Source organism: Pseudomonas sp. P106(2024) (assembly GCF_057480815.1).
Window position 1 is genome coordinate 1 of the sequence record NZ_JBLIYU010000013.1, and the last position, 113,237, is coordinate 113,237.

Annotated in this window: 106 protein-coding genes and 1 pseudogene (1 of these 107 running past the window's edge); 31 read left to right on the forward strand and 76 right to left on the reverse strand. The window is 65.5% G+C overall.

All coding sequences use genetic code 11. The features are described from left to right. Positions 1-179: 179 nt before the first annotated feature. Entirely contained in the window at positions 180-962 is a 783-nt protein-coding gene (locus AC25M7_RS19210) for a class I SAM-dependent methyltransferase (RefSeq protein ID WP_028691558.1), read from the reverse strand. A 96-nt stretch (positions 963-1,058) separates the two neighbouring features. Between AC25M7_RS19210 and AC25M7_RS19215 the strand changes: the two genes are divergently transcribed. Then, complete coding sequence (locus tag AC25M7_RS19215; protein WP_062360526.1) at positions 1,059-1,679, forward strand: hypothetical protein; 621 nt, start codon at positions 1,059-1,061, stop codon at positions 1,677-1,679. 2 nt (positions 1,680-1,681) lie between these two features. Here AC25M7_RS19215 and AC25M7_RS19220 read toward each other — a convergent pair whose 3' ends face one another. The 7 genes from AC25M7_RS19220 to ppc all read right to left on the reverse strand — a co-directional run bounded on the left by AC25M7_RS19220 (position 1,682) and on the right by ppc (position 8,828). After that, positions 1,682-2,371 carry an extensin-like domain-containing protein gene (locus AC25M7_RS19220; protein ID WP_062360525.1) on the reverse strand — a complete coding sequence of 230 codons (690 nt, stop codon included), beginning with the start codon at positions 2,369-2,371 and terminating at the stop codon, positions 1,682-1,684. 6 nt (positions 2,372-2,377) lie between these two features. After that, entirely contained in the window at positions 2,378-3,208 is an 831-nt protein-coding gene (locus AC25M7_RS19225; protein WP_062360523.1) for an isocitrate lyase/PEP mutase family protein, read from the reverse strand. A gap of 22 nt (positions 3,209-3,230) precedes the next feature. Then, positions 3,231-4,100 (reverse strand): DUF72 domain-containing protein, encoded by an 870-nt coding sequence (locus AC25M7_RS19230; RefSeq protein ID WP_069016775.1) that lies wholly within the window; start codon positions 4,098-4,100, stop codon positions 3,231-3,233. Between the two features lie 3 nt (positions 4,101-4,103). Next, positions 4,104-4,394 carry a hypothetical protein gene (locus tag AC25M7_RS19235; protein WP_028691563.1) on the reverse strand — a complete coding sequence of 97 codons (291 nt, stop codon included), beginning with the start codon at positions 4,392-4,394 and terminating at the stop codon, positions 4,104-4,106. Positions 4,395-4,526: 132 nt separating this feature from the next. Beyond that, positions 4,527-5,201, reverse strand: a complete 675-nt coding sequence (tsaB, locus tag AC25M7_RS19240) for a tRNA (adenosine(37)-N6)-threonylcarbamoyltransferase complex dimerization subunit type 1 TsaB (protein WP_236248243.1) — start codon at positions 5,199-5,201, stop codon at positions 4,527-4,529. A gap of 90 nt (positions 5,202-5,291) precedes the next feature. Continuing rightward, positions 5,292-5,942, reverse strand: a complete 651-nt coding sequence (gene adk, locus AC25M7_RS19245; protein WP_028691565.1) for an adenylate kinase — start codon at positions 5,940-5,942, stop codon at positions 5,292-5,294. 258 nt (positions 5,943-6,200) lie between these two features. Continuing rightward, the gene (gene ppc / locus AC25M7_RS19250; protein ID WP_236248242.1) at positions 6,201-8,828 is read right to left on the reverse strand and encodes a phosphoenolpyruvate carboxylase; all 2,628 of its coding nucleotides are present in this window, start codon (positions 8,826-8,828) and stop codon (positions 6,201-6,203) included. A 146-nt stretch (positions 8,829-8,974) separates the two neighbouring features. Here ppc and AC25M7_RS19255 point away from each other — a divergent pair, with 146 nt between their 5' ends. The 3 genes from AC25M7_RS19255 (at position 8,975) to lptF (ending at position 10,826) form a co-directional block, all read left to right on the forward strand. Further along, positions 8,975-9,319, forward strand: coding sequence for a hypothetical protein (locus AC25M7_RS19255; RefSeq protein WP_028691567.1), 345 nt, complete (start codon positions 8,975-8,977; stop codon positions 9,317-9,319). Between the two features lie 255 nt (positions 9,320-9,574). Next, on the forward strand, positions 9,575-9,988 hold the full coding sequence (locus AC25M7_RS19260; RefSeq protein WP_028691568.1) for a DUF4398 domain-containing protein: 414 nt from the start codon (positions 9,575-9,577) through the stop codon (positions 9,986-9,988). Between the two features lie 49 nt (positions 9,989-10,037). Continuing rightward, on the forward strand, positions 10,038-10,826 hold the full coding sequence (gene lptF, locus AC25M7_RS19265) for a lipotoxin F family OmpA-related lipoprotein LptF (protein ID WP_028691569.1): 789 nt from the start codon (positions 10,038-10,040) through the stop codon (positions 10,824-10,826). 164 nt (positions 10,827-10,990) lie between these two features. Here the strand turns inward: lptF and AC25M7_RS19270 are convergent, their stop codons facing one another. The 9 genes from AC25M7_RS19270 to AC25M7_RS19310 form a co-directional block, all read right to left on the reverse strand. Continuing rightward, positions 10,991-11,317 carry a PA3694 family proteiin gene (locus AC25M7_RS19270; RefSeq protein ID WP_028691570.1) on the reverse strand — a complete coding sequence of 109 codons (327 nt, stop codon included), beginning with the start codon at positions 11,315-11,317 and terminating at the stop codon, positions 10,991-10,993. Positions 11,318-11,319: 2 nt separating this feature from the next. Continuing rightward, on the reverse strand, positions 11,320-12,237 hold the full coding sequence (locus AC25M7_RS19275; RefSeq protein WP_062360517.1) for an alpha/beta hydrolase: 918 nt from the start codon (positions 12,235-12,237) through the stop codon (positions 11,320-11,322). After that, positions 12,209-13,486, reverse strand: coding sequence for a flavohemoglobin expression-modulating QEGLA motif protein (locus tag AC25M7_RS19280; protein ID WP_028691572.1), 1,278 nt, complete (start codon positions 13,484-13,486; stop codon positions 12,209-12,211). Before AC25M7_RS19280 ends, AC25M7_RS19275 begins: the two co-directional genes overlap by 29 nt. A 92-nt stretch (positions 13,487-13,578) precedes the next feature. Next, positions 13,579-14,127 carry a LolA-like protein gene (locus AC25M7_RS19285; protein WP_486971367.1) on the reverse strand — a complete coding sequence of 183 codons (549 nt, stop codon included), beginning with the start codon at positions 14,125-14,127 and terminating at the stop codon, positions 13,579-13,581. Between the two features lie 29 nt (positions 14,128-14,156). Next, a complete protein-coding gene (locus AC25M7_RS19290; protein ID WP_062360515.1) occupies positions 14,157-14,861 on the reverse strand; it encodes a TetR/AcrR family transcriptional regulator in 705 nt (234 codons plus the stop codon). 124 nt (positions 14,862-14,985) lie between these two features. Then, a complete protein-coding gene (lysS, locus tag AC25M7_RS19295) occupies positions 14,986-16,488 on the reverse strand; it encodes a lysine--tRNA ligase (protein WP_028691575.1) in 1,503 nt (500 codons plus the stop codon). 93 nt (positions 16,489-16,581) lie between these two features. Further along, a protein-coding gene (prfB, locus tag AC25M7_RS19300; protein WP_139121065.1) for a peptide chain release factor 2 occupies positions 16,582-17,677 on the reverse strand; the annotation gives its coding sequence in 2 pieces (ribosomal slippage) (positions 16,582-17,604 and positions 17,606-17,677; 1,095 coding nt in all). Positions 17,678-17,805: 128 nt separating this feature from the next. Continuing rightward, the gene (recJ, locus tag AC25M7_RS19305) at positions 17,806-19,515 is read right to left on the reverse strand and encodes a single-stranded-DNA-specific exonuclease RecJ (RefSeq protein ID WP_182324230.1); all 1,710 of its coding nucleotides are present in this window, start codon (positions 19,513-19,515) and stop codon (positions 17,806-17,808) included. Between the two features lie 30 nt (positions 19,516-19,545). Next, a complete protein-coding gene (locus AC25M7_RS19310; protein ID WP_028691578.1) occupies positions 19,546-20,088 on the reverse strand; it encodes a YaeQ family protein in 543 nt (180 codons plus the stop codon). Positions 20,089-20,229: 141 nt separating this feature from the next. On the opposite strand from AC25M7_RS19310, the gene AC25M7_RS19315 reads away from it, so the two are divergent. Together AC25M7_RS19315 and AC25M7_RS19320 are read left to right on the forward strand one after the other, a co-directional pair. After that, positions 20,230-21,429 (forward strand): CaiB/BaiF CoA transferase family protein, encoded by a 1,200-nt coding sequence (locus tag AC25M7_RS19315; protein WP_062360511.1) that lies wholly within the window; start codon positions 20,230-20,232, stop codon positions 21,427-21,429. Positions 21,430-21,439: 10 nt separating this feature from the next. After that, positions 21,440-22,318, forward strand: coding sequence for a TIGR02285 family protein (locus AC25M7_RS19320; protein ID WP_028691580.1), 879 nt, complete (start codon positions 21,440-21,442; stop codon positions 22,316-22,318). Positions 22,319-22,475: 157 nt separating this feature from the next. Here the strand turns inward: AC25M7_RS19320 and AC25M7_RS19325 are convergent, their stop codons facing one another. From AC25M7_RS19325 to xerD, 6 genes are all read right to left on the reverse strand, one after another. Continuing rightward, positions 22,476-22,757 carry a DUF3509 domain-containing protein gene (locus AC25M7_RS19325; protein WP_307942556.1) on the reverse strand — a complete coding sequence of 94 codons (282 nt, stop codon included), beginning with the start codon at positions 22,755-22,757 and terminating at the stop codon, positions 22,476-22,478. A 125-nt stretch (positions 22,758-22,882) separates the two neighbouring features. Further along, positions 22,883-23,248, reverse strand: coding sequence for a response regulator (locus tag AC25M7_RS19330; RefSeq protein WP_036986284.1), 366 nt, complete (start codon positions 23,246-23,248; stop codon positions 22,883-22,885). Positions 23,249-23,403: 155 nt separating this feature from the next. Further along, positions 23,404-24,813, reverse strand: coding sequence for a threonine synthase (thrC, locus tag AC25M7_RS19335; RefSeq protein ID WP_028691582.1), 1,410 nt, complete (start codon positions 24,811-24,813; stop codon positions 23,404-23,406). Between the two features lie 54 nt (positions 24,814-24,867). After that, positions 24,868-26,172 (reverse strand): homoserine dehydrogenase, encoded by a 1,305-nt coding sequence (locus tag AC25M7_RS19340; RefSeq protein ID WP_028691583.1) that lies wholly within the window; start codon positions 26,170-26,172, stop codon positions 24,868-24,870. Between the two features lie 82 nt (positions 26,173-26,254). Continuing rightward, on the reverse strand, positions 26,255-27,004 hold the full coding sequence (locus AC25M7_RS19345) for a thioredoxin fold domain-containing protein (RefSeq protein WP_028691584.1): 750 nt from the start codon (positions 27,002-27,004) through the stop codon (positions 26,255-26,257). A gap of 154 nt (positions 27,005-27,158) precedes the next feature. Further along, a complete protein-coding gene (gene xerD, locus AC25M7_RS19350; RefSeq protein WP_028691585.1) occupies positions 27,159-28,055 on the reverse strand; it encodes a site-specific tyrosine recombinase XerD in 897 nt (298 codons plus the stop codon). A gap of 68 nt (positions 28,056-28,123) precedes the next feature. Here xerD and AC25M7_RS19355 point away from each other — a divergent pair, with 68 nt between their 5' ends. Further along, on the forward strand, positions 28,124-29,944 hold the full coding sequence (locus tag AC25M7_RS19355) for a cation:proton antiporter (RefSeq protein ID WP_028691586.1): 1,821 nt from the start codon (positions 28,124-28,126) through the stop codon (positions 29,942-29,944). Between the two features lie 19 nt (positions 29,945-29,963). On the opposite strand, the gene AC25M7_RS19360 is transcribed toward AC25M7_RS19355, so the two are convergent. From AC25M7_RS19360 to ffh, 6 genes are all read right to left on the reverse strand, one after another. After that, positions 29,964-30,371, reverse strand: coding sequence for an acyl-CoA thioesterase (locus AC25M7_RS19360; RefSeq protein WP_023629813.1), 408 nt, complete (start codon positions 30,369-30,371; stop codon positions 29,964-29,966). A 99-nt stretch (positions 30,372-30,470) separates the two neighbouring features. Continuing rightward, positions 30,471-30,821, reverse strand: a complete 351-nt coding sequence (gene rplS, locus AC25M7_RS19365) for a 50S ribosomal protein L19 (protein WP_011535315.1) — start codon at positions 30,819-30,821, stop codon at positions 30,471-30,473. 42 nt (positions 30,822-30,863) lie between these two features. Then, entirely contained in the window at positions 30,864-31,616 is a 753-nt protein-coding gene (gene trmD, locus AC25M7_RS19370; RefSeq protein WP_028691588.1) for a tRNA (guanosine(37)-N1)-methyltransferase TrmD, read from the reverse strand. Positions 31,617-31,619: 3 nt separating this feature from the next. After that, positions 31,620-32,156: a ribosome maturation factor RimM gene (rimM, locus tag AC25M7_RS19375; protein WP_028691589.1), complete on the reverse strand. Its 537-nt coding sequence runs from the start codon at positions 32,154-32,156 to the stop codon at positions 31,620-31,622. A gap of 5 nt (positions 32,157-32,161) precedes the next feature. Then, positions 32,162-32,413 carry a 30S ribosomal protein S16 gene (gene rpsP / locus AC25M7_RS19380; RefSeq protein WP_011535318.1) on the reverse strand — a complete coding sequence of 84 codons (252 nt, stop codon included), beginning with the start codon at positions 32,411-32,413 and terminating at the stop codon, positions 32,162-32,164. 232 nt (positions 32,414-32,645) lie between these two features. Beyond that, positions 32,646-34,022 carry a signal recognition particle protein gene (gene ffh, locus AC25M7_RS19385; protein ID WP_028691590.1) on the reverse strand — a complete coding sequence of 459 codons (1,377 nt, stop codon included), beginning with the start codon at positions 34,020-34,022 and terminating at the stop codon, positions 32,646-32,648. Positions 34,023-34,240: 218 nt separating this feature from the next. Here ffh and AC25M7_RS19390 point away from each other — a divergent pair, with 218 nt between their 5' ends. From AC25M7_RS19390 to AC25M7_RS19400, 3 genes are all read left to right on the forward strand, one after another. After that, positions 34,241-35,050, forward strand: coding sequence for a cytochrome C assembly family protein (locus AC25M7_RS19390; RefSeq protein WP_028691591.1), 810 nt, complete (start codon positions 34,241-34,243; stop codon positions 35,048-35,050). A 9-nt stretch (positions 35,051-35,059) separates the two neighbouring features. Continuing rightward, the gene (locus AC25M7_RS19395; RefSeq protein WP_028691592.1) at positions 35,060-36,247 is read left to right on the forward strand and encodes a transporter associated domain-containing protein; all 1,188 of its coding nucleotides are present in this window, start codon (positions 35,060-35,062) and stop codon (positions 36,245-36,247) included. A gap of 242 nt (positions 36,248-36,489) precedes the next feature. Continuing rightward, positions 36,490-37,794, forward strand: a complete 1,305-nt coding sequence (locus AC25M7_RS19400) for an MFS transporter (protein WP_307942563.1) — start codon at positions 36,490-36,492, stop codon at positions 37,792-37,794. Between the two features lie 78 nt (positions 37,795-37,872). On the opposite strand, the gene purT is transcribed toward AC25M7_RS19400, so the two are convergent. The 5 genes from purT to AC25M7_RS19425 all read right to left on the reverse strand — a co-directional run bounded on the left by purT (position 37,873) and on the right by AC25M7_RS19425 (position 41,039). Further along, positions 37,873-39,054, reverse strand: coding sequence for a formate-dependent phosphoribosylglycinamide formyltransferase (gene purT, locus AC25M7_RS19405; RefSeq protein WP_050704195.1), 1,182 nt, complete (start codon positions 39,052-39,054; stop codon positions 37,873-37,875). Between the two features lie 74 nt (positions 39,055-39,128). After that, positions 39,129-39,596, reverse strand: coding sequence for a VUT family protein (locus AC25M7_RS19410; protein ID WP_028691595.1), 468 nt, complete (start codon positions 39,594-39,596; stop codon positions 39,129-39,131). A gap of 87 nt (positions 39,597-39,683) precedes the next feature. Further along, entirely contained in the window at positions 39,684-39,881 is a 198-nt protein-coding gene (locus tag AC25M7_RS19415) for a DUF1289 domain-containing protein (RefSeq protein ID WP_028691596.1), read from the reverse strand. Then, the gene (locus tag AC25M7_RS19420; RefSeq protein WP_062360497.1) at positions 39,871-40,395 is read right to left on the reverse strand and encodes a gamma carbonic anhydrase family protein; all 525 of its coding nucleotides are present in this window, start codon (positions 40,393-40,395) and stop codon (positions 39,871-39,873) included. Before AC25M7_RS19420 ends, AC25M7_RS19415 begins: the two co-directional genes overlap by 11 nt. A 44-nt stretch (positions 40,396-40,439) precedes the next feature. Next, the gene (locus AC25M7_RS19425; RefSeq protein ID WP_028691598.1) at positions 40,440-41,039 is read right to left on the reverse strand and encodes a CoA pyrophosphatase; all 600 of its coding nucleotides are present in this window, start codon (positions 41,037-41,039) and stop codon (positions 40,440-40,442) included. 137 nt (positions 41,040-41,176) lie between these two features. Between AC25M7_RS19425 and AC25M7_RS19430 the strand changes: the two genes are divergently transcribed. The 4 genes and pseudogenes from AC25M7_RS19430 to AC25M7_RS19445 all read left to right on the forward strand — a co-directional run bounded on the left by AC25M7_RS19430 (position 41,177) and on the right by AC25M7_RS19445 (position 48,388). Continuing rightward, positions 41,177-41,731 (forward strand): NUDIX hydrolase, encoded by a 555-nt coding sequence (locus AC25M7_RS19430; RefSeq protein ID WP_069016785.1) that lies wholly within the window; start codon positions 41,177-41,179, stop codon positions 41,729-41,731. Positions 41,732-41,751: 20 nt separating this feature from the next. Continuing rightward, positions 41,752-42,315: a L,D-transpeptidase family protein gene (locus AC25M7_RS19435; RefSeq protein WP_062360491.1), complete on the forward strand. Its 564-nt coding sequence runs from the start codon at positions 41,752-41,754 to the stop codon at positions 42,313-42,315. A 146-nt stretch (positions 42,316-42,461) separates the two neighbouring features. Then, positions 42,462-46,583, forward strand: coding sequence for a hemagglutinin repeat-containing protein (locus AC25M7_RS19440; RefSeq protein ID WP_486971368.1), 4,122 nt, complete (start codon positions 42,462-42,464; stop codon positions 46,581-46,583). A 99-nt stretch (positions 46,584-46,682) separates the two neighbouring features. Beyond that, positions 46,683-48,388, forward strand: a pseudogene (locus AC25M7_RS19445) (ShlB/FhaC/HecB family hemolysin secretion/activation protein). Between the two features lies 1 nt (position 48,389). Here AC25M7_RS19445 and AC25M7_RS19450 read toward each other — a convergent pair. From AC25M7_RS19450 to AC25M7_RS19505, 12 genes are read right to left on the reverse strand one after another with little or no spacing between them, the layout of a single operon-like run. After that, positions 48,390-49,025 carry a type II secretion system protein N gene (locus AC25M7_RS19450; RefSeq protein WP_241413142.1) on the reverse strand — a complete coding sequence of 212 codons (636 nt, stop codon included), beginning with the start codon at positions 49,023-49,025 and terminating at the stop codon, positions 48,390-48,392. A gap of 20 nt (positions 49,026-49,045) precedes the next feature. Next, positions 49,046-49,432 carry a type II secretion system protein GspM gene (gspM, locus tag AC25M7_RS19455; protein WP_062360486.1) on the reverse strand — a complete coding sequence of 129 codons (387 nt, stop codon included), beginning with the start codon at positions 49,430-49,432 and terminating at the stop codon, positions 49,046-49,048. Further along, positions 49,429-50,490 carry a GspL/Epsl periplasmic domain-containing protein gene (locus AC25M7_RS19460; RefSeq protein WP_486971369.1) on the reverse strand — a complete coding sequence of 354 codons (1,062 nt, stop codon included), beginning with the start codon at positions 50,488-50,490 and terminating at the stop codon, positions 49,429-49,431. Before AC25M7_RS19460 ends, gspM begins: the two co-directional genes overlap by 4 nt. After that, positions 50,487-51,077, reverse strand: coding sequence for a prepilin-type N-terminal cleavage/methylation domain-containing protein (locus tag AC25M7_RS19465; protein WP_486971370.1), 591 nt, complete (start codon positions 51,075-51,077; stop codon positions 50,487-50,489). Before AC25M7_RS19465 ends, AC25M7_RS19460 begins: the two co-directional genes overlap by 4 nt. Next, the gene (locus AC25M7_RS19470; protein ID WP_028691606.1) at positions 51,074-51,442 is read right to left on the reverse strand and encodes a type II secretion system protein; all 369 of its coding nucleotides are present in this window, start codon (positions 51,440-51,442) and stop codon (positions 51,074-51,076) included. Before AC25M7_RS19470 ends, AC25M7_RS19465 begins: the two co-directional genes overlap by 4 nt. After that, complete coding sequence (gene gspH, locus AC25M7_RS19475; protein WP_062360480.1) at positions 51,439-51,900, reverse strand: type II secretion system minor pseudopilin GspH; 462 nt, start codon at positions 51,898-51,900, stop codon at positions 51,439-51,441. The genes AC25M7_RS19470 and gspH overlap by 4 nt, the downstream gene beginning before the upstream one ends. Before the next feature lies 1 nt (position 51,901). Further along, the gene (gene gspG / locus AC25M7_RS19480) at positions 51,902-52,336 is read right to left on the reverse strand and encodes a type II secretion system major pseudopilin GspG (RefSeq protein ID WP_028691608.1); all 435 of its coding nucleotides are present in this window, start codon (positions 52,334-52,336) and stop codon (positions 51,902-51,904) included. A 14-nt stretch (positions 52,337-52,350) separates the two neighbouring features. Continuing rightward, positions 52,351-53,547 (reverse strand): type II secretion system inner membrane protein GspF, encoded by a 1,197-nt coding sequence (gene gspF, locus AC25M7_RS19485; protein WP_028691609.1) that lies wholly within the window; start codon positions 53,545-53,547, stop codon positions 52,351-52,353. A gap of 2 nt (positions 53,548-53,549) precedes the next feature. Further along, positions 53,550-54,998: a GspE/PulE family protein gene (locus AC25M7_RS19490; protein WP_486971384.1), complete on the reverse strand. Its 1,449-nt coding sequence runs from the start codon at positions 54,996-54,998 to the stop codon at positions 53,550-53,552. Next, positions 54,998-56,950 (reverse strand): type II secretion system secretin GspD, encoded by a 1,953-nt coding sequence (gene gspD, locus AC25M7_RS19495; protein ID WP_062360529.1) that lies wholly within the window; start codon positions 56,948-56,950, stop codon positions 54,998-55,000. Before gspD ends, AC25M7_RS19490 begins: the two co-directional genes overlap by 1 nt. 3 nt (positions 56,951-56,953) lie before the next feature. Beyond that, entirely contained in the window at positions 56,954-57,373 is a 420-nt protein-coding gene (locus AC25M7_RS19500) for a pilus assembly protein PilZ (protein WP_036986278.1), read from the reverse strand. Next, entirely contained in the window at positions 57,370-59,013 is a 1,644-nt protein-coding gene (locus AC25M7_RS19505) for a bifunctional UDP-sugar hydrolase/5'-nucleotidase (RefSeq protein WP_486971371.1), read from the reverse strand. Before AC25M7_RS19505 ends, AC25M7_RS19500 begins: the two co-directional genes overlap by 4 nt. 218 nt (positions 59,014-59,231) lie before the next feature. Here AC25M7_RS19505 and AC25M7_RS19510 point away from each other — a divergent pair, with 218 nt between their 5' ends. Then, positions 59,232-61,277 (forward strand): PhoX family protein, encoded by a 2,046-nt coding sequence (locus tag AC25M7_RS19510; RefSeq protein WP_069016795.1) that lies wholly within the window; start codon positions 59,232-59,234, stop codon positions 61,275-61,277. 122 nt (positions 61,278-61,399) lie between these two features. On the opposite strand, the gene gspK is transcribed toward AC25M7_RS19510, so the two are convergent. Continuing rightward, positions 61,400-62,365, reverse strand: a complete 966-nt coding sequence (gspK, locus tag AC25M7_RS19515; RefSeq protein WP_182324200.1) for a type II secretion system minor pseudopilin GspK — start codon at positions 62,363-62,365, stop codon at positions 61,400-61,402. A 135-nt stretch (positions 62,366-62,500) separates the two neighbouring features. On the opposite strand from gspK, the gene tatA reads away from it, so the two are divergent. From tatA to tatC, 3 genes are read left to right on the forward strand one after another with little or no spacing between them, the layout of a single operon-like run. Next, positions 62,501-62,719, forward strand: a complete 219-nt coding sequence (gene tatA / locus AC25M7_RS19520) for a twin-arginine translocase TatA/TatE family subunit (protein ID WP_062574996.1) — start codon at positions 62,501-62,503, stop codon at positions 62,717-62,719. Next, positions 62,719-63,006: a Sec-independent protein translocase protein TatB gene (tatB, locus tag AC25M7_RS19525; protein ID WP_028691617.1), complete on the forward strand. Its 288-nt coding sequence runs from the start codon at positions 62,719-62,721 to the stop codon at positions 63,004-63,006. The genes tatA and tatB overlap by 1 nt, the downstream gene beginning before the upstream one ends. Then, a complete protein-coding gene (tatC, locus tag AC25M7_RS19530) occupies positions 63,006-63,740 on the forward strand; it encodes a twin-arginine translocase subunit TatC (protein WP_028691618.1) in 735 nt (244 codons plus the stop codon). The genes tatB and tatC overlap by 1 nt, the downstream gene beginning before the upstream one ends. A 40-nt stretch (positions 63,741-63,780) precedes the next feature. Here tatC and AC25M7_RS19535 read toward each other — a convergent pair whose 3' ends face one another. Then, complete coding sequence (locus AC25M7_RS19535; protein WP_028691619.1) at positions 63,781-64,023, reverse strand: DUF3077 domain-containing protein; 243 nt, start codon at positions 64,021-64,023, stop codon at positions 63,781-63,783. Next, positions 64,020-64,259, reverse strand: coding sequence for a hypothetical protein (locus tag AC25M7_RS19540; RefSeq protein ID WP_069017647.1), 240 nt, complete (start codon positions 64,257-64,259; stop codon positions 64,020-64,022). Before AC25M7_RS19540 ends, AC25M7_RS19535 begins: the two co-directional genes overlap by 4 nt. Before the next feature lie 555 nt (positions 64,260-64,814). Between AC25M7_RS19540 and AC25M7_RS19545 the strand changes: the two genes are divergently transcribed. From AC25M7_RS19545 to nagE, 5 genes are read left to right on the forward strand one after another with little or no spacing between them, the layout of a single operon-like run. Further along, entirely contained in the window at positions 64,815-65,546 is a 732-nt protein-coding gene (locus AC25M7_RS19545; RefSeq protein ID WP_028691621.1) for a GntR family transcriptional regulator, read from the forward strand. Between the two features lie 11 nt (positions 65,547-65,557). Then, positions 65,558-66,646: an N-acetylglucosamine-6-phosphate deacetylase gene (gene nagA / locus AC25M7_RS19550; protein ID WP_486971372.1), complete on the forward strand. Its 1,089-nt coding sequence runs from the start codon at positions 65,558-65,560 to the stop codon at positions 66,644-66,646. Beyond that, entirely contained in the window at positions 66,643-67,665 is a 1,023-nt protein-coding gene (locus tag AC25M7_RS19555) for an SIS domain-containing protein (protein ID WP_232108970.1), read from the forward strand. The genes nagA and AC25M7_RS19555 overlap by 4 nt, the downstream gene beginning before the upstream one ends. An 18-nt stretch (positions 67,666-67,683) precedes the next feature. Further along, the gene (gene ptsP / locus AC25M7_RS19560; protein WP_486971373.1) at positions 67,684-70,227 is read left to right on the forward strand and encodes a phosphoenolpyruvate--protein phosphotransferase; all 2,544 of its coding nucleotides are present in this window, start codon (positions 67,684-67,686) and stop codon (positions 70,225-70,227) included. Positions 70,228-70,239: 12 nt separating this feature from the next. Further along, positions 70,240-71,898 carry an N-acetylglucosamine-specific PTS transporter subunit IIBC gene (nagE, locus tag AC25M7_RS19565; RefSeq protein ID WP_486971374.1) on the forward strand — a complete coding sequence of 553 codons (1,659 nt, stop codon included), beginning with the start codon at positions 70,240-70,242 and terminating at the stop codon, positions 71,896-71,898. 87 nt (positions 71,899-71,985) lie between these two features. Here the strand turns inward: nagE and AC25M7_RS19570 are convergent, their stop codons facing one another. Then, positions 71,986-72,297 (reverse strand): YqfO family protein, encoded by a 312-nt coding sequence (locus AC25M7_RS19570; RefSeq protein ID WP_028691626.1) that lies wholly within the window; start codon positions 72,295-72,297, stop codon positions 71,986-71,988. A 2-nt stretch (positions 72,298-72,299) separates the two neighbouring features. After that, entirely contained in the window at positions 72,300-76,199 is a 3,900-nt protein-coding gene (purL, locus tag AC25M7_RS19575) for a phosphoribosylformylglycinamidine synthase (protein ID WP_486971375.1), read from the reverse strand. A gap of 278 nt (positions 76,200-76,477) precedes the next feature. On the opposite strand from purL, the gene mltF reads away from it, so the two are divergent. Further along, entirely contained in the window at positions 76,478-77,935 is a 1,458-nt protein-coding gene (gene mltF / locus AC25M7_RS19580) for a membrane-bound lytic murein transglycosylase MltF (protein WP_062360461.1), read from the forward strand. 62 nt (positions 77,936-77,997) lie between these two features. Here the strand turns inward: mltF and tadA are convergent, their stop codons facing one another. From tadA to AC25M7_RS19610, 6 genes are all read right to left on the reverse strand, one after another. Then, positions 77,998-78,480, reverse strand: coding sequence for a tRNA adenosine(34) deaminase TadA (gene tadA, locus AC25M7_RS19585; protein ID WP_028691629.1), 483 nt, complete (start codon positions 78,478-78,480; stop codon positions 77,998-78,000). After that, positions 78,480-79,862: a multicopper oxidase family protein gene (locus tag AC25M7_RS19590; RefSeq protein ID WP_486971376.1), complete on the reverse strand. Its 1,383-nt coding sequence runs from the start codon at positions 79,860-79,862 to the stop codon at positions 78,480-78,482. The genes tadA and AC25M7_RS19590 overlap by 1 nt, the downstream gene beginning before the upstream one ends. 89 nt (positions 79,863-79,951) lie before the next feature. Next, positions 79,952-81,424 (reverse strand): M48 family metallopeptidase, encoded by a 1,473-nt coding sequence (locus tag AC25M7_RS19595; RefSeq protein ID WP_486971377.1) that lies wholly within the window; start codon positions 81,422-81,424, stop codon positions 79,952-79,954. 31 nt (positions 81,425-81,455) lie between these two features. Next, complete coding sequence (locus tag AC25M7_RS19600) at positions 81,456-82,154, reverse strand: hypothetical protein (protein WP_238348151.1); 699 nt, start codon at positions 82,152-82,154, stop codon at positions 81,456-81,458. Beyond that, complete coding sequence (locus tag AC25M7_RS19605; protein WP_081100399.1) at positions 82,114-82,773, reverse strand: hypothetical protein; 660 nt, start codon at positions 82,771-82,773, stop codon at positions 82,114-82,116. Before AC25M7_RS19605 ends, AC25M7_RS19600 begins: the two co-directional genes overlap by 41 nt. Positions 82,774-82,775: 2 nt before the next feature. Continuing rightward, a complete protein-coding gene (locus tag AC25M7_RS19610) occupies positions 82,776-83,222 on the reverse strand; it encodes a hypothetical protein (protein ID WP_050704160.1) in 447 nt (148 codons plus the stop codon). A gap of 177 nt (positions 83,223-83,399) precedes the next feature. On the opposite strand from AC25M7_RS19610, the gene AC25M7_RS19615 reads away from it, so the two are divergent. Next, positions 83,400-84,344: a helix-turn-helix transcriptional regulator gene (locus AC25M7_RS19615; RefSeq protein WP_088851980.1), complete on the forward strand. Its 945-nt coding sequence runs from the start codon at positions 83,400-83,402 to the stop codon at positions 84,342-84,344. Between the two features lie 66 nt (positions 84,345-84,410). Here the strand turns inward: AC25M7_RS19615 and guaA are convergent, their stop codons facing one another. The 4 genes from guaA to AC25M7_RS19635 form a co-directional block, all read right to left on the reverse strand. Beyond that, the gene (gene guaA, locus AC25M7_RS19620; protein WP_088852311.1) at positions 84,411-85,988 is read right to left on the reverse strand and encodes a glutamine-hydrolyzing GMP synthase; all 1,578 of its coding nucleotides are present in this window, start codon (positions 85,986-85,988) and stop codon (positions 84,411-84,413) included. A 75-nt stretch (positions 85,989-86,063) separates the two neighbouring features. Next, complete coding sequence (gene guaB, locus AC25M7_RS19625) at positions 86,064-87,533, reverse strand: IMP dehydrogenase (RefSeq protein ID WP_028691634.1); 1,470 nt, start codon at positions 87,531-87,533, stop codon at positions 86,064-86,066. A gap of 86 nt (positions 87,534-87,619) precedes the next feature. Continuing rightward, positions 87,620-88,177 carry a sugar ABC transporter ATPase gene (locus AC25M7_RS19630; RefSeq protein WP_486971378.1) on the reverse strand — a complete coding sequence of 186 codons (558 nt, stop codon included), beginning with the start codon at positions 88,175-88,177 and terminating at the stop codon, positions 87,620-87,622. Between the two features lie 50 nt (positions 88,178-88,227). Next, a complete protein-coding gene (locus AC25M7_RS19635; RefSeq protein ID WP_028691635.1) occupies positions 88,228-88,983 on the reverse strand; it encodes a sulfite exporter TauE/SafE family protein in 756 nt (251 codons plus the stop codon). 97 nt (positions 88,984-89,080) lie between these two features. Here AC25M7_RS19635 and AC25M7_RS19640 point away from each other — a divergent pair, with 97 nt between their 5' ends. Beyond that, positions 89,081-89,980 carry a LysR family transcriptional regulator gene (locus AC25M7_RS19640; protein WP_486971379.1) on the forward strand — a complete coding sequence of 300 codons (900 nt, stop codon included), beginning with the start codon at positions 89,081-89,083 and terminating at the stop codon, positions 89,978-89,980. On the opposite strand, the gene AC25M7_RS19645 is transcribed toward AC25M7_RS19640, so the two are convergent. Further along, on the reverse strand, positions 89,968-90,732 hold the full coding sequence (locus tag AC25M7_RS19645) for an N-acetylmuramoyl-L-alanine amidase (RefSeq protein ID WP_486971380.1): 765 nt from the start codon (positions 90,730-90,732) through the stop codon (positions 89,968-89,970). The genes AC25M7_RS19640 and AC25M7_RS19645 overlap by 13 nt on opposite strands. Positions 90,733-90,870: 138 nt before the next feature. On the opposite strand from AC25M7_RS19645, the gene xseA reads away from it, so the two are divergent. From xseA to leuA, 3 genes are all read left to right on the forward strand, one after another. Continuing rightward, positions 90,871-92,250 carry an exodeoxyribonuclease VII large subunit gene (gene xseA, locus AC25M7_RS19650; protein ID WP_062360441.1) on the forward strand — a complete coding sequence of 460 codons (1,380 nt, stop codon included), beginning with the start codon at positions 90,871-90,873 and terminating at the stop codon, positions 92,248-92,250. A gap of 3 nt (positions 92,251-92,253) precedes the next feature. After that, the gene (locus AC25M7_RS19655) at positions 92,254-93,081 is read left to right on the forward strand and encodes a M23 family metallopeptidase (RefSeq protein WP_207851917.1); all 828 of its coding nucleotides are present in this window, start codon (positions 92,254-92,256) and stop codon (positions 93,079-93,081) included. Between the two features lie 370 nt (positions 93,082-93,451). Next, the gene (leuA, locus tag AC25M7_RS19660) at positions 93,452-95,125 is read left to right on the forward strand and encodes a 2-isopropylmalate synthase (RefSeq protein WP_028691640.1); all 1,674 of its coding nucleotides are present in this window, start codon (positions 93,452-93,454) and stop codon (positions 95,123-95,125) included. Between the two features lie 304 nt (positions 95,126-95,429). Here leuA and AC25M7_RS19665 read toward each other — a convergent pair whose 3' ends face one another. From AC25M7_RS19665 to zwf, 3 genes are read right to left on the reverse strand one after another with little or no spacing between them, the layout of a single operon-like run. After that, a complete protein-coding gene (locus tag AC25M7_RS19665; RefSeq protein ID WP_028691960.1) occupies positions 95,430-96,104 on the reverse strand; it encodes a bifunctional 4-hydroxy-2-oxoglutarate aldolase/2-dehydro-3-deoxy-phosphogluconate aldolase in 675 nt (224 codons plus the stop codon). Positions 96,105-96,121: 17 nt separating this feature from the next. Beyond that, on the reverse strand, positions 96,122-96,835 hold the full coding sequence (pgl, locus tag AC25M7_RS19670; protein WP_069017658.1) for a 6-phosphogluconolactonase: 714 nt from the start codon (positions 96,833-96,835) through the stop codon (positions 96,122-96,124). Continuing rightward, positions 96,822-98,291: a glucose-6-phosphate dehydrogenase gene (gene zwf, locus AC25M7_RS19675; RefSeq protein ID WP_028691962.1), complete on the reverse strand. Its 1,470-nt coding sequence runs from the start codon at positions 98,289-98,291 to the stop codon at positions 96,822-96,824. The genes pgl and zwf overlap by 14 nt, the downstream gene beginning before the upstream one ends. A gap of 190 nt (positions 98,292-98,481) precedes the next feature. Between zwf and hexR the strand changes: the two genes are divergently transcribed. Beyond that, entirely contained in the window at positions 98,482-99,345 is an 864-nt protein-coding gene (hexR, locus tag AC25M7_RS19680) for a DNA-binding transcriptional regulator HexR (RefSeq protein ID WP_172402443.1), read from the forward strand. Here the strand turns inward: hexR and AC25M7_RS19685 are convergent. From AC25M7_RS19685 to edd, 11 genes are all read right to left on the reverse strand, one after another. Beyond that, a complete protein-coding gene (locus AC25M7_RS19685) occupies positions 99,338-100,192 on the reverse strand; it encodes a D-hexose-6-phosphate mutarotase (protein ID WP_062360435.1) in 855 nt (284 codons plus the stop codon). The two genes, hexR and AC25M7_RS19685, sit on opposite strands and share 8 nt — an antisense overlap. A 118-nt stretch (positions 100,193-100,310) precedes the next feature. Then, on the reverse strand, positions 100,311-101,654 hold the full coding sequence (locus AC25M7_RS19690) for a carbohydrate porin (RefSeq protein WP_062360433.1): 1,344 nt from the start codon (positions 101,652-101,654) through the stop codon (positions 100,311-100,313). A gap of 77 nt (positions 101,655-101,731) precedes the next feature. Further along, entirely contained in the window at positions 101,732-102,880 is a 1,149-nt protein-coding gene (locus AC25M7_RS19695; RefSeq protein WP_028691966.1) for an ABC transporter ATP-binding protein, read from the reverse strand. 3 nt (positions 102,881-102,883) lie between these two features. Next, entirely contained in the window at positions 102,884-103,729 is an 846-nt protein-coding gene (locus tag AC25M7_RS19700) for a carbohydrate ABC transporter permease (protein ID WP_062360432.1), read from the reverse strand. After that, positions 103,722-104,630, reverse strand: coding sequence for a carbohydrate ABC transporter permease (locus tag AC25M7_RS19705; RefSeq protein WP_028691968.1), 909 nt, complete (start codon positions 104,628-104,630; stop codon positions 103,722-103,724). Before AC25M7_RS19705 ends, AC25M7_RS19700 begins: the two co-directional genes overlap by 8 nt. Before the next feature lie 188 nt (positions 104,631-104,818). Further along, positions 104,819-106,105, reverse strand: a complete 1,287-nt coding sequence (locus AC25M7_RS19710) for an ABC transporter substrate-binding protein (protein WP_028691969.1) — start codon at positions 106,103-106,105, stop codon at positions 104,819-104,821. A 115-nt stretch (positions 106,106-106,220) separates the two neighbouring features. After that, positions 106,221-107,438 (reverse strand): D-mannose isomerase, encoded by a 1,218-nt coding sequence (locus tag AC25M7_RS19715; protein WP_486971381.1) that lies wholly within the window; start codon positions 107,436-107,438, stop codon positions 106,221-106,223. Between the two features lie 116 nt (positions 107,439-107,554). After that, on the reverse strand, positions 107,555-109,009 hold the full coding sequence (locus AC25M7_RS19720; RefSeq protein WP_182324178.1) for an ATP-binding protein: 1,455 nt from the start codon (positions 109,007-109,009) through the stop codon (positions 107,555-107,557). Next, positions 108,993-109,688 (reverse strand): response regulator, encoded by a 696-nt coding sequence (locus AC25M7_RS19725; protein WP_189662194.1) that lies wholly within the window; start codon positions 109,686-109,688, stop codon positions 108,993-108,995. Before AC25M7_RS19725 ends, AC25M7_RS19720 begins: the two co-directional genes overlap by 17 nt. Positions 109,689-109,798: 110 nt before the next feature. Continuing rightward, complete coding sequence (locus AC25M7_RS19730) at positions 109,799-110,755, reverse strand: glucokinase (RefSeq protein WP_186596995.1); 957 nt, start codon at positions 110,753-110,755, stop codon at positions 109,799-109,801. Next, positions 110,752-112,578 (reverse strand): phosphogluconate dehydratase, encoded by a 1,827-nt coding sequence (gene edd / locus AC25M7_RS19735; protein WP_028691974.1) that lies wholly within the window; start codon positions 112,576-112,578, stop codon positions 110,752-110,754. Before edd ends, AC25M7_RS19730 begins: the two co-directional genes overlap by 4 nt. 266 nt (positions 112,579-112,844) lie before the next feature. On the opposite strand from edd, the gene gap reads away from it, so the two are divergent. Then, positions 112,845-113,237 carry the 5' end (the start) of a type I glyceraldehyde-3-phosphate dehydrogenase gene (gap, locus tag AC25M7_RS19740; protein WP_050704137.1) on the forward strand. Its footprint extends 609 nt past the window's final position, so the window shows 393 of its 1,002 coding nt (coding positions 1-393); the start codon lies at positions 112,845-112,847; its stop codon lies beyond the right edge, outside the window.

Sequence of the window (113,237 nt, forward strand, 5' to 3'; positions counted from 1 at the left end):
AAAGCACCCTGCGAAAGCGTACGCCTCGCAGGGTGCCGGGGTGACCATCTCATTAAGTAACCCGCCGTAAGGGCGGAAAGGTGAATAAGCGTCGACATCACAAATGAATGCGCATACAACTTCAAAAACAAACACTACCCGAAACTAACGAACTAACGAACTAACGAACTAACCAACAGTCAAGCCTTCAAAGCCTTCTTGGGATATATATCGTACCGACTCGACTTCCCCTCCAGACTATGACTCGGCTTGGCCCCCTCGATAATAGGCGCCTTGCGCGGCCGCTTGACCACCACCCGATGCGTGGCCAACGCCAAAGCCGCCTCGAGCAAAGCCGGTGCATCCAGGTCATCACCGACCAAAGGCCGAAACACCCGCATTTCCTTCTTCACCAACGCGCTCTTGTCCCGATGCGGAAACATCGGATCCAGGTAGATCACCTGTGGCGCCTCCCCCTCCCAAGCCCGCATCCGCTCGATCGCATTACCAGTCAACAACCGCATGCGCGCAACGATCGGAGCAATCTCCTCATCGCCACGCGCCCGCACCAGACCATCCTCCAGCAGCGCGGCAATCAACGGCTGACGCTCGATCAGGGTCATCTGGCAACCCAGGCTGGCCAGTACGAACGCATCCTTGCCCAACCCCGCCGTAGCATCGAGCACCTGCGGCCGCACGCCCTGGGCGATGCCCACGGCCTTGGCGATCATCTGCCCGTTGCCACCGCCGTACAACCGCCGGTGCGCCGCCTGCCCCTCGACGAAATCCACCCGCACCGGCCCCGGTGCCTGCGGCCCGAGCTGCTGGATCTGCAGCCCCTCGTCCCCCAGCTGCACGGCGAATTCCGCGGCTTCATCGACCAACGGCAAGCCCAGCCGCTCGGCCCATGCCTCGGCCTGCGCCTGGAACTGCGGGGCCAGTGCCTCGACCCTGATACCTGCGCCTTGCTGCTGCTCTACCATCCGTTCCCGCACTCGAAAAAAATTAATGAAACCCCGGCCAGAGCCGATACAGGCAATATCCCGCTATTCTGCCAGAGCTCAACGTCCGCGACTGCCATGTCAGACACTCTTCCCATCGGCTTGACCTACTTGTCGCCCGTCGGCAACTACGGTCGACAGAATACCCAGGCACTGGGTGGCGTCAGCCATCTGTGGCAGGATTTCTTCGCCCGGGCCATGGCAGAGCAGCCGCAAGGCGAAGTCGACTCCTTCAGCCAGGCACTGATGCAGTGCGACCAGGACAGCGGCGAACCAGTCGGCGGCGCCCGTGCCCTGGCGCTGATCGACGCCCAGCGCGCCCTGCCGGTTCACGACACCGAAGTAACCCCGCCCGAGCCCCTGTTCCTGCCCAAGGCGGAACTGGAAGCCAAGCTGCTGCCGCCCGCCCCCGAGCCCTTCGACACCGTCGAACTGATCGAGCAACAGCGACAACTCGACATCAGCAACAGCTGGCTGCGCCCGGTGGTCATGAGCCAAGGCCACCCCATCGCTGAGCCCGGCCCCGGCCCATCGCCACGGCCGCTGTTCCTGCCGATCGCCGAGTTCGAGGCCCATCTGCTCGATCCTGCGCCCGAACCCTTCGACGAGCAGACACTGGCCAAGCAGCAGAACGACCTGGAATTCGATATCCACTGGGCGCGCCCGGTGGTGCTGAACAACGTGCGCGTGCACGCCTGAGTTCAACGGCAGATCTGCCAGAACCCCATGTCCAGGTGAAAGTGGTTGTGGTGCGCGGCGTTGTAGTCCGGCCCCAGTGCCGTGCTGAAGCTTTCGCAGGCCGCCGCCTGCACTTGCCGCAGGAAGTCAGCCTTGGGGCCCTCTCCCCGCCAGTCCTGGGCCAGCACGATGCGCTGCCCATCCTTCAGACGAAAACCACTGATATCAAGCGCATTGGCCGTGGCATGCTGGCTGAGCCGGCCTTGCTTGCGGTGGTAGACATTGCGGCAGGCGAAACTGCCCAGATGATCGACCTGAACCACCGGCTGACCGAACACCCGCTGCGCCGCCGGCTGCAATCCATGCATTTCGAACAGCGAATAGGCCACCGCCAGCGGACAACTGGCGAGGAAGCTGCTGCTCAAGCGCGCCTGCCCGCCCTCCACGCGCCAGACGTTGCGCAACGGGCAAGCGGCCTGCGGCGGACTGTTACTCTGCGGGCGATAACGCAGCGTGGTGGTCTGCAAAGCCTGGCGGCATAGCTCGGGATCGTCGCGCAGGCGCGACAGCTTGTAAGGCGTCAGCAGATTCGGGGGCTGCCGAACATCCAGAGCGGCCCAGGGGTTCCAGGCAGCTGGCGGGCGCCAGCCCATCAACCAGGCGAGCAGCACAACCAACAGCAGGCTGAGCGACGCAATCAGCGCTCTACCCATGGGCCCTCAACGGCGGAACAGGTCGTTGAGCTGGGCAAATGGCAGGGCCTGCTCGCCATAGCCGAAGGTGCCCTGCTCGCGGATCTCCAGCGCGGCCCGCTGGAAGGCGCCCAACGCCGCACGCGCCAGCGACGAGCCGACACTGATGCGCTTTACACCGAGGTCCTGCAGCTGATTCACGCTCAACGGTACCCCCGGCATGCCCATCAGCACATTCACAGGCGTGGGCGCTACAGCGAGCACCACCGCCCGGATCTCGTCGACGCTGCGCAGGCCGGGGGCGTACAGCACGTCCGCTCCGGCCTCGGCATAGGCCTGCAGGCGGCGGATGGTGTCGTCCAGGTCGAGACGCCCGTGCAGCAGATTCTCTGCGCGGGCACAGAGGGTGAAGGGGAAGGACAGGCTGCGGGCGGCCGCGACGGCGGCACGCACCCGTGCCACGGAAAGCTCGAAATCGTAGATCGGTGCATCGCTACGCCCGCTGGCATCTTCGATCGAACCACCCACCAGCCCCGCTTCGCCAGCGCGCTGGATGGTCCGGGCGCAGTCTTCCGGCAGGTCGCCGAAGCCGTTTTCCAGATCGGCCGCCACCGGCAACGGCGTGGCGTCGACAATGGCACGGGCATTGTCGAGGGTCTCCTCGGGCGTCAGCGCGCCTTCGGCATCCGGCCGCCCGAGGCTGAACGCCAACCCGGCACTGGTGGTGGCCAGCGCCTCGAAGCCCAGGCTGGCCAGCATCCGTGCGGAGCCGGCATCCCACGGGTTGGGAATGACGAACGCGCCATCACGCTCATGCAGTGCCTTGAAGGCTTCGGCTCGCAGGGTTTGCACATCCATGGTTCAACCTCCGACGGTCAGATCACAGTAACCCCAGTTGTTCGACCTCAGGGGCACGCGGCAATTCAGGCAGCGCCGCCAAGCCTGGCAACAGGGTCATCAGGCGCTGGTGAAAACGCTGGGCCAGTGCCGCGGCCAGACGGTTGTCCGAGGTATGCAGAAACACATACGGGCGGCGCCCCTCCTCGATCCAGGCGGCGACCTTGTCGACCCAGGGCGTGAGAAAGCGCTCGTTGGCCTCGAGCTCGGGATGGCCGATGAACCGCACCTGCGGGTGCCGGGTAAAGGCCGCCGGGCGCGGCGGCACCTTGGGCTTCTTGGCCTGGGCATGGAGCACGGCGGGCTCGCGCGAAGCGCAGCTGAACAACGCACGCGGATCCAGGCAGATGCGCTCGACACCGCGTTCATGCAACAGGCGATTGAGTTGGCGCTCCTCCTCGCCACGGGCAAAGAACGCGTCGTTGCGCACCTCCACCGCCACCGGCACGCCGATCTCGTCGAGAAAGTGCGCTAGCTCTGCGAGCCGCGTCGGCCCGAACATCGCCGGCAACTGCAGCCAGTAAGGCGACACGCGTTCGCCCAAGGGCGCCATCAGCCGGGTGAAGTCCAGCGCCGAATCGAGCTGTTCGCGCAGGTCGCCCGCGTGGCTGACATCCCCTGGGAACTTGGCGGTGAACCGGAACCCAGCCGGCATGATCTGCGCCCAACGCTCTACCGTGGTTGGCGCGGGGCGGGCATAGAACGTGGTGTTGCCCTCGACGGCGTTGAATACCTGGCTGTACAGCCCGAGGAACTCGCTGGTACGGGCGTCGGCGGGGTACAGGTACTCGCGCCAGGCGTTTTCAGCCCAGGACGGGCAACCGAGAAAGTAAGGGAGGGGTGATGGCGTCATCCATCAAATGTACAGGTCCAGCCCCAGCACTTCCATCTCCCAGTCGGTGAAGCCGGCAGTGGTCAGGTAGCTGGCGAGCGCCGTTGAGGTCCGCCGGTCGCGGGCACGGGGGAAGATCAGGTCCTGCTGACGGGCCGGCAGGTTCTCGCCGCGACGGCTGGCGCGGCTGACCTGCGCGTCGATGTCCTCGATGATCTCGGCGTCGGCTTCGTCGATGGCTTCGTCACGCGCCGGCGCCTTGCGAGGCGCGCGCTTGATGGGGTAGCTCTGTGAGGAGAAGCCGTCGATACGCATGAAAGGGGCACTCAGGATCAATGATGGCAATTTAGCAGCATCAGGAATCCTTCGCTAATGCCCGAACTGATAACTGGACCACAGAACGCGCAAAAGGTTTTATCGTGAACGGCGATAGCCGACGAACTGCGTTCAACGCGCCTTGGGCGTAGCCACATTATCGCGCAGGTAAACCGGTTGCGCCTGCTCGGCGACGACCGCCTCCCCCCGCGCCCAGGCGAAACCGGCCAGAGTGAGGATGTCCAGTGCGCTGGGCAGGGCCACGGCATCGCTGGCCGCGACCTGCACGGCCAGCCGCTCGGCATAGCCCCAGCCGGTGCCGGCGCCGAACCAATCGCCCTCCAAGTCTTGCGGCAGCGCAACCCGATCGGGCGGCAGCACCGTTTCCTGGCCGATCAGACGCATCTCGCCCTGCTCGGCGCGGTAGCAGCCCCAGTACACCTCGTCCATGCGCGCATCGATGGCCGCGGCCACCTGCTGCACGCCTCGCTCACGCAGCGCGCCCTGGGCCAGCGCCGCCAGATTGGACACCGGCAGCACCGGACGCTCGAGAGCGAAAGCCAGCCCCTGGATCACGCCGATGGCGATACGCACGCCGGTGAAGGCGCCCGGGCCACGGCCAAAGGCGATGGCGTCCAGCGCGCTCAGCGCCACACCCGAGTCGGCCAGCAGTTGCTTGATCATCGGCAGCAGCTTCTGCGCGTGCAGGCGTGGGGCCACCTCGTAGTGACTGGTCACCTTGCCGTCGTGCAGCAGGGCGACGGAACAGGCTTCGGTGGCGGTATCCAGGGCCAACAAGGTGGTCATCGAACGAGGTATCCAGGCGACAGGGGAAAAAGAGCGGCAGTATAAACGACAACGGCCCGCAAGCGGGCCGTCGTGACGCACGGTGATGGATCAGCTCAAGGCTGCCAGCACCTTGGCGGTGATCGATTCGACCGAGCCGACGCCTTCGATGTGGCTGTACTTCGGCTTGCCAGCATTGGCGGCCGACAGCTTCTGGTAGAAGTCCACCAGTGGCTTGGTCTGGCTGTGGTAGACCGACAGGCGGTGACGCACGGTTTCTTCCTTGTCGTCATCGCGCTGGATCAGGTCTTCGCCGGTGACGTCGTCCTTGCCTTCGACCTTCGGCGGGTTGTACTGGATATGGTAGGTACGGCCCGAGGCCAGGTGCACGCGGCGACCAGCCATGCGGCCGACGATCTCTTCGTCGTCCACGGCGATCTCGACCACGGCGTCGATGTCGACGCCGGCGGCGACCATGGCTTCAGCTTGCGGGATGGTGCGCGGGAAGCCGTCGAACAGGCAGCCGTTGGCGCAGTCTGGTTGAGCGATGCGCTCCTTGACCAGGCTGATGATCAGCTCGTCGGAGACCAGCTGGCCGGCATCCATGACCTTTTTCAGCTCCAGGCCCAGCGGGGTGCCGGCCTTGACGGCGGCACGCAGCATGTCACCGGTGGAGATCTGCGGAATACCGAACTTCTCGGTGATGAACTTTGCCTGAGTACCTTTACCGGCCCCGGGAGCTCCCAGCAGAATTACGCGCATCTTGTGCTCCTCATATTTTTCTTTGCAAATCAACGGATTCGGCGCACAAGGCCAACTCCGGAAAATCGGACGAGACCGTAAAATCGGTCAAAAGGCTGCTCAAGATACACAGCGCCCGCCCCCCCGACAAGCGTCCAAAAGTGCCAGGAACGGGCCGCCCGCGGCTGGCCGGGGCACGGGTTGCGCCCGGCGCAACCGGCCGTCACGGGTTGGCGCAAGGCCAACCCGGCCCATCACCGAGACCGGTTTCGAACGACCTCAGCCGGTATTGCGCAAACCAGCCGCGATCCCCGCCACGGTCACCAGCAAGGCCTGCTCCAACGGGCTGTCCAGAGCGGCTTCACGGCTGCGCGAGCGCGCCAGCAGCTCGGCCTGCAGGCGGTGCAACGGGTCCAGGTAGGTGTTGCGCAGGCGGATGAATTCCAGGGTTTCCGGGCTGTGCGCCAGTAGCACCGGCTGCCCTGTCAGCCCCAGCACCACCTGGCACGACTGCGACAATAGGTCGCGCAGGTGCGCCCCCAGCGGCAGCAGTTCGGGTTGCACCAGACGTTCGTCGTAGGCCTCGGCGATTTGTGCATCGGCCTTGGCCAGGACCATCTCCAGCATGTCGATGCGGGTACGGAAGAACGGCCATTGCTCGCGCATCTGCGCCAGCAGCGTCCCCTGTCCGCGTGCCAGGGCATTGTTCAGCGCCGTTTCCCAGCCCAGCCAGGCCGGCAGCATCAGCCTTGTCTGGGTCCAGCCGAATATCCACGGGATCGCCCGCAGGCTCTCGATGCCGCCGGCGCGGCGCTTGGCCGGGCGGCTTCCCAGCGGCAGGCGGCCGAGTTCCTGCTCGGGGGTGGACTGGCGGAAGTACTCGACGAAGTCCGGGTTTTCGCGCACCACATCGCGGTAGGCCTTGACGCCATCGGCGGCCAACTGGTCCATCAACGCGCGCCAGGCCGGCTCCGGCGGTGGCGGCGGAAGCAGGGTCGCCTCCAGCACGGCGGCCAGGTAGAGGTTGAGGTTCTGCTCGGCAATGCCCGGCAAGCCGAACTTGAAGCGGATCATCTCGCCCTGCTCGGTGGTGCGGAAACGCCCGCCCACCGAGCCCGGCGGTTGCGACAGGATCGCCGCATGGGCCGGTCCGCCGCCGCGCCCGACCGTGCCGCCCCGGCCATGGAACAGCAGCAGCTCGACCTGGTGCTCGCGACAGATGCGCACCAGGTTCTCCTGGGCGCGGTACTGGGCCCAGGCCGCCGCGGTGGTGCCGGCGTCCTTGGCCGAGTCGGAATAGCCGATCATCACCTCCTGCGGCCCTTGCAAACCAGCGCGGTAGCCCGGCAAACCGAGCAGGCGTTCCATCACCGGGCCCGCGTTGTCCAGGTCGGCCAGGGTCTCGAACAACGGCACCACGCGCATCGACCGGGTCAGCCCGGCCTCCTTAAGCAACAATTGCACCGCCAGCACATCGGAGGCCGCGCCGGCCATGGAGATCACGTACGACCCCAGCGACGCCGCAGGCGCGGCGGCAATCTCGCGGCAGGTGGCGAGCACCTCGGCCGTCTCGGCCTGGGGCTGGAAATGCGCCGGCAACAGCGGGCGACGGTTGTTCAGTTCGGCCTGAAGGAACGTGATGCGTCGCTCCTCGTCCCACTCGGCATAGCGACCGAGGCCGAGGTAGTCGGTGATTTCCGACAGTGCATCGCGGTGGCGGGCGGCATCTTGGCGCACGTCCAGGCGCACCAGGAACAGGCCGAAGGTCACCGCGCGGCGAAGGCAGTCAAGCAACGGGCCGTCGGCGATCACACCCATGCCGCATTCATGCAGCGACTGATAGGCCAGTTCCAGCGGCGCGATCAGCTCGCGATTGTCCACCAGTACCGCAGCACTGGCAGGTTGTGTGCTCGTCAGCGAGGCATGGGCCCAGGCACGGGTGGCGCGCAGGCGATCGCGCAGTTGCTTGAGCAGGGCGCGATAGGGTTCGGCGCTGTCGCCGACCTTGTCTTTCAGCGCGGCGCTGGCCTGCTGCATGGACAGCTCGGCGGCCAGGCCGTCGATATCGCGCAGGAACAGGTCGGCGGCCATCCAGCGCGCCAGCAGCAGGACTTCGCGGGTGACCGCCGCCGTAACGTTGGGGTTGCCGTCGCGGTCACCGCCCATCCAGGAGGCGAAGCGCACCGGCGCCGACTCCAGCGGCAGGCGCAGCCCGGTGGCCTCGAACAAGGCCGCGTCGACCTTGCGCAGGTGGTTGGGGATCGCCTGCCACAACGAGTGTTCGATGACCGCAAAGCCCCACTTGGCTTCATCCACCGGGGTCGGCCGGGTGCGACGGATCTCCTCGGTGTGCCAGGCCTCGGCGATCAGGCGGCGCAAGCGTTCACGCACCTGCTGGCGCTCGCCGGGAACGAGGTCGCGGTGGTCCTGCGCGGCCAGTTGCGCGGCAATGGCGTCGTACTTCTGGATCAGGGTGCGGCGGGCCACCTCGGTGGGATGGGCGGTAAGCACCAGCTCGATGTTCAGCCTGGCCAGTTGCCGGGCCAGCTCATCGTTGCCGTGGCCCGCCGCCTTCAGCCGCGCCAGCAGTTCCGGCAGCACCCGCGCCTCGAACGGCTCGGGCTGGTCGGCGTCGCGGCGCCGGATAAGCTGATACTGCTCGGCGATGTTGGCCAGGTTGAGAAACTGGTTGAATGCCCGCGCCACCGGCAGCAGGTCCTCCTCGGCCAGGTCGCCCAGGGTCGAGCTCAGTCGCTCGCCCTGCCCGCGCCGGTCGGCCTTGGCGCTGTGGCGGATGTCCTCGATCTTCTGCAGGAACGCCTCGCCATGCTGCTGGCGGATGGTCTCGCCCAGCAGTTCTCCCAAAAGGTGCACATCCTCGCGCAAGCGCAGATCGATATCACTCATCAGCCTTCTCCACTCCAGGAAACCGCATGCGCCCAAGAGTGCCCACTCGCGCCCGCGCCTGGCAAGCCAGAAGCGGCCAGAGCAACTAAAGTGAACACAGGACATCCGAAGCAATGCCACTACCAGGCTTTGACAGAGAGGTCATCATGAAAATTCGCCAACTCGCCGAGCACTGGGAACAGAACGCCGCCGGCCTCCTGAGTCCCACCGGCCATGTCCTGCACCTGGACATGGAAGCCGAAGCGCGCCTGGCCGCGCTGATCGACATGTACCCCAAGCGCAGCCCCGAGGAACTGCTGGGCGAATTGGTGGCGGCGGCGCTCGAGGAACTGGAAGCCAGCTTCCCCTACATCAAGGGCCAGCAGGTGATCGCCACCGACGAAGAAGGCGACCCGCTGTACGAGGATATCGGCCCCACACCACGCTTCCTGGCCCTCTCCCGACGCCACCTGCAAGCCCTCGGCAGGGTGCGCAAGGAGCCGTCGCACTGAACCTTTCCGGGTGCCGGGCGAAGCCCGGCATACCGTCATCCACGGCGGAAGTTCCAGGAAAAATCCGCTGACTGATTAGTCAGAAAAAAATACCTTTAGCGTGCAAATTTTTCTGAACTATTCAAAAAATGCCTGGGTCACAGCCAATAGCCATCACGGCAAAACCCTGTAAACACGGGCCTTTGCGCCCGACGCTGGCCACAGGGGAACAGCGATAGCCACCGCGTGGCATCGTCGTTTAACAGGAGTGACCCAATGGAGTTGACCACCATGAAGACCCGCATCGCACAACCTTCCTCCACTCACCTGCGCGGGCTCAAGCTGGCCGCGCTGGCCCTGGGCAGCAGCCTGGTGCTGGCCGGCTGCGCGGGCAAGCCGCCGACCGAGCAATACGCCGTGACCCAATCGGCGGTCAACTCGGCGGTCAGTGCAGGTGGCACCGAATTCGCCGCGGTGGAGATGAAGGCTGCCCAGGACAAGTTCAAGAAGGCCGAGATCGCCATGCACGACAAGCAGTACGACCAGGCCAAGCTGCTGGCCGAACAAGCCGAATGGGACGCCCGCGTCGCCGAGCGCAAGGCCCAGGCAGCCAAGGCCCAGAAAGCCGTACAGGATGCCCGCCAGGGTATCAACGACGTACGCGAGGAAGGCCTGCGCAGCGCCGAATGAGCCCTGCCCAGCCTCATGAGCCTTCGTTAACGATCAAAGGATGAACACTATGCGCAACTACGTCATGATTCCCGCCCTGCTGGCCTTGAGCGTGGGCCTTGCCGCCTGCTCCCACGACCCGAACGCCAACCTGGAGTCGGCCCGCACCAACTTCTCCGCCCTGCAGAGCGACCCACAGTCGAGCAAAGTGGCCGCGCTCGAGACCAAGGACGCTCAGGACTGGCTGAACAAGGCCGACAAAGCCTACATGGATCGCGAGGACTCGAAAAAAGTCGACCAGCTCGCCTACCTGACCAACCAGCGTGTCGAAGTGGCCAAGCAGACCATTGCCCTGCGTAGCGCCGAGGCCGAACTCAAGAACGCCGCCGCCCAGCGCGCCCAGGCCAAGCTGGACGCCCGCGACGCGCAGATCAAGAAGCTGCAGGACAGCCTGAACGCCAAGCAGACCGACCGTGGCACCCTGGTGACCTTCGGTGACGTGCTGTTCGACTTCAACAAGGCCGTGCTCAAGAGCAGCGCTTACCCCAACGTCACCAAGCTGGCCCAGTTCCTCCAGGAGAACCCTGAGCGCAAGGTGATCGTCGAGGGCTATACCGACAGCGTTGGTTCGGCCAACTACAACCAGACCCTGTCCGAGCGTCGCGCCGGTGCGGTGCGCATGGCACTGGTACGTGCCGGCGTCGATCCAGCACGCATCGTCGCCCAGGGCTACGGCAAGGAGTACCCGGTGGCCGACAACAGCAGCAACTCGGGCCGCGCGCAGAACCGTCGGGTGGAGGTGACCATCTCCAACGACAACCAGCCGGTGGCACCGCGCTCGGTGAGCCAGATCCAGTAATCGCTAGTGCTTGAGTGAAGAACCCCGCCTGATGGCGGGGTTTTTCATGGCTTGGGATTGAACATCGTGCAGGTGACGCCTCGTGGGGCAAGCCCGCTCCCACGCAAAAAACATCTTCTTGAAACCTGGTCTGGCACCGACCCGATCTGAAGGTCAGGACACGCTCACTGCACCTGCTGCGGCGTCTCCTGCCCCATGCAACGCACCGCGCGCTTGCGGTTGTCTACCAGCACCCCGGTCAGGCCCTTCTGCTCGGTGTCGAACAGCACCAGCACGCCATCGATGCACTGCGCCACCTGTGGCGCCGGCGTCAGCGAGACCTTGTAGTCTTCCCCCGGAATGGTCTTGAGCATGGTGAAATCCTGCAGCAACAGCGCATCCTCGGGCTTGGCGAAATGCAGGTAGCCGTAGTACCAGAGGGCTCCCACCGTCACGATGATGCTGCCGACACCGGTCAGGATCAGCGGGATGGCGTTGCGTTCTTCACTCATTGCTAGTTCTTCTCGTCAGGGTAGTTGGGTACTTCGGCCAGGCGGCGCAGGCCGTTGAAATGGGTAGGGTCTTCCAGGAAACGCAGCATCACCTGACGCCAGGTCGGATCGGCGAAGGTCTGCACATGGCCGCCCCGGGTCAATTGCAGCACCCGGGGCGGCGGCGCCTGGCGGTACAGGCGCAGGCCGTTGTCCAATGGTACGAGGTTGTCGTCGATGCTGTGGAAGAACAGCTTCGGCGGGCTGTCCAGGCGGGCGATCGAGTTGACCGCGCTGTCGCCGTCCGGCACCAGCCACGACAGCGGCACCTGCAGCGGCCAGGTCATCCACGAAGTGCTCAGGGCATATCGCCCCACCGCCCGGTAGCTGGCGGGCACGCCATCGAACACCAGGGCGCTGAAGCGTCGGCGCTGCTCGGGGTGCTGGGCCAGGTAGTGGATGGCCATGGCCCCTCCGAGGCTCTGGCCGAGCAGCACCAGCGGCCGGCCCTGGGCCTGGGGCGCCTTGTCGAGCCAGTCCAGCGCCGCGCCGATGTCGCCGTACACTTCAGGCAATGTCGGCTTGCCCTGGGACAGCCCATAACCGCGATAGTCGATCATCAACACCTGGTAGCCTGCTTTCGGCAGCCAGTAGCTGCCGCCCAGGTGCCAGGCCAGGTTGCCGCCATTGCCATGCAGGTGCAGCACCGTGCCCTTGACCTCGACACCCTGCGGCACGGGCAGCCACCAGCCATGCAGGCGCGTGCCGTCGGCGGCCCTGAGGGTCAGGTCCTGATACTGCAGATGGGCCCTTTGCGGGGTGAACGGCTGACCGGGCTCGGGATAGAACAGCAGGCTGCTGCAACCGCCCAACAGCAGCAGCCCGAGGCCGAAGGCGAGGTGACGGCAGGCGTCAGAGAATGTTCGCGTAGTCGGCTTCAATACGGTCCAGGCTCAGGTGGTTGAGGAAGTTGGAGAAGCACATCCAGGCCGACAGCGCGTTGAGGTCGCGGAACTGCTCGGGCAGGTACTTGGGCGGTTCGACCAGCCCTTCCTCGACCAGCTGGCGCAGCGTGCGCATGTCTTCCAAGGTGGTCTTGCCGCAGAACAGCAAAGGGATCTGCTCGAGCTTGCCCTTCTTCACGGCCAACTGAATGTAGTTGTAAACCATGATGAAGCCCTTGAGGTAGGACAAGTCCTTGGTGAATGGCAGGCCGTTGGGCACCGAGCCACGGAACACCCGGCTGGCGTTGCTGTAGCTCTGCCCCATCTCGAAGCCCTGGCCGCGGAAGAACTCGAAGACCTGCAGGAAGTCGGCGCCCTCCTCCACCATGTGGATGGCACGGGTACGGTTGGTGAGCTTGCGCAGACGGCTGGGGTAGGAGGCGAAGGCGATCACCTCCATGAGGATCGCCAGGCCCTCCTGGGTCACCGTCGACGAGGGCGGGCCCTTGGCCAGGAAAGTACAGATCGGCTGGTTCAGCCCGTTGAGGGTAGTGCCGACGTGCACCAGGCCTTCATGCACTTCCAGGGCGCGCACGTCGCGGCTGTTGAACATGGCGTCGGCGCGCACCTTGATGTAGTCGGCCCCGGCCGCGGCGTCGGCAACGATGCCGTCGGACTCGAACACGCGGATGGTCTCCTCGGCCTCGCCGAACACCTTGTTCAAGCGACGCTGGAGGATCTCCACCGCTTCCTTGGCCGTGAGGTTCTTCGGCTCGTCCTTCAGGTCGCCGCGACCGTCGATGTTGTTCAGGTAATCCGAGAGCATCAGGCCCAGGTCGGCCAGGGTCGGGTCGCCGGCGTGGAAGGCGTCGGAGGCGGCGCCATAGAGCTCCTGAGAGATCAGCCCGAAGTCCTCGGTGCCGCGTGCCTCGAGCATGCGCACCACCATGCGGTATTCCTTGCACATGCGCCGCATGATCTGCCCGACCGGATTGAACTGGCCCAACTGCCGGGTGATGTCGCGCTCGATACTCTGGAACTCGGCCTTCACCGCGCTGGAGTCGAACGACAGCGGGCGGTTCTGGTAGTAGGCACGGTCCACCGCTGGTGGCTCCTTGCCCTTGGCCTTGAGAAAGCCCTGGCGGATGCCATCGTCCCATTTCACCGCGTCAAGCACGCGGATCGGGGTCTGCGTGGCGACGATGCGGTCGGACAGCGTGCGTATGGTCTGCTGGTACTCGTCCACGCGGGACTCCTTCTTGAAGCCTCATCGCGGGGCAAGCCCGCTCCCACAACCAGGAGCGGGCTTGCCCCGCGACGAGGCCGGTATGCTCACGGCTATTTACCGGAACGCTGGAAGCGCGCCACCTCGACGAACAGATCGGAGTTGGCGGGATCTTCCAGATACGCCAGCACCCGCTCGGTCGGGCTGTCGATCAGCACGCCCTCGCCGTTATCTTCCGGCACTTCGGTGTTGTGTCCGCTCAGTTCTTTCTTGGCGACAGCCTGCTGCACCTGCTCGACATCGAGGTTGTAGACCACCAGCTGCTTGCCGTCGATCACCTCGAAGCCACCGATCAGGAAATTGCCACCCAGGCGCTTGGGCACCCCGGCCGACAGGTACCAGCGGTTGCCGTGCCGGGCCACGGTGAAGGCGTATTCCTCGGGGGCCTTGCCCTGGGCACGGGCCACCGCTTTGTAGGTATTGCCACCCGCGCGGCTGATGCTCAGTTTCAGCGGCTGGCCCCAGGCATCCTTGCTGCTCCACTGCCCGAGCAGGGCCTTGGGCGCCGGCTGGTTGGCCGGCAGTGGCTCGTCGAACGTCACCAGACAACCGCCCAGCAGGAGGAATGACAAGGTCAACAACACCACACGCCAGGCTTTCATCAGGTTCTCCTTGAAAAGTCGTTCGCCACTCAGGCCGAAGCCAGCACCATCTGCAGGTATCGGACAAGGATAGCGAGCATCTGCTCATCGGCCTGCGCATTCGCATCCTTGAGCAGGCCCTGATATTCCATCTGCTCGATTATCGCCGTCAACATCTGGGCATCCTGCTCGGGCTGGCGCGAGCCGACAACCTGCAGGATCTGCCGTGCGCCATGCAGCAGGATCTGCTCGTGGGCCTGCACCAGCTCGGCCAGGCGCGGGCACAGAAGCGCCTCCTGGCGGAAGGCCTGCTCGGCCATGAGGAAGTCGCGGCGGTTGTTCAGCTGGCGCAGGACGTAGTCGGCCAGCATGCGCGCCACTTCATCGGCCAGGTGCGCCCGGGCCTCGGGGGTGCCGTCGCCCTGGGCCAGCAACTGGCGCAGCACACCTTCGGTGTTGGTCCACAGCTTGGCCATGTAAGCCGCGCTGCGTTCGACGTACTGGGCGAAGGTATCGGCCAGCAGGTCCTGGATATCCTTGAAGTAGTAGGTGGTGGCCGACAACGGCACGCCGGCCTCGGCAGCCACGGCACGGTGGCGCACGCCGCGCACGCCATCGCGCACGACGATGCGCATGGCGGCGTCGAGGATCTGCTGGCGGCGCTGCTCGCTGCCCTGGCGGGCGGTCTTGCGGCCCTGATACTGCACGCTCTCGGCGACGGCGGTGGCGATACCGGCGGCACCCTGGTGGGGCATTGCGGGGGTCACTCTGGTTTACCTCACGAACAGTGGGTTGCCTGCCCGGCAATGAGGCCGGCACTGACAACATAAAGCTTCAGGCATGAAAAAGCCGCCTCGAAAGGCGGCTTGTTCAGATCGCTCAGGCCTGTGGACGCATGTGCGGGAACAGGATCACGTCGCGGATCGACGGCGAGTTGGTCAGCAGCATCACCAGGCGGTCGATGCCGATGCCTTCACCGGCGGTCGGCGGCATGCCGTATTCCAGGGCGCGGACGAAGTCGGCATCGTAGTGCATGGCCTCGTCGTCACCGGCGTCCTTTTCGGCCACCTGGGCCAGGAAGCGCTCGGCCTGGTCTTCGGCATCGTTGAGCTCGGAGTAGGCGTTGGCAATCTCGCGGCCACCGATGAACAGCTCGAAGCGGTCGGTCACGGCCGGGTTGTCGTCGTTGCGACGGGCCAGCGGCGACACTTCGAACGGGTACTCGGTGATGAAGTGCGGCTGTTCCAGCTTGTGCTCGACCAACTCTTCGAAAATCATCACCTGCAGCTTGCCCAGGCCTTCGTGGCCGAGCACCTTGGCGCCGGCTTTCTTGGCGATCTCGCGGGCACGGTCGACGTCCTGCAGGTCGGCGGCGGTGAGCTCCGGGTTGTACTTGAGGATCGAGTCGAACACCGACAGGCGCACGAACGGCTCGCCGAAGTGGAACACCTTGTCGCCATACGGCACGTCGGTGCTGCCCAGTACCAGCTGCGCCAGCTCGCGGAACAGTTCCTCGGTGAGGTCCATGTTGTCGCGGTAGTCGGCGTAGGCCTGGTAGAACTCGAGCATGGTGAATTCAGGGTTGTGACGAGTCGAAACGCCTTCGTTACGGAAGTTGCGGTTGATCTCGAACACCTTCTCGAAACCACCGACCACCAGGCGCTTGAGGTACAGCTCCGGCGCGATGCGCAGGAACATGGCCATGTCCAGGGCGTTGTGGTGAGTTTCGAACGGCTTGGCCGCGGCGCCGCCGGGGATGGTCTGCAGCATCGGGGTTTCGACTTCGAGGAAGTCGCGCTCGATGAGGAACTTGCGGATGTGCGAGATCACCTGCGAACGCACACGGAAGGTGTGGCGGGTTTCCTCGTTGACCATCAGGTCGACGTAGCGCTGGCGGTAGCGCTGCTCGGTGTCGGTCAGGCCGTGGTGCTTGTCCGGCAGTGGGCGCAGCGACTTGGTCAGCAGGCGCACGCGGGTCATCTCGACGTACAGGTCACCCTTGCCGGAACGGGCCAGGGTGCCCTCGGCGCTGATGATGTCACCCAGGTCCCAGGTCTTGACCGCGGCCAGGGTCTCTTCCGGCAGGGTCTTGCGATTGACGTAGACCTGGATGCGGCCGGTCATGTCCTGGATGACCATGAACGAGCCACGGTTGAGCATGATGCGACCGGCGACCTTGACCGGGATGGCGGCTGCTTCCAGCTCTTCCTTGGTCTTGTCCGCGTACTGTTTCTGCAGGTCGTTGCAGTAGCTGTCGCGGCGGAAGTCGTTGGGGAAGGCATTGCCCTTGGCGCGCTCGGCGGCAAGTTTTTCCTTGCGCAGGGCGATCAGGGCGTTTTCTTCCTGTTGCAGGTCTTGCGCTTCGGTCTTGAGGTCGCTCATGTCGTCATTCTTTCCATCAGGTGTTCGTTGCCCCTGTCGGGCAGGGCACGCGATACGGGCCCTGGGCCTCGTATCGCGGCGGTGGTGTGCGGTTTACAGCCCCTGCTTGAGGCTCGCTTCCAGGTACTGGTCGAGGTCGCCGTCCAGGACCTTCTGGCAGTCGCTGCGCTCCACGCCGGTACGCAGGTCCTTGATGCGCGAGTCGTCGAGCACGTAGGAGCGGATCTGGTGGCCCCAGCCGATGTCCGACTTGCTGTCCTCCAAGGCCTGGGAGGCGGCGTTGCGCTTCTGCATTTCCAGCTCGTACAACTTGGCCCGCAGCATTTTCATGGCGGTGTCCTTGTTGGCGTGCTGGGAGCGTTCGTTCTGGCAGGCCACCACGGTGTTGGTCGGCACGTGGGTGATACGCACCGCCGAGTCGGTGGTGTTGACGTGCTGACCACCGGCACCGGAGGAGCGGTAGGTGTCGATGCGCAGGTCGGACGGGTTGATCTCGATCTCGACCTTGTCGTCGATCTCGGGCGAGACGAACACCGCCGAGAACGAGGTGTGGCGACGGGCGCCGGAGTCGAACGGGCTCTTGCGCACCAGGCGGTGCACGCCGATCTCGGTGCGCAGCCAGCCGAAGGCGTACTCGCCCTTGATGTGCACGGTGGCGCCCTTGATGCCGGCGACTTCGCCTTCGGACAGTTCGATGATGGTGGCGTCGAAGCCGCGCTTGTCGGCCCAGCGCAGGTACATGCGCAGCAGGATGTTGGCCCAGTCCTGGGCCTCGGTGCCGCCGGAGCCGGCCTGGATGTCCAGGTAGGCGTTGTTCGGGTCCATCTCGCCGCTGAACATGCGACGGAACTCAAGCTGGGCGAGGGATTCCTCAAGCCCTTGCAGCTCGGTCTCGACATCGCTGACAGCGCCTTCATCGCCCTCCTCGACAGCCATGTCGAGCAGGTCCTTGCAGTCGGTCAGGCCGTTGGACAGTTTATCGAGGGTCTCGACCACCTGCGCCAGCATGGCGCGCTCGCGGCCCAGGGCCTGGGCGTATTCGGGTTTGTTCCAGACAGCGGCGTCTTCCAGCTCGCGGTTTACTTCGACCAGACGATCATGTTTGTGATCGTAGTCAAAGATACCCCCGAATGGACTGGGAACGCTCGGTGAGGTCCTTGATGGTGTTCAGGATCGGTTGGATTTCCATGGGCGGGCTGCTCTCGTGCGAATTCGGTGAAAAGCCCGCGAGTATAACCGAGTCTGGGGCCTGGCGGCAGACCCGCCGGGCGGTATGCGCTAATCCCTGTGCGTCCCAATCGACCCACTACGCCAGGATCAGCGTGCCTCCATGTGGGCAATCATCAACTGCACGCTCTCGTTCCCGCGAAACTCATTGACATCCAGCTTGTAGGCCAGCTCTACCCAGCGCACCGTAGGGTTCGGCCAGACCTCGCGATCGATGCCGAAGGCAATTCCGTCCAGACGCACCGCTCCGCACTCGCTCTTGAGTACCACCTTCAGGTGGCGCTCCCCCACGACGCGTTGTTCGACCAGCTGAAACACCCCATGAAACAACGGCTCTGGAAAGTGCTGTCCCCAAGGCCCGGCATTGCGCAATGCCCGCGCCAGGTCCAGGTGAAACTCTTCGACCGCCAGGGTGCCGTCCGACAACAGCCGACCAGTCAGGTCATCCTCACGCAACTGACGCCGCACCTCTTCATCGAACGCCTCGGCAAACGAAGGAAAGTTTTCGGCCGGCAACGACAGACCAGCTGCCATCGCGTGCCCGCCAAACTTGCTGATCAAGGCCGGATGACGCGCCGCCACGGCATCCAGCGCGTCGCGGATATGGAACCCCGGCACCGAGCGCGCCGAGCCCTTGAGCATCCCCTCCCCCGCATCGGCGAAGGCGATGGTCGGACGGTGGTAACGCTCCTTCAACCGCGAGGCAAGAATGCCGATCACCCCCTGGTGCCAGTCGGCGTCGAACAGGCACAGGCCATAGGGCATGGACTCGACTGGCAGGTCCTTGAGCTGGGCCAGCGCCTCGCGCTGCATGCCCTGCTCGATGGACTTGCGGTCCTGGTTCAGGCCATCGAGCTGCTGGGCCATGTCCAGCGCCAACGCCGCGTCCTCGCACAGCAGGCACTCGATGCCCAGGCTCATGTCGTCCAGGCGCCCGGCGGCGTTGAGCCGAGGGCCGAGGATGAAGCCCAGGTCGGTGGAAGTGATGCGTCGATGATCTCGCCGCGCCACCTCGAGAATAGCCTTGAGCCCGGGGCGGGCGCGGCCGGCGCGGATTCGCTCCAGCCCCTGGTGCACCAGGATGCGGTTGTTGGCGTCCAGCGGCACCACGTCGGCGACGCTGCCCAGCGCCACCAGATCGAGCAACTCACCGATGTTCGGCTGCGGCTGAGCCTCGTAGCGCCCCAGGCTGCGCAGGCGCGCGCGCAGGGCCATCAGCACGTAGAAGATTACCCCCACGCCGGCCAGGGACTTGCTCGGGAACCCGCATCCCGGCTGGTTCGGATTGACGATGGCATCGGCGGCGGGCAACTGTTCGCCCGGCAGATGGTGGTCGGTGACCAGCACCTTGAGCCCGGCGGCCTTGGCGGCCGCCACACCCTCGACGCTGGAGATGCCGTTGTCCACGGTGATCAGCAACTGCGGCTGGCGCTGCAGGGCGACCTCGACGATCTCCGGGGTCAAGCCGTATCCGTATTCGAAACGATTGGGCACCAGGTAATCGACATGCGCCGCGCCCAGCAGGCGCAGGCCAAGCACACCGACGGTACTGGCGGTGGCGCCGTCGGCGTCGAAGTCGCCGACAATGAGAATGCGCTGGCGCTGGTCGAGTGCCTCGACCAGCAGGTCCACCGCCGCATCGATACCCTTGAGCTGCTGGAATGGCAGCAGGCGCGCCAGGCTCTTGTCCAGTTCAGCCTCGGTCTGAACGCCACGGGCGGCGTACAGGCGTGTCAGCAGGGGTGGCAGGTTGCCCAGCAATGGCAGGGGCGACGGCAGGGGACGGGGTTCGATACGCATGGGGTCTTCGATAATCTGGTGTGAATCAGGTCAGCCGCGCTCGCCGAGCAGCCACTGCAGCTGCACTTCGTGCTGGCCACGGTCGTCGGTGACGAACACCGTGCCTTCGCTGATCATCACATCCCACTTGATGGTGCGCGGCATGTCGGTGGCGAGGATCTCCAGCACGTCTTGCGGCACGGCGGCGATGCTCAGGTTCTTCAGGCCCTTGACTGCGCCAAGCACCTTGTTCTCCCAAACGCGCAAGCTGCCATAGGCCAACAGACTGGTGCGCTCGGTCCGCCGCGAGCACCAGGTCAGGCGGTCGGCGTCGGGCTGGCCAACCTCGATCCAGTGCAGGATGCGATCGTCCAGGCTTTTTTCCCACAGGGCCGCCTCATCGACGTCCGACAGGCCGCGACCGAAGGACAGCTGCTCGTTGTACCAGAGGGCATAGGCCAGCAGGCGCACGGCCATGCGTTCTTCGGTTTCCGAGGGATGACGGGCGATGGTCTGGCGAACGTTCTCGTACACGCCGCGATCGAGGTCGGTCAGATTCAGTTCGAACTTGTAGGTGGTGGACGGCTGGGCCATGGGCAATGGGCTTCTTGCGGGAGAAAGTCGCACAGTCTAACTGATCCGGGGCGCCAGCGCCGGATCAGACAACGCCGATATACCTGCCATCGCCGAGCTGTGATACAACCTGCCCTCACGCCCAGCCGCCACGGATGCCCCATGCCTACGCCCAGCAAACCCCTCGCCGGCCTGAAAGTCATCGAGCTCGGCACCCTGATCGCCGGCCCCTTCGCCTCGCGGATCTGCGCCGAATTCGGCGCCGAGGTGATCAAGGTCGAATCCCCCGATGGCGGCGACCCGCTGCGCAAGTGGCGCAAGCTCTATGAGGGTACCTCGCTGTGGTGGTTCGTCCAGGCGCGCAACAAGCAGTCACTGACCCTAAACCTCAAGCACCCGGAAGGCCGTGACGTGCTCAAGCGTCTGCTGGCCGACGCTGACATCCTGATCGAGAACTTCCGCCCTGGCGTGCTGGAAAAGCTGGGGTTGGGCTGGGACGTGCTCCATGCCCTCAACCCACGCCTGGTCATGGTGCGCCTGTCGGGCTTCGGCCAGACCGGGCCGATGAAAGACCAGCCGGGCTTCGGCGCGGTCGGCGAGTCCATGGGCGGGCTACGCTACATCACCGGTTTCGAGGACCGCCCACCGGTGCGTACCGGGATCTCCATCGGCGACTCCATTGCCGCGCTGTGGGGCGTGATCGGCGCGCTGATGGCCCTGCGTCATCGCGAGGTCAACGGTGGCGCGGGCCAGGTGGTGGACGTGGCGCTGTACGAGGCGATCTTCGCCATGATGGAGAGCATGGTCCCGGAGTTCGATGTGTTCGGTTTCATCCGCGAACGCACCGGCAACATCATGCCGGGCATCACCCCCTCCTGCATCCACACCACCGCCGATGGCCGTCACGTGCAGATCGGCGCCAACGGCGACGCGATCTTCAAGCGTTTCATGCAGGCCATCGGCCGCGACGACCTGGCCAACGATGCGGCCTTGACCACCAACGACGGCCGTGATGCCCGCCGCGACGAGCTGTACGGCGTCATCGACCGCTGGGTCAACAGCCTGCCACTCACCGAAGTAATGCAAGCGCTGAACGAGGCTGAAGTACCGGCCAGCCGCATCTACTCCGCCGAGGACATGCTCGGTGACCCGCAATTCCTCGCCCGCGAAATGTTCCTCCAGGCTCGGCTGCCGGACGGCAAGCCCTTCAAGATGCCGGGCATCGTACCCAAGCTGTCCGACACCCCCGGGTCCGCCGAGTGGGTCGGCCCGGCACTGGGCGAACATACGGCCACGGTACTGGCCGGCCTGGGCTACGACGCTGCCGCCATTGCCCGCCTGCGCGCGGCCGGTACGGTGTGACCCACGCCCCATGGGTATCCGCCATCTGCCCATCGTACTCTGCCTGTTGCTGACCGCACTCGTGGGTCAGGTGGCCGAGGCCAGAGAACGCCTTTTGTGGCTGGTGCGCGACCTGCCGCCATTCACCATCTTCGAAGGGCCGTCCAAGGGCCAGGGAGTGATCGACCAACTGTTGCCGATGCTGATCGCCCGGATGCCCGAGTACGACCACAGCATCGTCCGGGTCAACCGAGCCCGGGGCCTGCAGATGCTCCAGGAGCCCAGTTTCACCTGCGACCCGACCCTGCTGTGGACCCCCGAGCGCGCCAGATACGTGCACTTTTCCCAGCCATCGCTGGGCGTGCTCAGCACGGGTCTGATCGTGCGCAAGCAGGATCAGGCGCTGCTGGCGCCCTACCTCGAAGGCCAACAGGTCGACCTGCAGCGCTTGCTGACCGAGACCCGACTCAAACTGGGCATCGTCGCGGAGCGCAGCTACAGCACGCAGGTCGACGAGGTCCTGCGGCAACTGCCCGATACCGCCTTCAGCCGTCACTACGGCAACGATGCCACAGCCAGTCTGCTGCAGATGCAGCAATTGGGGCGCCTGCAACTGGTGCTCGGCTATTGGCCCGAGATGCGTTACCTGATCCAGCAGCACAATGGCTCGCTGGACGACTATAGTTTCCACCCCATCCTTGGCGTGAACCACTACCAATTCCTGCATATTGGCTGCTCGGACACCCCCCTGGGGCGTGAGGCGATTGCTCACATCGACCAGATGCTGCCGACCTTGCGTCGGGATACCTTGCCCGAACTTTATGCCCACTGGCTGGACCCAGGGCTGCGCGAGGGCTATTTGGAGCAGGCCAGGCATTTCTTCGAGCAGAGCGAACAGCCGCTACGCTGACGCTCCGGGAAACCTGCAGACTCGAGGCAAAAAGAAACCCCGGCCGCTGGGGAGGACGACCGGGGTCAAGCGAAAGCCCTCGGGGCTTCCAGTGACAGTCTTGACGGTACCGGAGCAAAGCACCATCGGACAGCCCTTGCTGATTCTGATGGGCGTATCAGACAAAGGTTCCCTGCATCTGTCGTTGATGTTGCAGGGCGGCGATCACACAAGGCTGCAGGCGGCCTTCGGCGATCTGCAGGTCACGGTGCAGGCCATCGACCAGGTCGATCAGCAACTGCTGCTCCACCAACTGACGTGCGCAGACTCCGCGCTGGAGGATCAGCATCCCGTGCTCGTCATAGAGGGTCAACTGACGGCAGCCACGGCTATCGGCCGTGCCGAGCTGGGCCTGGTAAGGGGTGAGGGCTTCGTTGAGCAGTCTGCAGACTCTTTCCATCCGGATCACTCGCTGGCTAAGGTAAGGAAACTGACCTCCAGGCCCGACGGAAAGTTCGCCCTGGCCCGTTACCCTGAGCATGCGCAGCCAACGTGACAGTTTCGATGCCCCCAATCGGCGGCCGACTAGAGGCGCTCCAAGGCCTGCTCCAGCCCTACCATCGACATCGGCCAGGACAGCTCCGCCAGCACGTTCAAGCCATGCTGGCGAGCTTCGAGCGCCAGGTCGATATCCCCTGCGCCGGCACACCCGACAAACAACAACCCACCCGCGCAGGAGGCCTGCACCAGGTACTTGAACAGACGCAGGGCGTGACGCCTGGGCATGCCCTGATCGAGCACCAGCACATCCACCGGCCGCTGCAGCCTCGTCGCGGCCGCTACGTCATCGGTAAGCCGGACGTTGTAGACACCCTGGGCATTGAAGGCCTGGTGCAACACCATCTGATAGTAGGGCCTGGCCTGGTGAATAAGGACATTGAGCTGATGCATGTGCCCCCCTTGGAGCATTGAGGCTTATAGGTGGAAGCAACCACTTTAGTAGGGGGAGGTATCTAACTACATGGGAAAAATCTGAAATCTCGAGCCTGTGGATGACAGGCACAAAAAAGCCCGTTCAGGACGGGCTTTCTCGTATCGGTTTGCTCTTAGAGTGGCTTGCCGCGATTGCCATGCTGGCTAACAAAGGCCTGCACCGTCTTCAGGTCGTTGGCCAGCACCGTGCAGCGCTCCTCACGGCTGAACAGGTCGCTCAGGTGCGCCGGCAGCTCCAGGGCCTTGGCGACACCAGCCTTCTCCACCGCCTCGGGGAACTTGACCGGGTGCGCGGTACCCAGCACCACCATCGGCGTATCCAGGCTGCGGCGGCACTCGCGGGCGGCCTTGACGCCGATCGCGGTGTGCGGATCGAGAACTTCACCAGTGGCCTTGAACACCTCGGCGATGGTCTCGCAGGTCTGCTCGTCGGTGACGGCCAGCGAGTCGAACAGCTTGCGCGCCTCGGTCCAGCGATCCTGCTCGACGCTGAAGCCGCCGCCTTGCTTGAAGGTGTCCATCAGCTGGGCAACTGCGGCGCCATTGCGACCGTGCAGGTCGAACAGCAGGCGTTCGAAGTTGGACGAGACCATGATGTCCATCGACGGCGACAGGGTCGGGTGCAAGGAATCCTTGACGTACTGGTTGCCGCTCATGAAGCGGTGCAGGATGTCGTTGCGGTTGGTCGCCACTACCAGCTGGCTGATCGGCAGGCCCATGTTGCGCGCCAGGTAGCCGGCGAAGATATCGCCGAAGTTGCCGGTCGGCACCGAGAACGCCACCGAACGTGCCGGGCCGCCGAGCTGCAGAGCTGCGTGGAAGTAGTAGACGATCTGGGCCATGATCCGCGCCCAGTTGATCGAGTTGACCGCCACCAGGCGGGTGCCCTTGAGGAACGACTGGTCGGCGAAGCTGGCCTTGACCATCTCCTGGCAGTCGTCGAAGTTGCCCTCGATGGCGATGTTGTGGATGTTGTCGCCGAGGATGGTGGTCATCTGCCGGCGCTGCACCTCCGACACGCGCTGGTGCGGGTGCAGGATAAAGATGTCGACGTTGTCGCAGCGGCGGCAGCCTTCGATAGCGGCCGAACCTGTGTCACCGCTGGTGGCGCCGACAATCACCACGCGCTCGCCGCGCTTGACCAGTACATGGTCGAGCAGGCGGCCGAGCAGCTGCAGGGCAAAATCCTTGAATGCCAGGGTCGGGCCGTGGAACAGCTCCATGACCCACTCGTTGCCGTTGAGCTGGCGCAGCGGCGCGACCGCGGCGTGGGCGAAGTTGCCGTAGGTCTCTTCGAGGATCTTCTTGAAGTCGGCGTCGGCGATGCTGCCTTCGACGAACGGACGCATCACCCTGAAGGCCAGTTCGTGGTAAGGCAGGCCCGCCCAGGAGGCGATTTCTTCCTGGGTGAAGCGCGGCAGGTTCTCGGGCACGTACAGGCCGCCGTCGCTGGCGAGGCCCGCCAGCAGGACGTCTTCGAAGTTCAGGGCCGGAGCCTGGCCGCGGGTACTGATATAGCGCATGGATGCAAACCTTCGATGCTGGGCGCGGGCCGCCGTCGCGGCCCGCCGCCGGAATTAATTGAGCTGTTCGACGCGGATGCGCACGACCTTGCCGACCACGTCCTGGAGCGCTTCCAGGGCGACGATGGCGTCGTCGATGCGTTGCTCGACCACACGGTGGGTGAGCAGGATCATCGGTACCAGGCCGTCCTGCTCCTCGGCTTCCTTCTGCATGATCGACTCGATGTTGATGCCGCGCTCCGAAAGGATGCTGGCGACCTGGGCCAGCACGCCCGGGTGGTCCTTGGCCTGGATACGCAGGTAGTAGGCACTTTCACAGGCATCGATCGGCAGGATCGGATGAGCCGACAGCGCGTCCGGCTGGAACGCCAGGTGCGGCACGCGGTTCTCCGGGTCGGAAGTCATTGCACGGACCACGTCCACCAAGTCGGCGACTACCGACGACGCGGTCGGCTCCATGCCGGCACCTGCGCCGTAGTACAGGGTGGAACCAGCGGCGTCGCCGTTGACCATCACCGCGTTCATCACGCCGTTGACGTTGGCGATCAGGCGATCGTTGGGGATCAGCGTCGGGTGCACGCGCAGCTCGATGCCGTCGGCGGTGCGACGGGCCACGCCCAGGTGCTTGATGCGGTAGCCCAGGGCCTCGGCGTAGTTGACGTCGGCGGTGGTCAGCTGGGTGATGCCCTCGGTGTAGGCCTTGTCGAACTGCAGCGGGATACCGAAGGCGATGGACGCCAGGATGGTCAGCTTGTGTGCGGCGTCGATGCCTTCGACGTCAAAGGTCGGGTCGGCCTCGGCATAACCCAGTGCCTGGGCTTCGGCCAGCACGTCGGGGAAAGCGCGGCCCTTGTCACGCATCTCGGTAAGGATGAAGTTGCCGGTGCCGTTGATGATGCCGGCCAGCCAGTTGATGCGGTTGGCCGACAGGCCCTCGCGGATCGCCTTGATCACCGGGATGCCACCGGCCACGGCGGCTTCGAAGGCGACGATGACGCCCTTCTCGCGGGCCTTGGCGAAGATCTCGTTGCCGTGCACGGCGATCAGCGCCTTGTTGGCGGTGACCACGTGCTTGCCGTTTTCGATGGCCTTGAGCACCAGGTCGCGGGCGATGGTGTAGCCGCCAATCAATTCGATGACGATATCGATCTCAGGGTTGCTCGCGACTTCGAACACATCAGCGGTAATGGGGGTACCGGTAATCTGGCAGTTCGGGTTCTGCGAGCGCATGGCAATCTGTGCCACTTCAATACCGCGCCCGGCACGGCGGGCGATCTCCTCGGCGTTGCGCTGAAGTACATTGAAGGTTCCGCCACCGACGGTCCCCAACCCACAGATGCCTACTTTGACCGGTTTCACTGTGAACTCCCCATAGAACGGCCGGCACCTGCGCCGACCGTGAAACATGCCGTCACCCCATGACGACGGCGTACTGAATTGATTACTTGCTCTCTGCCAGGGCCAGCTTGGCCACTTGCGGCGCCGGCTGGTAACCCGGAATCACCTGGCCATTCTGTAGAACGATCGCCGGCGTGCCATTTACACCAATCGACTGGCCCAGCTGGAACTGCTTGCTGACCGGGTTGGCGCACTTGGCGGCCTTGATCTCCTTGCCGTCGACCATCTTGTCCAGCGCCGCGCGGCGATCGCTGGAGCACCATACCGCCTGCAACTGCTCATCACCCGGCGAACCCAGCCCCTGGCGCGGGAAGGCGACATAGCGCACTTCGATACCACGACGGTTGAGCTCCGGCACTTCGGCGTGCAGCTTGTGGCAATACGGGCAGGTGGTGTCGGTGAACACGGTGATATGCGACTTGGTTTCACCCTTGGCCGGGTAGACCACCATCTCGCCGACCGGAATGCCGTTGATCAGCTTGGCAATGCCCTGGCGCTCGGTCTTCTCGGTGAGGTTGACCGGCTTGCCGTCCTGGATCTGGAACAGGTAGCCCTGCATGACGAACTGGCCGTCGGCGCTGGCGTACAGCACGCGACCGCCCTGCAGTTTGACTTCGTACAGGCCGTTGAGCGGGCTGCTGCTGACGCTCTCGACAGGCACTTCCAGCTCGAGGTTCTGCAAGGACTTGCGGATCGCCTGCTCGGCACCGGCATTGGCATCGGTGGCCGCGGCGACGGCAAAGGTACTGGCCAGCGCCAGGGCGGCGGCGGCGAAAATCTGGGTCACGCGCATGGGGTACTCCTGAAGGCGGACGGGGCCGTGGGGGCGTTGCTTGACCCTGGCGGGTGGCGAACATTCGGCCCTTGCAACAAACCGTCCAAGCCTACCACAACAAACTGGCGCAGTAGGGGTACTCAGGCACCGGTCGGCGGAACATGAAAAGCATTCATCCACGTGGATGGTGTTCGGCGTGCAACTGCTGCAGCCGGGCCTTGGCCACATGGGTGTAGATCTGCGTGGTGGACAGGTCGCTGTGGCCCAGCAGCATCTGCACCACGCGCAGGTCGGCGCCATGGTTGAGCAGGTGCGTGGCAAAGGCGTGGCGCAGCGTGTGCGGCGACAGCGGCTTGTCGATGCCGGCCACCCGCGCCTGGTGCTTGATACGGTGCCAGAAAGTCTGGCGGGTCATCTGCTCGCCGCGCTGGCTGGGGAACAGCACGTCGCTGGGGCGCCCATTGAGCAGCTCGGCGCGGCCATCGCGCAGGTAGCGTTCGAGCCACACCACCGCCTCCTCGCCCATCGGCACCAGGCGCTCCTTGCTGCCCTTGCCCATCACCCGCAGCACGCCCTGGCGCAGGTTGACCTGGTCCAGGGTCAGGCTGACCAGCTCGGTCACCCGCAGGCCACAGGCATAAAGCACCTCGAGCATGGCGCGGTCGCGCTGGCCGATAGCCTCGCCGAGATCCGGCGCCTGCAACAGGGCCTCGACATCGGCCTCCGACAGCGACTTGGGCAGGGGCCGGCCCAGTTGCGGCATGTCCACCTGCAACGTCGGGTCGACAGCGACCAGCCGCTCGCGCAGCAGGTAACGGAAGAACCCGCGTACCCCGGAAAGAAAGCGCGCGGTCGAGCGCGGCTTGTAGCCCTGGTCGAAACGCCAGGCCAGGTGGTCGAGGATCAGCTCGCGCCCGGCATCAGGCAGTGCCACGCCGTGCTCCTGCAGCCAGCCATTGAACAGCGCCAGGTCGCTGCGATACGAAGCACGGGTGTTGTCGGACAGCCCCTTCTCCAGCCAGAGGGCATCGAGGAACTGGTCGATCAGGGGGTGGTCCAGTGCAGGCATGAAGACTCGGTGGCAAACGACGAAATGACGCTTAGTCTTTCATAACACGGCATGCAGAGGGAGCCCGCGTGAACGAACAGCAAATTCTTTTGAGTGTCGGCGGCATCGGCGCCGCCGCCCTGCTCTGCCAGTGGCTGGCCTGGCGCCTGAAACTGCCGGCGATCCTGTTCCTGTTGCTGTGCGGCATCCTCGCCGGGCCGGTGCTGGGCTGGCTGCAGCCGCAGGCGCTGTTCGGCCCGCTGCTGATGCCGCTTGTGTCGCTGGCGGTGGCGCTGATCCTGTTCGAAGGCAGCCTCACCCTGCACCTGTCGCAATGGCGCGAGATCGGCAGCGTGGTGCACCGCCTGGTCACCGTCGGCGCGCTGAGCACCTGGCTGGTGATCGCCCTGGCCACCCATTGGCTGCTGGGCTTCGACTGGCCCCTGGCGATCCTGTTCGGCACCCTGACCCTGGTCACCGGCCCCACGGTGATCGTGCCCATGCTACGGGTGGTGCGGCCGAAGGCGGCGATCGCCAACATCCTGCGCTGGGAAGGCATTGTCATCGACCCGATCGGCGCGCTGCTGGCGGTGGTGGTCTACAGCTTCATCATCGCCAGCGCCGCCGGCGAAGGCCTCAGCCACAGCCTGGCGACCTTCGCCGGGGTGATCTTCTGCGGCAGTGCGCTGGGGGTTGCCGGTGGCTGGCTGCTCGGGCAGGTCATGCGCGAACAGTGGTTGCCGGAATACCTGCACAACCTGGCCTCGCTGGCGGCGGTGCTGGGCATCTTCATCGCCGCCAACCAGATCGTCCACGAATCGGGGCTGCTGGCGGTCACGGTCATGGGCATGTGGCTGGCCAACATGCCCGGCGTGGACGTGCGGCAGATCCTGCATTTCAAGGAAAACCTCAGCGTGCTGCTGATCTCCGGCCTGTTCATCCTCCTGGCCGCGCGGCTCGACCTGCACGCGTTGCTGGCCCTGGGGCCGGCGGTACTGGGACTGCTGCTGGTGATCCAGTTGCTGGCGCGACCGCTTAACGTGCTGCTGTCGACCCTGGGCTCGCCACTGAGCTGGCGGGAACGGGCATTGCTGGCCTGGATCGCGCCACGAGGCATCGTGGCGGCGGCCGTATCGGCGATTTTCGCCATTCGCCTCGACCAGGCCGGGCACGAAGGCGCGCTGCTGCTGGTGCCACTGACCTTCGCCGTGATCATCGGCACCGTGGTGCTGCAAAGCGCCACCGCCAGGCCCCTGGCGCGCCTGCTGAAGGTGGCGGAACCGGCGCCGAGCGGGTTTCTCGTGGTCGGCGCCAACCCGCCTGCGCGGGTCATCGCCAAGGCCCTGCAGCAACTGGGTTGCCGGGTGCTGCTGACCGACTCGAGCTGGGAGAACATCCGCGCCGCGCGCATGGACAACCTGCCGACCTACTTCGGCAACCCCGCCTCGCAGCACGCCGACGCCCACCTCGACCTGGTCGGCCTGGGGCATCTGCTGGGGTTGTCACCGGCGGGCGAGCTCAACGCCCTGGCCTGCGCGCGCTTTCGCCATGACTTTGGCCAGGCCCGATTGTTCGTGCTGGCCAGCGGTCTTGAAAAAAAGCGCAGCGACAAGCATCGGGCCAGCGAGGAACATCGCGGACAATTACTCGGGTCGAGCCCGATGACCTATGGGCAACTGGCCAAGCTGTTGCACCAGGGTGCCGAGCTGTACAGCACCACGTTGACCGAGGCCTTCGGCTGGGACGACTACCAGCACCTGCATGGCCCGCGGGCCACGCTGCTGTTCGCCCGGGACGGACAAGGCTGGGTGCATGTGGCCAGCCCGGACAACCCGCTCAAGCCGCAGCCCGGGTGGACACTGGTGGCGCTGGTGGAGCCGGAACTGACCGAGCAGCCCGTAGCGCATTGACTTACGAATGGCCCGGCAATCAGGCCAACGGCAGCACCGGCACCGGGCGCTTGTCCTCGTCGATGGCGACGAAGCTGAACACGCCATGGATCGCCCGCTCCCGCCCGTCGAGGTACATGTTCTCGACGAACACATCCACCTGCACCTGCAGGCTGGTGTTGCCGACCTTGATCACCGTGCCCACCAGCTCGACGATCGAACCGGCCGGGATCGGGTGCTTGAAGTCGATACGATCGGTGGACACGGTCACCAGTGGCAGCCGGCAGAATCGGGTGGCGGCAATGAACGACACTTCGTCCATCCACGCCAGGGCGGTACCGCCGAACAAGGTGTTGTGGTGGTTGGTGGTGTTGGGGAACACCGCTTTGGTCACGCGGGTCACCGAAAGCTCGGTGCGGCGCTGGATTTCCTGGTCTCGGGTGGTCATTTTCGGTCACATCGCAAGGGCGGGTTTCAGAAAACAAAAAAGCAGCCCGAAGGCTGCTTTTTTCTCGCAAGGCGGCCTAGGCCGCCAGGCAAACTGTACTCAGGACAGTTTTTCCTTGATGCGAGCGGCTTTGCCGGACAGGTCGCGCAGGTAGTACAGCTTGGCTTTACGCACGTCACCACGACGTTTCACGGCCAGGCTGTCGATCTGCGGGCTGTAGGTCTGGAAGGTACGCTCTACGCCAACGCCGCTGGAGATCTTGCGCACGGTGAAGGCGCTGTTCAGACCGCGGTTACGCTTGGCGATAACGACGCCTTCGAACGCTTGCAGACGCGAGCGGTCGCCTTCCTTCACTTTAACCTGGACGACAACGGTGTCGCCTGGTGCGAAGGTCGGGATCTCTTTGCTCATCTGCTCGGCTTCGAGCTGCTGGATGATCTTGTTGGTCATGCTGTGCTCCTAAGATGGATACTTGATCCACCATCGATACGTTTAACTATCGTCCCGCTCGCGGATGTATTCCTCGAGCAGCTTCTTCTCTTCTCCAGAAAGCGAGCGACTTTCCAGAAGATCGGCGCGTCGTTCGAAGGTCCTACCAAGGGACTGCTTCATCCGCCAACGCCGGATATGTGCATGGTTGCCACTTAGCAACACGTCGGGAACACGCTGATCCGCATACACCTCGGGTCGGGTGTAATGCGGGCAATCCAGCAGACCGTCGGTGAAAGAGTCTTCCTCCGCCGAGTCCACATGCCCTAAAGCTCCGGGCAGCAGCCGTGTAACCGCATCGATCAGTACCATGGCCGGCAGCTCGCCACCGGAAAGCACATAGTCGCCAATCGACCACTCCTCATCGACATGAGCCTCGATAAAGCGCTCGTCGATGCCTTCATAACGACCGGCGATCAGGATCAACGATTCCTGTTCGGCCAGGCCTTTGACCGCTTGCTGGGTCAGCTTGCGGCCTTGTGGCGAAAGGTAGATCACCTTTGCCGATGCTCCGGTCGCCTGCCTGGCGCTAACCAGGGCGTCTTCCAGAGGCTTGATCTTCATCACCATGCCCGGACCACCGCCAAACGGCCGATCGTCCACGGTGTGGTGGCGATCTGTGGTGTAGTCCCGCGGATTCCAGCAGGTCACTTGCAGCAACCCCTGTTTCACCGCGCGGCTGGTAATGCCGTACTCCGTGATGGCCGAGAACATCTCGGGGAACAACGTGATGACGTCTACGCGAAGGTTACCCATCGTCTAGAAGTCCGCGTCCCACTCAACCCGCATTACGCCTGCTTCCAGGTCGATTGCCAGCACGCATTGCCCGGTATAGGGCAACAGACGCTCGCGATCATCCAGGCTGCCTGCGCAGGGTTTGACCACCATTACATCGTTCGCGCCGGTCTCCAACAGGTGATCGATCTTGCCGAACAGCTGTTCGTCCTGATTGATGACCTTCAGGCCCACCAACTGGTACCAGTAGTACTCGTCGGCTGCCAGGTTGGGCAAAAGGCTCCGCGGTATGCAGATTTCGTAACCGCTCAGAAGACGGGCTTCATCACGATCATCGAGGCCTTTGAGTTTTACGACCAGGCCCTTCTGGGAGCCACGACCGCTGACCAGCTCGACCTGTTTTACCTTGCCTTCGTGCTTGAGCGTCCAGCGCGGATAATCCAACAGGTTTTCAATCGGATCGGTAAAGGAATACACCTTCACCTCGCCGCGAACGCCGTGAACCGAAAAAATCTTGCCAACGACGATGAGGTCGTCAGCCTTTTCTGGCGTCGCGTTCATACTGCTCAGGCTGCAGCCTTGGCAGCTTCCTTCAGCAGCTGAGCAACACGCTCAGACGGCTGTGCGCCCTGGCTCAGCCAGTAGGTGACGCGCTCTTGGTTGACCGACAGCTTGACTTCGGCGCCCGATGCGATCGGGTTGAAGAAACCAACGCGCTCAACGAAACGGCCGTCACGGGCGTTACGCGAGTTGGTCACGGTCAGGTGGTAGAATGGGCGCTTTTTCGAGCCGCCACGGGCCAGACGAATGGTTACCATGTGAACATCGTTCCTATAGTCGGTGCTGCAAAACTGAATGCCCAATGGGCACACGGGTGCCCAAAAGGCCGCATATTCTCGGGGAATACACGGACATTTGCAAATGCCTTTTTCGGCAATGCCGGGGCCTGCCGATCAGTTCTGCCGGTTTGGGCCACCTCGCGGCGGCCATGATCCCGCCATAGCGGGGGTCTGGCAGACTTCCTCATATAAGGAAGCCCGCCGGATTCTTTTACAGTTTCGGCATGCCGCCACCCGGCAGCATCCCGCCAAGGCCACGCATCATCTTGGCCATGCCGCCCTTGGCGGAGAATTTCTTCATCATCTTCTGCATCTGCTTGTGCTGCTTGATCAAGCGGCCGATGTCCTGCACCTGGGTGCCGGAACCGAGGGCGATGCGGCGCTTGCGCGAACCGCTGATCAGGTCGGGGTCGCGACGCTCGGCCGGCGTCATGGAGTTGATGATCGCCTCCATCTGCTTGAACTGCTTCTCGGCCGCGCCCTGGGCATTGCCCATCTGCGACAGGTTCACGCCACCGATGCTCGGCAGCTTGTCCATCAGGCCGCCGAGACCGCCCATGTTCTTCATCTGCTGCAGTTGGTCGCGGAAGTCCTCGAGATCGAAGCCCTTGCCCTTCTTCAGCTTCTTGGCCAGCTTGTCGGCCTTGGCCTTGTCGATGTTCTGCTCGGCCTGCTCGATCAGGCTGAGCACATCGCCCATGCCGAGGATGCGCGAGGCAATGCGATCAGGGTGGAACGGTTCCAGGGCCTCGGTCTTCTCGCCCATGCCGATGAACTTGATCGGCTTGCCGGTGATGGCGCGCACCGACAGCGCGGCACCGCCACGGGCGTCGCCGTCGACCTTGGTCAGCACCACGCCGGTCAGCGGCAGGGCGTCGCCGAAGGCCTTGGCGGTGTTGGCCGCGTCCTGGCCGGTCATGGCGTCGACCACGAACAGGGTCTCGATCGGCTTGACCGCAGCGTGCAGGGCCTTGATCTCGTCCATCATGTCGGCGTCGACATGCAGTCGACCGGCGGTATCGACGATCACCACGTCGATGAACTTGAGCTTGGCCTCGCGGATCGCCGCCTCGGCGATGGCCACTGGCTTCTGGCTGATATCGGACGGGAAGAAAGTCACGCCGATGTCGTTGGCCAGGGTTTCGAGCTGCTTGATCGCCGCCGGACGGTAGACGTCGGCCGACACCACCATCACGCTCTTCTTCTTGCGCTCTTTCAGGTGACGCGCCAGCTTGCCGGCGGTGGTGGTCTTACCGGCACCTTGCAGACCGGCCATCAGCACCACGGCAGGCGGCGCGGCGTTGAGCGTCAGCTCTTCGTTGGCCGCGCCCATCAGGCTTTCCAGCTCGGCCTGGACGATCTTCACGAAGGCCTGGCCTGGCGTCAGGCTGCGCGACACCTCGGTGCCGACCGCGCGCTCCTTGACGCTGTTGACGAAATCCTTGACCACCGGCAGGGCGACGTCGGCCTCGAGCAGGGCCATGCGCACTTCGCGCAGCGTGTCCTTGATGTTGTCTTCGGTCAGCTTGGCCTTGCCGGTGACATGGCGTAGCGTCTGTGACAGGCGGTCGGTCAGGTTTTCGAACATGGTGATCCTTTCAGGCCCAGTGAAGCCGAGGTTTTTCAGATGCCCAGGTGAACATGTACACGCGCCGGGCAGAGCAAGGCGGCGATTATAGCGGAGACTGCTTCCTGCGCACACCTCGCTCGGGACCACCGGCTAGCCCCACGATTGACACGCAGTCTTCCTTGCCCACCGCGATCTATGCCAAACTCCGTCCCTTTAGGGCTTGCCTGCCAGGACTTATGTTCTCTTCACCCAGCCTCATCCCCAATCTGCTCGCTGCCTTCCTCTATCTGGCCGCGTCCGTCTACCAGGCCACCGGGCTGGCCCGTGGCGCCCGCGCCGACAAACGGCTGCTGGGCCTGCTCGGCACGTTGGCGGTGGTCGCCCAGGGCGGCGCCCTGTTCTTCCAGCTGATCACGCCCCTGGGCCTGAGCCTGGACTTCTTCAGCGCCGCCAGCCTGATCGCCGTGGCGGTGATCGGCCTGACCCTGCTCGCCTGCCTGAGCATCCCGGTGGAGAACCTGCTGGTGCTGCTGTTCCCGCTTGGCGCGGTGACCGCGCTGCTGGCCCAGTTCGCCCCGCCCGGCACGGTGCCGCTGATCAACGAAGAGCCCGGCATTCTCGCGCACATCCTGCTGTCGATCCTGGCCTACGGCCTGTTCACCATCGCCGTGTTCCAGGCCCTGCTGCTGTTGCTGCAGGACCACCAGCTCAAACACAAGCATCCGTCCGGGCTGATCCGCAACTTCCCGCCGCTGCAGACCATGGAAAGCCTGCTGTTCGGCTTCCTCTGGGCCGGCTGGGTGCTGCTGTCGCTGTCGCTGATCTCCGGCTGGCTGTTCCTCGACAACCTGTTCGCCCAGCATCTGGTGCACAAGACCCTGCTGGCCTGCGTGGCCTGGATCGTGTTCAGCGTGCTGCTGTGGGGCCGTACCCGCCTCGGCTGGCGCGGGCACAAGGCTATCCGCTGGACCCTGGCCGGCTTCTGCCTGCTGATGCTGGCCTATTTCGGCAGCAAGCTGGTCCGCGAATTCATCCTGCATATCTGACGGTCGCCCATGGACACCCTGCCGTACGCCCCGCTGCTCGGCATCATCGCACTGGCGCTGCTGTGGTCGGCGTTGTTCACCGCGGTCGACAGCGCCCGCCAGCAAGCCACTGGCCAGGGCGACGCCACTCTCCCCGCCCAGGGCCTGGTGCTCGGCGCCAGCCTCGGCAAGTTGCTGGTGCTGGGCCTGGCCTGCCTGATCGGCCAGCGCTACGACGGTGAGCACGGTTTCTGGCTGGCGGGCCTCGGGGCCGCCTTCACCCTGCTGGTGCTCGCCGACTACCTGCCACGCCGCCTGGCCCGCCGCGACCCGCAAGCCTTCCTGAGCCTGGGCGATAACCTGCTTAAATGGCCGCTGGCGCTGCTGCAGCCGCTGGGCTGCCTGCTCGACGGCTGCGCCAAGCAGATCCTGCGCCCGTTCCGCGCGCAACCCACGGCAGTGGCCCTGCATCCGCAAGCAGACGACGACTTCGACGAGGACGGCCCGACTGACAGCACCCGCCACGGCCTGCTCGAAGGCCTGCAGGCACTGGACAAGATCACCGTCAACGACATCCTCGTGCCACGAAACGAAGTCGACGGCATCAACCTCGACGACCCCATCGAACGCATCATCGAGCAACTGATCGTCAGCCGTCACACCCGCCTGCCGGTCTACCACAACGACATCAACCAGGTCGAAGCGGTACTCAACACCAAGCTGATCAGCCACCTGCTGCCGCGAGCCGAGCTGACCCCTGAGAAACTCCAGGCGGCCTGTTACGAACCCTACTTCGTCCCCGAAAGCACCCCGCTGCAGATGCAGTTGCTGAACTTCCACAAGCAGCAGCGGCGCATGGGCGTGGTGGTGGACGAGTACGGCGAGGTGCTGGGCATCGTCACCCTGGAGGATATCCTCGAGGAGATCGTCGGCGAGTTCGAGGACGAGCAAAGCCTGGACAACCCTCACGTCCACCCCCAACCCGATGGCCGCTTCGTCATCGAGGGGACGGCCTCGCTGCGCGAGATCAACCGCACCCTTGGCTGGCACCTGCCCTGCGACGGCGGGCCGAAAACCCTCAACGGGCTGGTCACCGAGGCATTGGAAAGCATCCCGGCAAGCGCGGTATGTCTCAAAATTGGCAGATATCGGCTGGAAATCCTCGAAACCGAGGATAATTGCGCGAGCAAGGTACTGGTCTGGACACTGACTCGCTAGCTATACTCGAAACACGCTTACCCAGCCCTGCCGTCCCGCCCGCTATCCGCACCCAGCGCCCGACGGCCAGTCCGCACCACTGACACGCCCCGCGGTCCTGCTTCAGCACCCCGAACAGCAACCGCTCACCGCCTATCCCCTGGGCTATCGTCAGTCGCGCGACCAACAACAATACGCTCCGGCTCCCGTGTGCCCGTCACATGGGCCGTGCCCCATGGAGCATGACTGTCAGGGACCTTCGCATGACTACCAGCAGCACCTACGCCGAACCTGCCTCGGCAACACCGGTCAATTCGCCGGCCCGGGTGGCCACCGCCAGTTTCATCGGCACCGCCATCGAGTTCTACGATTTCTACGTCTACGCCACCGCCGCCGCGCTGGTGATCGGGCCGGTATTCTTCCCGTCAAGCTCCGGCACCGCGCAGATGCTCGCGGCCTTTCTCACCTTTGGTATCGCCTTCCTCGCCCGCCCGCTGGGCTCGGCGCTGTTCGGCCACTTTGGCGACCGCATCGGGCGCAAGTCGACGCTGGTCGCCTCGCTGCTGCTGATGGGCGTGTCCACCACGCTGATCGGCGTGCTGCCCGGCTATGACAGCATCGGCGTCTGGGCGCCGATCATCCTTTGCCTGCTGCGCTTCGGCCAAGGCCTGGGGCTGGGCGGCGAATGGGGTGGCGCGGCGCTGCTGGCCACCGAGAACGCGCCACAGGGCAAGCGCGCCTGGTTCGGCATGTTCCCGCAGCTGGGCCCGTCGATCGGCTTTCTCGCCGCCAACGGCCTGTTCCTCACCCTGGCCCTGGTGCTCAGCGACGAGCAGTTCCGCGAATGGGGCTGGCGCATTCCGTTCCTGCTCAGCGCAGCGCTGGTGCTGGTCGGCCTGTACGTGCGCCTGAAGCTGGAGGAAAGCCCGGTGTTCGCCAAGGCGGTCGCCCGTCACGAACGGGTGAAGATGCCGGTGGTCGACCTGTTCGCCCGCTACTGGCTGCCGACCCTGCTGGGCGCCGCGGCCATGGTGGTGTGCTATGCGCTGTTCTACATCTCCACGGTATTCTCGCTCAGCTATGGCGTGACCACCCTCGGCTACAGTCGCGAGACCTTCCTCGGCCTGCTGTGCTTCGCGGTGGTGTTCATGGCCCTGGCCACGCCGCTGTCGGCCTGGCTCAGCGACCGTTACGGGCGCAAGCCGGTGCTGGTGGTCGGCGGCCTGCTGGCGATCGCCTCGGGTTTCACCATGGAACCGCTGCTGACCTCGGGCTCTACCACGGGCGTGGCGCTGTTCCTGGCCATCGAGCTGTTCCTGATGGGGGTGACCTTCGCGCCGATGGGCGCGCTGCTGCCCGAGCTGTTCCCGACCCATGTGCGCTACACCGGCGCCTCGGCGGCCTACAACCTGGGCGGTATCGTCGGCGCCTCGGCGGCACCGTTCTTTGCCCAGAAGCTGGTGAGCATGGGGGGATTGAGCTGGGTGGGAGGGTATGTGTCAGTGGCGGCGGTGATCAGCCTGATTGCCGTGTTGTGCCTGAAAGAGACGCGCAATACCGAGCTTTGAAGCAATCGCGGGGCAAGCCCGCTCCCACGCCAGGCTGATACTGGCGTGGGAGCGGGCTTGCCCCGCGATCGTTTCAGGTCAGAACTCGACTTTCACGGCTTGCGAAGCACGGGTCGCCTTGGCCCGGGCGGCCTCGACCGACTCGTCGCGAGCCAGGCACACGCCCATGCGGCGGGTGCCGTTGATCTCAGGCTTGCCGAACAGGCGAATGGCGGTATCCGGCTCGCTCAGTGCGGCGCCGAGGTTGGCGAAGCTGGTCTGCTGCGACTGGCCTTCCGGCAGGATCACCGCCGAGGCCGATGGACCGAACTGGCGCACCACCGGGATCGGCAGGCCGAGAATGGCCCGGGCATGCAGGGCGAACTGCGACAGGTCCTGGGAGATCAGGGTCACAAGGCCGGTGTCGTGCGGACGCGGCGAGACCTCGCTGAACCACACCTGGTCGCCCTTGACGAACAGCTCCACGCCGAACAGGCCACGCCCGCCCAACGCGTCGGTGACCGCCTGGGCCACCCGCTGCGACTCGGCCAAGGCCTTCGGGCTCATGGCCTGGGGTTGCCAGGACTCCTGATAGTCGCCCTTCTCCTGACGGTGACCGACCGGCGCGAGGAAAGTGGTGCCGCCCACATGGCGCACGGTCAGCAGGGTGATCTCGTACTCAAAGTCGATGAAGCCCTCGATGATCACCCGGCCCTTGCCGGCGCGGCCACCTTCCTGGGCGTAGTCCCAGGCTTTTCGCAGGTCATCGTCGCCACGCAGCAGGCTCTGGCCCTTGCCCGAGGAGCTCATCACCGGCTTGACCACGCACGGGTAGCCCAGGTCGGCCACGGCCTTGGCGTAGTCCTCGTAGGTGTCGGCGAAGTGATACGGCGAAGTCGGCAGGTCGAGCTCTTCGGCCGCCAGGCGGCGGATGCCTTCGCGGTTCATGGTCAGCTGTGTGGCGCGGGCGGTGGGCACCACGTTGAAGCCTTCGTTTTCCAGCTCGACCAAGGTGGCGGTGGCGATGGCCTCGATCTCGGGCACGATGTAGTGCGGTTTCTCAGCCTCGATCACCGCGCGCAGGGCGACGCCGTCGAGCATGTTGATCACATGGCTGCGGTGCGCGACCTGCATGGCCGGCGCGTTGGCGTAACGGTCCACGGCAATCACCTCGACACCCAGGCGCTGCAGCTCGATCACCACTTCCTTGCCCAGTTCGCCGCAGCCGCACAGCAGTACACGGGTCGCGGTGGGCGACAATGGGGTTCCGATACGGGTCATTTCAGGTCCTCGAAGGCGTCCGGGGCCGCGCCACGCTGGCTGCCGCCCGCTGAAAAATGGACCGGTATTCTACATCAGGATGTGGCCACCGCGCGCCGTGCCCGCCAGGCCATGATCAACCAGACCGCCGTTACCCCGGCGAACTTCGAGGCCAGCGCCGTGCCGATCACCGCCGGGGTCAGCGCGCCGATCATGCCGAAGAAGATGAAGGTGTCGACCGGGATGCTCAGCGCCGAACTCAGCCACAGGCGGTCACGCAAAGGCCGTCGGGTGACGCTGAACACCAGCCAGTCGATCAGCTCGGAGACGAAGAACGCGGTGGCGCTGGCCAGGGCGATGGCCGGCTCCGACGTCGCGTAGGACAGCACCAGCGCCGCCAGCATGGCCAGCAACGCGCCGTGGCCGTAGCGGGTCTGCACCATGTCGCGCAGGATGAACACCAATCCGCCCCAGGCGGACCAGATCACGTCCAGGTGCGGCGCGCTGGAAAAGGCGTAGTTGATCAGCACCACGCTGCTGATGTAGGCGATGAGATAGAACATGGTCTTTGCGTTCGGTGGGCCAGCCGCACAGATTAGCGCCGGCCCCATCGTGGGACAAGCCCGCTCCCACGCCACCGGCGTCCCGTGTTACAGGCCAATCACCAGCCCCGCCGCCAGCGCCCGCTCATGGCATTTCTTGAGCACCTCCCGGCGCTGCTCGTTGTCCATCCGCCCCCAGCGGGTGATCTCGTCCACCGTGCGCTGGCACCCGGTGCAGATATCCTGCTCGTCCAGCGCGCAGATGCTGACGCAGGGCGAGGCCACGGGCCGTTCGTCAGTCTTCATCGATCACCAGCTCACGCGCATAGCGCTGGGCGTTGTGCACGTAGTGCGCGGCGCTGGCCTCGAGCATGCGCTTCTGCTGCTCGGTAAGCTCGCGCACCACTTTGCCCGGCGAGCCCATCACCAGCGAACCGTCGGGAATTTCCTTGCCTTCGGGGATCAGCGCATTGGCGCCGATGATGCAATGCTTGCCGATCCGCGCCCCGTTGAGAATCACCGCGTTGATGCCGATCAGGCTGTAGTCCCCGACCATGCAGCCGTGCAGCATGGCGTTGTGGCCGATGGTCACGCCACGGCCGATGGTCAGCGGCGCACCCATGTCGGTGTGCATCACCGTGCCGTCCTGGACGTTGCTGTCCTCGCCGATGTCGATCAGCTCGTTGTCGCCGCGCAGCACCGCGCCGAACCAGACGCTGGCGCGGGCCTGCAGGCGCACCTTGCCGATCAGCGTGGCGTTGGGCGCGGTCCAGCTCTCGGGATGGGTCTCGACCCGCAGGTCGCCCAGGCGGTATTTCATGTATCGCTCCTCACGGTTGAACGCGGTGGCGGGGTGTACCCCGCTCAGTTCTTGATGAAACGCTCGGGTGGCTGGTGCAGGCTGATGCCGGCATCGAACAGCAGGTTGACCAGTTCGACGATCATGATCGCCGACAAGCCCCAGATCTTGTAGTCGCCGTAACGGTAGCTGGGCACGTACCAGCTGCGCCCCTGGTAGTCGATGCGATGGGTGTGATCACGGGGATCCTGACGGAAGAACGCCAGCGGCACGGTGAACACTGCGGCAATTTCGGCGTCATTGGCGCGGTACTCGACATAGTCGGGGATCAAACCGACGAACGGTGTCACCTTCAGGCCGTGCAACGAGATCACCGGGCTCAGCGGCCCGATCACCTCGACCAGCCCGGGCGGCAGGCCGATTTCTTCCTCGGCCTCGCGCAGGGCGGTGAACACCAGGTCGGGGTCTTCCGGATCGCGCCGACCGCCAGGAAAGGCAACTTCGCCGCCGTGGGTCGACAGGCCTTGGGCGCGCAGGGTCAGCACCAGCTCCGGCTCTTCGCTACGGGTAATGGGCAACAACACCGCCGCTTCTGGGAAACGGCGGTCCGTCTCCAGTGACGCGGGGGTATGGTTGCTCATTCGGCGAAGAAGCTCATCCAGCATTACGCACTCTCGTGTCCAAGGCCTGCCTTGCATGATGCACCAAAGCCGCGAGGCACCCAAGCCCCGCCCGCAGGCCGCTTGCGGTGGGCGGGCCGGGCGCGCCAAGATAGTCCGACCCCATTGGAATGAATGTAAGCATGAAATTCTGCAGCGCGTGCGGCCAACCGGTCACCCAGCGGATCCCCGAAGGCGACAGCCGCCTGCGGTATGTCTGCGACCATTGCCAGACCATCCACTACCAGAACCCCAACATCGTCGCCGGGGTGCTGCCCATCTGGCGTTCCCAGGTGCTGCTGTGCCGCCGCGCCATCGAGCCGCGCCGGGGCTTCTGGACCTTGCCCGCCGGGTTCATGGAGAACGGCGAGACCCTGGATGCCGCCGCCCGTCGCGAAACCGTCGAGGAGGCCTGCGCCCGGGTCGCCGAGATGAGCCTGTACCAGCTGTTCGACCTGCCGCACATCAACCAGGTACACGTGTTCTTCCGTGCCGAGCTGGCCGACCTGGACTTCGCCGTGGGCATCGAGAGCCTGGAGGTGCGCCTGTTCGAGGAACACGAGATCCCCTGGGGCGAGCTGGCTTTCCGCACCGTCACACGCACACTAGAATGCTATTATCGCGACCGCATCAGGCAGCACTACCCCATAGGCCATGAATACCTGCCGCCGATGAACGTTTCGTCGCCCACCATTTAAGTCTTCAGGGATACGGTTTCATGCGCTGGCTGCTTGCCCTCTTCTGCCTCAGTGTCGCCTCGGTGTCGCAAGCCGCCTTCACCGAGACCATCATCCGCAAGACACCGTCGGCCGTGCAGTCGCCGGCCCAGCCCGCCACTGGCGGCGCCCAGCAGGAACGGCTGATCGACAAGGTGCTGGTGATCAAGTCCGAACGCCGCCTGCAGTTGATCAGCCGCGGCGAGCCGCTCAAGACCTACCGCATCTCCCTGGGCAAGCAGCCCAAGGGCGCCAAGCAGCGCGAGGGCGACAAGAAGACCCCCGAAGGGCTGTACTGGCTTGACTGGCGCAAGGTCAGCGACCGCTACAACCTGGCCATGCACATCTCCTACCCGAACATCACCGATGCCGCCAAGGCCCGCAGCGAAGGCGTGCCCCCCGGCAGCATGATCATGATCCACGGCACGCCGATCAACGAGGAGTACCCCGAGTGGTACTTCCACACCCTCGACTGGACCGAGGGCTGCATCGCCATGCGCAATGACGACATGCGCGAGGTGTGGAGCATGGTCAAGGACGGCACGCTGATCGAAATCCGGCCCTGATCCTCTCGACTCATCCGATTACGACGAAGGCCTGTCCTGCTCACGCAGGGCAGGCCTTTCTCTTTCGCCGTCAAACTCCGTTTCTGTAGATATCTGCTCACTTTTCCTACGCGACAAAGAGCATTCCTTCCCACAAAGTGATGGCATTGAGCCACATAAACGCCATCAACAGTCTTCTTAAAATTCCCGCAAATGATTACTCGATTTCGTACATCACTTGCGAGGTTCTCATGCAAAATCCTGCTCCCAAAACCAGTCCCGACACTTTACGCTGGGCTGTCTTTCTCGCCCTGCTGGGCACCACCCAGGTCCAAGCGCAAGGCGCCCTGACCCCGGCGCCGGGCCCTGGCGGTACCCCGATCATCGACAATGGCCACGGCGTTCCGGTGATCGACATCGTCGCACCCAATGCCAGCGGCCTGTCGCATAATCAGTTCCTCGACTACAACGTCGGCAGGCAAGGTCTGGTGTTGAACAACGCCCTGCAGGCCGGGCAATCGCAACTGGCCGGCCAGCTCGGCGCCAACCCGCAGTTCCAAGGCCAGGCCGCCTCGACCATCCTCAACGAGGTCATCAGCCAGAACGCCTCGAAAATCGAAGGCGCGCAGGAAATCTTCGGGCAGAAAGCCGATTACCTGCTTGCCAATCCCAACGGCATCACGGTCAACGGTGGCAGCTTCATCAATACGACCCGCGCGGGCTTCGTGGTAGGTAATGCGCACGTCCAGGATGGGCAGGTCAAACATCTCGACAGCCGTGATGCCCGCGGCGCCCTCAATGTGCTGGGGCGTGGCCTGAGCAATGGCGAAGGCGCCTTGGCGCTTATCGCGCCACGTATCGATGCCAAAGGCTTGCTGTTGGCCAAGGACGACCTGAACCTCACCGTCGGACGTAATACTGTCGATGCCGAAAACCGCGCTGTGCTGCAGCATCTGCCTGGCGTATCCGGATCCATTGACGCCAGCCTGCTCGGCTCGATGCGCGCCGGTCAGATTCGCATCGTGAGCACTGCCGAGGGCGCGGGTGTGCAGATCGGTGGGATGAACCTGCACGCGGAACGTGGTGACCTGAGCATCCAGTCAGCCGGTAACCTGGTGGTGCAAGGCGACGAACTACTCCAGACCAACCTCACCAGCAGCAACGGTAAGCTGGCGCTGAGCGCTGCGTACGATTTGCAGTTCACTGCGGCCAATGGCAAGGGCCGGCAAGTCGAGCTCAACGCTGGGAAGAACCTGACGCTCGATACCATTACCCGCGAAACCTTGCAGAAGGACCCTGTCGACTGGGTGAAGAAGAGTTGGTTCGTCACCACCGAAAGCCGCAAGGGCCTTACCGAGACCACCGATCGCAAGATTGTGAGCAGTCGCCTTGTGGCGCAGGACGATCTGGACCTGCTGGCAGGTAATGACCTGACGCTGACCGCCGCACAGCTTGAAGCAGGAAGCACCCTTAACCTGCGCAGTGGCAACAAGATGACGATCGGCGCCGGCCTGGAAAGCCGCGATACCAAGGAACAGCACAGCCACACCATTTACCTTGACCGCACAGACACTGACGGCACGTCGCACACAGAGCAGGTCAAAGCCAGCACGCTCAAGGGCAACAAACTCGTTGCGCATGCCGGCAGCGACATGCAGGTCAGTGGCTCACACCTCAATGCCAAGCACCACCTCCAGCTGGACAGCAAGGGCGACTTGACCATTGAAAGCGCCGAGGAAAACGACCAGGGTCATCGCATCACTGGTGTTCGCGACTTCGTTGCCAGCGCCGGGGAAACGGCAACGGATTCAGGCCAGTACTCCGCGAAAATCGGTTACGAGCATTTGCACAAGGATGAAAATACAGCCTTGACTCGCCAGGTGGCGAGTTCGGTCAGTGCCGGCACCGTTTCCTTGGCCAGTGCTCGCAAGCTGACGCTCAAGGGCTCCGAGGTTCAAGCGAATGCCGGCAGTCTCACCGCCAACGCCAACGACATCGAACTTGCAGCGGCCTACGATAACGACAGCAGACACACCCTCGACACCACCCGCGGCGCGGCGCTGAGTGCCACCATCGGGACCGAGCGTGTCGGCGTGAGCATCGACGGCTACCAGGGTCCGACCGTCGAGCTCCAAAGTCAGTCCACCGTTCAACGCAGCACGCTGAAATCAAGCGGTGACATGAAGATCGATGCCGCAAAGCTGGTTACCTCTGCCGCCCAGGTGCAGGCGCAAGGATCGCTGGAAATAAATGCTGACACGATCGACAACCAGGCGGCAGCCGACACCACGGTACGCGAGACCCTCCTGAGCAAGTGGGATGGAGGCCTGGGTGTCAGTGCCGACTATGCATACGTGACAGATCGCGCCAAGTACGCCTTCGACCATTTGCGCCAGTTGGCTACAGGCCAGAAAGCCGAATCGACGCTCAACGATTCGCAGAAGCCAAACCTGGAGGCAAAGCTGGCCCTGGAGCACCAGTCGCTCAAGCAGAGGGACACCACCAGCACGGCGCAGGTCAGCACATTCGAAGCAGGGCGTGTCATCGTTCAGGCCTATGACAGCATCAAGGACGAGGGCACCGACTACAACGCCAAGGCGGGTGATCTGCGGATCGTGGCGGGCGAACACCAGATGCTGGCCGCCAGTGATCGCACTACCCGTGAAACAAGCCGCGTCAACGCAGGCGGTAACCTGCGCGTGGACAGCAAGACCTTGACGGATGTCAACGGCACGCTTGAAGGGCATGGGGGCTCCGAGGCGAGCCTGGGAGAAACCACGCTCGCCCGCGTTGGCAGTCTGCAGGGCAAGCATGGGGTTCAGGTGGCGCTCACGGGTAACGGACACTACGAGGGTACCCGCATCGACGGCGGCGAGGGTGCGGTGCGCCTGGATAGCCAAGGTGACCTGACACTGGCGGCTGTTCATGACCGCACCGTGGAGAAAACCACGACACTGGACGCAGGCCTGGCGCTGAAGGCGGGTGTCAACCTGATCGGAGCCAATGGCGGGGCGCAGGGTACTCTCAAACACCACACGCACGAGGCTCAGAACAGCAAGGCGCGAGTCGCGCAAATCGACAGCAAGCATGAGGTTGGGCTCTCCAGCCATGGCGACCTGCGTCTGGAGGGAACGCGCATCGGTAGCGGCACCGTGGCCACCGGCGATATCACGCTGCACAGTGAGGGGCTGCTGACCGTGGCCGCAGCCAGCGATACCGAAACCAAGGTGGGCGGTACCTGGGGTGGCAAACTGGATGGCTCGGGGAGCGCTGTGGGTGGCGGTCTGGGCGCTGAAGGCACCTTTGCCCGGACCAGCCAGGAAAAGCGTACCGCCGTCGGCGCGACGTTCGACAGTAACGGGGCGGTGCAGCTCACAAGCCTGGCCAGCAATGATGCTGCCCTCAACGTGCAAGGGTTGCAGGCCAGTGCTCGGAAGATCGGCCTCGAGGCTCGCAATGGTGGCGTGTTGATCGAAGCCGCAGGCAACACCGAACAACACGACAGCCTCGATGTCACCCTCGGCGCCGGAGCCAAGCTTTCAGCAATAGGACTGGGAGGCGCGAACGCCCTGGTCCAGCTTGAACTGGACACGCGCAACAACACGACCTGGAGCGACAGCCGTCTGCGCGCCGACACAGTCGAGTTACAGAGTAAAGGCGATACCCGTATCGAAGGTGCCCAGGTCGAAGCCCATCATGTCGCAGGCGAAATCGGTGGCGATCTGCTGGTGGCAAGTCGCAAGAACCAGACTGACGCCAAGGCCCTCAATGCCGATATCAAAATGAACCAGAAAGACGCCGCAGACGCTTCCGGTGATGCCAAGCCATCACTGGCGGACGCCTTCGACAAAGGCGACATCGGCGAAATCGTCAGTGCGCTCTGGAGCACGGTCACCGACAAGGTCACGCCGGCAATCAAGGGAGGCCTCTCCAGGAAGCTTGACGATACCGTCACACAACAGACCACCCTCTCCGGCACACAGGGCATCGACCTGGGCGTCGGGGGCACAACCCATCTTGTCGGCGCCAAAGTACAGGCCAGCGATGGCAAGGTCGACGTCGGGAGCAGCATTACCCGACAGAACCTCAGCGGCCGCGACTATCAGGAGGATACCAAGGTCAACGTAGACCTGACGCCAGGGGGCCTGACAAAGAGTGCGGTCGGTTTCTTAACCAGCCTGTTCCATGGCAAGGGTGAAGGCAACAGCAACAACAAGCCGTACGAAAGCAGTGGCCACGACACCACCACCGAGTACGTCTCGCAAATTGAGCAGGGCCGCAAGCGCTGAGGCGCGAACACCTGGCAAGCAGCGGCCCACAGGCCGCTGCACCTCCCCATCCAACCCTGAATCGCCGAGCTGGCGAGGACCGGTATCGGACCCAGACCCATGAACACCCGCACTTTCAGCCGCGTCTCATACCGAGCCGCGAGCATCCTGCTCGCCAGTATCTTCCTGGCCTGCCCATCGGCGGTAGTAGCGGCTCCACGCTGGATCGATCCGGCCGGCCAGGACCTACGCGACCAACAGCAGTCACTGCGAAAACTGGAACAGGACCGACGACTCGAACGCTGGGAACATTCACGGCCCATCGACAGAGCACACCGAAGCGAAACACCGTCCACCGAACAGGGTCAACGCTGCTGGGCAGTGAGTGGCGTGCGACTGGCGGGCAACCGAACACTTCGGTCCCAGCACCTTGAACCCACCGTACGCGCCTTGTCGTCCTCATGCATGGGCGCAGCAGAAATCGACCGATTGCTCAAGGCAATCACCCAGCAGTACGTGCAGGCCGGCTATCCCACCAGCCGCCCCTACGTTGCACGCCCCCCTGAACATGGCGCCCCACTGGATATCGTGATTGTCGAGGGCTTCATAGAATCGATCGAAATCACTGACCAGGGCCTGCCCCTGTCACTGGGCAACGCGTTTCCAGGCACACTCGGCCGCCCCCTGCATTTGCCGGATCTTGAGCAAGGCCTCGACCAACTTAATCGTCTGCGCGCCTACGACCTGGAAATGGCCCTGCTGCCTGGGGAGTTGCAAGGGGGGACCCGCGTCGTGATCGAACCTCGGCAGGTCTGCTCACGCGTGCACCTGGACGCCAGCATCGACAACCGTGGCGGTGAAACGACCGGCCGCCATCGCCTGAACCTGGGCCTGGGCCTGGACAGCCCGCTGGGTTTGAACGACGACCTGCGCCTGTCGTTCAACCGGACCGTTTTCGAAGCACCAGGACAAACCGAAGGCTTGAGCCTCCATTACAGCCTGCCTCACGGTCCCTGGACCTTCAGCCTCAACGCCAGCCAGATGCGCTACAGTGCCCCGGTGCCCCGGACCCGCTACAGCAGCAATGGCGAGAACGAGTTTTTCGGCCTTGGCGCGGAGCGTGTGCTCTGGCGCAATCGCCAAGGCATGCTCAGCGCCAGCACCCGCGTGGACCGCAAGGCATTGACCAACCGCTTTGGCCCGGTGGTACTGGCGCTGCAGAGCCCGACCCTGAGTACCGTCGATGCCGGCCTCAATCTGCTGTGGCTGGAGAGCGGGCTATGGAACCTGTACCTGGGCGTGAGCAAGGGCGTGGACTGGTTCGGCGCCGACCAGCCCCACCACAACAAGCGTGCGCCCCGTCCGGACTTCACAAAGTACCGCGCCAACCTCCTGCACCTGCGCCAAGGCCCTGCCGAGCACCCATGGCGTTGGCAGAGTGAACTGGCCCTGCAATTCAGCACCGATGTCCTGCCCGCGATCGAACAGCAGCAGCTCAGCGATCACTCGGCCGTGCGCGGTTTTCGTCAGCACAACGTGACCGGCGCCAGTGCCGCCGTCTGGCGCAACACCCTCAGTCAGCCGCTGCCCTCGGGTGGACCTGGCCTGTGCAAGCACGCCCATCGATAGGCCTTGACCATGGCTGGGCCCGCTATATGCGCGAGAGTCCCTCCCAGCGCCTGACCGGTGCCTCGGTGGGTATTGAGCTGAGCGTCCCACGCAGCAGCCTGCGCCTGGACTACCAGCGCGCCCTGCATGCCAGCGATCGACGGCGCAAGGCGTTGGAACACGGTTTCTGGGTAGCCCAGTGGTCCCTGAGCATTTGAGCTACCAGCTCAGCCCACGCTGTCCAATAGTGTCTTCCGGCCCCAGCCATTGCAGGCCGCGCAGCACCGGGGTCAGGCCGGCATCGGCCGACATTGCGAAATCGAGCTGCGCCCGCCGTGCCACCAGGTCGGCCTCCAGGCCGAGCTGGTGTTGGCCTTGGCGAACCAGCCCCGCGACCAGCCGCCAGCCCTGGCGACAGTCCATTTCCAGCGTCCCCTGCCCCAATCCCAGGGACCACGGGGCGCTCAAGGCCAGGTCGGCCACCGTGATCCGCCCTTCGGCGGCCAGGCAACGCTGCCCCGAGCCTTGCAGGCTGATGCCCCCTTGCCACTGCCCGGTCAGGCGGTATCCCAGGGCCGCGCTGGGCTGCGCGCCCACTGCCTGCAGCCCGGCCTGCCAACGCCACGGCCAGCCGCTCAGGCGCCCTTGCCAACCCTGACCTTGAAAAACCAACCGAACCTGCAGGTCGCGCTGCCATGCTCGCCACGTCCATTGCACCGGTCCTGCCGCACCCAACCGCTCGGCCTGCCCTTGCCACAGGCTGCCGCTCACGCCCTCGGCCGGTAGCCCGAACCCGGCGACCAACCAACGCGCTGGCAGCTCGGCCAACAGCGTCAGGCAGAACACGAGGGCCATCCACAGGCCAGCCCGCCGCTTCATGGCCGCAGCCGCACGGTAAAGCGCAGCCCCTCGGTGTCCCGCTCCAATCCCCACTGCAAAGGCCGCGCGCCATCATCGCGCAGGGCCTGCAACCAGCCTTGCAGCGCCTGGGCATCGGCCACCTTGCCACGCGCCAGCCAGCCTTCGTCCTCGGGCTGCACCTCGGCGAGCTCGATGTGTCGCGCCTGGGCCGACTGGTGCAGCCCTTCCAGGGTCAATGCGGGTTGCTGCGCTTGCGCCGTCAACGATTCGGCCAGCGCCCGCCACTGCGCCTGCTCACGCCAATAGGCGATGCCCTCGCGCAGCGCCAGCAGCGCAACCAACAGCGCGACGACTCCCCAGGCCAGCGATAGCCGATGCTGCTGCAACCATTCACGGTTCATGCTGCGCTCCCCAAGTCGAACACCACGCGGCGTTCCTCGTCTTCCACCTGGACGTGCACGCCAATCGCCGTGGCCATGTCCTGCCAGGGCGCGCCTGTGCCCTCGCCTTCCAGCTCCAGGTGCCAGCGCTGGCCGTCGTACCGCACCGTCCGCACCTGCCAGCCAGGGTGATCGTTCAACCAGGCATGGACCTGCGCCTGCACCGCGTCGAGCAGACGCAGGCGCACCTGGCTCTCACCGGCGTCGTCCCGCAGGCGCTTGAGCGCCAGCGCCGCCTGGCGTGGTGTCGCCTGGGGACCGGTCACCGCCAGCACCTGGGCGCGATAGACCTGGGCCTGTCGCCACTGTTGCGCACACCAGAGTCCGCCCCACGCCAGGGCTAGCGCCAGGCAGGCGACGGCCAGGCGCGAATGCCCGCCCTGCAAGCGCGGGCGTGAGCGGGCCTGTCGCGCCTCGAACACCCCCGACAGGCCATCGAGCGGCGCCAGCACTTCTGGCCATGGGCCCTCGATGCAGTCAGCGTCGTCGGCCAGCCAGTCCAACGTAGGCGGCAAACCGAGCACCTGTGGCCAGGCCAACCAACGTGCCTGGGCCTTGTACAGGCTCACCGTCCCTCGCCGCCAATGCCAACCCGACGCGCCCACGCTGTCGGGCAGCAGCTGGAACTCAGCCCAGCAACGCTCAACCGGCAGCGCCCAGGCGGCGCACTGCGCACGCCATTCATCCAGCCTCGCCCGCGCCACCACCAGCAATTGCACCTGCCCCGCGTGACGCCCGATACAGGCACACAGCACATCATCGGCGCCTTGCAGCAAGCGGTCCTCGACCAGCAACGGCCACTCTTCGCGCTTGAGCCCGGGCGGCGCGGCCAGCTGGAAGTGGCTGCACTGCTCGCCGGGAACGATCAGGGCGACGCGCGCCTCGAGCCCTGGCGGTGGCTCCCCCAGTCCCTCGCGCACCGGACGGCCCTGGATCACCAGCAGCCACTCCCAGACCTCGCCTGGACGCAGCAACAGCCAGGGTTGTGCCGGCGCCCGGCGGCGCCATTCAAGCTTCATGAGCGCCCCCAGGGCAGAACGAAGGTGCAGGTAGACGGTGCTCCATCACGCACTAGCTCCACGCGCACACCCCGTCCGGGGTGCGCCGGTTGTTCGGAAGGCCAGGCCAGCCAGCGGCCGGACTGGTGGTAGAGGATGTTCATCGCGCTGACCCGCTCCAACCGCTCGCGCATCACCCATTGCGGGGCTGCGGCGGCGTAGAGTTCGGCCGAGGTTTCCAGCAGCAGGCGCTGTTCGCGAGGCTCGAAACGCAAACGCTGGCGTTGCAGGCGCGAGCCGCCCTCGGCCTGGGGCCAGGCAGCGGCGGCCACCCACAGCAGTTGCTGGCGGTCGGGTTGCCAGTCGAGCCAGCGCGGCGCCAGCGGCAGGCGCTGTTCATACAGGCGGCGCAGCACCGGGCTATCGAAACGCCGCTCCAGGGCCAGGCAGAAATCCAGCACGCCGGTTTCGCGCACCTGTTCGTCAAGCCGCTCGCGCACCTTCAGCCAACCGTTGACCAGCGCCGACAGCAACACCCCGAGCAAGACAGTGAGGGCCAGGGCCACCAGCAGTTCGATCAGGGTCATGCCTGCCTGGCGCCGCTTCATGGCCGCTCCAGGAACACGGTGTACTGCCCCAGCGGCAGGCGCTGGTCGCGGTCGGCATGCAGCAACAGTTCGCCACGACGCAGGTCGCGCACCCCGGTACGACGCAACTGCAGCTGCCAATGGCAGGCCTGCCCGCCCTCGACCAGCACGCCGCTGTCCTGGTTGGCCGCCGGCCAGTACTGCTCGACCGCGAAACGCGCCTGCAGCTCGCGGGCGCACAGCAGGCCCAGGCGATGCTGCTGCACGGTGTCCTGCACGGCCAGGCGCTGGCGCAGGACCTGGCTGGTGATCACCGCCAGGACCGCGGCGATGCCCAGGGCCACACTCACTTCGAGCAAGGTGAAGCCCCGTTGCCCGCGTTTCATGGCATCACGCTCACGCGCAACTGGCCGCTGCGGTCCCAGTCCCAACGCCGGCCGCCCTCGGCCCAGCGCCAGCGCACAGTGCCCGGGCGGGCCCAGCCATCGGGGGTGAACAGCAGCACGGGCGTCTGGCTGGCTGGCCAGTCCGGGCGCAGGCCCTTGGGCCAATCGCCCAATGCAACGGCTTCCACCTGCCATTGATCACCTTGACGGCGCACGAACTCAGGCCGCTGACCGTTCCAGCGTATCCCCCGCAGTTGCCCGGCATGGCGCGCCAGGTCGGCCTGGGCCACAGTGGCGGCGGCCAGGCGGTCGAGGGTCTGGTCGACGCTGCTCCTGCCGCTGTCGAGCCAGGCCACCGCCAGGCTGGTCATCAGCGCGGCGATGGCCAGCACCACCAGCAGCTCGAGCAGGCTGAAGCCACACTGTTGGATCGGGGTAGCGTGGGAGCGGGCAGACATTTCAGAGCGCCCAGTTGCCCAGATCGGCATCGAGCCCTTCGCCGCCCGGCACACCATCGGCGCCCAGCGAATAGACATCGACCCGGCCATGCTCGCCGGGCATGCGGTACTGGTACGGCGTACCCCACGGATCCTCTGGCAGTCGACGGATATAGCCATCGCTGCGCCAACTGCGCGGCAGCGGTTCCTGGGTCGGTTTCTTCGCCAGCGCCGCCAGGCCCTGTTCGTTGCTGGGGAAGCGCAGGTTGTCCAGGCGGTACATGTCCAGCGCCTGCTCCAGGGTCGCAAGGTCGGCCATGACCTTCTGCTTCATGGCCTTGTCCTGGTTGCCCAGCACGCTGGGCGCGACCACGGCGATCAACAGGCCGATGATGAAGATCACCACCATGATCTCCATCAGCGTGAAGCCACCCTGGCGGTTGCGTCGTTGTTGCATGAGAAGTCTCCTTGTCACAGTTGCAATCCCTGGTTGAGCTGCATGATTGGCAGCAGCACCGCCAGCACGATGAACAGCACCACCGCGCCCATCACCAGGATCATCAGCGGTTCGAACAGCGCCATGGCGGTGTCCACCTGGCGGGCGAAGCCGCGCTCCTGGTCATCGGCCACGCGTTCGAGCATGTCGGCCAGGGTGCCGCTGGCCTCGCCGCTGCCGACCATGTTCACCAGCAGCGGCGGAAACTGGCCGGCGCCGTCCAGCGCCCGGTGCAGGCTGGTGCCGCCCTGCACCTGCTGGCGTACCTGCGCCATGGCGGCATGGATACGCAGGTTGCCGACCGTCTCGGTGGCCACCTGCAGGGCTTCGAGCAGGGCCACGCCACTGCCGCAGAGAATCGCCAGGCTGCGCGCCAGGCGCGCGCTCTCCAGCACCTGCAGCAGCGCCCCGACACGCGGCAGGCGCAGCAGCAGGTCGTCGCGGCGCAGGCGCCAGTGCGGCTTGCGCAGCAGCCAGCCACCGGCCACTGCCAGCCCGATCGCCAGCGCCAGCAAGTACGGCCCGGCCTGGACCAGCCCCTGGCTGATGCCGATCAGCAGCGAGGTAATCAGCGGCAGGCTCTGCCCGGAATGGGCGAACTGCTCGGTGAGCTTGGGCACCACGAAGGTCATCAAGCCAATCACCACCGCCAGCGACACGCCCATCAGCACCGCCGGGTAGATCAGCGCGGTACGGGCCTTGTGGCGCTGGCGCTGCACCTGCTCCAGGTGATCAGCCAGGCGCGCCAGCACCTGTCCCAGGCGCCCGGAGCGCTCGCCGGCCTCGACCAGCGCGCAGTACAGCCCGGTGAACGGCGCCCCTTGGCGTGCCAGGCTGCGGGCCAGCCCCAGGCCTTCAGCGAGTGAACCACGCAGGGTCACCAGCACCGCATGCAGGGCTGGTTGGCGCAGTTGCCGCTCCAGCGTCGCAAGGGCATCGACCAGTGGGATACCGGCACCGATCAGGGTCGCCAGCTGGCGGGTCAGCTCGCACAGCTGGGCGCGGGTCAGGCGCTGGCGACGGGGCTGCGCGCTATCGTTGCGCTGCAACTGCCGGGCGAACAGGCCCTGCTCGCGCAGCAACTGGCGCGCATGCCGCTCGCTGTCGGCCTGCACGCTGGCCTTGTGCGCCTTACCGTTCATGTCCACGGCCTGATAGCGATAGGTCGGCATGCTCAGCCCTGCACCACGCGCAGCACTTCGGCCAGGCTGGTCTCGCCACGGGCCAGGCAATCGCTAGCCATGGCCACCAGGCTCTGCCGGCGGCCATCCAGGTAGGCCTGCATGGCCAGCTCGCTCTCGCCGTCGTAGAGCAAGGCGACCAGCCCGGCATCCAGCTCGATGAATTCGTATAGCCCCAGCCGACCTACATAGCCACTGCCCTGGCAATGCTCGCAGCCGACCGGGTGAAAGCTCTCGCGCAGGCTGCCCAGTTCCGGCCACAGCTCGCGCTCGGCGCTTTGCAATGGCCGAGCCACCGCGCAGCTGCACAGCCGCCGCACCAGGCGCTGGGCCAGCACGCCGCGCAGGCACGAGGCGATCAGAAACGGCTCGATGCCCATGTCACGCAGGCGGGTCACCGCGCCGAGGGCGCTGTTGGTGTGCAGGGTCGACAGCACCAGGTGCCCGGTGAGGCTGGCCTGCACGGCGATCTGCGCGGTTTCCTGGTCGCGGATCTCGCCGAGCATGATCACGTCCGGGTCCTGGCGCAGGATCGCGCGCAGGCCGCTGGCGAAGGTCAGCCCGGCGCGGGGGTTAATGGCGGTCTGGCCGATGCCGGCGATGGCGTACTCGACCGGATCCTCGACGGTGAGAATGTTGCGGCTGCCGTCGTTCAGGCTGTTGAGGCTGGCGTACAGCGTGGTGGTCTTGCCCGAGCCGGTGGGGCCGGTGGACAGCACGATGCCGTTGGGCCGCGCCAGGCAGCCGCGCAGGCCGCGCAGCACGGCGGCGGGCATGCCCAGGTTGTCCAGCGCCAGCAGGCTGGCCTGCTTGTCGAGCACCCGCATCACCACCCGCTCGCCATGGATGCCGGGCAGGGTCGAGACCCGCACATCCACCTCGCGCCCGGCGGCGCGCAGGGTGATGCGGCCGTCCTGGGGCTGGCGCTTCTCGGCGATATCAAGCCGGGCCATGACCTTGATCCGCGACACCAGCATCGCCGACAGCGCCCGCGGCGGGCGCAGCACCTCGCGCAGGTGGCCGTCGACGCGCAGGCGCACCACCAGGCTCTGCTCGAAGGTCTCGATATGGATATCCGAGGCACGCAGGCGCAAGGCCTGGCCAAACAGGCCGTTGATCAGGCGGATCACCGGGGCTTCGTCGTCGCTTTCCAGCAAGTCCTCGATGCGCGGCATCTCGCTCATCAAGCTGTCCAGGTCGACCTGCTCGCCGATGCCTTCGATCAAGGCCTCGTTCGCCGCCTCGCCGGCCTGGTAGAGCTGGCCGAGGCGCTCGTCGAACTGCGCGCCGTCAAGGCGCTCCAGGCTGACCGGCAGACCATGCACGCGCAACAGCTCCTGCAACTGGTCGCTGTCAGCATTGCTGCGCAACCACAACTGCCAGCCGCCTTCGGTCGGTGCCATGGCCACGCCGCTCTGGCGCGCCAGGCGATAAGGCATCATCACCAGTCACCGCCTTCGAGGCGCGCCCGGCTGGAGGGGAACACCTGCAGCAACGGCAGGCCCTCGGCCAGGGACGGCAGCTTGAGCGGCGTGTTCTGTTGCAGGCTCTGGTACTTCTGCTGGCTCAGGCCGGCCAGGCTCTCGCCGTCACGCAGGATGCGCGGGCGGATGAACACCATCAGGTTCTGCTTGGTGTTCTTGCTGGCGTCGGAGCGGAACAGCCGGCCCAGGTAGGGAATGTCGCCGAGCAGCGGCACGCGCTGGTTGCTGGTGGCAAGCTCGTCGCTGATCAGCCCGCCGAGGATCACCAGGCCGTTGTCCTCGACCATCACCTTGGTCTTGATCTCGCGCTTGTTGGTGATCACATCGCTGGCGGCGCTGGAGTCGGCGATCGACGACACCTCCTGGACGATGTCCAGGCGCACGCTGTTGTCGACATTGACCTGCGGCTTGATGCGCAGCTTCACCCCCACTTCCTTGCGCTCGATGGTCTGGTAGGGGTTGGCATTGTTCTGGGTGACGGAGCCGGTGACGAACGGCACCTCCTGGCCGACCAGGATCGACGCTTCGGCGTTGTCCAGGGTCAGCAGGGTCGGCGTGGACAGCAGGTTGAAGCCGCTCTTGCCCTTGAGCGCGTTGACCAGCATGGCGAAGTTGAAACCGCCGCCGATATGGCCGATGCCGGCGGTGGCGCCGGTGGTGGCCGACAGCAGCTTGCCGAGTTTTTCGTTGTCGCCGCTGCTGGCGGCACCGGCGATGCTGGCGATGTTCACCCCGTTGCCGCCGAAGTTGACGATGCCGGCGCCGAACTTCTCGTCGGCGAACAGCCACTGCACGCCGAGCTCCTGGGCGCTGCTGTCGGACACCTCGGCGATGATCGCCTCGACCACCACCTGCGCCCGACGGATGTCCAACTGCTCGACGATGCTGCGGAAGGCAGCCAGCTCGCTGTCCGGGCCGACCATCACCACGGCGTTGGTGCCCTCCTCGTACTCCAGGCGGATCCCCGAATCGCTGGTCGCCGGCACCGGCGCTGCGTCCTTGCCCTCGCCTTCGGCGGCTGGCACCGCGCCGGCCTGGCTCAGGCCGCGCAGTACCTTGACCACCTCGGCGGCGTTGGCGTGGCGCAGGTACATGACCTGGGTATTGCTGCTGCGCAGGTTGTCGCCGGGCCGGTCGAGCTGGGCCAGCAAGGCCCGCACACGCTCGCGGCTGTCGGCGCTGCCGCGTACCAGCAAGGCATTGCTGCGCGGGTCGGCGACCACCTGGGCGGCATCGCTGCCCTGCTCGCGGGCCAGCAGGCGGGTCACCAGGCCTGCGGTATCGGCGGCGCTGGCGTGCTTGAGCGGGATGACCTGCAACGGCTCGTCGCTGACCTGGTCGAGCTGGCGCAGCAGGCTGTCGATACGCTCCAGGTTGCTGCGCCAGTCGGTGACCACCAGCAGGTTGGCGGCCGGGTACGGGGTGATCACGCCGACCCGTGGGTCGATCAGTGGCTTGAGGATGCCGAGCATCTGCTCGCTGGCGGCGTTGCGCACATTGAACACGCGGGTGGCCACGCCATCGCTGCCCTCGGATTTCTTGCCGGCGCTTTCCACCGGCACCGGCTCCAGGCGCGCGGCCTGGTCGGGAACGATCTTCACGCTGCCATTGGGCAGGTCCACGGCGGCGAAACCCTGGGCCCGCAGCTGGGCCAGGAAGATATCGTAGATGGCGTCGGCGTCATGCCGATCGACCGTGCGCACGGTGACCTTGCCCTGCACCCGCGGGTCGACGATGAAGGTGGTGCCGGTGATGCGCGACACGCTGTCGATGAACTCACCGAGCTCAGTGTCGACGAAATTGACCTCGTACAGCGGCGTGCCGTCGTCGGCGAACACTTCCGGTTCTTCGGCCCGGGCCAGGGACATGCCGAGCATCAGCAGCCCGGCCAGACAGTACCTTGCGATCATCATTCATCCTTGGCGCTTGAAGCCGGTCACGGCGGGGCGTGGCGGCCAGGGCAGGCGCTCGCGCCGCCCGTTGTTGTCGAAGATCAGGCCATCGGCGTCGATGTCCTGCAGCACGATGCCCGGCGCCAGGCGCTGGCCACGGCCAAGGGTGCGCACCTGCTGGCCATGGCGCAGCACCACCACGCTGGCTGACAGCGGCTGGGCCTTGAGCCCGCCCAGGTAGGCCAGGGGCAGGCGGGTGATGGGGATACTTCCGTCATCGACGGGAGCCTGCCAGTGCTCCACCAGCAGGCCCGGCAGCGCGACGTCCGTCTGAACGGGCGCAGTGGCCGGCAGCGGCTGGCGGCTGAGCAGCAGCACGCATTGCGCCGCCAGCCAGCCGGCCAGGGTCAGCAAGGCGAAGGTGACCAGGCGCGAGGTCACGCCGCCACCTGGTGCGGGTGCCAGCCCGGATGGCCCTGGACGTAGCGCACCGCCGGCAATTGCAGGGTGGCCAGCGCCCAGCCCGGCGTCTGCCGGGTCAGCCAGGCTTCCAGGGTCTGCCACAGCGGTACGCCGGCCTGGGCGTCGAAGTGCAGGCCGAAGGTGCGGCACAGGCCCTCCACCGGCTGCAGGCCGATGATGCGCTTGCCGTTGGGGCTGTAGCTCACCTGCCAGTCCTGGCTCTGCCAGCGCGGCAGGTCCTGGCTGTTGTCCAGCAGCAGCGGGTCGCCGAACAGTTGCTCAGCGGCGTTCTCCAACACCTGTTCGACCTGGCGCGCCGGGGCTTCGACCACTGGCGCGGGGTAGCCACCGGTGAGGCTGATCAGGTGTTCACGGGTGATCGGCTCACCCGCCCGCAGCGGGAAGTCGTAACGCAGACCGGGCAGCAGCACCGGCATGCTCGAATCGTCGGCTAATGCCTGGTGCAGCAGGCGGTCCCAGCTGCCGCCACGGGTATCGCGGCGCCACAACGCCTCGGGGGCGCGGGCCAGGGGCTGGTCGAGCCAGGCGGCGTGGCCGCTGCGCTGGCGTTGCAGTTCGCCGCGCAGCTGGCTGGCGCGGGCCTGGGCTTGCGGTCCGAGGCTGTGCTCGAAGGCCGGAAAAAAACGCGCCTCGAACTGCCACTGGCCACCGGCCTGGCGGCAATGCAGGCGAAACGCGCCACTGGCCCGACAGCCGGCGAACAGCACCGGCACCCGCCGGCCACTGGCCTGGCTCGCCATTACCGGCGCGGGCCACAGGTCCTGGCCGCGGGCGCACAGCAGCACATCCACTTCCGGCACCCGCTCGGCCAGCCACAGACCGGGTCCGGTACCGACATCCGCCAGCGCCACCACCAGGTCGGCCTCGCGCCGGGCCTGCTGGAAGCTCGGTTGAAGGGACTGGTACCACTGTTTCAGGGAGGCTTTCTGGTCCTGGGCGTAAGGGTCGGTAACCCCCACAACCGCAATGCGCACACCTGCGCGCTGGAACACCTTGACGCCTTCAATGCCCAGCGCCTTGGCCTGGGTGTCGGACAGTCCGGCGCCGAGGGTGATAGAAGAAGACTGGCGATAGAGCCCGGCGCTGCGCTGCGGCCACAGCACCCGCTCATCGCTGCTGACCCGCGCCTCGCTGCCCAGCAACTGGCTGCCCTGCACGCCGCTTTCGCCCTGGGTGAGGTAGGCCAGGCCACTGCCGTTCCAGCACTGGCCGTTCTCCAAGGTCAGGCAGTGCTCACTGCCAGCTTCGGCGCGCAATTGTTCGAGCAACGCTGCCAGCACCGCGTAACCACCCGTACGGGCTTGTCCGACCAGGCGGGCATCGAGCAATGGCGCCAGCTCCGGTTGCCCGGCACTGGCGTTGGGCCCGCTCATCCAGGGTGCACGACCCAGGTGGCTGACCGGTCCCAGGCGCGTGGCCGGCACCACGGCCTGGCCCGGCTGACGGGCATCGAGGGTGTCGGCCACATACAGCAGGTCCAGCGCCCGGTCGCTGCCGCCACGCGGCCCCGGCAGCGTGGAACAGGCACCGAGCAGCGGCGCCAGCGCACCGACGCCCAGCCACCCGATCACCTCGCGCCTGCCCATACTGCTTGCCATCGACTCCGCCATCCCTGTTCACGTTGGGCCCCGGATATTGCGGCGTTGGCGTGACAGTTTGATGGCAGAAATCCGCTGTTAATTCCAAAACAGCCTGGACTAGGCCTTTAGTAATAGCAGCGCGTTTTAAACGCCCTTTAACATTTCTGCCAATCAATCGACATACTTGCCGTCTAGAGTCGCGGTCTCCTTCAACTCAGCCAAAAAAGGACACCCTGATGAGTCGAGATACCGGCGATAACCTGGACCGGAACCTGAGCGGCAACCTGCCGATGGCCAGTGTCATGGACACCTACCTGAGCCGTCGCGCCGTGGTGCGCGGCAGCCTCGGCGCCGCCATCGCCATGATCGCCGGCACCGGCCTGACCGGTTGCTTCGACGGCGGCGGCGGCTCCGACAACGACGATCCGGCGCCCCAGCCGGAGAAACCGAAACTCAAGCTGGGCTTCAATTCCATTCCAGGCTCGCGCACCGATGCCTGCGTGGTCGCCGCCGGCTACAGCGCCTATGTGCTGGCGCCCTGGGGCACACCGCTGAACGCCACCGCCAACCCCTGGAAGGCCGATGGCAGCAACACCTCCACCGACCAGGCCAACGCCATGGGCATGCACCATGACGGCATGCACTTCTTCCCCATCAACGGCAGCTCCAGCGATGGCCTGCTGGCGATCAACTTCGAGTACATCGACACCGCCGCCCTGCACCCGGCCGGCCCCACCACCGTCGCCGGCAAGCGCCCGGTCGAGGAAGTGCGCAAGGAGATCAACGCCCACGGCGCGGGCGTGGTGCGCATCAGCAAGGTTGCCGGGCGCTGGCAGGTGGTCGATAACGACCCGCTCAACCGCCGCTTCACCACCGTCTCGCTGATGGACATCGCAGGCCCGATGCGCGGCACCGATCACGTCAAGACCAAGTTCTCCCCCACCGGCACCCAGTGCCGCGGCACCAACAACAACTGCGGCAACGGCTATACCCCGTGGGGCACCTACCTGACCTGCGAGGAGAACTGGCCCGGCATCTTCGTCAACAAGGGCACCCGCCCGGCCAACCAGGTGCGCATCGGCGTATCCAGCAGCAGCGGCCAGTACAAGTGGGAAACCGCGGCCGGTGACGCCAGTGAAGTGGCCGGCGAGTTCGCCCGCTTCGACATCACCCCCACCGGCGCCAGCGCCACCGATGACTTCCGCAACGAAGCCAGCACCTACGGCTACATCGTCGAGATCGACCCGTACACCAGCAACACCCTGGCGGTAAAACGCACCGCCCTGGGCCGCTTCCGCCACGAAGGCTGCTGCCCGGGCCTGCCGGTGGCCGGCAAGCCGCTGGTCTGGTACACCGGCGACGACTCCAACAACGAGTACCTGTACAAGTTCGTCTCCGACGCCCTGTGGGACCCGGCCGATGCCAACCCGGCCGACCGTCTGGCCACCGGCGCCAAGTACCTGGACAAGGGCAAGCTCTACGTGGCCCGCTTCGACGCCAACGGCACCGGCGCCTGGCTGCTGCTCGACGTCGCCACCCCGACCACCGGTGGCAGCACCCTCGGCGCGTTGTTCACCGATTTGCCGGGCATCATCCTCAACACCCGTGGCGCTGCCGACGCCGTGGGCGCCACGCCCATGGACCGTCCGGAGTGGACCGCCGTCAACCCGCTCAACGGCGACGTCTACCTGACCCTGACCAACAACAGCGCGCGCACCGCCGCCAAGGTCGACGCGGCCAACCCGCGCGGCCCGAACCGCCACGGCCACATCATCCGTTGGCACGACAGCGACGATCACAAGACCTTCACCTGGGACATCTTCGTGTTCGGCGCCAATGCCGCCGGCGCCCCGGACATCAACCGCTCCGGCCTGACCGAACTGAACCAGTTCGCCAGCCCCGACGGCATGAGCTTCGATAGCCGCGGCGTGCTGTGGTTCGAGACCGACAACGGCGAGGCCACCCTGACCAGCTACACCAACGACCAGCTGCTGGCGGTGATCCCCACCGACCTGGTGGACGCCAACGGCAAGCAGATCCCGGTCAACGCCACCAACCAGGCGGCCCTGCGCCGCTTCTTCGTCGGGCCGAACGGTTGCGAGGTGACGGGCATCACCTTCACCCCGGACAACAAGACGATGTTCGTCAACATCCAGCACCCGGACAACTGGCCGACCACCGACAAGGCCACCGACGTCACACCGACCGGCACCTCGGTGCGGCCACGGGCTTCGACGGTGGTGATCCAGCGTAATGATGGTGGGGAGATCGGTACCCTCTGATCGATCGCCTTTCGACCCAATCGCGGGGCAAGTCGCATCGGCGCACCGCCGCTCCCACAAGGAATACGCAAGTCCTTGTGGGAGCGGCGGTGCGCCGATGCGACTTGCCCCGCGATCACGTTCTACCAGGCCCCTGCCTCCCTACCCCTGACCCGCACCTGCTGCGCCGGCACCCGCGCATGCCATTGCACCACGCCCAGCGCCTCGATCTGGAACTGGCTGCGCAGCGTGCGCCCCTCTTCCTCGAACGACAGCTGCAGCACGAAATGGCCGCTGTTGAGCAACAACCCTTCGCTTAGCCGGGCGAAGGTCTCGTCATCCACCGCGCCCAGCGCCTGGCGCAATGCCGTGGCATCCACATAGCCCGCCGCCGGCCGGCCGCTGATGATGCGGCTGAGCATCGAACGGGAAAACTGCCCCTCGTACAGGGCCTCCAGCAACGGCAGGTGCTCCAGCCCCAGGGCGTTGGCATTGAGTCGCCAGCCACCGGTCGATGGCAGTGCGCAGAGCATTCGGTAGCGGCTTTGTCGGCCACTGTCCGGCTCCAACAGCAGGTTGAGCTCACTGGTGTCGAGCATTGGCTGGTTGGCCGCCAACCGGGGTGGCTGCTGGCGCAGGTACTGGGCACTCTCGGCCCCTTGCAAGCGGGCATCGCTGTCGGCATCCAGCCAGTCGGCCAGGGCATCGACCAGCCGCTCGGCAGCCATGTCGTCGCCGAGCAGTTGGCGCAACTGGCGCTCGGCCCGTGGTCCGTCCTCGCCCAGCAGGGCATTGACGTTGAAGCATGTGTGCTGGTCGATCACCCGCAGTTGCGCCTTGCCGGCACCGAAGTCATAGGCCAACGGCTGCCCACGCAGGGCCTGCCAGAACAGCGGGCTGGCCCGCCAAGCCGGATCGCGCAGGGCCTGGGAGGCATAGGCCAGCCCGGCCTGCTCCATGGCCCGTACCTGCACCCGCTGGTGCAACAGGCGCACCTCGTCCACCTGGCGCCGGCCATCTTCCACCAGCCAGGCCAGCCCCGCCGCGAGCATCGCCAGCACCACCAGCACCATCAGCAGTGCCGCGCCCTGTTGTCGCCTGCGCCCCATCCCTGTCTTCCTGTCAGCGGTAAAAAGCGCCAGTCAACACGCCCGTTGTTTCAGCCAGATGGCAGTCATGTGCCCGTCATCTGCACAAGGCAGGATTGGCCTTCTTTTTCTTTGGCCTGACAGGAGTGGTCTTACATGGGTGGCATCGGAATCTGGCAATTGGTGATCGTGCTGTTGATCGTCTTCCTGCTGTTCGGCACCAAGCGTCTCAAGGGGCTGGGCAGTGATGTCGGTGAAGCGATCCAGGGCTTTCGCAAGTCCATGGGGGGTACTGCCGACAATGGCGTCGAGCAGCAACCCCAGGTGCTGAACAATCAGCCGGTGCAGCAGGCGCAAACGGATCGTCAGGCCTGATGTTCGAGATCGGCTTCACCGAACTGCTGCTGGTCGGCATCGTCGCCTTGCTGGTGCTCGGCCCCGAGCGCCTGCCGGTGGCGGCGCGTACCCTCGGCCGTGGGCTGGGCCAGGCCCGTCGGGCGCTGAATGCGTTGAAGGCGCAGGTGGAGCGGGAGATCGACATGCCCGCCCTGGATGCCGCGCCGTTGCAGCGCCTGGAGCAGGAGATCCGCCAAGGCATCCAGCTCGACGCGACGCCGGCCAATGACCCGACCCCGGTCGTCCACACCAAGGAAAGCGCCTGATGTCCCTCGCCCTCGACCAGGCGGCGCGCATGCCGCTGACCGACCACCTGCGCGACCTGCGCAAGCGCCTGGTGCGCTGCCTGCTGGTGGTTGCGCTGGTGTTCTGCGGCTTGTTCCCTTTCGCCCAGACGCTGTACACGCAGATCTCCGAACCGCTGCGCCGCTACCTGCCCGAAGGCGCCAGCATGATCGCCACCAGCGTCACCTCGCCGTTCCTCACGCCGTTCAAGCTGACGGCGATGTGCGCGCTGTTCGTCGCCATGCCGCTGCTGCTGCACCAGGCCTGGGGCTTCATCGCCCCGGGGCTGTACCGCCGCGAACGGCGCATCGCCCTGCCGTTGCTGGTGTCGAGCATCCTGCTGTTCTACGGCGGCATGGCGTTCGCGTTCTTTCTGGTGTTCCCGATGATGTTCGGCTTCTTCGCCAGCGTGACCCCGGACGGGGTGGCGATGATGACCGACATCGGCTTGTACCTGGACTTCATCCTGGCACTGTTTTTGGCGTTCGGCCTGGCCTTCGAGATCCCGGTGGCGACCTTCATCGTGGTCTGGGCGGGGCTGACCGACGTGGCCACGCTGCGGCGCAGCCGGCCCTATGTGATCGTCGGCTGCTTCGTGGTGGGGATGATCCTGACGCCGCCGGATGTGTTTTCCCAGACCCTGCTGGCGGTGCCGATGTGGGTGCTGTTCGAGGTGGGGTTGCTGGCGTGTGGGTTGGTGCGCCGGGCGGGGTAGACCGATGGATTGTCGGGGCTGCTTTGCAGCCCCCCGGGTGTCATGAGGTCTTCCTGTTCAACCCCACCTCCATGTCATCGATCAGCGCCTTGGCCATGGCACTGAGGATTCGCGCCGAGCTGCCGGCCAGCAGGTCACCCTCCATTTCCGCCTCGCAGGTCAGGTGGCGAATGCAGCCAAGCAGCACCGACAACTCGCTGAAGGCGTCCTCGAAGGAAACGCCTGGCTCGACCTTGAACAGGTCCAGGCAGACCGTGCGGCCTGCGGTGTGGCCGCGAGTCATGGTCGGACCTGCGGCTTGTGTTCGAGCAGGGCGCAGGCCAGTTGGCCGAGGTAGTCGCTGGCGGTGAACAGGCGGTCCTGGGCTTCTCCGGGTTCGGTCTTGAAGTAGATATCGAGGACATCGGAAATGGCGGTGGCCACTTCGACGGCGGCGGTCATGGCCTCATCGCGGGTGAGCGTGGAACGGATACTGATGAAGGGTGCGAGACGGGGTGGATCGGGGACGATTTTTTTCATAGGTCCAACTCTTGTGCGTTCCAAGGAAGCGCCATCCCATGGCAATTCTCACAAGACAAGGGGTGGCAGCCGTGAACGGGGTGAGAATCCGGGGCACAAGAAACCCGGTCAGACCGAAGTCTGCCCGTGCACGGCTGCCATGAAAGGACTGCCGAAAAACTTGTACTCCAGGATTCTCACACCCTGGTCACCAAATGTGGCGACCCGGTGAAGTTATCCCTGGGGTATTTCCCCGACAACGCGGCAGCTTCCGGCAAGCGCGTAGGATAGTTCCCAAGCTTTGCTGGCTGAAGCATTTGGTTTCAGGTTCGGAAATATCCGACAGTCTTTGAGATCGCCGGGGCTGCTGCGCAGCCCTTTCGCGACACAAGGCCGCTCCCACAGGATATGTGCCAGTTCTGCCATGGTGCGGTCCCTGTGGGAGCGGCCTTGTGTCGCGAAAGGGGCGCAAAGCGCCCCCAGAATCAAAAACGAGATTCCTGATCAGACCAGTGGTATTGACCTGGTATTAAAGTGGTATTAATTTCCACCCAACAACAATACCGGACACCGCCCATGCGTCCTCTATCGGCCCTGCGCCCCGACGACACCAGCGCCACCCCGCTCTACCTGCAACTGGCGCGCAACCTTGAGCAGGCCATCCACGCCGGCCAATGGACCGCCGACCAGGCGCTGCCCTCGGAGCGCACCCTCAGCGAAACCCTGGACATCTCCCGGGTCACCGCGCGCAAGGCCCTTGAGGTCCTGCTCGAACAAGGCCTGATCCATCGCATCCAGGGCTCCGGCACCTTCATCACGCCACGCCTCGAACAACCCCTGTCACGTCTGTCGAGCTTCAGCGAAATGCTGCGCATGAAGGGCTTCGTGCCCAGCTCCCAGTGGCTCGAGCGCAGCATCGGCACCCCGAGCAACGACGAACTGATCCGCCTCGGCCTGTCGCCCACCGACCAGGTGGTCCACCTCAAGCGCCTGCGCAAGGCCGACGATATCGTCATGGCGGTGGAGGTCAGCACCCTGCCCGCCCGCCTGCTCGGCGACCCGCAGGCCATCGGCGATTCGCTCTACCAGCACCTCGACCGGCTCGGCCGCCCGGTGGTCCGCGCCCTGCAACACATCCGCGCAATCAACGCCAGCGACGAACTGGCCGCCCAGGTGGGCATCGCCCCCGGCACCGCCATGCTGCTGATGACCCGTATCGGCTACCTCGACGACAACACCGCCATCGAGCTGACCGACACCTACTGCCGCAACGACTACTACGACTTCGTCGCCGAACTGCGACGCTGACCGGAGCCCCCATGGACATCGCCAACATCCTCACCCCCGACGGCTGGGTGCGCGGACAACTGCACCTCGAAAACGGCCGCATCCGGGCCATCGAGGGTACGCCGTGCGACCCGCAGGCCAACGACCTGCCGTACCTGCTGCCCGGGTTCATCGACCTGCACGTGCACGGCGGTGGGGGCAGCGACATCATGCAGGGCGGCGACGCCTTCGCCACCATCGCCCGTACCCACCGGCTTTTCGGCACCACTTCGCTGCTGGCCACCACCATGACCGCGCCCCGCGAGGAGCTGACCCGCGTGCTCGCCGAACTGGGCGAACACCTCAAGCAACCGCGCCAGGGCGCGCGCATCCTCGGCGTGCACCTGGAAGGCCCGTACATCAACCCCGGCAAGCTCGGCGCGCAGCCGAACTTCGCCCACCAGGCGCTGCTCGACGAGGTCGAGCAATACCTGGCCCTGGCGCCGATCAAGGTCATCACCATCGCCCCGGAAATCGCCGGCCACCTGCCGCTGATCCAGGCACTGAGCCAGCGCGGCATCCGCCTGCAGCTCGGCCATACCCTGGGCAGCTACGAAGAAGGCGTGGCAGCCCTGGAGGCCGGCGCCACCAGCTTCACCCACCTGTACAACGCCATGAGCCCGCTGCACCACCGCGAGCCGGGCATCGTCGGCGCGGCCCTGGCCCACGCCCGCTACGCCGAGCTGATTCCCGACCTGCTGCACGTGCACCCCGGCGCCATGCGCGTGGCCCTGCGCTCGATCCCGTGCCTGTACTGCGTGACCGACTCCACCGCCGCCGCCGGCATGCCCGACGGCGAATACCGCCTGGGCAGCCACACCGTGACCAAGTGCCTGGGCGGCGTGCGCCTGCCCGACGGCACCCTGGCCGGCAGCACCCTGACCATGGACCAGGCCCTGCGCAACCTGGTGAAGATCGGCCTGCCGCTGTCCGAAGCCTCCGAGCGCCTGTCCCGCCATCCCGCCGATTATCTCGGCATCGCCGACCGTGGCCGCCTGCAACCGGGCGCCTGGGCCGACGCGGTGCTGCTGGACCGCCAACTGAACCTGACCGCCGTGATGATCGAAGGAGAAACCGCATGAGTTCAAGGATGCTCGAAGAAGCCCGCGCCTGCGCCGAGGTCGTCGAACGTCAGACGCAGACGCTGGACCCGCGCCTGGAAACCCTGGCCGAACAGCTGCGCCGGCTCGATCCGCAAGTGGCGCTGACCGTGGCCCGGGGCAGCTCGGACCACGCCGCCAGCTACTTCGCCTACATCGCCATGCAGCAACTGGGGCTGCCGGTGGCTTCGCTGCCGATGTCCGTGGTGACTTTGCAGCAGGCGCCACTGCGAGTACGTGGCCAGGTGGCGCTGGGCTTCTCGCAGTCGGGGCAGAGCCCGGACCTGGTCGAAAGCCTGCGCCGCCTGGGCCAGTGCGGGGCGACCACGGTCTCGCTGGTCAACGCCGAAGGCTCGCCCCTGGAGCAGGCCTGCCAGTACCACTTGCCGCTGTGCGCAGGCCCTGAGCTGTCAGTGGCGGCGACCAAGAGCTTCGTCGCCACCCTGGCTGCCGGCGCCCGCCTGGTCGCCCACTGGGGCCAGGATCGCGCCCTGCAGGAAGCCGGCCTTGCCCTGCCCGCGCAGCTGCACGAGGCCGCCGGGCAAGACTGGAGCCCGGCCATCGATACCCTGCGCGACAGCGAGCGCCTGATGGTGATCGGCCGCGGCGCGGGCTTCGCCATCGCCCAGGAGGCCGCGCTCAAACTCAAGGAAACCTCGGTGATCCAGGCCGAGGCCTTCAGCAGCGCCGAAGTGCGCCATGGGCCGATGGCCCTGATCGATGCCCAGTACCCGCTGCTGGTGTTCGCCCCGCGTGGCGTCGAGCAGGCCGGGCTGCTGCAGCTGGCCGCCGACATGCGCCAGCGCGGCGCCCGCGTGCTGTTGGCGGCACCAGCCGATATCGCCGGGCGCGACCTCACCCTGAGCGGCGCCGAACACCCGGCCCTGGACCCGCTGCTGGCGATCCAGAGCTTCTACATCATGGCCGCGGCCCTGGCCGAGGCCCGCGGCCTCGACCCCGACCAGCCGCGCCACCTGAGCAAAGTGACCTGCACGCAGTGAAGCCGCGAGGAACAGCGCATGCCCGACAATAACAAGATCATCCTCCATGCCCCGCTCGCCGGACCGCAGGTACCGCTGGACCAGGTACCGGACCCGGTGTTCAGCAGCGGCACCCTGGGCGACGGCGTCGCCATCGACCCGTTGAACGACGTGCTGCACGCGCCCTGCGCCGGTGAAGTGGTGCAACTGGCGCGCACCGGCCATGCGCTGACCCTGCGCGCGGCCAACGGCGCGGAAGTCCTCTTGCATATCGGTGTCGACACCGTGCAGCTGCAGGGGCGCGGTTTCTCGCCGCTGGTGGCGCTGGGCGACCAAGTGAAACAGGGACAACCGCTGGTGCGCTTCGACATGGACCTGGTGGCGCAGCACTGCGTCAGCCTGGTCACCGTGATGCTGGTCAGCAACGGCCCGGGCTTTGGCCTGACGCGACTGGACACAGGTGCTTCGCGCCTGGGCGCGGCGCTGCTGGAGGTCGAGGCCACGGGCAGCGAAGCGCAGGCACGACCGGTCAGCCATGAGTGCGCACGCGGTCATGCCCGGGTCGCTCATCACGGCGGTCTGCATGCCCGCCCAGCCGCCCTGCTGCGCCAGACCGCGCAAGGCTTCCAGAGCCATGCCGTGCTGCGCTTCGCCGAGCGCGAGGCCGACCTCAACAGCCTGGTGGCGGTCATGGGCCTGGGCGTTGGTGAAGGCGCCGAAGTCGAACTGATTTGCACCGGGCCGGACAGCCAGGCCGCGCTGCAGGCATTGATCGCCGCCGTGCAGACCGCCTCGGTCGGTGAACGCCATGCCCCCCACGTGCCCACCAGTGCCGCCACGCCCAAGCCCAATACAGAGCCCGGCGTGCTCAACGGTGTCTGCGCCGCCCCCGGCCTCGCCCTCGGGCCACTGGCGCGCCTGGACGGCGTCAGCCTGCCGGCGGACAGCGGCGACAACGACCCCGGCGAGCAGCACCAGGCGCTGAACAGCGCCCTGGCCGAGGTCCGCCATGCCATCGACCGCGACTGGCGGCACCTGCCTCGCGGCCAGGAGGACGCGGCGGCGATTCTCGAGGCCCACCTGGCCCTGCTCGACGACCCGGCTCTGCTCGGCGATGCCCGCCAGCATATCGCCGGCGGCGTCGCCGCCAGCCATGCCTGGAGCCGCGCCATCGAGACCCAGTGCCAGGTCCTGCGCAGCCTGGGCAACCCGTTGCTGGCCGAGCGCGCCAACGACCTCTACGACCTGCAGCAGCGGGTGCTGCGCGCCCTGCTCGGCGAAACCCGGCAACTACGCCTGCCACCGGCGGCCATCGTCGTCGCCCACGAACTGACCCCCTCCGACCTGCTGCTGCTCGCCCGCCACGATGTCGCCGGGCTGTGCATGGCCGCCGGTGGCGCCACCTCGCACGTCGCCATCCTCGCCCGTGCCCGCGGCCTGCCATGCCTGGTGGCCGTGGGCGAAGCGCTGCTCGACCTGCCCGCCGGCACGCCCCTGGTGCTGGACGCCGACCAGGGCCGCCTGGAAACCCAGGCCGCCCCACAACGCCTGGCCGAGGTCCACTGCCACCTGCAGCAACGCCGCGAAATCCGCCAGCGCCAGCAGGCCGCCGCACAGCAAGGCGCGCGTACCCGCGATGGCCAGTTGATCGAGGTCGCGGCCAACGTCGCCAGCGCCGAAGAAGCCGCCCAGGCCCTGGCCCTGGGCGCCGACGGCATCGGCCTGCTGCGCAGCGAGTTCCTGTTCATCGACCGCCCCACCGCACCGGACGAGGCCGAGCAGCGCAACGCCTACCAGGCGGTGCTCGACGCGATGGCCGAGCGCCCGGTGATCATTCGCACCATCGACGTCGGCGGCGACAAGCAGCTCGATTACCTGCCCCTGCCGGCCGAGGCCAATCCAGTGCTGGGCCTGCGCGGCATCCGCCTGGGCCAGGTCCGCCCGGAGCTGCTCGACCAGCAACTGCGCGCCCTGCTCCAGGTCAGCCCGCAGCGGCGCTGCCGGATCATGCTGCCGATGGTCACCGAGGTCGACGAGCTGATCGCCATCCGCCAGCGTCTCGACCGGCTGGCCGCCGAGCTTGGCGTGACGGCGCGCGCCGAACTGGGGGTGATGATCGAGGTGCCGGCCGCGGCGCTGCTCGCCGAGCGCCTGGCCGAGCACGCGGACTTCTTCTCCATCGGCACCAACGACCTGTCCCAGTACACCCTGGCCATGGACCGTGACCATGCCGGGCTTGCGGCGCGGGTCGATGCCCTGCACCCGGCACTGCTACGCCTGATCGAGCTGACCTGCCAGGGCGCGGCGAAACACGGCCGCTGGGTTGGCGTGTGCGGTGCGCTGGCCAGCGATCCGCTGGCCACGCCGGTGCTGGTCGGCCTCGGCGTGGCCGAGCTGTCGGTCAGCGCGCCGCAGATCGGCGAGATCAAGGCCCTGGTCCGCCAGCTCGACGCCAGTGCCTGCCACCGCTTCAGCCAGGGCCTGCTGGGCCTGGCCAGCGCCGGGGCCGTACGCCAGGCCTGCCGCGACTTCGCCGCGCAATCCCACGCCCAATCCGCGGCCCCCATGGCCCTACAACAATAATCGGAGCGCACCATGTACCAGCACTTCATCCAGGGCCTGCAGCGGCTCGGCCGCGCCTTGATGCTGCCCATCGCCATCCTGCCCATCGCCGGCCTGTTGCTGCGCCTGGGCGACACCGACCTGCTCGACATCGCCCTGGTGCATGACGCCGGGCAAGCGATCTTCGCCAACCTGGCGCTGATCTTCGCCATCGGCATCGCCGTGGGCTTCGCCCGCGACAACAACGGCACCGCGGGCCTGGCCGGCGCCATCGGCTACCTGGTGCTGGTGGCGACGCTGAAGGTGATCGATCCGAAGATCGACATGGGCATGCTCGCCGGCATCATCTGCGGCCTGCTCGGCGGCGGCCTGTACAACCGCTTCAAGGACATCCAGCTGCCGGACTACCTGGCGTTCTTCGGTGGCCGGCGCTTCGTGCCGATCGCCACCGGGGTATCGGCGGTGTTCCTCGGGCTGCTGTTCGGCCTGATCTGGCCACCGATCCAACACGGCATCAACGCGCTCGGCCAGCTGATGCTGGAGAGCGGCAGCATCGGCGCGTTCTTCTTCGGCGTGCTCAACCGGCTGCTGATCATCACCGGCCTGCACCATATCCTCAACAACCTGGTGTGGTTCGTTTTCGGCAGCTTCCAGGCGGCCAGCGGCCAAGTGATCACCGGTGATCTGGCGCGCTTCTTCGCCGGCGACCCAAACGCCGGCCAGTTCATGACCGGCATGTTCCCGGTGATGATCTTCGGTCTGCCCGCCGCCTGCCTGGCCATGTACCGCCATGCCCTGCCACAGCGGCGCAAGCTGATCGGCGGGGTGCTGCTGTCGATGGCGCTGACCTCGGCGCTGACCGGGGTGACCGAGCCGATCGAATTCGCCTTCATGTTCCTGGCGCCGCTGCTGTACCTGATCCATGCGCTGCTGACCGGGCTGTCCATGGCCATCTGCGACCTGCTGGGGATCCGCCTGGGCTTCACCTTCTCCGGCGGCGGCATCGACATGGCCCTGGGCTGGGGGCGTTCGAGCAACGGCTGGCTGGTGTTCCCGGTGGGCGTGCTCTATGGGTTGGTCTACTACTTCGTGTTCGACTACTGCATCCGCCGTTTCGACCTGAAGACCCCCGGCCGCGAGGAACAGGCGGCCAGCCAGGCCGAGGGCAGCGATGCGCCACGGGCCCGGCGCTACATCGACGCCCTCGGCGGCGCAGCCAACCTGCAGGGCGTGGATGCCTGCACCACGCGCCTGCGCCTGGTACTGGCCGACCGCAACCTGGCCCGCGACCAAGACTTGAAGGCCCTCGGCGCCCTCGCCGTGGTACGCCCCGGTACCGGTGGCAGCCTGCAGGTGGTGGTGGGGCCGATGGCCGATGCGCTGGCCGACGAGATTCGCGGGGAACTGCCCCATGCGCGGGTGGCGCCGCCGGTTGCCGAAAAGGCCGCGGTGGTCACCGAGACGGTCGTCGCGGATCAATGGCTGCAGGCCCTGGGCGGGCGAGACAATCTGCTGGAGGCCCTGTGCGTGGCCTCAAGCCGGGTGCGGGTACGGGTCAAGGATGAGGGCAAGGTAGCGCAGGAACGCTTGATCGCGCTGGGGTGCCTGGGGGTGAGTCCGCAGGCGGGTGGGGTGTGGCATCTGGTCGTGGGTAGCAAGGCGCCTGCGTTAAGCAGCGCTTTGCAGGGCTGAAAAGCATCGCGGGGCAAGCCCGCTCCCACAAGGTATCAACAGGCCTTGTGGGAGCGGGCTTGCCCCGCGATGTCGTTCGACGCCGTTCTAGAAGTCAGCCAGCGGCCAAACCTCATAAGCCGGCGTTTCATACGGGTGGCTCTGCTTGAGCGCGGCGACCACCTGGGCGATCAGCGCATCAGCCACCACCAGCTCCACCTTCCACTCCTCGACCACCTCGACCTGGCCGCCCTGCCCGAGGTACGGCTGGCTGCCGTCCAACGGGCGGAACTGGCCCTGGCCAAGGGTCTGCCAGGCGCAGTGGTCGTAGTCGCCGATGCGCCCGCCTCCAGCGGCGAACACGGCGGCCTTGACCACCTCGACATGGCTGTCGGGGACGAAGAAGGCGAGCTTGTACACCCTTAGTTCACCCACACCCGCGCATTGCGGAACATGCGCATCAGGGCCGCGTCTTCCTGCCACTCATCCGGGCGCCAGGAGTTCTGCACGGCGCGGAACATCCGCTCCGGGTGCGGCATCATGATGGTCACGCGGCCGTCGCGGCTGGTCAGGCCGGTGATGCCACGCGGCGAGCCGTTCGGGTTGGCCGGGTAGGCTTCGGTGACCTTACCGTGGTTGTCGACGTAGCGCAGGGCCACGCAACCGGACAGGTCGGCTTCCAGCAGTGCTTCCTCGCTGGTGAACTCGGCATGGCCTTCGCCGTGGGCGATGGCGATCGGCATCCGCGAACCGGCCATGCCCTGCAGGAAGATCGAGTTGGACTTCTGCACCTCGACCATGGCCACGCGCGCCTCGAACTGCTCCGAGCGGTTGCGCACGAAGTGCGGCCAGTACTCGGTGCCCGGGATCAGCTCGTGCAGGTTGGACATCATCTGGCAACCGTTGCACACGCCCAGGGCGAAGCTGTCGGTACGCTCGAAGAAGGCCTGGAAGGCATCACGGGCACGGGCGTTGAACAGCGCCGACTTGGCCCAGCCCTCACCGGCACCCAGCACGTCGCCGTAGGAGAAGCCACCGCAGGCCACCAGACCTTTGAAGGCTTCGAAGTCGACACGGCCAGACAGGATGTCGCTCATGTGCACGTCGACCGCAGCGAAACCCGCGCGGTCGAAGGCGGCAGCCATCTCGACCTGGCCGTTGACGCCCTGCTCGCGAAGGATCGCCACTTGCGGGCGCACGCCCTTCTTGATGTACGGCGCGGCGATGTCTTCGTTGACGTCGTAGCCGAGCTTGACCGACAGGCCCGGGTTGTCTTCTTCCAGCAGGGCGTTGAATTCCTGGTCGGCGCAGTCGGCGTTGTCGCGTAGGCGCTGGACCTGGTAGCTGGTCTCGGCCCACTGGCGCTGCAGCAGGCGGCGCTCACCCTTGAACAGTTCTTCGCCTTCGAACTTGATCAGCACTTCACCGTTGTTGATCGGCTGGCCGATCACAGCGACGCAATCTTCGCCCAAGCCTGCAGCGCTGAACTGCGCCAGTACGTCCGGCGTGGCGTCCTGACGGACCTGGATCACTGCGCCCAGCTCTTCGTTGAAGAGGATGGCCGCGACTTTCTCGCGCTTGCTGGTCAGGTTGCCCAGTTCCAGGTCAAGGCCGCAGTGGCCGGCAAAGGCCATTTCCAGCACGGTGGTCATCAGGCCGCCGTCGGAACGGTCGTGGTAGGCCAGCAGGTGGCCGTCTTCGTTCAGGCCCTGGATCACGGCGAAGAACGCCTTGAGGTCCTCGGCATCATCGACGTCCGGCGCCTGGGCGGCCAGCTTGCCGTGGGTCTGCGCCAGGATCGAGGCGCCCATGCGGTTCTGGCCACGGCCCAGGTCGATCAGGATCAGGTCGGTTTCGCCCTTGTCCATGCGCAGTTGCGGGGTCAGGGTCTTGCGGATGTCGGTGACCGGGGCAAAGCCGGTAATGATCAGCGACATCGGCGAGGTGACGCTCTTCTGCTCGCCCGCTTCGCTCCACTGGGTCTTCATCGACATCGAGTCTTTACCGACCGGAATGGTGATACCCAGCTCCGGGCACAGCTCCATGCCGACGGCCTTGACGGTGTCGTACAGGCGGGCGTCTTCACCCGGGTGACCGGCGGCGGACATCCAGTTGGCCGACAGTTTGATGTCGGACAGCTTCTCGATGCGCGAGGCCGCCAGGTTGGTCAGCGTTTCGCCGATCGCCATGCGCCCGGACGCCGGGGCGTCGAGCAGGGCCAGCGGCGTGCGTTCGCCCATGGCCATGGCTTCACCGGTGTAGACGTCGAAGCTGGTGGCGGTGACGGCGCAGTCGGCCACCGGCACTTGCCATGGGCCGACCATCTGGTCACGGGCCACGAGGCCGGTGATGGTACGGTCGCCGATGGTGATCAGGAAGCTCTTGCTGGCAACGGCCGGGTGACGCAGGACACGCTCGACCGAGTCCTTGAGTTCCAGGGTGCTCGGGTCGAACTCATCGCCCAGCTCCGCTTCGCGGGTGACCGAGCGGTGCATGCGCGGCGGCTTGCCCAGCAGCACGTCCAGCGGCATGTCCACCGGGGTGTTGTCGAAGTGGTTGTCGGTGACGGTGAGGTGCTTCTCTTCGGTGGCCTCGCCGACGACCGCGAACGGGCAGCGCTCACGCTCGCAGATGGCCTGGAAGCGCTCGAAGTCCTCGGCGCTGACCGCCAGCACGTAGCGCTCCTGGGATTCGTTGGACCAGATCTCGTGCGGGGCCATGCCCGGCTCGTCGTTGGGCACGTTGCGCAGTTCGAAGCGGCCACCGCGGCCACCGTCGTTGACCAGCTCCGGGAAGGCGTTGGAGATGCCGCCGGCGCCAACGTCGTGGATGAAGGCGATCGGGTTCTTGTCGCCCAATTGCCAGCAGCGGTCGATGACTTCCTGGCAACGGCGCTCCATTTCCGGGTTCTCGCGCTGTACCGAGGCGAAATCCAGGTCGGCGGAGCTGGCGCCGGTGGCCACCGACGAAGCGGCGCCGCCGCCCAGGCCGATCAGCATGGCCGGGCCGCCGAGCACGATCAGCTTGGCGCCGATGGTGATCTCGCCTTTCTGCACGTGGTCTTCACGGATGTTGCCCATGCCGCCGGCGAGCATGATCGGCTTGTGGTAGCCACGGACTTCCTCACCGTGCGGGGTGTTGATGCCCTGCTCGAAGGTACGGAAGTAACCGGTCAGTGCCGGGCGACCGAATTCGTTGTTGAACGCGGCGCCGCCCAGCGGGCCTTCGATCATGATGTCGAGGGCATCGACGATGCGCTCAGGCTTGCCGTACGGCTTCTCCCAGGGCTGCTCGAAGCCCGGGATGCGCAGGTTGGAGACGGTGAAGCCAGTCAGGCCAGCCTTGGGCTTGGCGCCACGGCCGGTGGCGCCTTCGTCGCGGATCTCGCCGCCGGAGCCGGTGGAGGCGCCGGAGAACGGGGCGATGGCGGTCGGGTGGTTGTGCGTCTCGACTTTCATCAGGATGTGCACCGGCTCCTGTACCGCGCCGTACTGGCGGGTCTCAGGGTTCGGGAAGAAGCGGCCGGCGACGCTGCCGACGATCACCGAGGCGTTGTCCTTGTACGCAGACAGCACGCCTTCGCTGTGCATCTGGTAGGTGTTCTTGATCATGCCGAACAGGCTCTTCTCCTGCGCCTGGCCGTCGATGTCCCAGCTGGCGTTGAAGATCTTGTGGCGGCAGTGCTCGGAGTTGGCCTGGGCGAACATCATCAGTTCGATGTCGTTCGGGTTGCGCTTGAGGCCCTGGAAGGCGTTGACCAGGTAGTCGATCTCGTCCTCGGCCAGGGCCAGGCCCAGGTCGATGTTGGCCTGCGCCAGGGCGGCGCGGCCACCGGCGAGGATGTCCACCGAGGTCATCGGCTTGGGCTGGGCGTGGCTGAACAGGTCGGCGGCGTCTTCCAGCTTGGCCAGCACGCGCTGGGTCATGCGGTCATGCAGCTCGGCGGCGAGGACCTGGGCGTCGGCGTCGGAAATATTACCGGCGACGTAGTAGGCGATGCCGCGCTCCAGGCGCTGGATCGACTGCAGGCCGCAGTTGTGGGCGATGTCGCTGGCCTTGGATGCCCAGGGCGAGATGGTGCCCAGGCGCGGCACGACCAGGAACAGGCGGCCAGCGGGCTCCTGCACCGGCACGCTCGGGCCGTACTTGAGCAGACGGCCCAGCACCTGCTGCTGGTCGGCGGTCAGCTCGCCGTCGACGTCGGCGAAGTGGGCGAATTCGGCATACAAACCAGTAACAGCGGGGACTTTCTGGCTCAGTTGCTCGAGTAATTTACCGTGGCGAAAGGCAGAAAGGGCAGGAGCGCCGCGCAGGATCAACATCGTCGGGACAGCCTCAGGAAGGGGTGTGCTTAGAGGCCGTGCATTCTAGCCTAATTCGCAGGCTTTCGGCACCCGCTCAACGCCAATGCTGCCGGGCGGTGGAACCGGACCCAGGGGTCAAAAAAACCAGGGCTTTTGATTGCGGTAGCGGCCGAATCGCGGGGCAAGCCCGCTCCCATGACCGGCTGCGCCCTGTCGCAGGCACAGCGACGTGCTACCAGACAAGCCACATATTGTCGAGATATGGCGCCGCCGGTCCTTTGCGTATACTGCACCCTATGTTCGCCCACACTGCTTTGCGCCAGCGATGCGCCAGATGGCTCCTCGCAACCGGACTCTTCCTGATGCTCGGTGCCTGCGTTGAAAAACCCAGCACCCTCGAACGCGTCAAGGAGGATGGCGTATTGCGCGTGATTACCCGCAACAGCCCGGCCACCTACTTCCAGGACCGCAACGGCGAAACCGGTTTCGAATACGAACTGGTCAAGCGCTTCGCCGACGACCTGGGCGTGAAGCTGGAGATCGAGACCGCCGACAACCTCGATGAGCTGTTCGACCAGCTGGGCAAGCCGTCCGGCCCGGTACTGGCCGCCGCCGGCCTGGTCAGCAGCGAGCGCCGTGCCGCCCAGGCGAAGTTCTCCCACCCCTACCTCGAGGTGACCCCACAGGTCATCTACCGCAATGGCCGCTCGCGGCCGACCAGCGTCAAGGGATTGGTGGGCAAGAAGATCATGGTGCTCAAGGGCAGCAGCCACGCCGACCAGCTCGCCGAACTGAAAAAGCAGAACCCGGGGCTGGAGTACGAGGAGTCCGACGCCGTCGAGGTGGTCGACCTGCTGCGCATGGTCGACGAGGGCCAGATCGACCTGACCCTGGTCGACTCCAACGAGCTGGCTATGAACCAGGTGTACTTCCCCAACGTGCGCGTGGCCTTCGACCTGGGCGACACCCGCGACCAGCGCTGGGCGGTAGCTGCCGGCGAAGACAACAGCCTGCTCAACGAGATCAACGAGTTTCTCGACAAGTCGCAGAAGAACGGCACCCTGCAGCGTCTGAAGGACCGTTACTACGGCCACGTCGATGTCCTCGGCTACGTCGGCGCCTACACCTTCGCCCAGCATCTGCAGCAGCGCCTGCCCAAGTACGAGAAGCACTTCAAGACCAGCTCCAAGGTCGAGCAGGTCGACTGGCGCCTGCTCGCCGCGATCGGCTACCAGGAATCGATGTGGCAGCCCGAGGTCACCTCCAAGACCGGCGTGCGCGGCCTGATGATGCTGACCCAGCGCACCGCCCAGGCCATGGGCGTGTCCAACCGCCTGGACCCCAAGCAGAGCATCCAGGGTGGCGCCAAGTACTTCATGCTGGTCAAGGACCAGCTCGACGACAGCATCAAGGAGCCAGACCGCACCTGGTTCGCCCTGGCCGCCTACAACGTCGGCAGCGGCCACCTCGAAGACGCCCGCACCCTGGCCAAGCGCGAAGGCCTGAACCCGAACAAGTGGCTGGACGTGAAAAAAATGCTGCCGCGCCTGTCGCAGAAGCAGTGGTACAGCAAGACCAAGTACGGCTACGCCCGCGGCGGCGAGCCGGTACACTTCGTGGCCAACATCCGCCGCTACTACGACATCCTCACCTGGGTCACGCAGCCGCAGCTCGAAGGCCAGGTGGCCGAGGGCAACCTGCATGTGCCGGCGGTGAACAAGGACAAGCCGGCGGAACAGTCGCCGCCGATGTGATGCCATCGCGGGGCAAGCCCGCTCCCACGATATCGGTGGGAGCGGGCTTGCCCCGCGATCGATCATTGACCTTTCGCCCGCCGCGCCTTGAAGAACTCACTCAAGATCGTTCCGCACTCCTCTGCCAGCACCCCACCCTCGAACATCACCCGATGGTTGAGAAACCCCTGGCTGAAGAACTGCCCCTGGCTCTGCACGATCCCCGCCTTGGGTTCCAGCGCTCCGTAGACCACCCGCGCCACCCGCGAATGGACGATCAACCCCGCGCACATGCTGCACGGCTCCAGGGTCACGTACAGGGTACTGCCCGGCAGCCGGTAGTTGCTGGCCGACTTGGCCGCGGCACGGATCGCCACCATTTCGGCGTGGGCGCTGGGGTCGCTGTCGATGATCGGCCGGTTGAAACCCTGGCCGATCACCTGGCCGTGCTGCACCAGCACCGCGCCCACCGGCACCTCGCCCAAGGCCGCGCCCTCGGCGGCCAGCTCCAGGGCCAGGCGCATGAATTCCTGGTCGCGGCTGCGATCGATGATCTGCGGTCGCATCAGACCACCGCGATCGCGGCCATCAGGCCGGTTTCCATGTGGTCGATGACATGGCAATGGAACATCCAGGTGCCTGGGTTATCCGCCACCAGCGCCACCTGGGCCCGCTCGTTCTTGCCCAGCAGGTAGGTGTCGGTGAACCACGGCTCGACGATCTTGCGCCGATTGGAGGCGATCACCTTGAAACTCATGCCATGCAGGTGGATAGGGTGCTGGTACTGAGTCATGTTCTTCAGCTCGAGGATGTAGCTCTTGCCCTTCTGCAGCGTGGCGATTGGCCGGTCGGCGCAGGTCTTGTCGGTGATGTCCCAGGCCTGGCCATTGATCTGCCACAAGCTCGGCGGCTTGCCGTTCTCGGTGTTCACCGAGACCTTGCCGACCCATTCGAAATTGAAGTTGAGCTTCTCGGCGTTCTCCAGGTCCGGCTCGGCAACCGGGTTGGGCGGCAGGGCCTTGGGCCAGTCGCAGGGCGCCTCGCTGCTGGCCACCGAGCGCAGGGTGCCCAGGCGTACGAAGCCGTCTCGCAGGGAAACTTCCTCGCCCGCCTCGGGCATGCGGATGGCCAGACAGATGCGCATGCCCGGCCCAAGCCAGTACTCGTCGTCCAGCGGTCGCGGGGTCACCGGATTGCCATCGAGAGCGTAGATCATCGCCTCGCAGTTGCCCTTGAGGTTCAAGCGGTAGGTCCAGGTGTTGTCCAGGTTCAGCAGGCGTACCCGCACCACCTGCCCGGCCGGCAGTTCGGTGACCGACTCAGCCTGGCCGTTGATGGTAATCAGGCGCCCGGCGGTGCCGTTGCGGGCCGCCTCGCGGGGGATGCTGAACGGCAGCCAGGCGCCCTGCTCGTCCACGTGCCAGTTCTTCAGGCTAAGGGTGCGTTCGTGCTTGAAACCGGTCGGTTCGCGCTCTTCGACAATCAGTGGGCCAACCAGCCCACGCCCCAGTTCCTCGGAGCTGCTCACATGGGGGTGATACCAGTAGCTGCCGGCATCCGGCACACGGAACTTGTAATCGAAGTATTCGCCCGGCTTGACCGGCAACTGCGAGACATATGGAACCCCGTCCATCTCCAGCGGCAAACGGATGCCGTGCCAGTGGATGGTGGTCTCGACCGGCAGCTGATTGATGAAGCGTACCCGCAGCCAGGTGCCCTGGCGCACCCGCAGCTCGGTGCCCGGCGCCGACGGACCGAAGGCCCAGGCCTCGGTCTTGAAGCCCGGCACCAGCTCGACGTCCAGGGGCGCGGCGATCAGTTCATAGTCGTGCCCGGCGTTGTCGTCTTCGACCTTGCCAAGCCAGTAACGCGCCGCGCCTCCGGCGCCCAGGCCTACCACTGCAAGGCCGGTCAGGCCCTTGAGCATTTGTCGACGGGTGAAGGACATTGGTGCGGGTACCTCGTGTTCTGCGCAATCAAGCTGCCAGCATGGCTGGCGATGAAGGGCGAATACGATACACCTGCAAATGGGAAATATTAAGTGAAGTCTCTTTGGATGCTGCCCGCAGCCTTGCTATCGCAAGTGCTGCCTGGAGCCAGACAAAGGTCATTGAACCACTGCTGGTCATCAGCGGACGGCACGCGCAAGGCGGCCTGCAGCAATTGCGGGTCGAGCAGGATGTCCAGGTTGTTCAGGCGCGTGGCGAGATCGGGGTGCGTATCGAACGGATGGGCAGTGGCCAGCCCCAGCACTTCCTCGCCCAGATGCAACGGCGTGCCTTGCAGGTGCGCCGCCAGCGCCCGCAATAGGTTGCTGCCACCGTGTGCGACCAACAAGCCGTCGATCACCCGACCCAGGGCAATCACCCGTAACAGCGCCTGTACGAACAGCTTCGGGCCAGCGACCTCGGCACCTGCCCGATCAGCCAGCAATTCCTGTGCACGCCCCCAGTGATGAACCGCAAGCTGGAAATGGTGCAAGAACTGCCCGGCCAGCCACAAGGTGGGCCGAACCACCCAGCGCGGAGCATCCTCGTCACCGACCATGGCCGAATAATGCGCGCACATCAGGCTGAGACGCGCACTGGTTTCGCTGCCCCGCTCCGTATCACGGCGCCTGAAATGGCCCAGTTCGTGACCGATGACCGAGGCCGCCTCGGCCTGGCTCAAGGCGGCCAGGCAAGGTAGAGGCAGATACAACGTGCGCCCCCTGAGGACCTGCCCACCGGGCTGCAGCAGGATCGGAACGCTGGTGACGAAAAAACCCTGGTCAAGGCCGACCACGATATGGTCCGGGACAGGCGCGTGCAGTTGTGTTGCCAAGGTCTCGATCCACTGCCACACCGCTGGCGTCGCCTGCCTGCCTAGCGGGCGGGCGAGAAAACTGGCGGTCGGAGACTGCATCAGCGGCCAGTGCCGACGCATTCGCCAGACCTGGCGAACACACACAACCAGGACTGAGGCCAGCGGCAGCACCACGACCAGCACCATCATGCCGCCCTGCGCTGCGCGGCTTGCTCCGGAACTGGCCTCATAGAGCAGCAACAGGCACAGCGAACCGGCAAGCATGACCATGTAGAGACTCAAGCAACAGCCCAGGGCCTGCCAGTTGGCCATCATGCGTTCATACAGGTAGGCCGCAGAGCGCAGCGCCCGCCAGGCGTCCAACTTCAGCTTGAGCCAGGCCCAGAGGCCTGCCAGCAGAGTGGCCACTGCCAGCCAGCAGCTCACACTTGCCATCACCTTGCGTACGCTTACCCAGTGGCGATCCGCATCGAGCAGGTCCAGTTGGCGCTGCAGGGCCTGCCGCGGATCGACATGCCTGGCAAGCTCCTTGCGGGCTTCCCACGGCAATTGGCGTGGCAACGTCTCATCGGGGGCAGCCAGCCATTGCCGTATGGTCCGGGCCTGATCCTGCGCCGTGTCAGCCCGCCAGTACTGCACTTTACCCCAGCCAAACAGCACCAGAGGCAACAGCAGCAGGATCAGGCCCCAGCCGAAGCGCTTCATTGCCCCAGAGCGCCAATGGTCACGTTCAGGCTCATCTGGCCGCTTCACCCATCCGCGCCACACCCGGAAACAACTGCGCCAACGTACGCCTGGCCTGGGCCGCTTGCACATAGGCATAAAGCAGATCCACCAGTTCCTGCAGGCCAAGGCGTCGCCCAGCCACGACGGGCGTGCACAGCCACAGCCTGACGCGCAAGCCGCCCGCGACGACCACCGCGTCAGGTGAGGCCAGCGCCCTGAAACAGGCCGGTGCCAGCACTGGTGCATGGCTGAACGCCGACACGGTAAAGATCAGCCAGGTAGTGAAGTAACCCTGCTCGACCTCGAAGCCGTCGAAGGAGTCCAGTGGGGTCGGCGCCTGCGCGTTGGCGAAGCACAGGGTATCTGGTGTCACGCTCAGCACCCGCTTGCCGTGCCGGCGGTATAGCACGACGGCACAGGCCAGCCCCGCCACCCCGACGCCGGCCAGGCCGAGGCCGAAACCAGACATCAGCCAGATGACACCGCTGCTGGCACCGGGACTGAACCGCACCGCCAGAGCGGTCAGCCATATGCCCAGCGCGCCGAACAACAGGCCAATCACAGCACATGCCAGCGCGTTACCGAGCGAATGCTCCAGCAGTACGAAGCTGTCGGTGGGGCCATCAGCCTGAGCCTGCAGGTACGCGAGGTGGGCTTCGCGTTCGCCGTTATCCATCGTTCTGCAACAGATCCAATTGCCGTTGCGCATGTGCCGCATCGCGGTAGGCTGCCAGCAGCGCTAGCACTTCCTCGTTCCCCAGCTTGCGTCCGTTGCTGGCCAGGCCTGCGGACATGATGCGGATCTGCGGTCGCGGTTTCTTCAACACCATGGCCTGGTTACCGAAGAACTGCAGTTTCACCACATGATGCTTTGGCAGGACGGCTTCGCTGCTCATTTCCAGCGTCTGTACCATGACCAGCCCTTCATCCTTGACCGAAACGTCCTCCACTTCCGCCAGGTCTACCGGTGCATCCAGCGTATCGACGAACAACTGCCGGCGGGTCAAGCGCATGAATACCTGGGTACCGGCATTACGGTGTTGCCAGGTCACCGCTGCTGCGATCAAGGTGATGAAGACACCTGCTGCAACCGCCCCCAAGCGTTCCGGGTTGAAGGTCACGGCCGTGATAATCAGTGCACCCAGCAACAATACTGGCCCCCAGATCCGGTAACGCCGGGAGTTGGTGAACTCGCTCTGCTCGGGCACGCGCTCGATTACCTGCTTGAGCTCAGCGATCACTCGGTCGCGCTGGGCGGCACGGCTTTGCTCGTAGTCCTGGCCCAGCGAGCCAGACAGTTCGGACAGCGGGTCGTTGAACTCGCCCATGATCATTGCGCCTCCGTGTTTTGTGCTGCCAGATAATCGGTAAGGAACGCCTGGGCATTGCCCTCACGCGACAGCCCTTCCGAATAGCCGACCTGCTGTGTCTGCGCCTCACCCGGCAGGTTCAACTCGCCGCCCCAGTTGCCCTGGATGATCAGCACCACGTACTTCTTGCCGTCCACGGTGGTGGAGTAGCGGGTGTCCTTGCTGGTCTTCTCCACCTGCATTTTCTGGATGCGCATGTTCCAGTCGTGATCGATGCCTTCGATTTGTACCAGCGCTTCGTTGGCGGCACGTTCACCGATACGCAGCGTCCACACCTTGGTCCCTTGCGCCCCCATGTAGGCAACTACCTGGTCGGCCACTTCCGGCCGTTGTTCAGCGTGAACCTGGCCCAGCCACAGGGCGAGCGCAGCCACCACCAGGGCTGTCCATTTGCGATAAGCGAGCATGTCTTTTCCATCCTGAATCGAAACAAACGCCCATTGAAATAAGCCTGGCCCGACTAGCCAACCCCGCTGACCGGCTCGCACAACAGACAGCACCCTGCGCACAACGGCTGTCGCTGAAAATGTGCGCGCGTTACCATTCGCGGCCATGCCGCCCTCAGCCAAGGATGCCTAGCGCACATGCGATCGATCAGCCCCTACCTCGACACCGACTTTTCATTCGATAGCCCCGGGTCACTCGCTGAGGCTGGTGTACTGGATGCGAGCAGCGCGCGAGTGATGGGTAGCGCGACCGGCCACTATCGGGCGCAGACGGTACACAGCGGGTTGCAATACTTCGATTGCAACCTGCAGTTTCCAGAGCCGCTGAGGATCGACAAGGTGCTACCGCAAAGCCTGTGCATCGTGCAGGTGTTCGACGGGGCGTGGCAGCACACGGTGGACGGTAGGCTCAACAGTTATGCCCCTGGCCAGTTGCACATGCTGAGCCTGGGTGAAAGCCTGGAGGCGCAGGACCAACTGCCCGCCAACAGTCATGCCCGCATGGCCGGAGTACGTATTGCCGGCGATTACCTGCAAGAACTGGCCCGGGAGGACGCGCAGCTCAAGCCCCTGTTGGCACTTGTCGCCGACGGCATGCGCTTCGACCAGCTACCGCAGTGTCCAGCGGTGAGCCGCCTGTTCCGGCAGCTGTATCTGTCGCCCTATACCGGCGGGCTCAGGCGCCTGCATTGCGAGAGCCTGAGCTTGGCCATCTTGCTGGAACTGGCCAGCCACCTGATCGGGCACAGATCCGCCGAAAAGACTCAAGACCGGGGGCGCCGCGACCTGGCCATTGAAACGCGCCGCCAGCTCGATGAAAACCTGAACGCACCGCCCACTGCTGCCGCACTCGCTCGCCAGCTGGGGGTGAGCGAGACCACCTTGCGCCGCGCTTTCAGCCACGAGTACGGTCGGTCGCTCTTGCAGTATGTTCGGCAACAGAGAATGGAGCTGGCCCGCGCCCTGCTGCTGGAGCGTCGCTGGCAGGTATCGCAGGTTGCCTATCATGTCGGCTACGCCAACCCGGCCAATTTCTGCCATGCCTACAAGGCGTATTTTGGGCATTCTCCCGGGGCTGAGTAGGGTTCAGCCCCCCCAAAAAAAACGGGCCTGCAATGCAGGCCCGTTTCACTCAACCGCGAGTCGGGATCATTCCCACTCAATGGTCGCCGGCGGCTTGCTCGACACGTCATAGGTGACGCGGGAGATGCCGTCGATTTCATTGATGATACGACCGCTGACGGTTTCCAGCAGCTCGTACGGCAGGTGCGCCCAGCGCGCGGTCATGAAGTCCACGGTCTCGACGGCACGCAGGGCCACGACCCAGGCGTAGCGACGGCCGTCGCCGACGACGCCGACCGACTTGACCGGCTGGAACACCACGAACGCCTGGCTGGTCTTGTGGTACCAGTCGGCCTTGCGCAGTTCTTCGATGAAGATATGGTCGGCGCGACGCAGGATGTCGGCGTACTCCTTCTTCACTTCACCCAAGATGCGCACGCCCAGGCCCGGGCCCGGGAACGGGTGGCGGTAGACCATGTCGTACGGCAGGCCCAGCTCCAGGCCGATCTTGCGTACTTCGTCCTTGAACAGCTCGCGCAGCGGCTCGACCAGCTTGAGGTTCATTTCCTCCGGCAGGCCACCGACGTTGTGGTGCGACTTGATCACATGGGCCTTGCCGCTCTTGGCGCCGGCCGACTCGATCACGTCGGGGTAGATGGTGCCCTGGGCGAGGAACTGGATGTTCTCCAGCTTGCTGGCCTCGGCATCGAACACGTCGATGAAGGTGCGACCAATGATCTTGCGCTTCTTCTCAGGGTCGGCTTCGCCGGCCAGGTTGTCGAGGAACTGCTTCTCGGCATCGGCGCGGATGACCTTGACGCCCATGTTCTCCTTGAACATGGCCATCACCTGGTCGCCTTCGTGCAGGCGCAGCAGGCCGTTGTCGACGAATACGCAGGTCAGCTGGTCGCCGATGGCGCGGTGCAGCAGCGCGGCAACCACGGAGGAGTCGACGCCGCCGGACAGGCCGAGCAGGACGTTGGCCGAACCGACCTGTGCGCGTACCTGGGCAATGGCGTCCTCGACGATGTTCGAGGCGGTCCACAGGGCTTCGCAGCCGCAGATGTCCTTGACGAAGCGCGACAGGATGCGACCGCCTTGCTTGGTGTGGGTCACTTCCGGGTGGAACTGCACGCCGTAGTAGCCCAGGGCGTCGTCGTACATGCCGGCGATCGGGCAGCTCGGGGTACTGGCCAGCACATGGAAGTTGCCCGGCATCTGGGTGACCTTGTCGCCGTGGCTCATCCACACGTCCAGGCCCAGCACGCCATCGTCATCGACATGGTCTTCGATGCCGTCGAGCAGGCGGCTCTTGCCGACCACGTCGACGCGGGCATAGCCGAACTCGCGCAGGTCGGAACCTTCGACCTTGCCGCCCATCTGCTCGGCCATGGTCTGCATGCCGTAGCAGATGCCCAGCACCGGGACCTTCAGGTCGAACACCGCTTGCGGGGCGCGTGGGCTGTTGGCTTCGTGGACCGACTCGGGGCCACCGGCCAGGATGATGCCGCGCGGGTTGAATTCGCGGATCGCTTCATCGTCCATGTCGAACGGGTGCAGCTCGCAGTACACGCCGATCTCGCGCACGCGGCGGGCGATCAGTTGGGTGTACTGGGAACCGAAATCGAGGATCAGGATGCGGTGAGCGTGAATGTCGAGGGCCATGACTCAATCTCGTCAGTGGAAATCGGAAACGACACGGGGCTGTCATGACAGCCCCGCTTGCTATTGCTTGAAGCCTCAGCCTACGCGGTAGTTAGGGGCTTCTTTGGTGATCTGCACGTCATGCACGTGGGACTCGGCCATGCCGGCACCGGTGATGCGCACGAACTCCGGCTTGGTACGCATCTCTTCGATGGTCGCGCTGCCGGTGTAGCCCATGGACGAACGCAGGCCGCCCATCAGCTGGTGGATGATCGCGGCCAGGGCGCCCTTGTACGGTACGCGGCCTTCGATGCCTTCCGGTACCAGCTTCTCGGCACCGGCCGAGGAATCCTGGAAGTAACGGTCGGAGGAGCCTTGCGCCTGTGCCATGGCACCCAGCGAGCCCATGCCGCGGTAGGCCTTGTAGGAACGGCCCTGGAACAGTTCGACTTCACCCGGGGCTTCTTCGGTACCGGCGAACATCGAGCCCATCATCACGCACGAGGCGCCGGCAACAATGGCCTTGGACAGGTCACCCGAGAAGCGGATGCCGCCGTCGGCGATCAGCGGCACGCCCGTGCCTTCCAGTGCGGCGGCGACGTTGGCGATGGCGCTGATCTGCGGCACGCCGACACCGGCGACGATACGGGTGGTGCAGATCGAGCCCGGGCCGATACCGACCTTGACCGCGTCGGCGCCAGCTTCAGCCAGGGCCTTGGCGGCAGCGCCGGTGGCGATGTTGCCGCCGATCACCTGCACTTGCGGGTAGTTCTCCTTGACCCAGCGAACGCGGTCAATCACGCCCTTGGAGTGACCGTGGGCGGTGTCCACCACCACCACGTCAACGCCGGCGGCCACCAGGGCGGCTACGCGCTCACCGGTGTCCTTGCCGGTGCCGACCGCGGCGCCGACGCGCAGACGACCCTGGTCGTCCTTGCTGGCCAGCGGGTAGGCCTTGGCCTTCTCGATGTCCTTGACGGTCATCATGCCCTTGAGGTTGAACTTGTCGTCGACGATCAGGACTTTTTCCAGGCGGTGCTTGTGCAGCAGCTCGCGGACTTCGTTCTTGTCGGCGCCTTCGCGGACGGTGACCAGACGCTCTTTGGGGGTCATCACGTCGCGGACCTTGGCGTCCAGGCGGGTTTCGAAACGCACGTCACGGGAGGTGACGATGCCGACCAGATCGCCGTTCGCCAGCACCGGAACACCGGAGATGTTGTTCAGGCGGGTCAGGTCGAACAGGTCGCGCACGGTGGCGTCGGCGTCGATGGTGATCGGGTCCTTGACCACGCCAGCCTCGAACTTCTTGACCTTGCGTACTTCGCCGGCCTGCTGCTCGATGGTCATGTTCTTGTGGATGATGCCGATGCCGCCTTCCTGGGCCATGGCGATGGCCAGGCGCGCTTCGGTCACGGTGTCCATGGCGGCGGAGACCAGGGGAATGTTCAGCTCGATGCCACGAGTCAAACGGGTCTTGAGACTGACTTCATTGGGCAGTACCTCGGAGTAGCCAGGTACAAGGAGGATATCGTCGAAAGTCAGGGCTTCTTGGCTGATACGCAGCATCGCGGGGGCTCCCGGGAGGGAAAAATGGAAGCGCGCCATTATACCCATCCATGGCGCGCCGCTCAATGCAAAATAAGGGCCTTCGGTCAGCCTTGCGGCAGTTTTACCTGCACCACCGCCACCGGCTGGTCCAGCCAGTCGGCGAAGCTGTCGAGGAAGGCCTGGGTGAACCCGGCCTCGCCCCAGTTATTGAAGATGAACCCCAGGTTGGAAAAGGCACACGGCTGCAGGTAAAGGAAGCCATTGATGTCGTCCTCGAAGCCGCACAGCGGGCAGGTGAAGTTGTCACTCACCCCCGGCATCCACTCCTCCAGGCTCTCGAACAGCGGCTCGCCCACCTCGCGCCGGCATTCCGGGCAGCCGGCCTCCTCGAGAAAACCGTCGGTGGGGGTGTAGATGCAGCGCTTGAGCATCACCTCTAGGCCATTGACCTGCTCACCGAACGGCAGTTTCTCGGGGTGCAGGGCCACCTTGCGCGCCCCTTCGGTCAGGGCATGGCCCATGCGATTGCCGGTGCGGCCACAGGTGCTCAACTGCTCCTCGACAATTTTCTCGCGCACCAGCCAGCGCAGGATCGCGCGGGCCCGGGCTTCGTGGACCGGCACGGTGGACAGCTTGGGGACGATGATGCTCTGGGTGTTCATGCTTGAGGCGGGCCTAGGAACTGCGGTAAGGACGCAATTCTACCGCCTGCTCAGGCGCTCAGGTAGCGACCGATCAACGCCAGGCCACTGGCCAGCACCAGCCAGGTGACCAGCCGCACGAAGGCCTCGCGGGACAGCCTCAGCGTCAACCGTCGGCCCAGCCAGGTACCGATGAACATCACCGGCAGCAGGCAGGCGGCCAGCAGCAACAGGCTGGCGTCGGCATACACCCCGGCGATCAGGAACAGCGACAGGCGCACCACCGTGCTGCAACTGATCAGCGCGACCTGGGTCGCCCGCACCTGCTCCTTGGCCTCCAGCCGCGCACTGAGGTAGATCGCGTACAGAAAACCACCACTGCCGAACAGGGCGCCGAACAACCCGCCTACCGTCCCCATGGGCACCGCCCAGGCGCCCGACAGATTCGCCGGCCGTACCTTCACCGCCAGGCCATAGACCGCATAGGCGGTGACGAACAGCCCCATCAGCAACAGCAGCACATCGGACTTCAGGCGCAGCAGGAACACCACACCCAGCGTGCAGCCCACGGCCATGAACGGCAGCAGCCTGAGCAGTTCGCCGCGCACCACGTCGCGCCGCGACGGTAGCAGGTTGCCGAAGGCGGCGACGAAGTCCAGCAGCACCAGCAACGGAACGATCCGCGACAATGGCATGAAATGGATCAGCACGGGGCCAGCGACCAGCGCGGTGCCGAAACCGGCGATGCCGAAGACGATATAAGCCACCCCCACACCTAGCAGGATGGGTAGCCAGTCGAGCATGGAAAACGACAGTTGAGCGAGCATCGCAGCAATTCCTCGGGAGACCCCAGAAGGTTAGCCAGCGACAAGCCATGCCGACTAATATGCCTTTACGCCACGAGATATCTGAAAAAGGCATGACATGACCTCGATCCGCCAACTGCGCTACTTCGTCGAAATCGCCGAGGCCGGCAGCTTCAGTGCCGCCGCCGAGCGGCTGTACATCGCCCAGTCGGCTCTCAGCCGACAGATCAAGGAACTGGAGCTGCACCTGGGGTCCGCGTTGTTCGAACGCACCGCGCGCCAGCCACGGCTGACCGCCGCAGGATTGGCTTTCCTTGACCGCGCCCGACACCTGCTGGCCGACCTGGACAAAGCCGAACGTCTGGCCCGCGAGGTGGGCCAGGGCCTGCGTGGCAGTCTGCGGCTGAACCACTCCAGTACCGTGCCGTTGACTGGACAACTGCTGCAGCGCCTCGGCACCTACCTCGCGGACAACCCCGGCGTCTCCTTGGAGATCGCCCAGCAATCGTCGGAGGCGCAACTGGAGGACATCGCCGAGGGCCGCCTGGAAATCGGTCTGCTGCGCCTGCCGGTGCTGCGCCAGCACGAGGGCGTGGAGCTGCATGCGCTATTCGACGAGCCCCTGCTGCTGGCGGTGGCGGCGAGCCATCCACTGGCCACGACTGGCAGTGTCCGACTGGGGCAACTGCGCGAGGAACGCTTCATTTCCATACCCCATCGTCAGCGCGGCGGCTTGAGCTACCTGTCGGCGTCGTTGTGCATGAACGAGGGATTCTTTCCCCAGGCGGCGCAGGTGGTGTCGCGCAAGACCACGCAACTGCAGCTGATCCAGGCCGGGTTCGGGGTGGCGTTGCTGCCCCTGAGCATGCGCGAGATCGCCCCGCCCTCGGTCACCTTCGTGCCGCTGGCCGAGGCCTGCCAGAGCACCGTGGCCCTGGCCTGCCGACGCGACGCGGGAGCGCTGCCGAGAAAGCTACTGGATAGCCTGCGCTTGCCACAGGGCGATCAGGGCATGTAGCGCTCCACCAGCGCAAAGATGATCGCCGCGGTTTCGGCATCCAGTACACCGTCAAAGTTGCCTGGCCGGAAATGCAGCTGGAACGCCCTGAGCACTGCACGCACCTGGGCCGGATCGGGGCTGGTCGGGAAGCTGTAGCCGTAGGTACGCAGCTTGGCGAGGACGACCTTGACCTGCGGCAGGCAGCCCGCGAAGCGCTGCTGGTAGTACGCCTTGCGCACCTCGTCATACCAGGCACCGATACCGGCCTGGTGCAGCGCCTGCCAGGGAAAAGCGGCACCCGGGTCGCTCTTGCGGCCAATGGCGATGTCACTGTGGCCGACCACCTGGGTCGGCGTGATGTCCGGATAGCGCTGCAGGATCGCCCGGCCCAGCTGGATCAAGGCTTCCACCTGTTGGGGGTGATAGGGCGGGAACACGAACTGGCCGTTGCTCACCGACGCCTGGCTGACGATCTCGATGCCGATCGACGTATCGTTCAGGTTGCTGCGTCCGGCCCAGCCGCTGACACCCGCGTGCCAGGCGCGCTCGTTCTCGTCGACGAGGTTGAAGGTGCGCATCGCGTCGAAACCTGCACTGGTGAAGCTCGGATCGGATGGGTCGGGCACCAGGTAATGGGCGCTGACCTGGGGACCGTTGACCAGCGCATTGATCGAGCCGTTGAAATTGACGGCTGTGTAATGCAGCACCAGGAATCGCACCCGTCGGTTGAACGCCTTGGACCGGTAGGTGTGAGCGTCTATGGGATACATGGCGAATCTCCTCATGGAATCAGGCGCCCAGCGTGCATCGCCGGATATCGGGGCCGGCAGCCGGAAATGCTCCCAAGGTGGGGCGTGCCAGCAGCCGGCACAGTGCATCCGCGCGACGGCTCCTTTATGATGCCCGGCATGATCAGAGACCCTTTCGAACGACTCGGCCTGGACCGCGAGGTCCTCACCGTCAGCCAGCTCAACGGCCGCGCCCGCGTGCTGCTCGAGGACGTGTTCCGCAGTGTCTGGGTGGAAGGCGAGATTTCCAACCTCGCCCGCCCGGCCTCCGGCCACATGTACTTCACCCTCAAGGACAGCGGCGCGCAGATCCGCTGCGCGCTGTTCCGGCAAAACGCCGCTCGCGTGCGCCAGGCCCTGCGCGATGGCCTGGCGGTCAAGGTGCGCGGCAAGGTTTCGCTGTTCGAGGGCCGCGGCGACTACCAGCTGATCCTCGACACCGTCGAACCGGCCGGTGACGGCGCCCTGCGCCTGGCCTTCGAGGCGCTGAAGGAAAAGCTCGGCGCCGAGGGGCTGTTCAGCACCGAACGAAAGCAGCCGCTGCCGGCCCATCCGCGGCGCATCGGCATCGTCACCTCGCCCACCGGCGCGGTGATCCGCGACATCATCAGCGTGTTCCGCCGCCGTGCGCCGCAGGTCGAGCTCAACCTGATCCCTACCGCCGTGCAAGGCCGAGAGGCCATCGCGCAGATCGTCCGCGCCCTGCAGATGGCCGACCGGCAGGGCTTCGACGCGCTGATCCTGGCCCGTGGCGGCGGCTCGCTGGAAGACCTCTGGTGCTTCAACGAAGAGGCCGTGGCCCGTGCCGTGGCCGCCTGCGTGACGCCGATCGTCAGCGCCGTGGGCCATGAGACCGACGTGTCGATCAGCGACTTCGTCGCCGACGTGCGCGCCCCCACGCCATCAGCGGCCGCCGAGCTGCTCGCCCCCGACAGCAGCGGCCTGCAGCAGCGCCTGGACAGCCTGCAGCGGCGCCTGTTGCTGCGCATGCAGAGCCGTCTGGCCCATGACCGCCTGCGCGTCGAGGGCCTGACCCGACGCCTGCGCCACCCGGGCGAGCGCCTGCGCCAGCAGGCCCAACGCCTGGACGACCTGGACATGCGCCTGCGCCGCGCCTTCGCGCTGAACCTGCGCCAACGCCACGAACGCCTCGGCCGCCTCGACATGCGCCTGGCCGCGCAACACCCGGGACGCAACCTGAAACTGCTCAAGCAGCGCCTGGACAGCCTGGCCGAGCGCCTGCCACGGGCCATGCGCGAAGTGATCAAGGACCGCCGCCAGCGCTTCCAGGCGCAGTTGCAGACGCTGCAGGTGGTCAGCCCATTGGCCACCCTCGCCCGCGGCTACAGCATCCTTCTCGACGAGCGCGGCCAGGCCATCCGCAGCGCCGCGCAGACCCACAACGGCCAGCGCCTGACCGCCCGCCTCAACGAAGGCGAGCTCAAGGTGCGGGTCGAGGACAACCACCAGACTCCGGTCACCCTCTCGCTACTGGACTGACACATGCCCCGCCTGTTCGCGCCCCTGCTCGCCCTTGCCCTGCTGCTGCCGCTCACCGCGGCCCAGGCCAGCTACATCACCCGCACCCTCGACAAGCCGGTGCCCGGCGGCGTGGCCGTGGTCAACCTAGGGCCGGCCGCCAGCGCGCCGAGCGCCCGCTTCGACGGCAAGCCGGTGCTGGTGGTGAAGGAGCAGGACAACTGGCTGGCCATCGTCGGCATCCCGCTCACCCAGAAACCCGGTAGCGCCGTGCTCACCCAGGGGGGGCGCGACATCCGCTTCAGCGTGGGCAGCAAGAAATACCCCGAACAGCACATCACCCTGAAGAACAAGCGCCAGGTCAACCCCGAGCCCGAGGACCTCAAGCGCATCGACCGCGAACTGGCCGAACAAGTCAAGGCCTACCGCAGCTTCAGCCCGGCCCTGCCGAGCAACCTGATTCTCGACAAGCCGGTCGACGGCCCGCTGTCGAGCAAGTTCGGCGTGCGCCGCTTCTTCAACGGCGAGGAGCGCAACCCTCATGCGGGCCTTGACTTCGCCGTACCGGCCGGCACGCCGATCAAGACCCCGGCCAATGGCAAGGTGATCCTGGTGGGCGACTACTTCTTCAATGGCCGCACGGTGTTCGTCGACCATGGCCAGGGCTTCATCAGCATGTTCTGCCATATGTCGAAGATCGACGTGAAGCCAGGGCAGGTGCTACGCCGTGGCGAGGTGGTGGGCCGCGTGGGTTCGACTGGCCGGGCCACCGGGCCGCACATGCACTGGAACGTCAGCCTCAACGATGCGCGGGTCGATCCTGCGATTTTCATCGGCGCGTTCCAGCCCTGAAAGCGCAATCGCGGGGCCAGCCCGCTCCCACGCGGCCGACGGTGGCATCGTGGGATCGGGCAGGCCCCGCGATTTGCGCAACAAAAAAACATCACGCAATAAAATATCAACAAGACCAATTAAGCGGCCATAAAAACTCCTAAGATTCGTTTTTTTAAGCATTCCTCTCAATTTTTCCGCAATGCTTGCCATCCCCCAACCCACTGGTTAGGGTTGAGCCTATGAACATCTTCAGCACCCTGCTCCGACAACACCGCAGCCTCTGCCTGGTCAGCGCCCGACTACCAGGGTGAATCGCGTCGCCTCGCCTTTTTCTCTCGTTTTCGTTTGGCAGGCCCGATCACGGCCGCACATAAAAAGGATTGCTTCCATGACCATGCTCAAAGACCCTTCGAAGAAATACCGCGCGTTCCCGACCATCGACCTGCCCGACCGTACCTGGCCGTCGAAGACCATCACCCAGGCACCGATCTGGTGCAGTTCCGACCTGCGTGATGGCAACCAGTCGCTGATCGAGCCGATGGACTCGGAGAAGAAGCTGCGGTTCTGGAAGACCCTGGTGCAGGTGGGCGTGAAGGAAATCGAAGCCTCGTTCCCGTCGGCCTCGCAGACCGACTTCGACTTCGTGCGCACCCTGATCGAAGACGGCCACATCCCGGACGACACCACCATCCAGGTGCTGACCCAGGCCCGTGAAGACCTGATCGCCCGTACCTTCGAATCCCTGCGCGGGGCCAAGAAGGCCATCGTCCACCTGTACAATGCCACCTGCCCGTCGTTCCGCCGCATCGTCTTCAACCAGGACAAGCAGGGCGTGAAGGACATCGCGGTCAACGCCGCCAAGCTGTTCGTCAAGTACGCCGCCCAGCAGCCGAACACCCAGTGGACCTTCCAGTACTCGCCTGAAACCTTCAGCGCCACCGAACTGGAGTTCGCCAAGGAAGTGTGCGACGCGGTGATCGAAGTGTGGAACCCGACTCCTGAGCACAAGATCATCCTCAACCTGCCGGCCACCGTCGAAGTCGCCACGCCGAACGTCTACGCCGACCAGATCGAATGGTTCTGCCGCAACATCAACCGTCGCGACAGCGTGATCATCAGCCTGCACACCCACAACGACCGTGGCACCGGCATCGCCGCCACCGAGCTGGGCCTGATGGCCGGCGCCGACCGTGCCGAAGGCTGCCTGTTCGGCAACGGCGAGCGCACCGGCAACGTCGACCTGGTCACCCTCGCCCTGAACCTCTACACCCAGGGCATCGACCCGCAGCTGGACTTCTCCGACATCGACGGCGTGCGCAAGGTCGTCGAGGAGTGCAACCAGCTGCCGGTGCACCCGCGTCACCCGTACGTCGGCGACCTGGTCCACACCGCCTTCTCCGGCTCGCACCAGGACGCCATCCGCAAGGGCTTCGCCAAGCAGCAGGACGGCGAACTGTGGGAGGTGCCGTACCTGCCGATCGACCCGGCCGACATCGGCCGCAGCTACGAGGCGGTGATTCGCGTCAACAGCCAGTCGGGCAAGGGTGGCATCACCTACCTGCTCGAGCAGGAGTACGGCATCAGCCTGCCGCGCCGCATGCAGATCGAGTTCAGCCAGGTGGTACAGGGCGAGACCGACCGTCTCGGCCTGGAAATGACCGCCGAGCAGATCTACAAGCTGCTGCAGAAGGAGTACCTCCAGGCCAACGCACCGTATGCGCTGGTCAGCCACCGCCTGCAGGAAGAGAACGGCAGCAGCCACGTGCAGGTGGAAGTCTCCGGTGAAGGCGAGACCACCCTGCACTGGCACGGCAAGGGCAACGGCGCCCTGGAAGCGCTGGTCGCCGGCCTGCCGGTCAACGTGGAGATCATGGACTACAACGAGCACGCCATCGGTGCCGGCACCAACGCCAAGGCGGCGGCGTACATCGAACTGCGCGTGGCCGGTGGGCGTCCGGTGCATGGCGTGGGCATCGACGAGAACATCACCACCGCCAGCTTCAAGGCGCTGTTCAGCGCGCTGAACCGGTCGCTGAGCCAGCAGCAGGCCAAAGCGGCGTAAACCATCGCCGATGAACGAAGCCCGCATCCTTGATGCGGGCTTTTTTTGCCTGTAGCAGGCAACCCTTCTGCTCTGCATACCCGTGTAGGAGCGGCCTTGTGTCGCGAAAGGGGCGCGTAGCGGCCCCAGGATTTCAGCGTTCATGCAAAGATCGCTGGGGCCGCGTTGCGGCACTTTCGCGACACAAGGCCGCTCCCACGGGGAGATGCGTGAATTCCGGCCACCCTGTAAGGCGCAACTACAGGCGAAAAAAAGGGGCGCCGACCAAGCGCCCCACAAGCCGTGTAGCACACAACGAAATCTGTCAGTCCAGCAACGCCATCGCCTCGGCGCTGCACGCCTCGATCCGCGCCCAGTCGCCGTTCTTGATCCAGCTGCTGTCGAGCATCCAGGTGCCGCCCACGCACATCACATTGGGCAGCGCCATGTAGTTGCGCACGTTGGCCGGGTTCACCCCACCGGTCGGGCAGAAGCGAATGTCGCCGAATGGGCCGGCAAAGGCCTTGATCGCCGCCACGCCACCACTGATCTCCGCCGGGAACAGCTTGAAGCGACGGTAGCCAAGGGCATAGCCCATCATGATCTCCGACGGCGTGCTGATACCCGGCAGCAGCGGAATGTCGCTGTCCACGCCCGCTTCGAGGATGTCCTGGGTGATGCCCGGGGTAACGACGAACTGCGCGCCAGCGGCCTCGACGGCGGCGAACATGCCACGGTCGAGCACGGTACCGGCACCGACGCACAGCTCGGGGCGCTGCTCGCGCAGCACCTGGATGGCCTTCAGGCCATGTTGCGAGCGCAGGGTCACTTCCAGGGTGCGGATGCCGCCTGCGGCCAGGGCGTCGGCCAGGGGCAGGATGTCTTCCTCACGGGCGATGGTGATCACCGGCAGGATGCGCGCCTTGTCGCAGATCGTGTCGATCCGCGCGGCTTTGTCGGCCATCGAGAGCAAAGGCTGTGGGCGTTCGAGGGTGGTCATGACAATGGGTCCTTGGCTCATGGGCACCAGTAGATGTCCAGGGGGTCGTGAAGAAAGGCGCGAATCGGCATTTCGGTAGGGTCTTCGGCCGCCAGGGCAGCACGCAAGGTGGTGAGCTTGCCCGCGCCTTGCACGGACAGGGCGATGAAACCGGCCCCGGCCAGCAGCGCGCGGGTCATGCTCAGGCGCTGGTGCGGCACGCTCGGCGCCAGCATCGGCAGGCAGCGACGCTCGCCGACCTTGGCCAGGCCCTGGCGCAGGTTGGGGCTGGCCGGGAACAGCGAAGCCGTGTGGCCGTCGTCGCCCATGCCCAGCACCAGCACATCGATCGGCGGCAGATCGGCGAGGACCTGGTCCGCCTGCTCGGCGGCGGCCTCCAGGGTCGCGGCGCTCTGGTACAGGCCGATGAAACGCGCCTTGGCCGCACCGCCCTTGAGCAGGTGACGGGCCAGCAGGCCGGCATTGCTGTCGTCGTGTTCCACCGGTACCCAGCGCTCGTCCGCCAGGCTCACGGTGACCTTCGACCAGTCCAGCACTTCTGCCGCCAGCTTCTCGAGAAACGCCACCGGGCTGCGGCCGCCGGACAGCACCACGCAGGCCTGGCCCTTGCTGGCGATGGCCTGGCGCAGGCGCTCGGCCACATCATGGGCCAGGGTCGCCGCCAGGGTTTTCGCGTCAGCCAGCTGATGCGCCTTCACCGTCGCCGGCAGTTGCAGTTCAGATATCGCCATACCAGGCCCTCCCATCGCGAGTGATCAATGCAATCGAGCTCATCGGCCCCCAGGAACCGGCCGCATAGGGCTTGGGCGCGTCGCCGCTGGTCTTCCAGCCGGCGATCAGCTGATCGCACCATTTCCAGGCGTATTCGATCTCGTCCTTGCGCACGAACAGGTTCTGGTTGCCGCGCATCACTTCCAGCAGCAGACGCTCGTAGGCATCCGGAATCCGCGCGCTGCGCCAGGTGTCTGAGAAATTCAGCTGCAGCGGGCCGCTGCGCAGCTGCATCCCCTTGTCCAGGCCCTGTTCCTTGGTCATCACCCGCAGCGAAATGCCTTCGTCCGGCTGCAGGCGGATGATCAGCTTGTTGCCGATCTGCAAACGCTGTTCCGGGGCGAAGATGTAGTGCGGGGTTTCCTTGAAGTGGATGACGATCTGCGACAGCTTCTGCGGCATGCGCTTGCCGGTGCGCAGGTAGAACGGCACCCCCGACCAGCGCCAGTTGCGGATATCGGCGCGCAGGGCGACGAAGGTCTCGGTGTCGCTCTGGGCGTTGGCGTTGTCCTCTTCCAGGTAGCCCGGCACCGGCTTGCCGTCACTGAAGCCGGCAATGTACTGGCCGCGCACCACATGGGTGCTCAGGCCTTCGCCGGTGATCGGTGCCAGTGCCTTGAGCACCTTGACCTTCTCATCGCGGATGCTGTCGGCCGACAGGTCGCTGGGCGGGTCCATGGCGATCAGGCAGAGCAGCTGCAACAGGTGGTTCTGGATCATGTCGCGCAGCTGGCCGGCCTTGTCGAAGTAACCCCAGCGGCCCTCGATGCCGACCTTCTCGGCGACGGTGATCTCCACGTGGGAGATCGAATTCTGGTTCCACTGGGTTTCGAACAGGCTGTTGGCGAAGCGCAGGGCGATCAGGTTCTGCACCGTCTCCTTGCCCAGGTAGTGGTCGATGCGGTAGACCCGGCTCTCGGGGAAGAACCGCGCCACGGCGTCGTTGACCCGGCGCGACGACTCCAGATCGTGGCCAATGGGCTTTTCCAGCACCACGCGGGTGCGCGAGGCCAGGCCGGCCTTGTCGAGGTTCTCGCAGATCGCGCCGTAGACCGCCGCCGCCGTGGCGAAGTAGGCGATCAGCGGCTGCCCGCTCGGCGCCTGTTCGGCCAGGGCCTGGTAGCCCTCCGGCTCGACGAAGTCCAGGTGCAGGTAGCTCAGGCGCCCGAGGAAGCGCCCCAGGGAAGCGGCATCGATCTCGGCCTCCGGCACATGGCGGCGCAGATGAGCCTCGATGCTGTTCAGGTGGTCCTGCACGCTGCCCGGCTCGCGGGCCAGGGCCAGCAGGCGGGTATCCGGGTGCAGGAGGTCGGCGCGGTCGAGCTGGTAGAGCGCGGGAAACAGCTTGCGCAACGCCAGGTCGCCGAGGGCGCCAAAGAGGGCGAAGGTGCAGGGTTCGACACTGATCGCGGCCATGATGTTGGTTCTTTTATAAATGTTGGACTAGGAATACCGGTTTCAACCCTGCATTTCAAGGGTTAATGTAGTAAAAACCACAACATCCAATACAGCCATTACAGACAAGTGGTGTGACAATCTTACCGACAGTACGATACACGCCACCGCAAAAAGCCAGCTTCCGACCCAAGGACACACCATGGACCGCGTGCGCAACCTCCTGGAACAGATCCAGGGCCGCCTCGACGAGCTGAACAAGGCCGAACGCAAAGTCGCCGAAGTCATCCTGCTCAACCCGCAACAGGCCACCCGCTTCAGCATCGCCGCCTTGGCCCAGGCGGCCAAGGTCAGCGAACCGACGGTCAACCGCTTCTGCCGCTCGTTCGGCGTCAGCGGCTACCCCGAGCTCAAGCTGCAGCTGGCGCAGAGCCTGGCCAGCGGGGCCGCCTATGTCAGCCGCGCGGTGGAGGCCGATGACGATCCGGCCGCCTACACCCAGAAGATTTTCGGCAGCGCCATCGCCTCGCTGGACAGCGCATGCCAGGCGCTCGACCCGCAGCAGGTCAGCCGCGCCGTGGACATGATGATCCAGGCCCGGCAGATCCACTTCTTCGGCCTCGGCGCCTCGGCCCCGGTGGCCCTCGACGCCCAGCACAAGTTCTTCCGCTTCAACCTCGCCGTGTCGGCCCATGCCGACGTGCTGATGCAGCGCATGCTGGCCTCGGTTGCCCACACCGGCGATCTGTTCGTGATCATTTCCTACACCGGGCGCACCCGCGAACTGGTCGAGGTGGCGCGCCTGGCCCGGGAAAACGGCGCCTCGGTGCTCGGCCTGACCGCCGCCGGCTCGCCCCTGGCCCAGGCCTGCAGCCTGAGCCTGCACATCCCGCTGCCGGAAGACACCGACATCTACATGCCGATGACCTCGCGGATCATCCAGCTCACCGTGCTCGACGTGCTGGCCACCGGCATGACCCTGCGCCGCGGCGTGGACTTCCAGCCGCACCTGCGCAAGATCAAGGAAAGCCTCAACGCCAGTCGCTACCCGATCGAGGACGACGACCTCAACTGAGCCGGTGCGCCTGCAGCCGCAGGTGCGCCCGCTCCCCCGGCGCCAGGCTCAGGCCCTCGCCACTGCCGCTGGCCGCCTCGACGCAGACGAAGCCCTGGCATTCGCGCCCGGTCACGCCCATCAACGGGCGATTGCCCGGGTGCCAGACCACAGTGTCATCGCTGTCGCCGGTGTCGATGCACAGCTCGCGCTGCCAGTCCGGATCCTGCAACTGCACCTTGGGTGTGCCGGGATAGACTTTCTGGCAACCGCCCTTGAGGGTCAGCGCGCCGTCCTCGCGGCAGACCTGGCGATTGAGGCGATCGTAGCCTTGGATATCCTCGAGCCCGGACAGCGCTATCTTCGACACGTCGCTGATTCGCCAGTAGGCCAGCAGCGCATGGCTCAGCTGACACGGCTCGCTGTCCTGGTGCTCGGTGCTCAGGCTCAGTTCCATGCTCGCGCCAAGCCGGGCGTGCAGGTCGACCTGCCAGTCGCACAGGTCCAGGCGCCACTTGAGGGCCACGCCCTGCTCGTCCTCAAGGCTGTCCACCAGCTTCCAGTCCAGCAGGCGCGCCCAGCCGTGGGCCGGCCACAGGTCCTCGCTGGGATGACGGCCATACCATGGCCAGCACACCGGCACGCCACCGCGGATGGCGCCCACCTGCGGCCACTGCTCGGCGCACCACAGCCAGGGCTTCTCGCCGGCCGGCTGGAAATGCAGCAGTTGCGCGCCCTGGCGGCTGAACACCGCTTGGCAGCTTGGGTGGTCGATGATCAGCACATCGCGCTGCTGGTAACGCTCCCACTCGAAGGTCGGCCTGGGCCGTTGCGAGGTGAAGAAGCGATGTAGCGGATGTTCAGGCATGGTTCTGAGCTCTTTTGTTGTTTGAGATAGCGCTGTCTCACCCCGTGCCCGCTAACCACTGCTGGCCAGTGGTTAGCGGTAAGTCGAGATGGATGGCGTAAATTTACAACAATTTTTCTCAGAATGACGACTGAATCTTCAACCCCGCGACCAGCGCGTTATCCACGTCGTCCACACCGCCCGGGCTCTTGATGTACTGCAGGTTCGGCCGCACGGTCAGCCAGTTGGTGACGTGGAAGCCGTAGTAGAGTTCGGCGTTGTACTCGGTGCGCTGCAGCGGCACGAAGCCCGGATTGTCGTAGTCGTTGATACCGCTCTGGGCATTGAGCAGCTCGGCGCGCTTCTTCACGTCGTCATTGACGTGGATGCGGGCGATGCCGAAGCCGATGTCGTCCTTGGGTCGGGCGTCGAAGGCACCTTTGTAGACCAGGCCGACCTGCTGGTAGTTGTCGACCACGTTGGTGGCCTTGTCGTGCACGGTGAAGTTGGCGAACAGGCTCAGGCCGCGATTGACGTCGCCGGCATGGGCGGTGACCTGCTGCTGCGCCACCACCCACCAGCCGTGCTTGCTGGAGTGCGACTTGAACGCCGCGCCGGTCAGCGCCTGCGGGTTGCCGTTGATGTCGTCGTACACGTCGTCGGCCTTGGCGGTGCTGTAGTAGTAGCCCAGGCGGTACTCGCCCGGCAGGCCGTTGACCTTCGGCGACCACACCGCCTCCACCGGCAGGATCGCGCCCTTGGTGCCACTGCCGCTGAGCTTGAAGCCGTTGCCGGTCTCCAGGTTCGACGGGTTCTGCTCGTAGGCGCCGACCTGGACGAAGAATTCCGGGGTGATGTTGTACTTGACCCGCAGCGCCCACTGGCTGACCGGCCAGTTGTACCAGATGCCGCCGACCCAGTTGCCCACCTGCGAGCCGCAGAAGGCCAGGTTCTGGAAGTCGCAGGGGAAGCTGTTGAAGTCCTCGCCCTCGCCGAAGCGGCCGACTTTCACATCCAGCGCGCCGTCGAAGTACTTCTGCTTGACCCACATCTGGGTCAGGCGCCAGGTCTGGCCGCGCCCCCAGACTTCCTGCACCGAGCTGAACTGCCCGGCACGCGGGTCGCTGATGCGGTCGTTGGACAGGTTGCGGCCGCTACGCTCGGTGATCGCCAGCTTGAACTCGGTGTCCTTCCAGCCGAAGATCTTCTCCAGGTCCAGGTGCGCACCCAGGGCGAACTGGTCGCTGTAGCGCGCGGTCTTGTCGTTGTTGTAGCCGCCGTGCAGGTTGCCGGCCACCTCGCCGACGTAGTCGAGGGTGAAGTCGTAGCCCTTCTCCAGCAACTCGGTGCGGGTGCCGCCCCAGTCGCCGGTCATCCATTTCGATTCCGACGAGAAAGCCTCGGCGGCCTGGGCCCCGCTGCTGCCGACCACGGCCAGCAGTGCCAGTGAGCCCAGTGTCCTGATGCGATTGCGATGTTCCATCCCTTTGCGTCCTCTTTTCTTGTTATTAACAGAACGAATCAACGGCCTGATCTTTCCTGTGGGAGCGGCCGCCGTTCTTAACGACCTTTGAAACGCGTCACGTTGTCCTTCACGGCGGTGGCGGCAAGGTCCAGGCGTTCGCCGCTGCCGGCGTCGAACAGCAGAACCCGCGCCGGGTCGAACTGCAGGTTGAGGCTGTCACCGACCCGGCATGCCACATCCGGCGCCAGACGGCAGCAGACCTTGGTTTGATTGAGGGTGACGAACACCAGCAGGTCCGGGCCGGTGGGCTCGGTGACCTGCACTTCGGCGCGGATGCCCGGCAGGCCATTGCCCTGCTCCGCCCCCAGGGCGATCTGCTCCGGGCGCACGCCAAGGATGATCTCGCGACCTTCCAGCTCGTCCGCCACCACGCCCAGCGGCAGCTCGCAGCGCGCCTGGCCGCTGTCGAGCAGCGCCAGCACGCGACCGTCCTGCTTCGTCAAGCGCACCGGAATGAAATTCATCGGCGGCGAGCCAATGAAGCTGGCGACGAACAGGTTGGCCGGGTCGTTGTAGATCTGCTGCGGCGTGCCGAACTGCTGGATGATGCCGTCCTTCATCACCGCCACCTTGTCACCGAGCGTCATCGCCTCGATCTGGTCGTGGGTGACGTACACCGTGGTGGTCTTCAGGCGCTGATGCATCAGCTTGATCTCGGTGCGCATCTCCACCCGCAGCTTGGCATCGAGGTTCGACAGCGGCTCGTCGAACAGGTAGATCTTTGGCCGGCGCGCCAGCGCTCGGCCCATGGCCACGCGCTGTTGCTGGCCACCGGACAGCTGCCCGGGCTTGCGCTCGAGCAGGTGCTCGATCTGCAGCAGCTTGGCGACCCGCGCCACCTCTTCGTCGATGGCGGCCTGGGACATCTTGCGGATCTTCAGGCCGAAGGCGATGTTGTCGCGCACGTTCATGGTCGGGTACAGCGCGTAGGACTGGAACACCATGGCGATGTCGCGGTCCTTGGGGCTCATGCCGCTGACGTCCTCGTCGTCGATGAGGATCGCCCCGCCACTGATGCTCTCAAGGCCGGCGATGCAGTTCATCAGCGTCGACTTGCCGCAGCCCGAGGGGCCGACCAGGATCAGGAACTCGCCGTCCTTGATCGCCAGCTGGATGTCCTTGAGCGTGTCCGGCAGGCCCACGCCGTAGGTCTTGTGCACATTGCGAAGTTCGAGTGTTGCCATGACTTACCCCTTGACCGCGCCGGCGGTCAGCCCGCGCACGAAATACTTGCCCGCGACCACGTAGACCAGCAGCGTCGGCAGCCCGGCGATCATCGCCGCGGCCATGTCGACGTTGTATTCCTTGGCCCCGGTGCTGGTGTTGACCAGGTTGTTGAGGGCCACGGTGATCGGTTGCGAGTCGCCGCTGGAGAACACCACGCCGAACAGGAAGTCGTTCCAGATCTGGGTGAACTGCCAGATCAGGCAGACCATGATGATCGGCGTCGACATCGGCAGGATGATCCGCCCGAAGATGGTGAAGAACCCGGCGCCGTCCAGCCGCGCGGCCTTGACCAGCGCCTCGGGGATGCTCACGTAGTAGTTGCGGAAGAACAGCGTGGTGAAGGCCAGGCCATACACCACATGCACCAGCACCAGCCCGCTGGTGGTGCTGGCCAGGCCCAGCTTGCCGAGGGTGAACGAGGCCGGCAGCAGCACGGTCTGGAACGGCAGGAAGCAGCCGAACAGCAACAGGCCGAAGAACAGCTGCGAGCCACGGAAGCGCCACATCGAAAGCACATAGCCGTTGAGCGCGCCAATGGCCGTGGAAATCAATACCGCCGGCACGGTGATCAGGATCGAGTTGACGAAGTAGCCGCTGACCGTGGCCCAGGCCTTGCTCCAGCCGATGGCGGTGAACGCGGTGGGCCAGCTCAGCAGGTTGCCACTGCCGATGTCCTCGGGGGTCTTGAAGCTGGTCAGCAGCATCACCACCAGCGGCACCAGGTACAGCAGCACGGCCAGCAGCAGCACGGCGTGGACGGCGACGCGGCTGAGGTTCAGCGCCGGTTTGTCGATCGGGCTAGTCATGGCGTTTCCCCCGCAGCTCGGAGTACAGGTAAGGCACGAGGATTGCCAGGATGGCGCCCAGCATGAGGATCGCGCTGGCCGAGCCCATGCCCATCTGCCCGCGGCTGAAGGTGAACGAGTACATGAACATGGCCGGCAGGTCCGAGGAGTAGCCCGGGCCACCAGCAGTCATCGCCGCCACCAGGTCGAAGCTCTTGATCGCGATGTGCGAAAGGATCATCAGCGAGCTGAAGAACACCGGGCGCAGACTGGGCAGCACCACGGTCCAGTAGATGCGCGGCAGGCTGGCGCCATCGAGCTGGGCGGCGCGGATGATCGACGGGTCGACGCCACGCAGACCGGCGAGGAACATCGCCATGATGAAGCCCGAGGCCTGCCACACGGCGGCGATCACCAGGCAGTAGACCACGCGGTCGGGGTCGATCAGCCAGTCCAGGCGAAAGCCTTCCCAGCCCCAGTCGCGAAGCAGCTTGTCCAGGCCCATGCCGGGGTTGAGCAGCCACTTCCAGGCGGTACCGGTGACGATCATCGACAGGGCCATGGGATACAGGTAAATGGTGCGGATGAAACCTTCGCGGCGGATGCGCTGGTCAAGCAGCACGGCAAGGAACACGCCGATGGCCAGGGTGATGCCGATGAACAGTCCACCGAACAGCAGCAGGTTCTTGCTCGCCACCCACCAGCGGTCGTTGTCGAACAGCCGGGCGTACTGCGCCAGGCCCGCCCACTTGTAAGTAGGCAGGAAGGTCGAGGTGGTGAACGAGAGGACGAAGGTCCACAGGATGTAGCCGTAGAAACCCACAAGGACGATGAACATGCTCGGCGCCAGCACCAGCTTCGGTAGCCAGCGCTGCAGCGCGTCCAGGGGGGATGCCCGCAGGCGGGCGGTTGCAGTGGTCATGGTTCAGATCTCGTTTCGAGAACGACTCGGAGCCCTGTGGGAGCGGCCTTGCGTCGCGAGAGGGCTGCGCAGCAGCCCCGGGGCTTGATGAGCTAAGCCGGAGGGACTGTCCTGCTGGGTTCCGGGACCGCTACGCGGTCCTTTCGCGACACAAGGCCGCTCCCACAGGAAGCCTCGCCAGACAAGGACTACTGAGCCGCCTTCACCGCCGAGTAGAGTTTCTTCGCCGCATCCGCAGGATCGGCCTTAGGATCGTTGATGTAGTTGGTCACCACATCGAAGAACGCTCCCTGCACCGCCAGCGTGGTGGCCATGTTGTGCGCCATGCTCGGTTGCAGGCCGCCGGTCTTGGCGTCGGCCAGGAAGTCCTTGGCCGCGGTCTGGGCGCAGCTGTCGAAACCGTACTTGCCCATGTCGGCGAGCATGTCGTTACGCACCGGGATCGAGCCTTTGTTGATGCTGAAGACCTTCTGGAAGTCCTCGCCCAGCACCTTGCGGGCGATGTCCTGCTGGCCCGCTGCGGTACCCTTGTCCTTCTGCTTGAACACCACCAGCGAGTCGATGTTGTAGAGGAAGGCCTGGTCGGTGCCTGGGAAGGCCACGCACTGGTAGTCCTTGCCGGCGGTCTTCTTGGCCAGGGTCCATTCGCTCTTGGCCCAGTCGCCCATGATCTGCATCCCGGCCTTGCCGTTGATGACCTTGGCCGCCTCCAAGTTCCAGTCCTGGCCCTTGCCGTCAGGGTCCATGTAGGTGGCGACTTTCTTCAGCTCGGTGAGCGCCTTGACCATCTCGGGACCGGTCAGGGCATCCTTGTCCAGTTCGACAAGGGCCTTCTTGTAACCCTCGACGCCCATCACCGAGAGCACCACATTCTCGAACACGGTGCTGTCCTGCCACGGCTGGCCACCGTGGGCCAGTGGGATGAAACCGGCGGTCTTGAGCTTGTCGGCAGCGGCGTAGAATTCATCGAGGGTGGTCGGGGCCTTGTCGATACCGGCCTTCTTGAACACTTCCGGATTGATCCACAGCCAGTTGATACGGTGGATGTTCACCGGCACGGCCACATAGTCGCCGTCGTACTTCACGGTGTCGGCGACTTTCTTGTCGAGCAGGCTATCCCACTTCTCTTCCTTGGCAACGTCCTTGAGCACATCGGTGTCGAGCAGGCCGGTGGATGCCCACTCCTGGATATCCGGGCCTTTGATCTGCGCCACTCCAGGGGGGTTACCGGCCACCGCGCGACTCTTGAGCACGGTCATGGCGGTAGAGCCACCGCCCCCGGCCACGGCGCCGTCCTTCCAGGTGAAACCGTCCTTCTCGACCTGGGCCTTGAGCACATCGACCGCGGCCTTTTCACCGCCGGAGGTCCACCAATGGACGACTTCCACACTGCCTTTGGAATCGGCGGCCTGGGCACTGAGGGAAAACAGGGAGGCGAAGGAGATCGCGGCGGCGAGACGAAGCGTCGAATGCATGGGAATACCTTTCTTGTTGTTATGCGAGGCAAGACTGTCGCTTGCATGGCATGGAGTGTAGGGAGCCCGCGCCCGCCGCCAGGTAACGAACGGATGCGCGAATGTCATCGTTTGGTTACAAAGCCAGGGCCGTGGCCAGGCTCGGCGCCAGCGGCAGGCGGGGCAGCAGCAGGGCCTGGTAGGCGTGGTAGAGGTCGGGTTTGCCGCCCCAGATCCGCGCGCTGGGCAGCAGCGCCGGGTCCAGCTCGTGATGCCAACTGCCGTGGCCGCGGTCGATGAAGTGGCTGGCGATGAAGTCCCAGAAGCAGCGATACCAATGTTCATATTGCGCCTCGCCGGTACGTCGCAACAGGGCCGCGGCGGTGGCGCTGGCCTCGGCATGCACCCAGTGCAGGCGTTCGCGCACCACCGGTCGGTTGCGCCAGTCCAGTGTATAGACCAGCCCCGGGGCGCCATCAGCCTGCCAGGCATGGCGGCAGGCACTGTCGAACAGGCCCCTGGCGGCGGGCAGCAAAGCAGCCGGCGCCGGCAATTGCGCCCGCTGCAGGGCCGCTTCCAGGTGCAGCACCAGACGGGCCCATTCGAAGGCATGGCCGGGCGTGGTGCCGTAGGGACGGAAGCCGTCGGCGGGGTTGTCACGGTTGTAGTCGGGTAACGCCTGCCAGAGCGCGTCGAAATGCTCGGTGACCCGCAAACCATCGGCGGCGGCCTGGGCCAGGATCAAGCGTTCGACGATCCGCAGGGCGCGGCGCAGCCACAGCGTGTCGCCGGTCACATCGGCCAGGGCGAGAAACGCCTCGACGCCGTGCATGTTGCTGTTGGCGCCACGGTAAGCCTCCGCGTGCCCCCAGTCGCGGGAGAACGACTCGCGCAAGGCGCCCTCCTCCTCGCACCAGAAGCGCTGCTCGATGACCCGGACCACGGCATCGAGCAGTGCCTGGGCCTGCATGATACCCGCTACCACCGCCGAGCTCGCGGCAAGGGCGACGAAGGCATGCAGGTAGGCGGCCTTGCCAGTGTCGCCGTGGCCTTCGGGCTGGGCGTACCAGCCGTCGTGCTCCTGGTCGCGCAGCGGGCCCAGCAGGGCCTCGACGCCATGCTCGACCAGCTCGCGGCAACCCGGAACGCCCTGGATATGCGCCAGGGCGAAGCTATGGGTCATGCGCGCGGTGTTCATGGTCTCGGCCAGGGCGCAACGGGGCAGGCGGCCTTCGTCGTCGAGGTTGCCGAACCCCTGAGGCAGGCGCGAAGCCCTGGCGAAGGCAAGCAGGCGCAGGGCCTCGGCGTCGAGCCAGGCATGGTGTGTCGGGGAGTCGATCCAGCGGTTGGCCATGGACGTGGTCTTCCTTGTTGTTGTCAGCCGATTCTAGTCAGCCGTCCTGGCTGGCATGTCACGAAGACCGGCTCGATTGTCACCATTTAGTGACATCAGGCCCCTGTAGGAGCGTGTCAATCGGTTGTACGGGGTAGGTACAAGGTCACCCGCAGTCCACCCTCACGCAGGTTGAACAGGCTCACCTCGCCACCATGGCTGTGGGCGATGTTGCGCGCGATCCCCAGCCCCAGCCCATAGCCCTGCTGCTGCCCGGCCAGCCGGAAATGCGGCTCGAACACCTGCTCCAGGCGCTGCTCCGGCACCCCCGGCCCCTGGTCGTCCACCTGCAGGACAAAGCTCTCGGCACTGTCGAGAATCCGCAGGTGCGCCCGCTCGCCGTACTTTATGGCGTTATCGATCAGGTTGCCGATGCAGCGGCGCAGGGCCAGTGACTTGCCGGGGTACGGCGCCAGCGCCTGCCCCTCGAGGGTGATGCGCCCGTCGCCGAGGTAAGGCTCGGCAAGCATCTCCAGCACCTGGTTGAGGTCAATCGGCTCGATGTTCTCGTGAATGTCGGTGTCCTTGACACATTGCAGCGCGCCCTTGACCAGCAGCTCCAGCTCATCGAGGTCGCGGCTGAACTTCGCTTGCAGCTTCTCGTCCTCGAGCAGTTCGACCCGCAGCCGCAGGCGCGTGATCGGTGTGCGCAAGTCATGAGAGATGGCGCTGAACAGCTGGGCGCGCTCGGTGAGATAGCGGCTGATCCGCTCGCGCATGCTGTTGAACGCCCGCCCCACCTCGACCACTTCGCTGCCGCCGCCCTCGGCCACCGGGGCCACATCGGCGCCCAGCGACATTTCCCGCGCCGCCCGCGCCAGGCGCTTGAGCGGCCGGCTCTGCCAGTGCACCAACAGGCCGATGAACAGCAACAGCAGGGCAGTGGTCATGGCAATGAAGCCGATCTGCTGACGCGGCAGGCGCTCGGCCTCGAGGCTGGTGTAAGGCTCGGGCAGCAGCGAGGCGATGTACAGCCACTCGCCCTCACCCAGGCGGATCTGGGTCACCAGCACCGGCGGGTTGAGCGGCTCCAGGGTCAACGAGTAGTGCGCCCAGGAGCGAGGCAGCTCATCGAGTTTCAGGCCGCTGTTGAAGATCCGCAGGTCGTCGGGGCTGACGAATTCGACGGAAATTTCCATCTGCTGGCCCAGGCGCTCATGCAACACGTCCTGGAACACGTCGATCACCGCCTGCTTGCGCGGGGTGATCGGCAGCACCGGCATATCCAGCGGCTTGACGTTGAGCGAAACGAAGAAGCGCGTTCCGCCCATGCTGCGCAACTGGTCGAGGACCATGGGCCGGTAGGCCACCGGCAGCGAACGGAAGTAGCTGACGCTGGCGCTCATCGAATGAGCCAGGCTGCCAGCGCTGGCACGCAGGCCCTGCAGCTGGCTGGCGCGCAGTTGCGCCACCCAGATCAGGCTCGACAGCCCCTGGGCCAGCAACACCACCAGCAAGGTCAGCAGCAGCATGCGCCCCAGAAGCGAGCGCGGCAGCAGGCGCCAGCGGCGTTCGCTAGGCCGGGCAGACATTGGCCGCCAGCAGGTAGCCGCTGCCGCGCACGGTGCGGATCAGCCGAGGGGGTTTTTCCGTGTCGCGCAGGCGCTGGCGCAGGCGACTGACCGCCATGTCGACGATACGGTCCAGCGGCATCGGCTCGCGCCCGCGGGTGGCGTTGCCGATGGTGTCGCGGTCGAGGATCTGCTGCGGGTGGTCGAGGAACAGCTTGAGCAGGGCGAAGTCGGCGCCGGAGAGGATCACCTCTTCGCCATCGCGGTGGAACAGGCGATGGCTAACCGTGTCCAGGCGCCAGTCGTCGAAGGCCAGTACCGCGCTGGCCGGCGCCGCCTGAGCGAAATCGGCGCGACGCAGCAAGGCCTTGATGCGCGCCTGCAGTTCACGTGGACTGAAGGGTTTGCCGAGGTAGTCGTCGGCACCCAGCTCCAGGCCGATGACCCGGTCGGCCTCGTCGGAACTGGCGGTGAGCATGATGATCGGCACCCGCGCCTGGCGTGGATGCTGGCGGACCCAGCGGCACAGGCTGAAGCCATCCTCGTCGGGCAGCATCACGTCGAGGATCACCAGGTCATAGGGGTTGGCATCCAGGGCACGGCGAAAGCCCTGGCCATCGGGTTCGGCATGGACCTGCAGGCCGCAGCGGGCGAGGTAGGTCTGCAACAGTTCGCGGATGTCCTGGTCGTCATCGACCATCAGGATCGATTTGCCGGCAGTGGTCACAATGGTCAGTCCTCTTGTTATTCGCAGATCTTAGTGTCTGCTGTGAGGGCCAATCGCCGATGCGACTTGCCCCGCGATGACGCTCAATGATCCAACGCTTGCTGCAAGGCCACCCCGGCACCCAACAACCCGGAAAACTCCGCCGTCACCAGCCATACCGGCACCCCGGCGAAATAACCACTCATGCAGCCCTTGTCGGCGAAACTCGCGGCGAATCCGCTGCCCAGGAACAACTCGGCGAAACGCGGAATCACCCCACCGACAATGTAGACCCCACCCCGGGCGCCCAGGGTGAGCACATTGTTGCCCGCCACCCGCCCGAGGAAGCGGCAGAACTGCTCGATCACCGCCAGTGCCCGGGGCTCGCTGGCCAGGGCCGCGTCGGTAATCTGCGCCGGAGTCTTGTGCGTCGGCGTGGCGCCGTCGAGCACACAGATCGCCTGGTACAAGCGCACCAACCCACCGCCACTGAGCACCGTCTCGGCGCTGACATGTCCGATCTGCCGGTGAATCTCCTGGTGGATCGCCGCCTCGCGGGCGTTGCCCACCGGCAGGTCGACATGCCCGCCCTCCCCCGGCAGCGCCAGCCAGTGCTCGCCCAGGCGCAGCAGGCTGCCCACGCCCAGGCCGGTGCCGGGGCCGATCACCAGCGCCGGGCGCGACGGATCGGCATGGCCTGCGCAGACCTCGCGGAACTCACCGTCGCGCAGGCGCGTCATGCCCAGGGCCATGGCGGAAAAATCGTTGATCAACAACAGGCGCTCGACCTGCAGCGCCTGGCAGAACGCGCTGCGGCTCAGGCGCCAGTGGTTATTGGTGAAGCGGAATTCGTCGCCGTCCACGGGGCCGGCCACTGCCAGGCACACCGCCGCTAGGCCGCCACGGGCGATGCCCTGGTCGGCGAGGTAGGCCTCGATGGCCTGCTCGGGGCTGGTGTAGTCGGCGGTGGCCAGCACCTGGACCGCCTGCAGCTCATTGTCGCGCCACAAGGCGAAACGTGCGTTGGTGCCGCCGATGTCGCCGACCAGCAAGGCCTTCATTTGAGATTCTCCAGGGCCGAGGTGAAGGCGCTCGCGCCCTGTTCGGCCGAACTGAACGCCACGCGCATGAAGCCGAACAGCTCGCGCCCGCAGCCCAGGTCGTTGCCCGTGGGCGGCTCGGGCAGTTCACGGCTGGCCAGCTCCTCGGCCGAGACCATGATCCGCAGCGTGCCTTCGGCACCATCGACACGCACGATATCACCATCGCGCACCCGCGCCAGCGGGCCGCCATCGAAGGCTTCCGGGCACACGTGAATGGCCGCCGGAATCTTGCCCGAGGCGCCGGACATGCGCCCGTCGGTAACCAGCGCCACCTTGAAGCCGCGATCCTGCAGCACACCGAGGAAGGGTGTCAGCTTGTGCAGCTCAGGCATGCCGTTGCAACGCGGGCCCTGGAAGCGCACCACGGCGACGAAGTCGCGCTCCAGCTCTCCGGCCTTGAACGCATCGGCCAGCGCTTGCTGGTCGTGGAACACCCGGGCGGGCGCCTCGACCACGCGATGCTCCGGCGCCACCGCCGATACCTTCATCACGCCGCGCCCCAGGTTGCCCTCCATGACCCGCAGGCCGCCCTCGGCGGAGAACGGTCGTGCCACCGGGCGCAGAATGCTTTCGTCGAGGCTGTCCTTCGGCCCTTCGCGCCAGACCAGTTGGCCATCTTCGAGAAACGGCTCTTGGGTATAGCGGCGCAGACCATGCCCGGCCACGGTGTTGACGTCCTCGTGCAGCAGGCCCGCGTCGAGCAGCTCGCGAATGAGGAACGCCATGCCGCCGGAGGCCTGGAAGTGGTTGATGTCGGCCTTGCCGTTCGGATAGACGTGGGACAGCGTCGGCACCACCTCGGACAGGTCGGCCATGTCCTGCCAGGTCAGCTGGATGCCGGCGGCCTGGGCGATGGCCGGGATGTGCAGGGTGTGGTTGGTCGAGCCGCCGGTGGCGTGCAGGGCAACGATCGAGTTGACCAGCGCCTTTTCGTCGACGATCTCGCCGATGGGCATGAAATTGCCGCTGGCCTTGGTCATGCGCGTGACCTGGCGCGCGGCCTCGGCGGTGAGGGCGTCGCGCAGCGGCGTATACGGGTTGACGAACGAGGCGCCCGGCAGGTGCAGCCCCATCACCTCCATCACCAGCTGGTTGGTGTTGGCGGTGCCGTAGAAGGTGCAGGTGCCCGGACCGTGGTAACTCTTCATTTCCGATTCGAGCAATTGCTCGCGGGTGGCCTTGCCCTCGGCGTAGCGCTGGCGCACATCGGCCTTTTCCTTGTTGGAGATGCCCGAGACCATCGGCCCACCCGGCACGAAGATGGTCGGCAGATGACCGAAGCGCAACGCGCCCATCATCAGGCCGGGAACGATCTTGTCGCAGATGCCCAGCATCAGGGCGGCGTCGAACATGTTGTGCGACAGGGCGATGGCGGTGGACATGGCGATCACTTCGCGGCTGGCGATGGCCAGCTCCATGCCCGGCTCGCCCTGGGTCACGCCATCGCACATGGCGGGCACGCCGCCGGCGAACTGGCCGACCGAGCCGACTTCGCGCAGGGCCTGCTTGATCTGTTCGGGGAAGTGCTGGTACGGCTGGTGCGCCGAGAGCATGTCGTTGTAGGCCGAGACGATGGCCACGTTGGCGGCGTTCATCAGGCGCAGGGTCTGCTTGTCCTCGCCGCCACAGCCGGCCACGCCATGGGCGAAGTTGGCGCACTGCAGGCTGGCGCGCATGGGTCCGTCACTGGCCGCCCCACGGATCAGCTCAAGGTAGCGTTCACGGGTACGGCGGCTGCGGGCGATCAGCCGTTCGGTGACCTCAAGGATGCGCGGATGCATGTACTGGACTCCAGGCTAACTGTGGGGCGGCCTCCACTGGCCATTTCCCCTCCAAACGATTGCGACCTAGGCTGTAGAAACAGGTGCCTGGACCGTTCGAAATGGGGCTGACCCGACCACTCGTTGTATGTTTAAACAAAATACTGCCAGCAAAAAGGCTTGTTTTCTATCTCTCGGTGAATAATCTTGTAATTCCAACAACAAAACCGTTTCAGTGAAGCTGCTCTTTGTGCCACAGGCTTCACCCGACTGCCAGAGGTAACGCCATGACCCTACGCATCGCCATCAACGGATTCGGCCGCATCGGACGCAACGTCCTGCGCGCACTGTACACGCAGGGCTACCGCCAGGACCTGCAGGTCGTCGCCATCAACGACCTGGGCGACAGCGCGATGAACGCCCACCTGCTCAAGTACGACAGCGTCCACGGCATTTTCGACGCCAGCGTCGAGGCCGACCATGAAAGCCTCACCGTCAATGGCGACCGCATCGCCGTCAGCGCCATCCGCAACCCCGCCGAATTACCCTGGAAGACCCTGGCCATCGATGTGGTGTTCGAGTGCACCGGGCTGTTTACCGAACGCGCCAAGGCCGCCGCGCACCTGACGGCCGGCGCCGCCAAGGTCATCGTCAGCGCGCCGGCCAAGGGCGCCGACGCC

Bases quoted from the DNA above. Each gene is read 5' to 3' on its own strand.
- AC25M7_RS19210 (WP_028691558.1), bottom strand. From the start codon at position 962: ATGGTAGAGCAGCAGCAAGGCGCAGGTATCAGGGTCGAGGCACTGGCC.
- AC25M7_RS19215 (WP_062360526.1), top strand. From the start codon at position 1,059: ATGTCAGACACTCTTCCCATCGGCTTGACCTACTTGTCGCCCGTCGGC.
- AC25M7_RS19220 (WP_062360525.1), bottom strand. From the start codon at position 2,371: ATGGGTAGAGCGCTGATTGCGTCGCTCAGCCTGCTGTTGGTTGTGCTG.
- AC25M7_RS19225 (WP_062360523.1), bottom strand. From the start codon at position 3,208: ATGGATGTGCAAACCCTGCGAGCCGAAGCCTTCAAGGCACTGCATGAG.
- AC25M7_RS19230 (WP_069016775.1), bottom strand. From the start codon at position 4,100: ATGACGCCATCACCCCTCCCTTACTTTCTCGGTTGCCCGTCCTGGGCT.
- AC25M7_RS19235 (WP_028691563.1), bottom strand. From the start codon at position 4,394: ATGCGTATCGACGGCTTCTCCTCACAGAGCTACCCCATCAAGCGCGCG.
- tsaB (WP_236248243.1), bottom strand. From the start codon at position 5,201: ATGACCACCTTGTTGGCCCTGGATACCGCCACCGAAGCCTGTTCCGTC.
- adk (WP_028691565.1), bottom strand. From the start codon at position 5,942: ATGCGCGTAATTCTGCTGGGAGCTCCCGGGGCCGGTAAAGGTACTCAG.
- ppc (WP_236248242.1), bottom strand. From the start codon at position 8,828: ATGAGTGATATCGATCTGCGCTTGCGCGAGGATGTGCACCTTTTGGGA.
- AC25M7_RS19255 (WP_028691567.1), top strand. From the start codon at position 8,975: ATGAAAATTCGCCAACTCGCCGAGCACTGGGAACAGAACGCCGCCGGC.
- AC25M7_RS19260 (WP_028691568.1), top strand. From the start codon at position 9,575: ATGGAGTTGACCACCATGAAGACCCGCATCGCACAACCTTCCTCCACT.
- lptF (WP_028691569.1), top strand. From the start codon at position 10,038: ATGCGCAACTACGTCATGATTCCCGCCCTGCTGGCCTTGAGCGTGGGC.
- AC25M7_RS19270 (WP_028691570.1), bottom strand. From the start codon at position 11,317: ATGAGTGAAGAACGCAACGCCATCCCGCTGATCCTGACCGGTGTCGGC.
- AC25M7_RS19285 (WP_486971367.1), bottom strand. From the start codon at position 14,127: ATGAAAGCCTGGCGTGTGGTGTTGTTGACCTTGTCATTCCTCCTGCTG.
- AC25M7_RS19290 (WP_062360515.1), bottom strand. From the start codon at position 14,861: ATGCCCCACCAGGGTGCCGCCGGTATCGCCACCGCCGTCGCCGAGAGC.
- lysS (WP_028691575.1), bottom strand. From the start codon at position 16,488: ATGAGCGACCTCAAGACCGAAGCGCAAGACCTGCAACAGGAAGAAAAC.
- recJ (WP_182324230.1), bottom strand. From the start codon at position 19,515: ATGCGTATCGAACCCCGTCCCCTGCCGTCGCCCCTGCCATTGCTGGGC.
- AC25M7_RS19310 (WP_028691578.1), bottom strand. From the start codon at position 20,088: ATGGCCCAGCCGTCCACCACCTACAAGTTCGAACTGAATCTGACCGAC.
- AC25M7_RS19315 (WP_062360511.1), top strand. From the start codon at position 20,230: ATGCCTACGCCCAGCAAACCCCTCGCCGGCCTGAAAGTCATCGAGCTC.
- AC25M7_RS19320 (WP_028691580.1), top strand. From the start codon at position 21,440: ATGGGTATCCGCCATCTGCCCATCGTACTCTGCCTGTTGCTGACCGCA.
- AC25M7_RS19325 (WP_307942556.1), bottom strand. From the start codon at position 22,757: ATGGAAAGAGTCTGCAGACTGCTCAACGAAGCCCTCACCCCTTACCAG.
- AC25M7_RS19330 (WP_036986284.1), bottom strand. From the start codon at position 23,248: ATGCATCAGCTCAATGTCCTTATTCACCAGGCCAGGCCCTACTATCAG.
- thrC (WP_028691582.1), bottom strand. From the start codon at position 24,813: ATGCGCTATATCAGTACCCGCGGCCAGGCTCCGGCCCTGAACTTCGAA.
- AC25M7_RS19345 (WP_028691584.1), bottom strand. From the start codon at position 27,004: ATGCGCGTGACCCAGATTTTCGCCGCCGCCGCCCTGGCGCTGGCCAGT.
- xerD (WP_028691585.1), bottom strand. From the start codon at position 28,055: ATGCCTGCACTGGACCACCCCCTGATCGACCAGTTCCTCGATGCCCTC.
- AC25M7_RS19360 (WP_023629813.1), bottom strand. From the start codon at position 30,371: ATGACCACCCGAGACCAGGAAATCCAGCGCCGCACCGAGCTTTCGGTG.
- rplS (WP_011535315.1), bottom strand. From the start codon at position 30,821: ATGACCAACAAGATCATCCAGCAGCTCGAAGCCGAGCAGATGAGCAAA.
- trmD (WP_028691588.1), bottom strand. From the start codon at position 31,616: ATGGGTAACCTTCGCGTAGACGTCATCACGTTGTTCCCCGAGATGTTC.
- rimM (WP_028691589.1), bottom strand. From the start codon at position 32,156: ATGAACGCGACGCCAGAAAAGGCTGACGACCTCATCGTCGTTGGCAAG.
- rpsP (WP_011535318.1), bottom strand. From the start codon at position 32,413: ATGGTAACCATTCGTCTGGCCCGTGGCGGCTCGAAAAAGCGCCCATTC.
- ffh (WP_028691590.1), bottom strand. From the start codon at position 34,022: ATGTTCGAAAACCTGACCGACCGCCTGTCACAGACGCTACGCCATGTC.
- AC25M7_RS19390 (WP_028691591.1), top strand. From the start codon at position 34,241: ATGTTCTCTTCACCCAGCCTCATCCCCAATCTGCTCGCTGCCTTCCTC.
- AC25M7_RS19395 (WP_028691592.1), top strand. From the start codon at position 35,060: ATGGACACCCTGCCGTACGCCCCGCTGCTCGGCATCATCGCACTGGCG.
- AC25M7_RS19400 (WP_307942563.1), top strand. From the start codon at position 36,490: ATGACTACCAGCAGCACCTACGCCGAACCTGCCTCGGCAACACCGGTC.
- purT (WP_050704195.1), bottom strand. From the start codon at position 39,054: ATGACCCGTATCGGAACCCCATTGTCGCCCACCGCGACCCGTGTACTG.
- AC25M7_RS19410 (WP_028691595.1), bottom strand. From the start codon at position 39,596: ATGTTCTATCTCATCGCCTACATCAGCAGCGTGGTGCTGATCAACTAC.
- AC25M7_RS19415 (WP_028691596.1), bottom strand. From the start codon at position 39,881: ATGAAGACTGACGAACGGCCCGTGGCCTCGCCCTGCGTCAGCATCTGC.
- AC25M7_RS19420 (WP_062360497.1), bottom strand. From the start codon at position 40,395: ATGAAATACCGCCTGGGCGACCTGCGGGTCGAGACCCATCCCGAGAGC.
- AC25M7_RS19425 (WP_028691598.1), bottom strand. From the start codon at position 41,039: ATGCTGGATGAGCTTCTTCGCCGAATGAGCAACCATACCCCCGCGTCA.
- AC25M7_RS19430 (WP_069016785.1), top strand. From the start codon at position 41,177: ATGAAATTCTGCAGCGCGTGCGGCCAACCGGTCACCCAGCGGATCCCC.
- AC25M7_RS19435 (WP_062360491.1), top strand. From the start codon at position 41,752: ATGCGCTGGCTGCTTGCCCTCTTCTGCCTCAGTGTCGCCTCGGTGTCG.
- AC25M7_RS19450 (WP_241413142.1), bottom strand. From the start codon at position 49,025: ATGGCCCTCGTGTTCTGCCTGACGCTGTTGGCCGAGCTGCCAGCGCGT.
- gspM (WP_062360486.1), bottom strand. From the start codon at position 49,432: ATGAACCGTGAATGGTTGCAGCAGCATCGGCTATCGCTGGCCTGGGGA.
- AC25M7_RS19460 (WP_486971369.1), bottom strand. From the start codon at position 50,490: ATGAAGCTTGAATGGCGCCGCCGGGCGCCGGCACAACCCTGGCTGTTG.
- AC25M7_RS19465 (WP_486971370.1), bottom strand. From the start codon at position 51,077: ATGAAGCGGCGCCAGGCAGGCATGACCCTGATCGAACTGCTGGTGGCC.
- AC25M7_RS19470 (WP_028691606.1), bottom strand. From the start codon at position 51,442: ATGAAACGCGGGCAACGGGGCTTCACCTTGCTCGAAGTGAGTGTGGCC.
- gspH (WP_062360480.1), bottom strand. From the start codon at position 51,900: ATGTCTGCCCGCTCCCACGCTACCCCGATCCAACAGTGTGGCTTCAGC.
- gspG (WP_028691608.1), bottom strand. From the start codon at position 52,336: ATGCAACAACGACGCAACCGCCAGGGTGGCTTCACGCTGATGGAGATC.
- gspF (WP_028691609.1), bottom strand. From the start codon at position 53,547: ATGCCGACCTATCGCTATCAGGCCGTGGACATGAACGGTAAGGCGCAC.
- AC25M7_RS19490 (WP_486971384.1), bottom strand. From the start codon at position 54,998: ATGATGCCTTATCGCCTGGCGCGCCAGAGCGGCGTGGCCATGGCACCG.
- gspD (WP_062360529.1), bottom strand. From the start codon at position 56,950: ATGATCGCAAGGTACTGTCTGGCCGGGCTGCTGATGCTCGGCATGTCC.
- AC25M7_RS19505 (WP_486971371.1), bottom strand. From the start codon at position 59,013: ATGGCAAGCAGTATGGGCAGGCGCGAGGTGATCGGGTGGCTGGGCGTC.
- AC25M7_RS19510 (WP_069016795.1), top strand. From the start codon at position 59,232: ATGAGTCGAGATACCGGCGATAACCTGGACCGGAACCTGAGCGGCAAC.
- gspK (WP_182324200.1), bottom strand. From the start codon at position 62,365: ATGGGGCGCAGGCGACAACAGGGCGCGGCACTGCTGATGGTGCTGGTG.
- tatA (WP_062574996.1), top strand. From the start codon at position 62,501: ATGGGTGGCATCGGAATCTGGCAATTGGTGATCGTGCTGTTGATCGTC.
- tatB (WP_028691617.1), top strand. From the start codon at position 62,719: ATGTTCGAGATCGGCTTCACCGAACTGCTGCTGGTCGGCATCGTCGCC.
- tatC (WP_028691618.1), top strand. From the start codon at position 63,006: ATGTCCCTCGCCCTCGACCAGGCGGCGCGCATGCCGCTGACCGACCAC.
- AC25M7_RS19535 (WP_028691619.1), bottom strand. From the start codon at position 64,023: ATGACTCGCGGCCACACCGCAGGCCGCACGGTCTGCCTGGACCTGTTC.
- AC25M7_RS19540 (WP_069017647.1), bottom strand. From the start codon at position 64,259: ATGAAAAAAATCGTCCCCGATCCACCCCGTCTCGCACCCTTCATCAGT.
- AC25M7_RS19545 (WP_028691621.1), top strand. From the start codon at position 64,815: ATGCGTCCTCTATCGGCCCTGCGCCCCGACGACACCAGCGCCACCCCG.
- nagA (WP_486971372.1), top strand. From the start codon at position 65,558: ATGGACATCGCCAACATCCTCACCCCCGACGGCTGGGTGCGCGGACAA.
- AC25M7_RS19555 (WP_232108970.1), top strand. From the start codon at position 66,643: ATGAGTTCAAGGATGCTCGAAGAAGCCCGCGCCTGCGCCGAGGTCGTC.
- ptsP (WP_486971373.1), top strand. From the start codon at position 67,684: ATGCCCGACAATAACAAGATCATCCTCCATGCCCCGCTCGCCGGACCG.
- nagE (WP_486971374.1), top strand. From the start codon at position 70,240: ATGTACCAGCACTTCATCCAGGGCCTGCAGCGGCTCGGCCGCGCCTTG.
- purL (WP_486971375.1), bottom strand. From the start codon at position 76,199: ATGTTGATCCTGCGCGGCGCTCCTGCCCTTTCTGCCTTTCGCCACGGT.
- mltF (WP_062360461.1), top strand. From the start codon at position 76,478: ATGTTCGCCCACACTGCTTTGCGCCAGCGATGCGCCAGATGGCTCCTC.
- tadA (WP_028691629.1), bottom strand. From the start codon at position 78,480: ATGCGACCGCAGATCATCGATCGCAGCCGCGACCAGGAATTCATGCGC.
- AC25M7_RS19590 (WP_486971376.1), bottom strand. From the start codon at position 79,862: ATGTCCTTCACCCGTCGACAAATGCTCAAGGGCCTGACCGGCCTTGCA.
- AC25M7_RS19595 (WP_486971377.1), bottom strand. From the start codon at position 81,424: ATGAAGCGCTTCGGCTGGGGCCTGATCCTGCTGCTGTTGCCTCTGGTG.
- AC25M7_RS19600 (WP_238348151.1), bottom strand. From the start codon at position 82,154: ATGCGCAACGGCAATTGGATCTGTTGCAGAACGATGGATAACGGCGAA.
- AC25M7_RS19605 (WP_081100399.1), bottom strand. From the start codon at position 82,773: ATGGGCGAGTTCAACGACCCGCTGTCCGAACTGTCTGGCTCGCTGGGC.
- AC25M7_RS19610 (WP_050704160.1), bottom strand. From the start codon at position 83,222: ATGCTCGCTTATCGCAAATGGACAGCCCTGGTGGTGGCTGCGCTCGCC.
- AC25M7_RS19615 (WP_088851980.1), top strand. From the start codon at position 83,400: ATGCGATCGATCAGCCCCTACCTCGACACCGACTTTTCATTCGATAGC.
- guaA (WP_088852311.1), bottom strand. From the start codon at position 85,988: ATGGCCCTCGACATTCACGCTCACCGCATCCTGATCCTCGATTTCGGT.
- guaB (WP_028691634.1), bottom strand. From the start codon at position 87,533: ATGCTGCGTATCAGCCAAGAAGCCCTGACTTTCGACGATATCCTCCTT.
- AC25M7_RS19630 (WP_486971378.1), bottom strand. From the start codon at position 88,177: ATGAACACCCAGAGCATCATCGTCCCCAAGCTGTCCACCGTGCCGGTC.
- AC25M7_RS19635 (WP_028691635.1), bottom strand. From the start codon at position 88,983: ATGCTCGCTCAACTGTCGTTTTCCATGCTCGACTGGCTACCCATCCTG.
- AC25M7_RS19640 (WP_486971379.1), top strand. From the start codon at position 89,081: ATGACCTCGATCCGCCAACTGCGCTACTTCGTCGAAATCGCCGAGGCC.
- AC25M7_RS19645 (WP_486971380.1), bottom strand. From the start codon at position 90,732: ATGTATCCCATAGACGCTCACACCTACCGGTCCAAGGCGTTCAACCGA.
- xseA (WP_062360441.1), top strand. From the start codon at position 90,871: ATGATCAGAGACCCTTTCGAACGACTCGGCCTGGACCGCGAGGTCCTC.
- AC25M7_RS19655 (WP_207851917.1), top strand. From the start codon at position 92,254: ATGCCCCGCCTGTTCGCGCCCCTGCTCGCCCTTGCCCTGCTGCTGCCG.
- leuA (WP_028691640.1), top strand. From the start codon at position 93,452: ATGACCATGCTCAAAGACCCTTCGAAGAAATACCGCGCGTTCCCGACC.
- AC25M7_RS19665 (WP_028691960.1), bottom strand. From the start codon at position 96,104: ATGACCACCCTCGAACGCCCACAGCCTTTGCTCTCGATGGCCGACAAA.
- pgl (WP_069017658.1), bottom strand. From the start codon at position 96,835: ATGGCGATATCTGAACTGCAACTGCCGGCGACGGTGAAGGCGCATCAG.
- zwf (WP_028691962.1), bottom strand. From the start codon at position 98,291: ATGGCCGCGATCAGTGTCGAACCCTGCACCTTCGCCCTCTTTGGCGCC.
- AC25M7_RS19685 (WP_062360435.1), bottom strand. From the start codon at position 100,192: ATGCCTGAACATCCGCTACATCGCTTCTTCACCTCGCAACGGCCCAGG.
- AC25M7_RS19690 (WP_062360433.1), bottom strand. From the start codon at position 101,654: ATGGAACATCGCAATCGCATCAGGACACTGGGCTCACTGGCACTGCTG.
- AC25M7_RS19695 (WP_028691966.1), bottom strand. From the start codon at position 102,880: ATGGCAACACTCGAACTTCGCAATGTGCACAAGACCTACGGCGTGGGC.
- AC25M7_RS19700 (WP_062360432.1), bottom strand. From the start codon at position 103,729: ATGACTAGCCCGATCGACAAACCGGCGCTGAACCTCAGCCGCGTCGCC.
- AC25M7_RS19705 (WP_028691968.1), bottom strand. From the start codon at position 104,630: ATGACCACTGCAACCGCCCGCCTGCGGGCATCCCCCCTGGACGCGCTG.
- AC25M7_RS19710 (WP_028691969.1), bottom strand. From the start codon at position 106,105: ATGCATTCGACGCTTCGTCTCGCCGCCGCGATCTCCTTCGCCTCCCTG.
- AC25M7_RS19715 (WP_486971381.1), bottom strand. From the start codon at position 107,438: ATGGCCAACCGCTGGATCGACTCCCCGACACACCATGCCTGGCTCGAC.
- AC25M7_RS19720 (WP_182324178.1), bottom strand. From the start codon at position 109,009: ATGTCTGCCCGGCCTAGCGAACGCCGCTGGCGCCTGCTGCCGCGCTCG.
- AC25M7_RS19725 (WP_189662194.1), bottom strand. From the start codon at position 109,688: ATGGTCGATGACGACCAGGACATCCGCGAACTGTTGCAGACCTACCTC.
- AC25M7_RS19730 (WP_186596995.1), bottom strand. From the start codon at position 110,755: ATGAAGGCCTTGCTGGTCGGCGACATCGGCGGCACCAACGCACGTTTC.
- edd (WP_028691974.1), bottom strand. From the start codon at position 112,578: ATGCATCCGCGCATCCTTGAGGTCACCGAACGGCTGATCGCCCGCAGC.